This is a genomic window from Microbacterium sp. NPDC058389, from assembly GCF_042722305.1.
In the GTDB taxonomy this organism is placed as follows: Bacteria; Actinomycetota; Actinomycetes; order Actinomycetales; family Microbacteriaceae; genus Microbacterium.
Map to the genome: position 1 here is coordinate 1 of NZ_JBHXJQ010000011.1, position 115343 is coordinate 115343.

The window sequence follows — 115343 nt, forward strand, 5'->3', positions numbered from 1 at the left end:
CGCACGATGCGCCCCGAGGGACGGGACGCGCCCCAAGCCCTTGCTGGTGCCGAGGACGCAGGGGATGCCGCGGCCCGGGGCCGCGGCATCCCCAAACGAGGTCCGGCGTCAGTAGCCGCGGCGACGCGTGGCGTCCTGCACCTCGCCGATGAGCTCCTCGATGATGTCCTCCAGGAACAGCACCGCCGTCGTGCGCCCGGCGTCGTCGCGCACCTGAGCCAGGTGGCGTCCGGCGCGGCGCATCACCGCGAGCGCGTCCTCGAGGTCGGTCGATTCGAGCACCGGCACCATGTGGTGGATGCGCTTGGTCGGGATCTGACGCGCGACGTCGGTCGCGGCATCCGGCCCCTCCGCGGCACGCAGGATGTCCTTCAGGTGCACGTAGCCCACCGGCTCGCCGCCCTCGTCGACGATCACGTACCGTGAGAACCCGTGCTTCGACACGGCGCGCTCGATTTCGTCGGGCGTCGTGGTCTCGGGGAGCGTGACGAGGTCCGACAGGGGCACGCCGACGTCGGCGGCCTTCTTGTCGGTGAACTCGACGGCGGCGGCGACCGTGCCCGCGGTGTCCTGGAGGACGCCCTCGATGCGCGACTGGTTCACGATCGTCGCGACCTCCTCCAGCGTGAAGGTCGAGGCGGCCTCGTCCTTCGGCTCGACGCGGAACAGTCGGACGGCGTGGTTGGCGATCCAGTTGAGCGTGACGATCACGGGGTGGAACACCTTCGAGATCCACACCAGCGGCGTCGCGAGCATCAGCACGGCGCGATCGGGCACCGAGAACGCGAGGTTCTTGGGCACCATCTCGCCGAACACGACGTGCAGGTACGACACCAGCACGAGAGTCACGGCGAAGGCGACGCCGTCGACGAGCGCCTCCGACCAGCCGGTGAGCCCCAGGGGCGCGGCCAGCAGGTGGTGGATCGCCGGCTCCGACACGTTCAGGATCAGCAGCGAGCAGATCGTGATGCCGAGCTGGCTCGTCGCGAGCATGAGCGTCGCGTGCTCCATGGCGTACAGCGCGGTCTTGGCCGACCGCGAGCCCTTCTCGGCGAGCGGCTCGATCTGCGACCGCCGCGCGGAGATGACGGCGAACTCGGCGCCGACGAAGAAGGCGTTCGCGACCAGCAGCACGACCAGCCACGCTATTCCGGCCCAGTCGTTCATCGGCGCTCACCTCCCTCGGCGGCGTCGGCGTCGTGGGGCATCGGCCTCGGCGTGAAGCGGACACGGTCCACGCGGCGCCCGTCCATACGCTGCACGTCGAGCGTGCCGTCCTCGATCTCGACGTCGTCGCCGACGACGGGGATGCGCTCGAGCACGCTCATGATGAAGCCGCCCACGGTGTCGTACACGTCGCCTTCGGGGATCCGGATGCCGGCACGGTCGCGCACCTCGTCCGGCCGCAGCTCCCCGGGGAACAGGACGGTGTCCTCGACCCGCACGATGCCCGCACGGCGGCGGTCGTGCTCGTCGAGCACCTCGCCGACGATCTCCTCCACGAGGTCTTCGAGCGTCACGACACCGGCCGTGCCGCCGTACTCGTCGACGACGATGGCCATCTGGTATCCGCGGGCCCGCAGTTCGGCCACGAGGGCGTCGAGGTGCACCGCCTCGGGGAAGCGCAGCGGCTCGGTCGCCAGCGCGGCGGCCGGCACATCGGCGCGACGCTCGCGCGGCACGCTCACGGCGGCCTTCAGATGCACGATGCCGGTGATGTCGTCCATCGACTCGTCGTACACCGGGAAACGGCTGTGCCCGGTGCGGCGGGCGAGCTGGATGACGTCCTCGGCGGAGTCGTCGGCGGCGAGCGCGTGGATGCTGGGCCGCGGCGTCATGACGTCGGCCGCGGTCAGCCGCGCGAAGGTGAGGCTGCGGTCCAGGAGCGACGCGGTGTCCTCCTCGAGCACGCCCGCGCTGGCGGAGCGGCGCACGAGGCTCGACAGCTCTTCGGCGGTGCGGGCGCCCGACAGCTCCTCCTTGGGCTCGACGCCCATGGCCCGCAGCACGCCGTTCGCGCTGCCGTTGAGCACCACGATCGCCGGGCGGAACACGGTCGTGAACGCCACCTGGAACGGCATCACGAGCTTGGCGGTCTGCCGCGGCACGGCCAGCGCGAAGTTCTTCGGCACGAGCTCGCCGAGGATCATCGAGAACACCGTCGCGATCGCGACGCCGATGATCGCGGCCAGCGGGCGGGCGACGCTCGCCGGCACGCCCCACGCGTCGAAGACGGGCGCGAGGAGGTTCGAGATCGCCGGCTCCATCGTGTAACCGGTGAGCAGGGTCGTCAGCGTGATGCCCAGCTGCGCGCTCGACAGATGGGTGGAGGTGATCCGCAGCGCGCCGATCGTCAGCGACAGACGGGACTCTCCGGCGGCCTGACGGGCCTCGAGGTCGGCACGGTCGAGGTTCACGAGCGCGAACTCGCTCGCGACGAACAGACCGGTGCCGATGGTGAGCAGGAGCCCCACGCCCAGCATGACGTAGTCCATCACGCATCACCCCCGTTCATGCGGGAGTCGGGTCGGTGGGGCGAGGGTCTACAACTAGGGGGGTCGTCCATCGTGCCGACCAGTCTACGGCAGGCGGTGCCGCAGAGCCCGGACCGGAACGGACGTCCTGCGCCGGCATCCCCCGCACTGCCGTCGGCGGTGACACGATGTCGGCATGGCACTGGACAGGATCGGCGTCGTGATCCCCCCGGTCGGGTCGTGGCGCGAGCAGGAGCGCTGGTACCGCTGGGCCGACGGGGTCGGCTACGACGTCGTGTACACCTACGATCATCTGACGCACGCGACCGCGCCGGGGATGTGGCTGAGCGAGGCGTTCACGACGCTCACCGCGGCGGCCGGCGCGACCGAGCGCATCCGGCTCGGGACGCTCGTGGCGTCGGCGGTACTCCGGACTCCGGTGACGCTCGCCCGCATCGCGATGACCGTGCAGGACATCACCGGCGGACGCCTCGTGCTCGGGCTCGGGGCGGGCGCTCCGACGTGCGCCCTGGCCGATCACGGACGACGCCCGACGCCGCGCGAGATGTCGGCGCGGTTCGCCGACGTCGTGCGCGGCTACACCGCCGTCCTCGACGGTGCGACCGACTGGGAGGGCGCGACGCTCTCGTTCCACGGCCTGGAGACCACGCCCGCCCCGGCCGGCACGCCGCGCCCCGAGCTGCTGCTGGCCGCGCACGGCCCGCGCGCCCTCGCGCTGGCCGCCTCGCACGCCGACACCTGGAACACGTATGGCGGCCCGGGCTCCACGGCTCTCGCGCCCGACGAGTACTGGGACCTGCTCGGCCGCCAGGCGGACGGCTTCGCACAGGCGTGCGCGACGGCCGGCCGGGCACCCGCCGACGTGCGCCGGTCGCTGCTCCTGGGCTTCGGCCAGGTGCGCCCCACCACGAGCGCCGGCGACTACCTCGCCGCGGCCGAGCGCACCGCCGCGCTCGGCTTCGACGAGCTCGTCGTCTACGGACCCGACTCCCCCGCCGGCATGGATTCCGATCCCGCCGTGCACGAGCGCGCGCTGGCTCGCCTGCGCTGACGCGTCGCGCGGACGCGGGGACGAGTGGATGCCGGCGGCCCGGCATCCACGTCCCTCACCAGCTGACGGGGAGCGCCTTGCCCTCGTCGTAGCCCGCGGCGGACTGCAGGCCGACACGCGCTCGGTCGTGGAACTCGGCGACTGTCGAGGCGCCCGCGTAGGTGAACGACGACCGCACGCCCGACGTGATCATGTCGAGCAGGTCCTCGAGACCGGGACGCAGCGGGTCGAGGTAGATCTTCGACGACGAGATGCCCTCGGCGAACAGCTCCTTGCGCGCGAGCTCGTACGGGTCCAGACGGCCGAAGCGCTCGTGCACGGCCTTCGTCGAGGCCATGCCCCACGACTCCTTGTACGCGCGGCCCGACCCGTCCACCTGCAGCTCGCCGGGCGCCTCGATGGTGCCGGCGAACCACGAGCCGATCATCACCGACGCGGCACCCGCGGCGAGCGCGAGCGCGACGTCGCGCGGGTAGCGCACGCCGCCGTCGGCCCACACGTGCGCGCCCATGACCCTGGCGGCCTCGGCGGTCTCGAGCACGGCGGAGAACTGCGGGCGCCCGACGGCGGTCATCATGCGCGTCGTGCACATGGCGCCGGGTCCGACGCCGACCTTGAGGATCGTCGCGCCCGCGGTCACGAGGTCGTGCACGCCCTCCGCGCTGACGATGTTGCCGGCCGCGATCGGGATGCCGAGATCGAGGTCCGCGACAGCGCGCAGGGCACGCAGCATCCCTTCCTGGTGGCCGTGGGCGGTATCGACGACGAGGACGTCGACACCGGCGGCAGCGAGGGCCTGCGCCTTGGCGGCGACGTCGCCGTTGATCCCGATCGCGGCGGCCACGATGAGTCGGCCCGACGCGTCGACGGCCGGGCGGTAGAGCGTCGAGCGCAGCGCGCTGCGGCGCGAGAGGGTGCCCACGAGATGCCCGTGGTGCAGTACGCACACCGTCTCGGCGTCGGCGGCGACGATCACGTCGAACGCGTGACGGGCGCTCTCGATGTCGTCCGCGTCGACGGACGCCGCGCGCCCGCGCGCCAGATCGCCCAGGCGCGCGTCGGGCAGGGCCGTTCCCAGGCGGGTGGCGGGCACCACGCCGAGGATGTCCTCGGCATCCACCTGGCCGGACGAGGCGTCCGCGACGACGATCCCGTGCCCCTCGGTGGGAAGCAGCAGCCGGGCCGCGTCGGCGACCGTCGCGTCGGGCGGCAGCACGAGCGGCGTGTCCCACTGCACGGGCTGCGCCTTCACCCACCGGATCGCCGCGTCGAGCTCCTGCAGCGGCATGTCCTGCGGCAGGACGCCGAGTCCACCGCGACGGGCGAGCGTCGCGGCCAGGCGGGCGCCGGTGACCGAGTTCATGTTGGCCGACACGAGCGGCAGAGTGGCCGTCGTGCCGTCGCCCGGCGCGAGGTCGACGTCGAGTCGGCTCGTGATCGCCGAGCGTCGGGGGACGAGGAAGACATCCGAGTACGTCAGGTCGACATCGGGGGTTTCGCCGTAGAACTCCATGACTGCCAAGGGTAGTGACAGTTGCTGTGCGGCGAATCATGCGGGTTCTTTCAGCTTGACGCGACCGGGAGGCCGGAACCCCGCCCTCGGACTGGGCTAGGCTTAACCGATGCGTGTCCAGGCGTCAGCACCCTGCACGCAAACCCAAACTTCACTGATGGAAGCAGGCGATTCAGGGTGTCGAGCCAGGTGACGGGCGTCGGGGTTTCGAACGAAGGAGAGTTCGGAGCCAACGAATGGCTCGTCGAGGAGCTGTACGAGCAGTTCAAGATCGACCGGAACTCCGTCGACAAGGCGTGGTGGCCCGTCCTAGAGGCCTACCACCCGGCCGACGGCGCGGCGGCTCCCGCCGCCGAGACCGCGGCCCCGCCTGCGGCGCCGGTGTCGGAGGCCGCACACCCGGCGACGACACAGCCCGCGGCATCCGAGCCACGCCCGGTGACCGCCCCGATCCCGGTGATCGGCGCCCAGCCGGTGGCCCGCACGACCGCCCGGCCGGCCGCGCCGCAGCCGATCCCGGCACAGGTGCCCAAGGCGCAGCCGTCCTCGGCCGAGGCCCCCGCCCCCGAAGCGGACGTCGTCACGACGCTCCGCGGCATGCCGAAGACCCTCGCCGCGAACATGGACGAGTCGCTCACCGTCCCCACCGCGACGAGCGTGCGCACCGTCCCGGCGAAGCTGATGATCGACAACCGCATCGTCATCAACAACCACATGGCGCGCACGCGCGGCGGCAAGGTCAGCTTCACGCACCTCATCGGGTGGGCGCTGATCCAGGCGCTCAAGGAGTTCCCGAGCCAGAACGTGTTCTACGCCGAGATCGACGGCAAGCCCTCGGTCGTGGCGCCCGCGCACGTCAACCTCGGCATCGCGATCGACCTCCCCAAGCCCGACGGCACCCGCGCGCTGCTCGTGCCGAGCATCAAGCGCGCCGAGCAGCTGACGTTCAACGAGTACCTCACGACCTACGAGGACCTCGTCACCCGCGCCCGCGGCAACAAGCTGACGGCCGCCGACTTCCAGGGCACGACGCTCTCGCTCACCAACCCCGGCGGCATCGGCACCGTGCACTCGGTCCCCCGCCTCATGAAGGGCCAGGGCTGCATCGTCGGCGCCGGCGCCCTCGAGTACCCCGCCGAGTTCCAGGGCGCGAGCGACAAGACGCTCAACGAGCTCGCGATCGGCAAGACGATCACGCTCACGAGCACCTACGACCACCGCGTCATCCAGGGCGCCGGCTCGGGCGAGTTCCTCAAGAAGGTGCACGAGCTGCTCATCGGGCAGCGCGGCTTCTACGAGGACATCTTCCGCGCCCTGCGCATCCCGTACGCGCCCATCCACTGGGCCGCCGACATCAACGTCGACCTCGCCGAGCGCGTCGACAAGCAGGCGCGCGTGCAGGAGCTCATCAACTCGTTCCGCGTGCGCGGCCACCTCATGGCCGACATCGACCCGCTCGAGTACGTGCAGCGCACCCACCCCGACCTCGAGATCGAGAGCCACGGCCTCACCTTCTGGGATCTGGACCGCGAATTCGTCACGGGCGGCTTCGGCGGCAAGCGCCAGATGAAGCTGCGCGACATCCTCGGCGTGCTGCGCGACTCGTACTGCCGCACCATCGGCATCGAGTACATGCACATCCAGGACCCGGGCCAGCGCGCGTGGTTCCAGGAGAACGTCGAGGTCAAGTACCAGAAGCCCGGCCACGACGAGCAGCTGCGCATCCTCGACAAGCTGAACCAGGCCGAGGCGTTCGAGACCTTCCTGCAGACGAAGTACGTCGGCCAGAAGCGCTTCAGCCTGGAGGGCGGCGAATCGCTCATCCCGCTGCTCGACGAGATCCTGCAGGGTGCGGCCGAGGCGGGCCTCGACGGCGCCGCGATCGGCATGGCCCACCGCGGCCGGCTGAACGTGCTGACGAACATCGCCGGCAAGACGTACAGCCAGATCTTCCGCGAGTTCGAGGGATCGGTCGCGATCGGCTCGAAGAGCGGATCGGGCGACGTCAAGTACCACCTCGGCACCGAGGGCACGTTCGTCGCCGACAACCAGTCCGAGCTGCCGGTGTACCTCGCCGCCAACCCGTCGCACCTCGAGACGGTCGACGGCGTGCTCGAGGGCATCGTCCGCGCCAAGCAGGACCGCAAGCCCATCGGCACGTTCACGTGGCTGCCGATCCTCGTCCACGGCGACGCGGCCTTCGCGGGCCAGGGCGTCGTCGTCGAGACGCTGCAGATGTCGCAGCTGCGCGGCTACCGCACGGGCGGCACCGTGCACGTCGTGGTCAACAACCAGGTCGGCTTCACCACGACGCCCACCGATGCGCGCACCTCGGTCTACGCCACCGATGTCGCCAAGACGATCCAGGCTCCCGTCTTCCACGTGAACGGCGACGACCCCGAGGCCGTCACCCGCGTCGCGCAGCTGGCGTTCGCGTACCGCGAGCGGTTCCACCGCGATGTCGTGGTCGACATCGTCTGCTACCGCCGCCGTGGTCACAACGAGGGCGACGACCCGTCGATGACGCAGCCGCTGATGACGAACCTCATCGAGGCGAAGCGCTCGGTCCGCCGCCTGTACACCGAGGCGCTCGTCGGTCGCGGCGACATCACCGAGGAGGAGTACGAGAAGGCCAAGCAGGACTTCCAGAACCGCCTCGAGATCGCGTTCGCCGAGACCCACGCCGCCGAGACCGGATCGTCGCCCGTCGTCGTCCCGGATGCCGCCGCCCAGCCGGCCGCCGGCGAGCCCGAGACCACGGGCGTCTCGCGTGAGGCGATCAACCTCATCGGCGACACCTTCGTGAACAAGCCCGAGGGCTTCACGGTCCACGCCAAGCTGCAGCAGCTGCTCGAGAAGCGCCTCGACATGAGCCGCAACGGCTCGATCGACTGGGGCTTCGGCGAGCTGCTGGCGTTCGGCTCGCTCCTCCTGGAGAAGACGAACGTGCGCCTGGCCGGCCAGGACTCGCGCCGCGGCACGTTCGTGCAGCGCCACGCGGTGCTGCACGACCGCGCCAACGGCCAGGAGTGGATCCCGCTCACGAACCTCAGTGAGGATCAGGGGCGCTTCTACGTGTACGACTCGCTGCTGAGCGAGTACGCCGCGATGGCGTTCGAGTACGGCTACTCGGTGGAGCGCGCCGACTCGCTCGTGCTGTGGGAGGCCCAGTTCGGCGACTTCGCCAACGGCGCCCAGTCGGTGATCGACGAGTTCATCTCGTCGGCGGACCAGAAGTGGGGCCAGCAGTCGAGCGTGGCCCTGCTGCTCCCGCACGGCTACGAGGGCCAGGGGCCCGACCACTCGTCCGCGCGCATCGAGCGCTACCTGCAGCTGTGCGCGCAGGACAACATGACGGTCGCACGCCCCTCGACCCCCGCGTCGTACTTCCACCTGCTGCGTCGTCAGGCGTACGCCCGGCCGCGCCGCCCGCTGGTGGTCTTCACCCCGAAGGCGATGCTGCGTCTGCGCGGCGCGACCAGCCCGGTCGAGGACTTCCTCACCGGCAAGTTCGAGCCGGTGCTGGATGACAACCGCGGCGTCGACAAGTCGGCCGTCAAGCGCGTGCTGCTGCACGCCGGCAAGATCCACTGGGACCTGCGCGCCGAGCTCGACAAGAACCCGAACCCGGCGGTCGCGCTGGTGCGGCTCGAGCAGTACTACCCCGCACCGGTCGAGGAGCTCAACGCCGTCATCGACTCGTACCCGAACGCCGAACTGGTGTGGGTGCAGGACGAGCCCGAGAACCAGGGCGCCTGGCCCTTCATCGCGCTCGAGGTCGTGAAGCACCTGAACGGCCGCACGATCAGCAACATCTCGCGTGCCTCCGCGGCGTCCACCGCGACGGGTTCGCCGAAGGTGCACGCGGCCGAGCAGTCCGCCATCCTCCAGGCGGCGCTCGCGGTCTCCTGACCCGGCACGCCGATCCGGCCCCGGATCCTCAGCGACGCTGAGGGTCCGGGGCCGGATCTCGTGATGCCCGGACCGCCGTCGTCTTCACCCCGACGTGCGGCCCGGAGTCTCGGCGACAGTCGGCGCGGCCTGCGCGTCGCCCGTGCGTGCCGGTGCGGCCTCGGCTGCCGGCGCGGCGACTTCTGCGGCCCCGTGGTCCGCCGGGCGAGGCCGGCGCCGGATCCGCCGCCACACCGTGACCGCGACTGCCGCGAGCGCCAGCAGGGCCGCGGGCAGCAGGTTCGCGCCGGCCAGGAACAGCAGTCCCACCGACAGCACGGCGGCGACGACGGCCATGAACCAGCCGGCGGTGAACCGCGGCAGGATGAGCGTCGCCGCGATCATCCCCGCAGCGTAGATCGACACCATGTTGCTGGTGTGGATGAGGATGAACGTCTGCAGGTCGCCGCCGGTCAGCAGCGCGATCGTGGAGTACGCGAGGGCGATCACGAGCGTCACCAGCAGCGCGCGGCGCGGCACTCCCCCCGCCTCGGCCCCGGGCGCGAGCACCCGCGGCAGATCGCCGTTGGCGGCGAGCGAGGCGCCGAGCTTGCCGAACGCCGCGAGGTACGAGTTCATGACTCCGAGCACGACGATCGCGGCCACCGCACCCACGGCGGTGGGCCCGAAGCCGGGTGCCACGGCCTCGGCGAGCGAGAGCAGCGGCACCGCGCCCGCGCCGGCGTCCTCGCCGAGGACCCCGACCGTCACGATCTGCAGCAGCAGGTAGGCGAGACCCGTCACGACGAGCGCGATGCCGGTGGCGAGCGGGATGATGCGTCGCGGATCGCGGAACTCCCCCGAGATGTGCGTGCCGACCTCCCAGCCCGCGAACGCCCAGACGAACAGGCTCACGGCGGTGCCGACGCCCGCCCAGCCGTGCGGGAGGAACGGCTCGAACCGGGATGCCTCGACCGCGGGGAACGCGGCGGCCACGACGAACACCACGATGCCCACGAGCAGCCCCGTGAGCACGAACTGGACCCAGCCCGCCACCCGGACGCCGAGCATGTTGACGACGAACGGCGGCACGAGGATCGCGAAGACCAGCAGAGTCACGGCGGCCCGGTCGATGTGGAGGATCGCGCTGAGGTACTCGCTGCCGAGGATGGCCAGCACCGGGAACCCGGCGGCCACGCCGAAGTAGAACCAGTACCCCGTCGCCCGGGCGGCGGTGGGGCCGAGCGCGCGGCGGACGTAGCTGGCCACGCCGCCCGGATCGGGGTAGCGCGCGGCGAGCGCGGCGAAGGTCCCCGCGAGCGGTACGGCCAGCACGATCACGGCGAGCACCGAGACGATCGACGCCGGTCCGGCGACCTCGGCGGCCAGCCCCGGCAGCACGAGCAGGCCGGTGCCGAGCACCGACGCGATGTACAGGGCGGTGCCCTGCACGATGCCGAGGCTGCCGTGCGGATGCGTCGAGGTCACCGTCCCAGTGTGACTGTGGCCTCCGACGCCCGCATCACCTCTACCGGCCGTTCCGGGGCGCTTTCCTGCCATACCGGGCTCCCCATCTGAGGATCAGAGCCGGGCTGCGGAGGTCACGACGGCGTGGCGGTCCGCAGATCGGCAACGGCCCTCAGCCGAGGACGGGACCTCACGCGTCGAGCGGCGTCACCCCGGCGCGGGAGAACGCCGCGGCGGCGGCATCCATCGACGCATCGCGGTCCGCGGGCACGAGACCCAGCCGCGTACGGCGGTCGAGCAGGTCGTCGACACCGAGGGCACCCTCGACGCGGACGCCCCATTCGAGCTCCTGCGCGGTCACCCCGCGCGCGGCCCAGGGCCCGTCGGGGAGCGCGGCGACGTACGCGGCCTCGGCGCCGTAGCGGCGCACGAGGCGCGGGGAGGCATCGATCTCGCCCAGCCTCGGCCGCGGCCATGCGCCGACTAGCGGCAGTCTGCGCGTCGGCGACGGGTGCGACGGGAAGGACGGGTCGCGGCGGATGACGGCATCCACGGCGTCCTCGGCCATGCGCCGGTAGGTCGTGAGCTTGCCGCCGACGACGCTCAGCACACCGGCCCGGGATTCGAGGATGGCGTGGCGGCGCGACAGGTCGCTGGTGTCGTCGTCGGCCTCTCCCGCCAGCAGCGGGCGCAGCCCCGCGTAGGTCGAGAGCACGTCGGTGCGCGTGAGCGGGGACTCCAGCACGGTGTTGACCACGGCCAGGAGCTCGTCGACCTCGGCGTCGCTCGCGTGCGCGACATCGGGCACCGGCCCGTCGACGGGCACGTCGGTGATGCCGATGTACGTGCGGCCGTGGACGGCGGGCAGCGTGAACACGAACCGGCTGGACGAGCCCGGGATCGGCACGGTGAGCGAGACGTCAGAGCCGCCGAGACGCTCGGTCGGCACCACCAGGTGCGTGCCGCGGCTGGGCCGCAGCCTCACGTCGGCGTCGAGCTCGCCGGCCCACACGCCGGTCGCGTTCACGACGGCGCGCGCCTGCACGCCGAGCGTCTGGCCCGAGACGAGGTCGTGGAGCCGCGCACCGTGGCCCGTCACCGACACCGCCTCGACACGGGTGAGGATGGATGCCCCGTACCCGGCCGCCGTGCGTGCCACCGCGACGACCAGCCGGGCGTCGTCGATGAGCTGTCCGTCCCAGCCGCGTACGCCGCCGCGGAGGCCGTCGCCGCGGACGGCGGGAGCGAGCCTGCGGGTGGCGGCGGGACCGATCGCCCCTGGTGCGGGGAGCACCGAGCCGGGGGTGCGCACGGCGCGCCGCAGCCCGTCGCCGAGCTCGTACCCGAGCCCGATGTAGGCGCCCTGGGCGACCGCTCCGGGGTCGTACAGCGGCACGATCTGCGCGAGCGCCCGCGTGAGGTGGGGCGCCGTGCGGGTGAGGAGGAGGTGCCGCTCGGCCGCGCTCTCGTGCGCGATCCCCACCTGCCCCGAGGCCAGGTACCGCAGCCCGCCGTGCACGAGCTTGGAGCTGAACCGGCTCGTGCCGTGCGCGAGGTCGTGACGTTCGACGAGCACCGTCCGCAGGCCGCGGGCGGCGGCATCCAGCGCGATCCCGACACCGGTGATCCCACCGCCGACGACGAGCACGTCGACCTGGGCGCCGTCGCCCAGGGCGTCCAGTTCCCGCGCGCGGCGCGCGGCCGACAGCGCCGACGACCGCGGCGTCCGTCCGATGATGCGCGTGCTCATGCCCGTCCTCCGCCCGCGGCGGCCGCCGGCGACAGGTAGCCCAGGAGCGCGGCCGACAGCTCCGCCCGCCAGGCGTCGGCCGGAAGCCACTCGGCGACGATCGGCGCGGACTGCACGGCGGACTGCGCGATGAGCAACACCATGGCGGCCTGCTGCACCGGGTCGCCCTCGCGCACGTACCCCGCACGCTGCCCGGCGGCCAGGCGTCGCGCCGTCTCGGCGTGGATGGCGCGCTGGCTGGTGCCCAGCCGGTCGAGGATGTACCGGGCGAACAGCTCGGGGTCGGTGTCGCGCAGGCGGTCGACCAGGGGCAGCGCGCGCACGCGGTCCGCGGTCTCGACGAGGAGCCCCACGAGTTCGTGGAGGTCGGCGCTGTCGCTCCCCGCGACGGGCAGTGCGGCCACGAGCTCGCGGGTCACCAGGGCGGCGAAGACGGCCTCGGCGTCGGGCCAGTAGCGGTACAGCGTCTGACGGGCGATCCCGCAGCGGCGGGCGATGTCGGATGCCGTCGTGCGGCGGATCCCGTGATCCAGCACCTCGGCGAGGGCCGCGTCGAGGATCGCGGTTTCGGTGTCGGAGACTCCATCGGCCATGTGACAACCATACAGAATGTGTCATACTGTCGCCATGGCTGCGACGGTGCCCACGACTCCCGCCGGCGACTCTGCGCCCTCCGCGCGACCGCTCGATATCCCGGCTCCGCGCCCCCGCGGCGACTGGGACGCGTGGGGCTCGACCCCCGCGCACCTCCCCGCCGCGGCAAAGGCGATCGTCGCGACCCTGCTGCCGGGCAAGGCGCATCCGGTGCCGCGCCGCGAGCGACCGACGCTGACGCCGTCGATGCTGGCCGACGACGACCTCGACGCGCTGGCCGCGATCGTCGGCGCCGAGCACGCGACGCGCGACGACCGCGTCCGCGCGCTCCACCTCGGCGGCAAGAGCACCCCCGACCTGCTGCGCCGTCGTCAGGACGACCCGCAGACGGCCCCGGACGCGGTGGTGTCGCCGGCCGACCACGCTGCCACCGCGGCGGTGCTGCACGCGTGCGACGAGCGCGGCCTCGCCGTCGTCCCCTTCGGCGGCGGCACGTCGGTCGTCGGCGGCGTCGACCCCGTGCGGGGCGCGCAGCGGTCGGTCATCGCGCTCGACCTGTCGCGCACGGCCGCGCTGCTGGCCCTCGACGAGGTGTCGCTGCTCGCGACCTTCGGTGCCGGCACGACCGGCCCGCAGGCCGAGGAGCTCCTCGGCGCCCGAGGGTTTACCCTCGGGCACTTCCCGCAGAGCTTCGAGTACGCCTCCCTGGGCGGCTACGCCGCGACGCGGTCCAGCGGTCAGGCCTCGCGCGGCTACGGCCGCTTCGACGACCTCGTCCACGCGCTGCGCGTCGCGACACCGCGAGGCGACCTCGACCTCGGCCGGGCGCCGGCGAGCGCAGCCGGTCCCGACCTGCGCGAACTCTTCCTCGGGTCCGAGGGGGCGTTCGGCGTGCTCACCGAGATCACGGTGCGCATCCGGCCGATCCCCGCCGCGACCGGGTACCGCGCCTGGACCTTCCCCGACTTCGCCGCGGGGGCGGCGGCGTTCCGCGAGGCGACGCAGCGCGGCATCCGGCCCACCGTCCTGAGGCTGAGCGACGAGACCGAGACGAAGGTCAACGCCGCCATGGGCGGGCACCTCACGCGGTTGCGCGGATGCCTGGCCGTCGCCACCTTCGAGGGCGCGACAGCCGCCGAGGCCGAAGCGGTCCGCGACACGCTCGACGCCGTGTTCGCCGCCCACGGGGCGAAGTCCCGCGGCGAGGACCCGGCCCGCTCGTGGGAGCGCGGCCGCTTCGCATCGCCCGCGCTGCGCGACACCCTCATGGACGTCGGGGTCCTCGCCGAGACGCTGGAGACCGCGACGACGTGGGCGGACCTGCCCGCGCTGAAGGCGGCCGTCACCGACGCGCTGAGCGCCGCGCTCACGGCCGTCGGGACCAAGCCGATCGTGCTGTGCCACATCTCGCACGTGTACCCCGCGGGGGCATCGCTCTACTTCACCGTCGTCGCGGCGCTGACCGACGATCCGCAGCAGCAGTGGGCGAGGGCGAAGGATGCCGCCTCCCGCGCCATCGGCGACGCCCACGGCACCATCACGCACCATCATGCGGTCGGCCGCGACCACAGGCCCTACCTCGAAGCCGAGATCGGCCCGCTCGGCGTCGCGGTGCTGCGCGCCGTGAAGGCGACGCTCGACCCGAACGGGATCATGAACCCGGGAGCGCTCGTCGCGCCGGTGGCTGTGCCCGCCGAGACGTCCGAGGCCGGCGCGTGAGGGTCGCGCTGCTGGTCAACCCCGCGGCGCGCGCCGGGGCCCACACGGGGGCCGCGACGCACGCCGCCGAGCGGCTGCGCGCCCACGGCGTGCAGACCTCGATCCTGAGCGGCGGGAGCGCCGACGAGTCGTCCGCCCTGCTGCGTGCCGCCATCGACGTCGGCGTCGACGCGGTGGCCGTGGCCGGCGGCGACGGCACCGTCAACCTCGCACTGCAGGAGGTCGCCGGGACCGGCATCCCGCTGGGCATCGTCCCGGCCGGCACCGGCAACGACTTCGCGGCGACGCTCGGACTGCGCGAGCTCGACGTCGCCGCGGCCGCCGACGCGATCGCCGCAGGGGTCACCCGTGACATCGACCTGGCGCGCGTCACGCGCGAGGACGGCTCGACCCGCTACTTCGGCTCGGTGCTCGCGAGCGGCTTCGACTCGAAGGTCAACGACCGCGCCAACGCCATGCGGTGGCCCCGCGGCGGCTCGCGCTACAACATCGCGATCCTCGTGGAGTTCCTGACCCTCGCCGGCATCCCGTACGACATCGAGTACGAGCGCGCGGACGGCACCCGCGAGCAGGTGCACGGCGACCTCGTGATGGCGACCGTGGGCAACGGGCGCACCTACGGCGGCGGCATCCCGATCGCCCCCGACGCCGACCCCGGCGACGGCCTGCTCGACCTCGTGCTCGTGCGTCCGGCGGGGCGGCTGCGCCTGCTCGGGCTGCTGCCGAAGGTCTACCGCGGCACGCACGCGAGCGTGCCCGAGGTGTCGATCACGCGCGTGCGGTCGGTGCGTCTCGCCTCCCCCGGCGTCACGGCCTATGCCGACGGCGACCCGATCGGCGCGCTGCCGCTGACGGTGGACGTGGTGCCCGGCGCGCTCACGATCTTCACGCCCGCCTGAGGTCGCATCTGGGCAGGTCGCGGCCGCGAACATGGGGAACCGCTCCCGATGTCGTGACGGCGCGCGATCCCGACGATGGAGTCAACCCGGACAGCCCGGGTGCCTCACAGATCGGAAGTCCCATGAACACCTTCATCATCGAACGCAACGTCCCCGGCGCCTCGCAGATGAGCCACGACGACCTCGTCGAGATCGCACGCACCTCCAACCGGGCGGTCGAGTCGCTCGGGCTCCCCTACGAGTGGGTGACCACGTACGTCGCCGGCGACAAGCTCTACTGCATCCACCGCACCGACGAGCCCGAGACGGTCCGCGAGCACGCACGCCGCGGCGGGTTCCCTGCGGACCTCGTCTCGGAGGTCGTCGCCGAGTTCGGCCCGCAGACCGCGGACGACGGGATGCCGTCCGCCGAGGCCGCGGCATGACCGCCGTCTACGTCACACCGGCAGCGATGGCCGAGCAGGGCGCCGCCCTGCGCACCCTCGCGGCCGGCGTGAGACGAGGGATGCTGCGACTCGTGGCCACCGTCCGTGCCGGCGTGGAGGCATCCCGCCGGCGCCCGGCGGTCGACCCTGCCGAGATGACCCGGGTGCGGGCGGTGGCGCACGCTCTCGAGGCGATGCGCACCGGCGCTTACGCCGACGTCGCACTCGGCGGCCCGACCCCGCGCTGACCCGCGACGGTGGACGCGCGGCGGCTCGAACAGCCCCCTGACGCCACGGCCGGAGACCGCCCGCCCGGCGGCGCCGGAGCCTACGATGGCGCCATGGGGCTGTTCGAGCGCGCGCCGCAGCTGGACGCGCTGGCAGGGGCGATCGCGCGCGGCACGGCGACGGACGGGTCGGCGTCGGGGTCCGTCGTGACCGTGGCCGGCGATGCCGGCGCCGGCAAGACGAGCCTCGTGACCGCCGCACTCGCCGGCGTCCCCGAGAGCGTGCGCGTGCTGCGCGCCGCCTGCGATCCGCTGTCGACGCCCCGTCCGCTCGGACCCGTACGCGACGTGCAGGCGGCCCTGGGCGATCCGGCCGACGCCGACACGCTGCTGGGCACCGAGGCCCGCTTCGCGGCGCAGGTGTCGGCGGCGCCGACGGTGCTCGTCATCGACGACGCGCAGTGGATCGACGCCGCCTCCGTCGAAGTGCTGCGGTTCCTGGTGCGCCGCATCGAGGCGTCGCCCGTCGTGCTCGTGATCGCGCACCGCGACGTGCCGCTCGGCCACGCGCTGCTGGCGCTGATCGGCGACATCGCACGCATGGACTCCGCGACGCGCGTGGCCGCGCCCCCGCTCTCGGTCGATGCCGTGCGCGAGCTGCTCGGCGACCGGGGCGCCGATGCCGCACACGTGCGCGCCCTCACCGGCGGCAACCCGTTCTTCGTGGCCGAGATCGCCCGCAGCCCGGGCGAGGAGCTGCCGCCGACCGTGCGCGACGCGGTGATCGCGAGCACGACGGGCCTCACGGGTGCCGAGCTGGGGGCGCTGCAGCTCATCGCGACCGCCCCCGACGCCTTCGACGATCGGCTGCTGCCCTTCGCGGGGCTCGACGACGACGGCATCGATGTGCCGACGCTGCGCCGGCTCGAGGCCACCGGGCTGCTCGTCCGGACGTCGCACGGCATCGGATTCCGCCACGAGCTGGCCCGCCTCGCCGTCGTCGCGAGCACCGAGCCCGGCGTCGAGGCGCTGCTGCACCGCCGTGTGCTGGACGCGTGGGAGCGGGTGGGCGGCGCCGACGACGCTGTGCTCACCCACCACGCCGCGGCCGCCGGCGACCGCGCGCGCACCCTGCGGTACGCCGTCCGGGCCGCCGAGGACGCCACCCGCACCGGATCCCACACCGAGGCGGTCGCCTTCCTCGCCCTCGCGCTCGACGGGCTCGACGGCGACACGGCAGAGCGCGCGCGCCTGCTGGAGCTGCTCAGCACCGAGCAGTACATGGTCAGCCTGCTGCCCGCATCCCTCTCGTCCATCGACGCGGCGCTGCGGATCCGCGAGCGGCTGGGCGACCACGACGGGATCAGCGCCGCCCACGACAGGCGCGCCGTCGTCGAGTACTACTCCGCCCGCCGTCATGCCGCTGAGCACGAGGCGGATGCCGCGGCCGCGGCCGGTGCGGGGCCTGCGGCCCTCGCCTCGGCCCAGGCGACGCGCGCCTACCTCGCCTTCCGCCGGCTGGATCTCGACGCGGCCCGTGAGATCGCGTCCGCACTGCGCGCGACGGAGACGACACAGGCCGCCGACCTCCGGCTGTCGATCACCGAAGCCGCCGCGCGGCTCGTCGAAGGCGACACGTCCGCGCGTGAGCTGCTGCGTCAGCACGCGACGACGGCGCTGGCGGACTCGCTCGACGAGATCGGGACGACGGCGTACTCGAACCTGTCGGCGCTCGACGTCGAGCATCGGCGTCTCGTCAATGCCGAGACGCTGCTGGCCGAGTCGATCCCGCTCACCGTCGACCGCGACATCGCGGTGTGCCGCCAGTGGCAGACCGGCATGCGGTCACGACTGCACCTGTTCCGCGGGCGCTGGGCGGCCTCGGCCGAGGACGCGGCGGCCGTGCTCGACGGCAGCGGACCCCCGCTGGCGGAGATCTGGCCGCACATCGTGGCGGCGCTGCTGGCCGTCAGACGCGGTGACGACCCCGCGACGGCGGACGCGCATGTGTCGGCAGCGGCCGCGCTGGCCGCCGACCTCGACGAGTCGCTCACGACGCTCGCGGTGCTGAGCGCGGTCGCCGAGCGGGCCTGGGTCTCGGGCACCGCGGATCCGGGCCTCGCCGACGCGGGCGCCGCGCTCGAGGCCGCCTCGGCGCTGACCGGCACCCATTGGGCGACAGGCGACCTGCGGGTCTGGCTCGGGCGCCTCGGCCTGAGCGCGGCCGCGGCCGGCGGCATCCCGGAGTCCCTGCCCGAGCCGCATCGGCTCGAGCTCTCCGGTCGCCACGACGAGGCCGCGCGGGCCTGGCAGAGCCTCGGCGCACCGTTCGACGCCGCGATGGCGGCGGTTCATGCGACGGATGCCGCCACGGCCGCCGCGGGGCTCGCGAGCCTCGACGCGCTCGACGTGCCGGCCACGGCTGCCCGGGCCCGACGCATGCTCACGGAACGAGGCATCCGCTCGCTCCCCGCCCGACCGCGCACGGCGACGCTCGCCAACCCGTCGGGCCTGACCAACCGTCAGCTCGACGTGGCACGTCTGGTCGCGCGCGGCCTCACGAACGCCGAGCTCGCACACGAGCTCTACATCTCGCCAAAGACGGCCGACCACCACGTGTCGGCGGTGCTGAGCAAGCTGGGACTCAGCAGCCGGCGCGACATCGTGCGCGCAGCCGCGAGTCTGGGCATCGACTGACGCCGACCGTCGACCGGGTCGGATCAGCTCGTGACGGTCTGCGCCGCGCGCAGCTTCGCGAGCACCTGGTCGCGCAGCTCTTCGGGCGCGCTCTCCTTGCACGCCCGGGCCAGCACCTCGGTCAGCGTGCGGGCGACGAGCGCCTCGTCCTGGCACCCCTCGCAATGCTCCAGGTGCTCGGCGATATCGGTCTGCGAGGTCTTGCAGACCTCGTGGCGCAGGTACTCCTCCAGGTCGCGCCGCGCCTTCTCACAGCCGCAGTCGGTCATTTCGTGCTCCTCGTCGAGGCGGCGGTCTGGATGCCGCGCTCCTTTGCGTAGTCGGCCAGCAGTTCACGGAGCATTCGCCTGCCACGGTGCAGACGGCTCATGACCGTGCCGATGGGGGTCTTCATGATGTCGGCGATCTCCTGGTAGGCGAAGCCCTCGACGTCGGCGAGGTACACCGCCAGCCGGAAGTCCTCGGGGATCGACTGCAGCGCATCCTTCACGACCGACGCGGGCATGTGGTCGATCGCCTCGGCCTCCGCCGAGCGCGTGCTCGTCGCGGTGGTCGACTCGGCACCGCCGAGCTGCCAGTCCTCGAGGTCGTCGATCGTGCCCTGATACGGCTCGCGCTGCTTCTTGCGGTACGTGTTGATGTACGTGTTCGTCAGGATGCGGTAGAGCCACGCCTTGAGGTTCGTGCCCTGCGTGAAGGTCTTCCACGACGCGAACGCCTTGACGAAGGTCTCCTGCACGAGGTCGGCCGCATCGGCCGGATTGCGCGTCATCCGCATGGCCGCGGCATAGAGCTGGTCCATGAAGGGCAGCGCCTGCTCTTCGAACTGCGCCCGTGCGTCCTGCGCGGGCGCCGCGGCTTCTGCGGCCTGGTCGATCGAATCGCTCATCACGCGCCAGTCTACGGCGGCCGCCTCCAAGCCTGCCGGGGCGGGATGCCGCGACCCGAGGCTCAGCGACGACGCATCGGTCTCGACGCGATCAAGTGTGGCGAACATCCGGCTCCGCTCGTGGGTGTCTCCCGGGGCTGTCGCACCGGTTCAGTAGGGTAGAACCCGATGACAGCCGACGGGTATTCCCCCACTTCCGCGCCGACCGCGCGCGGCCACTGGCACGCGCCTGTCGCGGCGGGCGCGCTGCGTGCCACCGTGACCGTGCCGGGCTCCAAATCGCTCACGAACCGCGAGCTCATCCTCGCCGCGCTGGCCGATGCTCCGAGCCGGCTGATCGCCCCGCTGCACTCCGACGATTCCGCGCGCATGATCGACGCGCTGCGGTCGCTCGGCGTCGGCATCGAGCTCGTGCCGGGCGCGGGCCTCTACGGCGACGACATCGAGGTCACGCCGGTGTGGCCGCTCGGCGGCGAGACCGTCGTCGACTGCGGTCAGGCGGGCACCGTCATGCGGTTCGTCGCGGCGCTCGGCGGGTTCGCGCGCGGCGACGTCACCCTCACGGCGCACGAGAGCGCGCTGCACCGCCCGATGGGCGCCATGATCACTGCCCTGCGCGACGTCGGCGTCGACATCGACGACGGCGCCCGCTGGGCGCTCCCCTTCATCGTGCGCGGCCACGGCCACGTGCGCGGCGGCGAGGTCACGATCGACGCGAGCGCGTCGAGCCAGTTCGTCTCGGGCCTGCTGCTCGCAGCCCCCCGGTTCGACGTCGGCCTCCACCTCGTGCACGCCGGCGAGCGGCTGCCCAGCATCCCGCACATCGACATGACCGTCGAGTCCCTCGCACACCGCGGTGTGCACGTCGAGCGTCCGGCCGTCGGCGAGTGGATCGTGCCCGCGAGCACCATCCGCGGCAAGGACGTGGCCATCGAGCCCGATCTGTCGAACGCGGCGCCGTTCCTCGGCGCGGCCATGGTCGCGGGCGGATCCGTGTCGGTGACCGGCTGGCCCGCCCACTCCACGCAGCCCGGCGCCATGCTCACCGACATCCTGTCGCTCATGGGCGCGCGCGTGGTGCGCAGGGGCGGCGCGCTCACGGTCACGGCGGGCGCCGGCATCCAGGGCGTGGATCTCGACCTGTCGGCCGCGGGCGAGCTCGCCCCGACGATCTTCGCGCTCACGGCGTTCGCGGAGTCCCCGTCGACGCTGCACGGCATCGGCCACATCCGCGGGCACGAGACCGACCGCATCGCGGCGCTCGTCGCGGAGCTGCGCGCCCTCGGCGGCGAGGCCCACGAGCTGCCCGACGGCATCCGCATCGTCCCCCGGCCGCTGCACGGCGGCGTGTGGCACGCGTACCACGACCACCGCATGGCGACCACGGGCGCCCTGATCGGACTGGCCGTGCCGGGCGTCGAGGTCGACGACATCGGCACCACCGCCAAGACGATGCCCGAGTTCCCGCAGATCTGGCAGCGCATGCTCGAGGGCGACGGCGACGACCGCGCCGAGGGCGGCCTCGCGGAGGAGTCGGTGCGCGCCTCGTGACGCGGCCTTCGACAGCATGAAGCGATCCGGGACGACGGCATGAGCTGGCTGGACGACTTCGACGACGACGAACCCGAGTTCGACGAGGCCGACGTCCGGGTGCGGCCGAACCCCAAGGCGAATCGACCGCGCACGAAGCGGCGCCCGGCGCACAGCGACGCCGAGATCGCCCGCGTACTCGGCGTCGACCGCGGCCGGTACACCGTTCTGGTCGACGAGGATCTCCCCGAGGAGCACACCGTGCTGGCGACCCGCGCCCGCGAGCTGCGCAAGACGCCGATCGTCACGGGTGACCGCGCACGCGTCGTGGGCGACACCTCCGGCGACGAAGGCACCCTCGCGCGCATCGTGGGCATCGAGGAGCGCACGTCGCTGCTGCGTCGCAGCGCCGACGACACCGACCAGGTCGAGCGGGTCATCGTCGCCAACGCCGACCAGATGCTCGTCGTGGTCGCCGCCGCCGATCCCGAGCCGCGGCCGAGGCTCGTCGACCGGTACTTGGTCGCCGCCCTGGACGCCGGCATCCGTCCCCTCCTCGTCGTCACGAAGACCGACCTCGCCGACCCCTCCGAGTTCCTGGCGCACTTCGACGGGCTCGACCTCGAGGTGTTCACGAGCGGACGCGAAGAGATGCCGCTGGAGCGCATCGGCGCGGCGCTCATCGGGCACTCGACCGTGTTCGTCGGGCACTCCGGCGTCGGCAAGTCGACGCTCGTGAACGCGCTCGTGCCCGACGCGAAGCGCGCCACCGGGCACGTCAACGAGGTGACCGGGCGCGGACGCCACACGTCCAGTTCGACGGTCTCGCTGCGCTATCGCGGCGAGGGCGGCAACGGCTGGGTGATCGACACCCCGGGCGTCCGGTCGTTCGGACTGGGGCACGTCGACCCCGCGAACATCCTGCGCGCGTTCACCGATCTGGCCGAGATCGCCGAGGAGTGCCCGCGCGGGTGCACGCATCTGCCCGACGCCCCCGACTGCGCGATCGTCGAGGCGGTCGAGGAGGGCAGGCTCGGTCCCGGCGGCGCGGCGCGGCTGGACTCGCTGCAGCGCCTGCTCGAGACGTTCGCGAAGAAGGCCCAGGAGCCCGGCGCGTAGGTCGCGCGAGCCTGCCGCCTAGAGTGGACGGGTGACCACGCAGCGCCTCGAACCCGGTTCCCTCGCTCCCGCCTTCACGCTCCCCGACCAGGACGAGCGCCCGGTGACGCTGAAGGACCTGCGTGGCGGCCCGGTCATCCTGTTCTTCTATCCGGCCGCGATGACGCCCGGCTGCACGAAGGAGGCGTGCGACTTCCGCGACAGCCTCGCGCCGCTGCAGGCCGCCGGCTACACGGTGCTCGGCATCTCGCCCGACGAGCCCGAGAAGCTGCGCCGCTTCCGCGAGCGCGACGGCCTGACCTACGACCTGCTGAGCGACCCCGGCCACAAGGTGCTGGAGAAGTACGCCGCGTGGGGCGAGAAGATGAACTACGGCAAGACGTTCCTCGGCGTCATCCGCTCGACCATCGTGATCGACGCGAAGGGCCGTGTCATCCACGCCCTGTACAACGTGCGCGCGACCGGCCACGTCGCCCGCGTGCGGACGCTGCTGGGCGTCTGAGCCCTCGTCCCGGCGATCCTGTCGGGACTAGCGGGATGCCGCGCCCCGCGGCCGCTCGTCGGGTCCGCCCTCGCCGTCACGGCGTGCGGTGCGACCCGCATCGCGCACGGCGAGGATGAGCAGCACCAGCACCACGACGGCCGGCACGGCGAGCGCGAGCGCGATGCCGGGCGCGGCGAAGGCGCCGGTGACGGCCCCGAGCGCGACGGCGAGGATCAGCAGCTGCGTGACGATGCCGCCGGAGCGGCCCCACGACAGACCGCGCCACACGGCGACGGCGAAGGCGATGACCGCGGCCGCGCCGACGAGGCTCAGCACGATGAGCGCGAGGGCGCTCGCGAGGGAGTCCGTGTCGCCCCGCAGGATCTCCACGATCTGCCAGACCACCAGTGCGGCGATGCCCACTCCTTCGAGGCCGACCAGCACCGCGGCGACCCTTCCGGACACGTTTGTCCGCATTCTCCGTCGACTCCCTCTTCCTTCGGCGAGCGTTTTGTGCGAACCCTCCACACCACAGGGGGAACACTCAGCAAGTCCCACACAAACGCGCCGATCAACCCTTGATTCAGGTAAACCGCTATGGGACGATTGGTGAAGCCGTGTGCTCCCACAGCGACGTGGGGCGAGTTTCCTCGCACATCCCACAGGGTATCGGACCCGAACCGGCACTCTTTCCCCACCCCTCTGTAACAAGGAGCACCCCCATGGACTGGCGCGACAAGGCCGCCTGCCTGACCGTCGACCCCGAACTGTTCTTCCCCGTGGGGAACACCGGACCGGCCGTCGATCAGATCGAGAAGGCCAAGTCGGTGTGCGCACGCTGCACCGTCACCGAGATCTGCCTGCAGTACGCCCTCGAGACCGGTCAGGACTCGGGCGTGTGGGGCGGCCTGTCCGAGGACGAGCGCCGCGCACTCAAGCGCCGCGCCGCCCGCGCGCGCCGCGCCTCCTGACACCTTCACGACGACACCCGGGCGCCTCGGCGCCCGGGTGTCGTCGCGTGTGCGGCCTCCCCCGTGCGGGTGACCGTGGAGAGGGGATGCCGCGGCCCGCGGCATCCCCTCCCCGTCAGCTCTTGCTGCGCTCGATGTAGCGGAGCGGGATGTCGATCGTCACCTCGGTGCCGCTGCCCATGATGGTGTGCCAGTCGATGGTGCCGCCGAGCTCGCCCTGGATGAGGGTGCGCACGATCTGCGTGCCGAGGCCGCGTCCGACCTGACCCTCGGGCAGACCCGACCCGGTGTCGCGGACGCGCACCTCGAGGCGGTCGTCGGTGCGGTCGGCGATGATCTCGACGTCGCCTTCCTGACCGGCGAGGCCGTGCTCGACGGCGTTCGTGACGAGCTCGGTGAGCGCGAGCGCCAGCGGCGTCGCGTACTCGCTGGGCAGCGTGCCGAATCGTCCGGTCGAGTGCGTCTTCGCCCGCGTGTTGGGGGCTGCCGCCACCTCGGCGACGAGCTTCAGCACGCGCGCGAACACCTCGTCGAAGTCCACGTTCTGCGCGAGTCCCTCCGACAGCGTGTCGTGCACGACCGCGATCGCCGAGACGCGGCGCATCGCCTGCGTCAGCGCGTCGCGGGCCTCGTCGGAGTGCGAACGGCGTGCCTGGATGCGAAGCAGCGAGGCCACCGTCTGCAGGTTGTTCTTGACGCGGTGATGGATCTCACGGATCGTCGCGTCCTTGGTGATGAGCTCCTGCTCCTGGTGGCGGATCTCGGTGACGTCGCGGCACAGCAGGATCGCGCCGATGCGTGTGCCGTGGTCGCGCAGCGGGATCGTGCGCAGCGACACCGTGACGCCGCGCGCCTCGAGGTCGGCACGCCACGGCGCACGCCCCGTCACGACGACGGGAAGGGACTCGTCGAACTGGCGCTTGGCGGGGAGGATCTGCGTCACGACCTCGACGAGCGACTCCCCCTCGAGCTCGTCGTCGAAGCCGAGCCGGTTGAACGCCGACAGCGCGTTGGGGCTCGCGAATGTCGTCACGCCGTCCACGTCGAGGCGGACCAGGCCGTCGGACGCGCGCGGTGCACCGCGGCGCGGCGAGGTGGGGGCCGTGAGGTCGGGGAAGTCGCCCGACGCGATCATTCCGAACAGGTCGTCCGCGCACTCGTTGAACGTGATCTGCTGGCGCGACGGCGTGCGTGCCTCGCCGAGGTTCGTATGGCGGGTCAAGACGCCGATCGTCTGCACGACGCCGCTGTGCTTGCGCGCGACGGGAACGGCGCGCACACGCGTGGGCGTCTCCTCGAACCAGTCGGGCGACGCCGAGTCGACGATCGCGCCGGTCTGGAAGGCCTCCCGCACCTGCGTGCGCCACTGCGGGCGCACGCGGTCGCCGACGATGTCGCGGTAGAAGAGGGTCGCCGCGCCGCTCGGGCGCGTGTGGGCGACGGCGACGAAGGAGTCGTCCGAGGTGGGCACCCAGAGCACGATGTCGGCCGAGGCCAGATCGGCGAGGAGCTGACCGTCACCCGCGAGACGGTGGAGCCACTCCACATCCTCCTCGCTGGAGCGGCCCTGGGCGTAGACGAGATCGCTGAGGGTCGACACGCACCTAAGCCTAGGGCTCGTGCCTCACGCGGCCGGTGCGCCGGCGCCCGACGGCTCCCGCGCGTCGCCGTGCGCGCCGCGTTGCGCGCCGCGTCGGAGGATGCCGCCGACCGGCCTGCGTGCCTTCACGGCCGTGCCCGCATCCGGTGCCGGGACGACGGCGTCGCCGGCGAACCGCCGCACGGCCAGGGTGAGCGGCGACTTCGGCGCGACCTCGGCGATGGTCTGCGACGACAGCAGTGCGGCGTCCGCGGAACGGGGGTCCTGCGGCAGGAACCACACGTCCTCGACGCCGCCGAAGCGGTCGAGCGTGCGACGCACCTGCCCCCGTGCGTCGATCCCGAGCGCGCCGGGTCGCAGTCGGTTCGCGACCACCGCGACACGCGTGGCGCCGATCGTCGCACGCAGCTCGGCGTACGCCCGGAGGAAGCGCGCCACTCCGAGCGGATCGGCCGCGGCCACGGCGACGACGAGGTCGGCAGCCCGGAGCGCGGCGATCGTGGCGGCGTTGCGACGCGGCCCGTCCAGGTCGCTCACGATCTCCTCGTCCCGCTCCAGCGACGACGCGACGTCGACCACCGTGTAGTCGGCCCAGTCGCGGCACGCGGCGAGCGCCGTCGTGACACGCCGGTCGCTCAGCTCGGGCCAGCGCGACGGCCGGTTGATCCCGGTGAGCACGTCGACGCCGGTGCGCCCGAGCGGGATGGCGATGCGCGTGAGCTCGCGCGCGTCGAGTCCGCCGAGCTCGGCCTGCCGGCAGGCCGCGGCGAACCCCGGCCCCTCGTCGGCGAGACCGAGCATGAGCGCGATCGACGGCGCATGCGTGTCGGCGTCGACGAGGGCGACATGGCGGCCGCCGCGGGCCAGCTCCATGGCGAGCTCGGTCGCGACGGTCGTACGGCCGGGCGCGCCGGCGGGACCCCACACGGCGATGATGCGCGGGCGCGCCGGCGTGGCGTCGGAGTGGCGGGGGGCGGCAGGAGCCGCCGACGGACCCGCCACCAGCGCGTCGGCGATGCGCCACGGCTCGGTGGCGGCGTCGAGCGGGGCTTCGAGACCGCACGCGGCGGCCAGGCGCTCCCCCGCCGCGTCCGCGACGAGAGGCACGATCCGCGTCCCCGCACGGTCGCACAGCGCGACCACCGTGGGTGACAGCGACGCCCTGCCCACCTCGAGCACGAGCACGTCAGCCTCGGCGAGGGCGCGCAGCAGCGCGTCCCCCTCGGCACCCGGCATCGCCTCGGTCGCCGCCGCGGCGGGAGCGGATGCCGCGAACCGGCCGATCACGTCGACGCCCTCGCGCTGCAGCCCGGCGACGAGCGCGTCCGCCTCGTCGACGGCGACGACCGCCTTCACGATCCAGCCCCCGTCGTCGGGACGATCGACAGCGCAGACTCGTCCGCCATCGCCGCGAGCGTCGCCGACACGTCGTCGCGAGGGATGACGAGCTCGAGTGCGGCGGCACCTCCCCCGATCATCGAGTCGTCGCGGGTGACCGAGACCACGGTGGCGTCGGCCACGAGGATGCGCGGATCGTCGTACGCGCCGCGTTCGAGCAGGGGCGCCGCCCAGACCTCGACGACCGTGCCCGCTTCGACCGAGGCCGGCACGTCGACCGCGCTGCGCACGACGACGCTCGTGGTGCGCGCATCCGCGGCATCGCCGACCGAAGCGGCCGGCACCAGCTCGCCCGCCTCGATCGTGCGCGTCGCCACGGCCGCGGCGTCCAGATCGCCCTCTCCGAGGTAGATGCCGGCGACGGCGCCGAGCGCGACGTCGACGACCTTGACGTCGCCGGCGGCGATCGGCTCGCCGGGAACGATCGTGTGCGCGGCCGCGTACACGGGGACCGTCTGCCTCGCCGCGGCGACGACGAGCCACACGCCCACGACGGAAGCGACCACGAGGAGGACGCCGAGGAAGAACCGCGCGTCGCCCCAGAAGGCGCGGCGCGGCGTGCGGACGGAATCGCTGGCGGCGGTCATGGGACCATCGTCGCTGACTCGCGCGAAACGCGTCGTGCGTTATCCACAGGGGGCGGCGCTCCCGGCCGGTGCCTCAGCGGCCGGGCCATAATGGGGGCATGTCAGATGACCCGACGTCCGACGTGCGCCTTCTTGCCCCCGCCCAGGTGGGCGAGGTGCTCGGCGTGTCGGTGGACGAGGTGATGGCCCTCGTCCACGAGGGCCGCCTCCGCGGTATGCGGGTCGGGTCGCCCGCCCGCTGGCGCGTCGACGCCGCGAGCATCACCGGCTATCTCGACGACCAGGCCGAGGAGGCCCGTCGCATGGCCCTGTGGCGGCAGTCGCAGACGGCGAGCTTCCCCGAGCTGTGGGGCAGCGGGGTCGTCCGCAACGGGGACTGACCGCACGCTCCGAGTCCGGTGTCGAACGGCTCAGGCCAGGGCCGGCGCTTCGTCGGCGCGCACCCACGCGACGGCCGCGAACGGCACCATCCGATGCCCCGTCACCGCATCCGCCCGACGCGGCGCGCCCGGGTCGTGGAGGGCGAGGTCGAGGTGATCGGCGCCGGCACGGTCGATCGTGCCCGTGAGGAGCCGGCCGTTCACCAGGTGCACCACGACCCCGGCGCGTCGGCGCACGAGGTCGCGCAGAACGAAGCCGAACGTGAGGCGCTCGGCCAGCGGCGACCGTGGTGGGGAGACCCTCGCCGTGCGCAGCAGGTCGGCGTGCGGCATCCCGACCGCGAGGATCGCGGCGAACGGCGCGACGACCGCGCCGGGCGGTCCCTCCACGGGTGCGAGCGCGACCCAGTCGGCCCCGACGCCCGTGACGGTCGCGCGCAGCGTCGTCCCGTCGACGAGATCGAAGGATGCCGTCGTCAGCGCCGCGCCGTCGCGCCCGGCGAGCAGGCCCAGGCGCTCGGACAGCTGCACGCGGGACAGCCGCAGGCGCTCGGCCTCGGTGTCGAGCGCGGCGCGTTCGGCCTCCCATTCGGAGGCGAGCTGATCCTCGAGGTCGTCGAAGAAGCGGTCCCAGCGCACGCAGCGAGCGTAGGGCAAATCGGCTCTGACCGGCCTCGAGTTATCCACATACCCGGGGATCGGGATTTTCCTGGGAGTTCCCCGTGTGTTGTACTAGCCCCAAGACATCCCCCCTGTCGAGATAGGCACCCATGGCAACGACGCCCGCGGGAACCGCCCGCGCACTTCCACACCCTCAGTCGTCACGCAGCGCACAGCTCTCGGAGTTCTTCGCGCCGCAGCGCACGCCGTCGATCGAGCTGCCCTCGCCCGAGCCCTTCCTGCGCAATCTCGCGCTCGGCGTGCTCGAGGTCTTCGCGGGCGTGCGCGAGGTCGAGCAGCTCGCGCGCTGGCTCACCGAAGACGCGTACCGCAAGCTCGTCGTCCGCACCAACCTCGCCACACGGGCCCGCAACGCCCGCGGCATGGTCGCCCGCCGGCCCGTGCACACCGTCATGTCGGTGCACGAGTCGTCGCCGGCGGACGGCATCGTCGAAGCGGTCGTCGTGGTGCGTGGCCCCGCCCGCACGCGCGCCCTGGCTGTGCGCCTCGAGGGGCGCGACGGCCGCTGGCGCGCCACCTCGCTCGCGCTGCTCTGACCCCGAGCCGCGACGGGCGGGCCGGTCCCGACGATGTGACCGGCCCGGCCGTCAGCGTTCCTCGTCGTTCCGGGATGCCGCGGGCCGCGGCATCCCTCCCCTACTGCTTGTACGACGAAAGGAAGTTGCCCAGGCGCTCGATCGCCTCGGTGAGCACGCGCGCCTCGGGAAGCGTGACGATGCGCAGGTGGTCGGGGGTGGGCCAGTTGAACCCGGTGCCCTGCACGAGGAGGACGTGCTCGGCGACGAGGAAGTCGTACACCAGCTTGCCGTCGTCGTGGATCTCGTACACCTCGGGGTCGAGACGCGGGAACGCGTACAGCGCGCCCTGCGGCTTCAGGCAGCTGACGCCCGGGATGCGCTCGAGGGCCTCCCACGCGGCATCCCGCTGCTCGAGGAGGCGCCCTTCGGGGGCGATGAGCGCGTCGATCGACTGCACGCCCGAGAGCGCCGCCTGCACGGCGTGCTGGGCCGGGACGTTGGGACACAGGCGCGTCGACGCGAGCAGCTGGATGCCCTCGAGGAAACCGGCGGCATGCGACTTCGGGCCCGTGATCACGAGCCAGCCCGAGCGGTAGCCGGCGACGCGGTACGTCTTCGACAGGCCGTTGAACGTCAGGCACAGCAGGTCGGGAGCGAGTGTCGCGAGCGAGATGTGCTTCGCCTCGTCGTACAGGATGCGGTCGTAGATCTCGTCCGAGAGCAGCAGCAGCGAGTTCTCGCGCGCGATCTCGACGATCCCCTCCAGCACCTCGCGGGTGTAGACCGCGCCCGTGGGGTTGTTGGGGTTGATGACGACGATCGCCTTCGTGCGCGGCGTGACCTTGGCGCGGATGTCGTCGAGGCTCGGCTGCCAGCCGTCGTCGGGATCGCACCGGTAATTCACCGGGGTGCCTCCCGCGAGGCTCGTCATGGCGGTCCAGAGCGGGTAGTCCGGTGCCGGGATCAGCACTTCGTCGCCCTCGTCCAGGAGCGCCTGCATCGTCATGGTGATGAGTTCGGACACGCCGTTGCCGAGGTACACGTCGTCGGGGTCGAACTGCGGGAAGCCGGGCACCTGCTCGTAGCGCGAGACGACCGCACGGCGCGCCGACATGATGCCCTTGCTGTCGCTGTAGCCGTGCGCGTGCGGGACGGCCTCGATCATGTCGCGCACGATCTGGAACGGCGCCTCGAATCCGAACACCGCCGGGTTGCCGGTGTTGAGCTTCAGGATCGTGTGCCCGTCGTTCTCCAGCCGGTCGGCCTCGGCGAGGGCCGCCCCACGGATCTCATAGAGAACGTTCTGGAGCTTGCTCGACTGGTCGAGGGGGCGGAGGCGATTCATCGCATCAGGATATCCGCGGCCGCTCGGGGCCAATGAACCAGACGTGGCCCGCGACCGGTCGGTCGCGGGCCACGTCGGGATGAAGCGTTACTTCTTGCGCTGCTCCGCGGCGCGGCGCTGTGCGCGGTTGAGCGGCGCCTGCTCGGGAGCAGCCGCGTCGGTCTTCTGCCCGAACGCACCGCGCGGCGCCTCGGCGGCCGGCTGTGCCTGCGGCTGCGCGGGCGTCGCGGCAGCCGCGGCGGCCGCCTGGCGCAGTCGCGTCGCCGCCTGCTGCACCTGGCCGCGCTCGTTGCGCACCTCGACCTCGCCGGCGTCGTTGGACGCCGTGTACTGCAGACGCTGCGCCTCGACGGGCTGTGCCGACAGGCCCTTGGCCTCGACCTGGGTGACCTGGTCGGCGTCGCCCTCGCCCTGACGGCGCACCTCGACCTCGAGGTTGTAGAGGTAGCCGACCGACTCCTCCTTGATCTGCCCCATCATGGCCTGGAACATCTGGTAGCCCTCGCGCTGGTACTCGATCAGCGGGTCGCGCTGGGCCATGGCGCGCAGGCCGATGCCGTCCTTGAGGTAGTCCATCTCGTACAGGTGGTCGCGCCAGCGGCGGTCGAGCACCTGCAGCACGACGCGGCGCTCGAGCTCGCGCGTCGCGGCCTCGCCGAGCGTGGTCTGGCGCTTCTCGTAGGCGATGCGTGCGTCCGAGAGGATCTCGCGCTTGAGGCCGTCGGCGGTGATGCCGCCCTTGCGACCGGATGCCTCGGCCACGACCTCGTCGATGGTCACGCCCACCGGGTACAGGGTCTTCAGCTCGGTCCACAGCGAGTCGAAGTCCCAGCTCTCGTTGTGGCCGGATCCGGTGTGGTCGTCGATGACGGCGCCGATCGCGTCCTCGATGAAGTGCTGCACGCGGTCGGCGATGTCGTCGCCCTGCAGGATGTGGCGGCGGTCGGAGTAGATCGCCTCGCGCTGGCGGTTGAGGACGTCGTCGTACTTCAGGACGTTCTTGCGGATCTCGGCGTTGCGCGCCTCGACCTGGCTCTGCGCGGACTTGATCGCGCGCGTGACCATGCCGGACTCGATCGCGACGTCGTCCGGGAAGTTGGTGCGCGCGATGATCGCCTCGGCTGCGCCCGACTGGAACAGCCGCATGAGGTCGTCGGTGAGCGACAGGTAGAAGCGGCTCTCGCCGGGGTCGCCCTGACGGCCCGAGCGACCGCGCAGCTGGTTGTCGATGCGCCGCGACTCGTGGCGCTCGGTGCCGAGCACGTACAGTCCGCCGGCCTCGACGACCTGGGTGGCCTCGCCCGCGACGCGGTTGCGCATGTCCTGGTAGACGGCGTCCCACTCGGCCTCGTACTCGTCGGGCGTCTCGACGGGGTCGAGGCCCTTGGCCTTCATCTCCTGCACGGCGAGGAACTCGGCGTTGCCGCCGAGCATGATGTCGGTTCCACGACCGGCCATGTTCGTGGCGACGGTGACGGCGCCCAGGCGCCCCGCACGGGCGACGATCTCGGCCTCGCGCGCGTGGTTCTTGGCGTTGAGGACCTCGTGCTTGATGCCCTTCTTGGCCAGCAGGCGCGACAGGTACTCGCTCTTCTCGACGCTCACGGTGCCGACGAGGACGGGCTGGCCGCCCTCGTGGCGCTGGGCGATGTCCTCGACGACCTGCGCGAACTTCGCCGTCTCGTTCTTGTAGACGAGGTCGGCCTGGTCCTTGCGGATCATCGGCTTGTTCGTCGGGATCGGCACGACGCCCAGCTGGTAGGTCGACATGAACTCGGCCGCCTCGGTCTCGGCGGTACCGGTCATGCCCGCGAGCTTGTCGTACAGGCGGAAGTAGTTCTGCAGCGTGACGGTGGCGAGGGTCTGGTTCTCGGCCTTGACCGGCACGGCCTCCTTGGCCTCGATGGCCTGGTGGATGCCCTCGTTGTAGCGCCGGCCGACCAGGATGCGGCCGGTGTGCTCGTCGACGATCATCACCTCGTCGTTCATGACGACGTAGTCGGTGTCGCGCTTGAACAGCGCGAGCGCCTTGATCGAGTTGTTGAGGAACGAGATGAGGGGCGTGTTGGCCGACTCGTAGAGGTTGTCGATGCCGAGGTAGTCCTCGACCTTCTCGATGCCGGGCTCGAGCACGCCGATGGTGCGCTTCTTCTCGTCGACCTCGTAGTCGACGCCCGATTCGAGGGTCTTGGCGATCTTGGCGAACTCGACGAACCAGCGGTTCGCCTCGCCCGACGACGGGCCCGAGATGATGAGCGGCGTGCGGGCCTCGTCGATGAGGATCGAGTCGACCTCGTCGACGATGGCGTAGAAGTGACCCCGCTGGACGAGGTCCTCCTTGCGCCATGCCATGTTGTCGCGCAGGTAGTCGAAGCCGAACTCGTTGTTCGTGCCGTACGTGATGTCGGCGTTGTACTGCTCGCGGCGCACGTCGGGCGTCTGGCCGGCCACGATCGTGCCGGTCGTCATGCCGAGCGCACGGTAGATGCGGCCCATCAGCTCGGACTGGTACGACGCCAGGAAGTCGTTGACCGTGATGACGTGCACGCCCTCGCCGGCGATGGCGTTGAGGTACACGGGGAACGAGCCCGTGAGCGTCTTGCCCTCACCGGTCTTCATCTCGGCGATGTTGCCGAGGTGCAGTGCCGCGCCGCCCATGATCTGCACGTCGTAGGCGCGCTGGCCGAGGGTCCGCTTGGCCGCCTCGCGCACCGCGGCGAACGCCTCGGGCATGAGGTGGTCGAGCGTCTCGCCGGCCTGGTAGCGGGCGCGCAGCTCGGCGGTCTCGCCGCGGAGCTCCTCGTCGGTGAGGTGCTCGTAGTCCTCTTCGAGGGCGCCGACGGCCTTGACGACCTGCTGGAGCCGGCGGAGGACGCGACCCTCACCGGCGCGAAGCAGTTTCTCGAGGGGGTTGGCCACGGAGTGTCTCCATCTTCAGGGAAGTCGGGTGCGGCGCGCTGGCGCCGCTGCCACCCGGACCCCCAGGGTCCAGGCATACCTGCCTATGTTATCCACCCGTGACCTTGGTGTGCGCTGGGTGCGGGTGCACGGGCCGGACGGGGTGAGACGATGCTGTTCCCGTGGATTCCCCCCGGATCCACCGACACGATGGAGTGTTCATGCGCGGGCTTCGCCGTCCGATCGTCGCCATGGTGGCGGCATCCCTTCTCGTCGTCCTGCAGGCCGTCGCGGATCCGACGGGGCTGCTCGCACTCGTCGGCTGGCCCGGCGGCGGGCTGCAGGCCGCGCTCGTGTGGCCGCTGGCGCCCTACGCGGTGTTCGTCCCGGTGCTGCTCGCGGTGGTGTGGTGGTCCGCGGTGCGCGCAGGCGAGCGGTTCTGGACGATGTTCGCGGGCGTCGTGCTGGCGGTCCTGCTCGCCCAGGCGGCGGCGGCCTTCGTGATGGTGTGGGATGCCGCCACCGCCGCGTGGGCGGCGGGCTATGTGACCGCCAAGGCGCTGCCGGCGGCGGCGATCGTCGCCGCCGCGACCCGATGGCTCGGCGGGGGCTCGACGCGGCCCGTCTTCGACCGCGGCGCCGTGTGGCCCGCGGCGATCGCCTTCGGCGCTCTGGCCCCGATCGCCGCCGGCTCGTGGTGGACGGGGGCGGGGTACGCCCCGCTCGTGCCCGTTCCCCGGCCCGAGCGCGGCTTCGTGAGCGTGGCGGTCGCGGTGGCGCTGATGATCGGTGCGGCGGCGCTGTGCCTGCGGTTCATGCGCCGCCGGGTGCCCGGGCTGCTCGGCGTCTGGCTCGGTGTGCTGGCCGGCGGCGCGATGTTCGGGATCGTGCAGGCGCTCGTCGCGTTCGTCGTCGACGACGGTCTCGCGGGAGACATGTGGCCGCTCATGGTCGCGTACGTGCATGTCGCCGACGGCCTGTCGTTCGCCGCGTGCCTCGGGTGGATCCCCGCGCTCCTCGCCGTCGTCCTCGACCGCGTGCGCCGGGCACGGCCGCAGGCCGAGGGGACGATGGATGCCGCCCCCGCACGCCGCCGCCGCGTCGGAGCGATCGCCGTGGCCGCCGTCGCGGTGGCCGCGCTGGTGTTCGTGCCCGTCGCCGTCACCGGCGGCGGAGTCGCCGAGGGCCGTGCGGCGGCGGAGGCGGAGGCATCCACTCCCGAAGGGTTCCTGCGCGCGGACGGCGACCGCATCACCGACGGCGAGGGTCACGACGTGCTGCTGCGCGGCGTGAACGTCAACCAGCTCGTCGACTTCTACCAGCCGCGCGCGGACGTGCCGGCGACGCGGCCGCTGACCGAGGACGACTTCGCCGGCATGGCCGCGTACGGGTTCGACGTCGTGCGCCTGGGCATCTCGTGGTCCACGCTCGAACCCACGCGTGGAGAGCTCGACGCCGGCTACCTCGAGCAGATCGACCAGGCGGTCGAGTGGGCCAAGGACCACGGCATCCGCACCGTCATCGATCTGCACCAGGACGGCTGGTCGAACGCCTCCACCGCCGAAGGGACGGTGTGCCGCCCCGGCACCGACCCGATGTGGGGGTACGACGGCGCCCCGGAGTGGGCCACGATCACCGACGGCGCGCCCCGGTGCGCCTTCACGGGGCGCGACATCTCCCCCGCCGGCGACCGCGCGTTCCAGCACTTCTGGTTCGACACCGACGGCATCCAGACCGCGCTCGTGCGCACGTGGGGCGAGCTCGCCGGCCGGTACGCCGACGAGCCGGCGGTCGCCGGCTTCGACCTCATGAACGAGCCCGGCTTCGGCGAGACCGCGCCGGTGACCACATCGCTGCTGCTCGGCCGCTACTACGACCGCGCGATCCAGGCGATCCGCGCGGCCGGCGCCCCGCAGATCGTGTTTATCGAGCCGAGCATCCTGTGGTCGGGGCTGGGCTTCGACAGCGGACCCGCGCTCGCCTTCACGGACGACGCGAACATCGTCTTCTCGCCGCACCTGTACGCCGAGTCGATCACGATGGACCACTCGCTCGGCCTGCCGACCATCGTCGGCATCGCACGGCAGCTCGACCTCGCGGATCGCGTGGCTGACGCGTACGGCGTGCCGCTGTGGTCGGGCGAGTACGGCTACTGGGGTGACGAAGAGTCGATCGCGGACCGCATCGGCCGCTATGCCGACGCGGAGGACGCGCACCTGCTGGGCAGCGCGTACTGGGTGTGGAAGCAGTCGTGCGGCGATCCCCAGAACGGAATCGGCGAGGTGGGGCTCGGGCTGGTCCCCGAGGACTGCGCGACCGGCGAGGACGGCCCGCGCAACGTGCCGCTGCTCGACACGCTGAGCCGTGCGTACCCGCAGGCCTCTCCCGGCCGGCTGACGGGACTCGAGGCCGACGGCGCCACGATCGCGATGACGGGGACGGTCGACGGCGAGACGTGCGGGCTCGACGTCTGGGTCCCGGGCGATGCCGAACCGGATCCCGTCACCGACGGACTGACGCGCATCGAGATCGACGAGGTCGACGGCGGCTGGCGCGTGACCGCGTGCGCCGAGGGCGACTACTCGCTCACGAACGGCTGAGTCCCGCCGGAGTTCGTGAGCCACCGGGCGGCGGCATCCCTCGCTGTATTCCGGGTATGTATATACTCGGTCACTACATACTGGGTATACCCCGACGGAGAGGTACGACATGGTGGTCTGGCGTCGATGGATCTTCCCGATCCTGATGGTGATCGTGGTGGGGGCAGTGGCCATCGCCCTCGTGAAGATCGCGTTCTTCCCCGATCAGGCGCCCGCCGCCGCGGTGGAGCCGAACGCGCAGATCGCCGATCCCGTCGTCGCCGTCGAACGCGGCGAGGTCGTCAACGCGCTGAGCCTCACCGGCACGATCGCGCGGGACGCCGCCTATCCGGTCCGCTCGGGTGTCGACGGTCTCGTCACCTCGGTCGACGTCGGCGAGGGCCAGTCCGTCGCGGCCGGGCAGAAGCTGTTCACGATCAAGCAGGCCGACCCCGTCAAGAACATCGACGTCGTCGCACCGGAGGCCGGCGACGTCACCGAGCTCTCGGTCGTCAACGGCCAGCCGGCGAGCATCGGCGGCGAACTCGTGAAGCTCACGCCGGCGCGCTACCACGTGCAGGCCACTGTCGAGCCGGTGCAGCTGTACCGCCTGCTCAACGCGCCGACCGAGGCCGCCGTCACGATCCAGGGCGGGCCCGCGCCGTTCACGTGCACGGGCCTGAAGGTCGCCGTCGCGGAGGACGGCACGACGACGGTCACGTGCGCCGTGCCGGCCGACCAGACCGTGTTCGCCGGCCTGCAGGCACAGCTCGACATCGACCTGGGCACCGTGTCGGACGTGCTCGTGGTGCCGACCACCGCCGTCAAGGGCGGCTCGGGCACCGGCGTCGTGTGGGTGGATGCGGGCACCGGCGAGCTCGAGGAGCGCGACGTGACGCTCGGCGTCAGCGACGGGACGACGGTCGAGGTCACCGCGGGCGTCGAGGAGGGCGAGCAGGTGCGCCAGTACGTGCCGGGCCTCGCCGCCGGCAACGAGCCGCAGTGCTACGACGACGGCATGGGCGGCCAGTACTGCGAGCCGGCCGGGTGGAACTGGTGAGCCTCGTCCGCCTCGAAGGGGTCGCGAAGCACGTCATCCTGCCGGACGACTCGCGGCTCGACATCCTGCGCGACATCGAGCTCGCCATCGCTGCGGGCGACCACGTCGCGATCGTCGGGCGCAGCGGCTCGGGCAAGTCGACGCTGCTGAACCTCATGGGCATGCTCGACCGCCCGTCCGAGGGCGCCGTGTGGTTCCGCGGCGAGCCCGTGCGCAAGATGCGCAAGGGCAAGCTCGACAAGCTGCGAGGCCGCAACGTCGGGTTCGTGTTCCAGCAGTTCAACCTGCTGGCCGGCCGCACCGCGCTGGAGAACGTCGCGATGCCGCTGGGCTACGCGTCCGGCCGCGCGTTCTGGAACCGCCGTCGCACCGCCACGGCCATGCTCGAGCGCGTCGGCCTCGGCCATCGCATCGAATCCACGCCCGAGCAGCTGTCGGGCGGCGAGCAGCAGCGCGTCGCCATCGCGCGGGCGCTCGTGCGACGACCCGCCCTGATCCTCGCCGACGAGCCCACCGGCGCCCTCGACGTCGAGACCGGCGGCAGCGTCATGGCGCTCCTCGACGAGATCGCGTCCGAGGCCGACGCCGCACTCGTCACGATCACGCACGACCTCCATGTCGCCGCCCGCGCGCGGCGTCACTATCGCCTGGAGGCAGGGGTCCTCACGCCGTTCGACCTGTCCGCCCCCGCCGCAGGCGCCGCGGCGGCGGCGGCCTACGACCGCATCGACCTCGCCCCCGAGCTCGCCGAGAGCGTCTCCGCGGGACCCGTGGATGCCGCCATCTCCGCCGAACCGCCGGCCGAGGAACCCGCCACCGGCGCCGACCCCGGCGACACCCCGGTCGGCGAGATGCCGCGGGATGCGGCATCCCTCTCCCCGACCGAGGACGAGACCGTCGAGGTGGCCTCGTGACCGGGCTGATCGGCGCGCTCGGCGAGGCGTGGTCCGAGCTGCGCCACCACAAGCTGCGCGTGCTGCTGAGCCTCATCGGCATCGCGGTGTCGGTGGGCGCGCTCACCGCCGTGGTCGCGCTGAGCGAGTACCAGCAGCAGCAGATGGCCGAGCAATCCGACCAGAGCGGCGGCCGCCCGGCGACCGTGTCGATCTCGGCCATGACCACCGACGGCACCCCGATGGACTGGCAGGCCTTCGACGCGCACGTGAACGCCGTGGCGGAGCGCTACACGTTCTCGTACCTCACCCGCATCGTCAACCCCGTGACCGCGCAGGTGCAGACCCCCGAGCAGGTGCAGACGCTCAACATGCGGCTCGTCGACCCGGCGTACCCGGTCATCCACCGCACCCCGCTGCTGGAGGGCCGCTGGTTCGAAGAGGCCGACGCCGAGCTGCTCGCCCCGCCCGTCGTGATCACCGAGGCGCTGTGGGACGTCTACGGGCGTCCCGACCTCGCCAGGGGGTTCGCGATCACCCTCATCGGTGACGTCGCGGGCTCGTACCCCGTGATCGGTGTGACGCCGCGCGTGTACGACGGCGACAACGAGAAGCTCGCCACCATGCTGTACGACTCGTACGCGGCCCGTGTGGACGCGCTGCCCGCCGACACCTCGGTGTCGTGGGAGGTATGGGTGCCCGAGGACGGGGTCGCCGACATCGGTCCGGTCCTCGCCATGGACCTGCGGGCGGGCGTCGACAAGAGCGTCGACGTGACGGTGTCGCGCACCGACTGGGCGTCCCGCCCGGACGCACAGAGCTCGGCCGCCATGTTCGAGCTCATCACCGGCGCCATCGCCGGCCTCGTGCTGCTGCTCGGAGGCCTCGGCCTCGTCAACATCCAGCTCGTGGCGATGCGCCAGCGCATCCGCGAGATCGGGGTGCGGCGCAGCTTCGGCGCGACCGGCGGCCGCATCTTCACGTCGGTGCTGCTGGAGAGCGTCGTCGCGACCGCGGTGGCGGGCGTCATCGGCATCGCGCTGGCCGTCGCGATCCTCAAGGCGCCGTTCGTGCTCGACATGTTCCAGGGGATGCAGGACATCCCGCCGTTCCCCATGCGCGCCGCAGTCACCGGACTGATCGCCGCGGTCGCGATCGGCGCGGCCGCCGGCTTCATCCCCGCACTCATGGCTGTGAGGTCCAACGTCATCGACGCACTTCGTTTCTGAACACCGTCTGCGCTTCAGCCCGAGCGCAGCAGTCCTCCGTCCCGAAGGAGTTCCCATGTCCGTCCGCCAGAGCCTGCTGGCCATCCTCGATCAAGGCCCCTGCTACGGGTATCAGCTGCGCGCCGAGTTCGACCGGCGCACCGGATCCACGTGGCCGCTCAACGTCGGCCAGATCTACAACACGCTCGACCGTCTGGAACGGGACGGCCTCGTCGAGAAGGGAGACCTCGACGACCAGGGTCACGTGTACTGGCAGATCACCGACGCCGGCGCCGCCGCAGTGCGCTCATGGCTCGACTCGCCCGTCGAGCGCGGCCACGGCACCCGCGACGAGCTCGCGATCAAGCTGGCCGTCGCCGCGACCCTGCCCGGGGTCGAGGTGGCCGACATCATCCAGACGCAGCGGCGCTCCTCGCTCGCCCAGCTGCAGGCGCTCAATCGCGCGAAGTACGCGGGCGAGAACCCTGACGGCCCCGAGGAGCTGGCGTGGTCGCTCGTCGTGGACTCGATGATCTTCGCCGCCGAGGCGGAGGTGCGCTGGCTCGACCACTCCGAGCAGCGCCTCGCGATGCATCCGGACCACGCCATGGCGCTCGCGCTGTCGACCGACAAGCCCAAACGCGGGCGCCCTGCCCTTCGACAGGCTCAGGGGCCGGCAGCTGAGCCTGTCGAAGCGCCGGAGTCCGTGCGATGACCGAGACCGTGCTGCGCCTCATCGGGGTGACGCAGCAGTACGGTGTCGGCGCGACCGCCGTCTCGGCGCTGTCGGGCGTCGACCTCGAGGTGCACCGTGGCGAGCTCGTCGCGGTGATGGGGCCCTCGGGGTCGGGCAAGTCCACGCTGCTCGCGATCGCCGGCGGCCTCGCGATCCCCACGACCGGCGAGGTCGTGGTCGAAGGCGCCTACCTCAGCGAGCAGTCCCCCCGCGAACTGGCACGGCTGCGGCGGCGTTCGCTCGGCTTCGTGTTCCAGGACTTCAACCTCATCCCCACGCTGACCGCCCTGGAGAACGTCACTCTGCCCCTCGAGCTCGACGGGTTCCGCGCACGTGCCGCCCGACGCGCCGGTCTCGACGCCCTCGCCTCGGTGGGCCTCGAAGACAAGGCGCCGTCGTACCCCGACGACCTCTCCGGCGGTCAGCAGCAGCGGGTGGCGATCGCGCGCGCCGTCGTCGGCGGGCGCCGGCTGATCCTCGCCGACGAGCCCACCGGCGCCCTCGATTCGGTCACCGGCGAGCTCGTGCTGAAGATGCTGAGGGCGAGAGTGGATGCCGGGGCCGCCGGCATCCTCGTCACCCACGAGGCCCGCCACGCCGCTTTCGCCGACCGCATCGTGTTCCTCCGCGACGGCCGCATGGTCGACCAGACGCGCCGCGACGGCGCCGAGACCCTGCTCGCCGGAACGCGATGACCGGAGTGCTCGATGCGCCCGTCGCCGACCTGGTGGCGGAACCGCGGGATGCCGCGACCCGCGGTCGTTCGTCGGCGTGGGCGCGCTGGCGCGTGGCGGTGCGTCTCGCCCGACGGCAGGTGTGGCGGGCGAAAGGAGCGAGCGCACTCGTGATGGCGCTCGTGGCGCTGCCGGTCGCGGGCCTCAGCGGCGCCGCGATCGTGTGGCAGAGCAACGAGCCCACGCCGGAGCAGCGCGCCGCCCTCGAGCTCGGGGGCAACGCCGCGTGGATCGAGGCGCTCGACAACGCCGACCCGACCCGCTGGCAGTCCGTCGATCAGCCGTGGGACAACGACGTCGTGCGGGCGGACGGCGGCCGCGCGATCGCGCAGGGCGGCCCCGTGCCCGACGACCCGGCCGGGCTCCTTCCGCCGGGCACCGAGCTGTTCACCGTCGTGGAGGGCTCCCTCGGTGTCGAGACGGCCACCGGCGAGGGATGGCTCTCCGCCGTGTCGGGCGACGTGTGGCGCACCGAGTTCGACGGCAGGTACCGCGTGCTCGACGGCGCGACGCCGTCCGGCCGCGACGAGGCGATGGCGAGCCCCGGAGCGCTGGAGCGTCTCGGTGTGCACATCGGCGACCGCGTGCAGCTGATCGGCGCGGACCGCGCGCTCACGATCACCGGCACGCTGCGGTCGGCGCGCGACGAGGCATCCGTGCCGGTCCTCTACGTCGCCGAGGCCGACGTCGCCCTCGTGGGCGACGGGTACACCCGGTGGTACACGCCGCAGTGGCAACCGGACCTCGACGGCCTCGCCGACCTCAACCACGCCGGATTCGTCGCGTTCGCGCACGACCTCGTGGTGGATCCGCCGCCGGGTGCCCGGCTGTCGCCGTACGGCACCGGGCGCATGGACATCGGGACGGTGCTGCTCGTGGGCACGCTCATCGCCGTCTTCAGCGGATACGTCGTCGTGCTGCTGGCCGGAGCCGCCTTCTCGGTGGGCGCGCGCCGTCAGCAGCGGGCCCTCGCCATGGCCGCGAGCGTAGGAGCCGCGCGCGGCGACGTGTTCCGGATCGTGCTGCTGCAGGGCACGGTGCTCGGAGCCCTCGGCGCGCTCGTCGGGACGCTCGCCGGCGCGGCGGCGGGCGGTGTGTTCCTCGCCGCCACCGACCGCGGCGCTCAGGACGGCTTCTGGGGCAACTTCGGATTCCGCGTGCCGTGGGCGCTGCTCGCGGCGATCGCGGTCTTCGCGGTCCTGGTCGGCACGCTGTCGGCCATCGTGCCCGCGCATCGTGCGACGGCCGGAGACGTCCTCGGCGCGCTGCGGGGCGCGCGCCGACCGGCGGTCCTGCGCCCGCGGCGGCCGATCGCGGGGCTGGTGGTCCTGGCGACAGGACTCGCGGCCACGGTGGCCGGTGCCCTCGTGATGGCGGAACAGCTCGCCGCAGAGCCGACCAACGCCGACCGCCCGCTGTTCTACGCGGCGGTGTGGGCCGTGGTGCTCGGCCCGTTCGTCTTCCAGGTGGGGCTGCTGATCCCGTCGCACTGGGTGCTCGTCCAGCTCTCGCGCCCGCTGTCGCGGCTCGGGCTCGCACCACGGATCGCGAGCCGGGATGCCGCCGCCACCCCGTCGCGGGTGGTGCCCGCGTTCGCCGTGATCGGCGCGTGCGTCTTCGCGGCGTCCGTCGCCGTGTCGGCCACCGCGCTGACCTCCGCCGGCAACGCCCGGCAGCACTACTACTCCGCGCCGCTCGGCGCCGTCGCGCTCGGCATGTGGCAGGACGGCGACGAGGCTTCGGACGCGCTCCTCGCGGCGGCAGAGGACGTCATCGCCGCTACCGCGCCGTCCGCCACCGCCCTCGCATCGACGCAGCTGACGTCGACCGTCGACGGCGCCACCGATCCCGGGGTCCGGATCTTCGCCGCCGCCCGCCAGCGCTACACCGGCTGCGTCGGCTCGGCCTGCCTGCAGCCCTACGACGCGGCATCCGGCGTGGTCTACGTGGTCGAGCCCGACGACGTGGCCACGCTGCTCGGCACGGACCCCGGCGCTGCGGCCCTGCGCACGCTGGCCTCGGGCGGCGCGATCCTCACGCAGAAGGACTACGCCGCCGCGGACGCGCAGGTCGTGATCACCGAATGGGACGCCCGAGGCTACGACGAGCTGATGTCGAGCAGCGACCGCGACGCCGCGGTACGGCCCGCGGCGTCGCACGAGCTCGATGCCGCGCTCGTCGACGTCGGACGTCAGCAGCCGTTCGAGATCCTCATCGCCCCCGCGACGGCGGCCGGTCTCGGCATGCAGGTCGTGCCGTCGCAGCTCATCGCAACCTACGACGCCCCGCTCGACGTCGCGACGATCGAGCGCATCAGCGCGCAGACACGCGACCTGCGCGTCGGGCCGAGCGCCGGCGTCTGGGCGACCGTCGAGCTCGGACCCGCCCCGGCGGACCCGTGGCTGTGGCTCATCGTGGGGATCGCGGTCGCCCTCGTCGCGGGCGCGAGCGCCGTCGCCCTCGGCCTCGCACGACTCGAGCGACGCCCGGACGACGCCACCCTCGCCGCGATCGGCGGCGGTCCGATGATGCGACGCAGCATCAACGCGTGGCAGGCGGCCGTCATCTCGGCGATCGGCACGGTGCTCGGCACCGCGGCGGGGTACGTGTCGATGTGGGGCTTCGCGACAGCCAACGCCGGGTTCTTCGACGTCGCCGACATGCCCTGGCCCTGGCTGGCGCTGCTGGCGCTGGGCCTGCCCGCTGCGATCGTGCTCGCCGCGTGGCTGGTGCCGCCCCGGCATCCCGACCTCACCCGCCGCACGGTCATCACGTGACCGCCGCGGGACGGAGCCGGTGGCCCGAGATCGCCCGGCACACGGCATCCTGTCGCCTCACAGGCGGACCCCGCTACGCTTAACTGTGCACACGAACGCCGACCAGATCGAAGACGAGGCTCAGACCGAGCCCGCAGCGATGACCTTCTCCGACCTCGGGCTCAGCGCGCCCGTCCTCAAGGCGCTGAAGGACATCGGCTACGAGACGCCTTCGGCGATCCAGGCGGCGACCATCCCCACGCTGCTCGCCGGGCGCGACGTCGTCGGCATGGCGCAGACCGGAACCGGCAAGACCGCCGCGTTCGCGCTGCCTATCATCGATCGGCTCGACCTGTCGCAGAAGACCCCGCAGGCGCTCGTGCTGGCCCCGACGCGTGAGCTCGCGCTGCAGGTCTGCGAGGCGTTCGAGAAGTACGCGGCCCACCTGAAGGACGTGCACATCCTTCCCGTCTACGGCGGGCAGGGCTACGGCGTGCAGCTGTCGGCGCTGCGTCGCGGCGTGCACATCGTCGTCGGCACCCCCGGTCGCATCATCGACCACCTCGAGAAGGGCACGCTCGACCTCTCGGAGCTGCAGTACCTCGTGCTCGACGAGGCCGACGAGATGCTCAAGATGGGCTTCGCCGAGGACGTCGAGACGATCCTCGCCGACACCCCCGACACCAAGCAGGTCGCCCTGTTCTCGGCGACCATGCCGGCGACGATCCGCCGCATGTCGAAGCAGTACCTCAACGATCCCGAAGAGATCACGGTCAAGGCGAAGACGCAGACCTCGTCCAACATCTCGCAGCGCTACCTCATCAGCGCCTGGCAGCAGAAGATGGACGCCCTCACGCGCATCCTCGAGGTCGAGAACTTCGACGGCATGATCGTCTTCGGCCGCACCCGCAGCGTCACCGAGGAGATCGCCGAGAAGCTGCGCGCCCGCGGCTACTCCGCTGCCGCCATCAACGGCGACATCGCCCAGCCGCAGCGCGAGAAGACGGTCAACCAGCTGAAGTCGGGCAAGCTCGACATCCTCGTCGCGACCGACGTCGCCGCGCGCGGGCTCGACGTCGAGCGCGTCTCGCACGTCGTCAACTACGACATCCCGACCGACGCGGAGTCGTACGTGCACCGCATCGGCCGCACCGGCCGTGCCGGCCGCACCGGCGACGCCATCAGCTTCGTGACGCCCCGCGAGCGCGGGCTCGTGAAGATGATCGAGCGCGCCACCCGCCAGGAGCTGACCGAGATGTCGCTGCCGAGCGTCGACGAGGTCAACGTGACCCGTCTGTCGCGCTTCGACGACGGCATCACGGCTGCTCTCGACGAGACGGCGCGCATCGACGCCTTCCGCGACATCGTCGCCCACTACGTGCGCAACCACGATGTGCCCGAGGCAGACGTGGCGGCAGCCCTCGCCGTGGTCGCGCAGGGCGACACCCCGCTGCTGCTCGAGCCGGACCCGGAGCCTGCTCCGCGCCGCGAGCGGACCGACCGGCCCGACCGGGGCGACCGTCCGGACCGCGCCGGCTACGGCGACCGCGGGGACCGCCCCGAGCGCCGCACGCCGCGCGAGGGCTTCGCGACGTACCGCATCAACGTCGGCAAGCGTCAGCGCGTCGAGCCCCGCCAGATCGTCGGCGCGCTGGCGAACGAGGGCGGCCTGCGCCGCGACGACTTCGGCGCGATCAAGATCATGCCCGACTTCTCGCTCGTCGAGCTGCCGTCCGACCTGCCGCACGGCACGCTCGACCGACTCGCCGACACCCGCATCTCGGGCCAGCTCATCGAGCTGCGGCCCGACAGCGGACGCCCGCAGCGTCGCACGGATGCCACGTCCCGTGGCCGCCGCGACGACCGCGGCTCGGGCGGCTACGGCGACCGCGGCGGCTACGGCGACCGCGGCAGCCGCGGCTCGTACCGCGACTCGGGCGACCGCAAGCCGCGTCACAAGCGCGACGCCGACTGACGCGTTCGCCCCTCACCCGTTGGGGTTTGGGGCGCATGGACTCCCTTGGGGCGCACGACGTGCGCCCCAAGGGAGTTTCGCGCCCCAAACCGGGTTGCCGGCGTGGGCCGGAGCTCGTCGCGTGCGGGATGCGGCGCCGGCGACCCCGGGTGGCGGCATCCCTCCCCCGCACGGCGCGGATCCGGACGCTCTGGGCGAACAATCCACCGCAACGGGGGTCCGCCTCAGCCCGCTCACAGCCGCGCCCATAGGATCGATACATGGCCGGATTCTGGGGCAGACGCAAGCGCGAGCAGGAAGAGCTGACCGCACAGGACGCGGATCTCGCGCGCCGTGCGCAGCAGGCGCTGGTGGCCGCCGACGAGCGGATCCGCCTGACCACCGACGAGCTCGCGTTCGCCGACGCCGAGCTCGGCCCCGGCGCCACGAAGGACCTCCGCGAGGCGCTGGACTCGGTGCGCACGCACCTGCAGGAGGCGTTCCAGCTGCACCAGCTGAACCACGACGACATCCCTGACACGCCCGAAGAGCTGCGCACCCGCAACGCGCGCATCGTCCAGCTGTGCGAGTGGGCGGAGGACCTCCTCGACGACCGCACCGAGGCGCTCGCGGCCCCGATCGAGCGTGCACGCCGCGCTCCCGAGATCATCGCGAAGATCCGGGCGGATGCCGCACGCCTGCGTCTCGCGCTGCCCGACGCCCGGGCGACCGTCGACCGCCTGTCGGCCCGCTACGCGACGGGCGCGCTGGCCCAGATCTCCGCGAACCCGGCCGAGGCGGAGCAGCTCCTGGGCTTCGCCGAGCACAGCGCCGGCGTCGCCGAACGCCGCCGCGAGGCCGGCCAGCGCGAGCAGGCGAGCATGGCGCTGGAAGCCTCCATCGAGTCGGTGCGCCGCGCCGAGAAGCTGATCGACGCCGTCGAGACCTTCGAGGTCGAGGCGCTGCGCGCCGAGTCGACCCTCGCGGCGATCGTCGAGGACTCGCGCGACGACCTCGTCCTCGCGCTCAAGGAGCCCGCGTCGCCCGCCGTGGGCGCGGCGATCGACGAGCTCCAGGCGGCGCTGGCGGCACTCCCCGCCGGCGGCGTCAACACCGACCCGTTCGAACAGCTGACGCGCCTGCGCGAGGCCAACACGGGGCTCGACGCGGCGATCGCGGCCGCCCGCGAACGCGCGGCACGGCCGATCCCCCCGCTGGAGCACGTGCGCCACGCGATCGACGACGCAGACCGGCAGCTCGCCGTCACGCGCGACGTCATCGCGGGGCACCGCGGCTGGATCGGCGCCGATGCCCGCACGCGCCTCGCCGAGGCCGAGCGCGTCCGCGCGGACCTCGACCGCTACCTCGGCACGTCGGCCTCCGCCGTCACCTCCATCGACGACGACCACCGCGAGGAGGCGTTCGCGATGTCTCGGCGCGCGGCGTTCCTCGCGAGCGAGGCGCTGCAGCTCGCCCAGCGCGACATCGACAACGCGCGGCCGCAGCCCGACCAGTGGGGCGGGCCCGGCTACGGCCAGCGCGGCGGCTACGGCGGCCGCGGCAACGGCGGCTCCGACGTCATGGGCGGCATCCTCGGCGGTCTCGTCATCGGCAGCCTGCTCGACGGCTTCTTCGACTGACGGCCGGCGCGGGCCGCCGGCATCCATGCACCCTCATGATGCCTCGGCCCTGCGCGGCGCGCTGGACCGAGGCATCCTCGTTGCGGCGGGTCAGCCGAAGAGGATCGTCGTGCACAGGAGCAGGATCGACACGCCGAGGAGCACCGCGCGCAGCGGGATGATCGACTCCCAGCGCGGCTTTCGTCAGCACCTTGTTGATGGGCGCCGAGATGCGGGCGAAGAGCGTGAGCCACACCAGGAGCAGCAGCAGCGAGACGAGCGACATGACACCCGTCGCCACGGTGCCCCAGAAGAGCGAGAGGCCGGCAGTCGCCGCGGTCAGCACGGTACCGGAGATGCCGACGATCGGCAGGCGGCGGTCGCCGTAGTAGTGGCCGCGGCCGAGCACCTGTACGAGGCTGCGGTCGTCGATCTCGGCGTAGACGGGGCGCTGCACGACGGCCGCCACGACGTCCGTGCCGTAGATGACCGCGAGGGCGAGGATCGCGAGGGTGGCGGTGATGCCGATGATGAGGTCCATGTCTGTCTCCAGGTGTTATCACTGCTAACAGTTAGCGGTGCTAACATAGCCACATGGCACGCACCGCGCAAGAGGCAGAGCGATTCCGCGACCGCGAGGCGCGCATCGTCGAGACGGCCCGCGACATCGCGGAGCAGGACGGCTGGCCGGCGGTCACGGTGCGCCGGCTCTCGGACGCCGTCGGGGTGAGCCAGCCGATCCTGTACCGGCACTTCCCCGCAGGGCGCGACGAGATCGTGGCGCGCGTCGTGATCCAGGGCTACGCCGACCTCGCCGACGTCATGCGCTCCCCGGCGGTCGACGACGATCCCGCCGAGGCGCTCCCCCGCCTGATCTCGGGATACCTGCGCTTCGCGCAGGCGCACCCCGCGGTGTACGAGGCGATGTCGACCGCCCGCACCAGCGTCGCGTTCGCGTCGACCGACACCCCCGCGACCCTGCGCGAGGGATTCGCCCTGCTCGAACGGGCGGTCGGCGGTGCGGACGAGCGCGACCGGGCCCTGCGGGCCGAGCTCCTGTGGAGCCTCCTCCACGGCGCCAGCCAGTTCGCCGCGGCCGACCGCCTCGACCCCGCACTCGACGATGTGCGCGAGAGCGCGATCGCGGGGCTGTTCCTGCGACGCTGACGGGCCGCCGGCATCCACCTCTCGCGAAAGAATGCCGCCGCCGGTGTCAGCGCGGATTCACTGCTCGCGGATGACGAGGTCGACGGCCGGGCGGCGGGTGACGGCTGCCACGACGACGCTGAAGGCCAGGGCGATGACGATCATCACGACGAAGCTCGCGACCCACCCGTCCGTCGCGTCGTGCAGCAGGCCGATGAGGAGCGACCCGATGCCGGCGACGGCGAAGCCGGCACCCTGAGCGACCGCCGACACGACGCCCGCCGATGCCGGATCAGCCGACAGGCTCACGATGAGACTGATGCCGAGGGCGAACGCGGCGCTCTGGAACACGCCGAGCAGGCCGACGACGTACACGTACTGCGCGGATTCGGCGACGAGGAGCCAGGCGTAGCCGACGGCGACGAAGACGCCGATCGCCGGACCGAACCAGGCGAGCACCCGCGGGCGCCGGGCAAGGATCGGGGTGACGAGCGTCGGCACGAGTCCGATGAGGCTGAACCAGGCGAGCAGCGCCCCCGCCGTCGCGGTCGACGCGCCCCGGTCGATGACGAGTCTCGGCAGCCACGCGGTCACCGCGAAGTACAGCAACGCCTGCAGCGCGAACACCGCGGTGACGAGCGCGATCGTCCGCCCGTCACCGCGACCGATCCTCAGACGCGGTCGCGCCGCGGCCCCGGAGAGCCGGGTGGAACCCCGCGCGGCGGCGGCGGCCATCGCGAGCGCCGCCGCGGCGGCCAGGGCGGCCCACGCTCCGAGCGCGAGGCGCGCGTCGTCGCCGAACCACGCGTAGAGCGGAGCCGTGATTCCCGCGCCCGCCGCAGCCCCCGCCCCGAACGACATCGTGCTGACGCCGACCCAGAGTCCGCTCGCGGCGAGCGACTTGAGGTACTGCGGCACCAGCGTGCTCGCGGCCATGATGGCCGCACCGGCCACGACCGTGCCGACCAGGAGCGGCGCCGCACCGATCACGCGCAGCGACAGCGCGGCGGCGAGCGCGATCATCGTCGCGGTCAGCGCCCACGCGACGCCCAGGCGGCGTGCCAGCCACGGCCCGAGCGGTGCGCTCGCGCCGAGCGCGATCACGGGCAATGTCACGAGCACCGAGGCGGCGAGCGGGTCGAGCGAGAACTGCGCCGACACCTCGTCGAGGAGGGCCGCGACGGAGGTGATCGCGGGACGCAGGTTCACACCGACGAGGACGACCGCCGTGAGACCGAGAGCGCGCGCGGCGCGCGAGGACGCGGCATCCCCTGCTCCCGACGGAACCGCTCGTACCGGAGCGACCGGAGCGTCGCCCACGACGAGCACCCGCACGCTCAGAGCCCGAGCACCTGCAGGCCGTCGGCGACCACGCGGCCGTCGTGCAGCACGGTGCGGTCATCGCTGCGGTCCATGACGGCGCTCGTCGGCGTCTCGCCCTCGACGAGGACGAGATCGGCGCGGTCGCCGGGCTGGACGCCCGGGCGGTCGCCGACGCCGGCGACGCGGGGCGAGGAGTGGCTCATGATCGACGCGCCGCCCATCGTGGCGACGGCCAGCGCGAGCTCGATGTGGTCGTCGCGGCGGAAGCCGTTGACGAACGCGAGCTGCCACGTGCGGTCGAGCATGTCGCAGTTGCCATAGGGGCTCCAGTAGTCGCGCTGGCCGTCTTCGCCGAGGCCCACGCGCACGCCGGCGGCGGAGAGGTCGAGCAGTCGCAGGTGGTTGCTCGTCGACGGCGCGATGGTCGCCATCGCGATGTCGAGCTCGGCGAACTCGTCGATGAGGCGTCGGCTCACGGCCTCCGACACGGCGCCGAGGTCGTACGCGTGCGACATCGTGACCTTGCCCTGCATGCCGAGGGCGCGCGTGCGCTCGAGCACGAGCTCGGTGCTGAAGACGCCGAGCGCGCCGGGCTCGTGGAGGTGGATGTCGATCTCGACCTGATACTTCTCGGCCAGGGCGAACACGATGTCGAGATGCCTCACGGGGTCGCGGTCGAGCTGGCTGGGGTCGATGCCGCCCATGACGTCGGCGCCCTGCTTGAGCGACTCCTCGAGATACTCGACCGTCCCCTCTTCGCGGAGGATGCCGGCCTGCGGGAACGTCATGACCTGCACGTCGGCGTGGTCGCGGAACTTCTCCTTGGCAGCCATCACCGAGTCGAACTTCTCGAGCTTGCAGTCGACGTCGACCTGCGCGTAGGTGCGCACGCGGGTCGTGCCCTTCGCGATCATCTGCTCCAGCGTGCCGGCGACGATGTCGGCGTGCGGCACGTCGGTGCCACGCCAGTTGTTCCGGTCGTTGAGCATCATGCCCCACACGCCCGGGGCACCGGTGTGCGGACGGAACGGCAGCCCGATGCGCGACGAGTCGAGGTGCACGTGCACGTCGCTGAACGACGGCAGGGCGAGACGCCCCCGCCCGTCGACGTCGGCGCCCCCTGCCACGGCAGCCGGGTCGTGCGGCCGGATCTCGGCGATGCGGTCGCCCTCGATCACGATGTCAGAGGCGTCGCCGCCCCACGGTCGCACGTTCCGAATCAGCACGTCTGGTTCCTTTCGACGGGGGCGGATGCCGCACTCCGGTGTGGCGCGACCTCTTGATGGTATACCAAACCGATCAGACGATCGATAGAGTGGCATGGATCACGCTCGACCGTCCCTGCTGGGATACCACCGGAGTCACACGCATGCGCACCCTCCTCACCGCCGATCACGTCCTCGCCTTCGACGGCACGAGTCACACCGAGCTGCGCGACGGCGCCGTGCTCGTCGAGGACGACCGCATCGCATGGGTCGGGGCGGCGGCATCCCTCCCCACAGCGACCGTCGCAGAGATCGACGAGCGCATCGACCTGGGGGCCGCCCTGCTCATGCCGGGCCTCATCGACCTGGACGCCCTCACGGACGTCGACCACCTGCTGCTGGACTCGTGGAGCGACGCCGCGCACGCGACGCGGCTGACGTGGTCGGACGACTACTTCGACCGGCGTCGGCACGTGTTCACCGAGGCCGAGCGTCGCCGTGTGCGCGAGGTCGCCCTCGTGCAGCTGGCGCTCCACGGCATCACGAGCTACATGCCGATCGCGTCCGAGGTGCACTCGGAGTGGGCGGAGTCGGCCGACGACTTCTTCGCGATGGCGGAGTTCTCGCGCACCCTCGGCCTGCGGGCATTCCTCGGCCCGTCCTACCGTTCGGGCGTCGGCGTCGTCACCGCCGACGGCCGCCGCGACGTCCGCTTAAACGAGCAGGCCGGGCGTGACGGCCTCGACGACGCGATCCGGTTCGTCGACGGCATCCGGGCACTCGGCGACCCGCTCCTCACAGGTGTGTTCCTCCCCTGCCGCATCGAGACCCTCACCCCCGAGCTGATGGAGGCGACCGCACGCGCTGCGGGCGAGCGCGGAGCGCTCGTCCGCATCCACGCACTGCAGGGCGCATTCGAGCGCAGCTACATCCAGGCGACGTACGGCCGCACCCCGCTGGAGCACCTCGCCGCCCACGGGCTGCTCCACGACCGCGTGATCGTGCCGCACGGCACGGTGATCGACATCGATCCGCGCGTGCACGGAGAGGACCGCGGCGACCTCGCACGGATCGCCGCCGCCGGGGTCGCCATCGTGCACTGCCCGCTCACGAACGCGCGCTACGGCTCGGAGCTCGTCACGCTCTCGCGGTACCGCGAGGCCGGCGTCTCGTTCGCGCTCGGCACCGACTCCTTCCCGCCCGACCTGATCCGCGGCATCGACACCGGGGTCTCCGCCGCCAAGGTGCAGCATGGCGACACCGCCGCGGGCGACGTCGCCGCGTACGTGGATGCCGCCACCCTCGGCGGCGCGGCGGCCCTGCACCGCCCCGACCTCGGCCGCATCGCGGCGGGCGCGACCGCAGACCTCACGGCGTTCCGTCTCGACGACGTGCGCATGGGGGCGATCGACGATCCGCTGCGCACGCTCGTGCTCGCGGGCACGGCGCGCGACGCGTGCCTGACGATGGTGGCGGGCCGCGTCGTCATGCGCGACGGCCGGATCCCGGGCGTCGACCTGGCCGAGGTGCGGCGCGACATGCAGGCGCTCTTCGAGACGATGCGCGACGCATACGGCGAGCGCGACCGCTACCGTGGCACCGCGGGTGACCTGTTCCCGCCGGTGTATCCCGTCGCCGACGCCGCCGCCTTCGAGGAGCACGCATGACCGCCCACGCCGATGCCGCGCCGGCCGATCCCGACGAGGGCGCCGAGGCGCTGGCCGACAGCGTCTATGGCGCGCTGCTGCGCGACATCGTGTCGGACGAGCTGCGACCGGGGACGTGGCTCAAGGAACGGGATCTCTCGGAGCGCTACGGCGTCTCGCGGGTCCCCGTGCGGCAGGCGCTGCACCGGCTGGAGTCCGAGGGGTTCGTCCAGGCGTCGCCGCGGCGCGGCGCGGTGGTCTCGCCGGTGACGACCGCCGACATCGAGGAGCTCTTCGACGCACGACTGTGCATCGAGCCGTTCGCCGCGCGCCAGGCGGCGCTGCGTGCGGCCGGCGGTGCGCCCGTCGACCGGCTGACCGACGTGCTGGCGGCGTCCGAGGCGAGCTTCGCCGAGGGCGATGACCGCGACGGCATCGCCCTCAACCTGCGCTTCCACGCCGAGGTGCTGGAGCTCTCGGGCAACTCGCTCCTCGCCCGGAGCCTGCAGCCCATGCTCGGGCGCATGGAGTGGATCTTCCGCCGCACCAGTCAGACCGGCGAACCCGATCAGCTGCGCGAGCATCGCGCGCTCCACGACGCCATCGCCTCCGGGAACGGCGAACTCGCCGCGGCGATCGCCTACGCGCACATCGAACGAGGCCGGCGCCCCGCCCTCGAGGCGCTCGCGCCGCTGCTCCTGCCCTGAGGGCGGCTGCTCCCCCGACACACGCGTCGGGCGAGGCCCGAAGGCCGCCCCCGACGGAACGTGGATCAGGAGGCGAGCTCTTCGGGCTGCGCCTGCGTGGTCAGCGAGATGACACCGTAGTCCCAGCCCTTGCGCCGGTAGACGACGCTCGGGTGGTCGGTGCGCACGTCGATGAACAGGAAGAAGTCGTGCCCCACCAGCTCCATGCGATCGACGGCCTCTTCGACCGCCATCCACTCGGGCTGGAACTCCTTCGTGCGGATGACGACGGGCGAGTACCCCTCTTCCTCCTCGTTGCCGGTGATGATCGGGATCTCGCCGGTCGCGACGGCACGGAGCACGTCGACGGATGCCGGCTGCAGATCGATCCCTTCGATCGCGCCACTGCCCTTCTCGAACTTGGCGCCGCGCGGGTGGTTGCGTGCGTCGACGCGCTTGTCCTTCGCGCGCCGCAGCTGTTCGCACAGCTTGTCGACCGCGAGGTCCAATGCGGTGAACTTGTCGCCGTCGGTGGCCTCGGCCCTGACGACCGGTCCCTTGCCGTCGACGGTGAGTTCGACGGTCTCATCCTCCACGCGCCCGTTGTGGTACGCGCGGTGGGTGACCTTGACCTCCACGCGTTGCGCACGCGGAGCGAGGGTCTCGATGCGGGTGGCCTTCTCTTCGACGACCGAGCGGAAGCGATCCGAAATACCCACTCCCACGCCGACGATGCTGGTTTCCATCCCCTGACCTCCTTGTTCCGGTCCACCCGGTCAAGGGCGGACCTTCAGTCGCCTTGTGCCCCCCACCGTAGTCGGGCGTTCGGGGTCTGTCACCTGTGAGTTTCGAACGTGTCCGGTCGGTGTTCACCGGGTCGTGCGAAGTTCCGCGGCGTGGCGGCGACGGTCACGGCGCCGATCACCTCGGCCCCCGCGGAGCGCAGCGCACGGGCCGCCTCGGCCAGCGTCGCACCCGTCGTGACGACGTCGTCCACCAGCAGCACGCGCACGCCGGGGGGCCCGCCGGGACGCACGGCCAGGCTCCCGTCGACGTTGCTGCGCCGGGCCTCGCGGCCGAGGCCCCGCTGGTCGCCGGTGCGGCGCGCGTGCCGCAGCAGCCGCGTCACAGGCCGCCCCGCACGGCGCAGCAGCAGGTCGGGCACACGGAAGCCGCGGCGCCGGTATGCGGCGCGCGACGTGGGAAGCGGCACCAGCGCGACGTCGGCGTCGACCCCGGTGCGTGCCACCGCCGCCCGCACCGCCGGCGCCAGGGAGCGTGCGAGCCCCGTCCGGCCGTCCTCCTTGATCGCCCGCAGCACACGGGCGGCCACACCCTCGAAGACCAGCCCGCTCCACACCGTGAGGCCGCCGCCGTCCGCGGGGATCACCTGCCGCCGCGGCGCCGGGGTGAGAGCCAGAACGCACCGCTCGCACAGCCCGACGTCCGGTTCGTCGCAGCCCGCGCACGAGACCGGCAGCAGGAGCGCCAGCGCATCCGCGCACGCGGCCCGGACGGCGAGGACGAGGGCATTCGGCATGCGCCCAGCCTGCGGCGAGGCGCGGCGGCATCCACTCGTCCGGTTCCGATCTGTGCAGGGATGCCGCCCACCGGTGCCTGGGGAGGAGTGGCTACTGCGGCGCGCCCTGCTGCGTCGCGAGCACGAGCACCCCGGTCGCCGTGGGCTGCCAGGCCGTGCCGCGCTTCACGAACAGCGTGCCGTCCTCGGCACGCAGCCGCAGGCTCGAGACGCCCGTGCCGCCCGCGATGCTCTGCATGCCGCTCGTCGCGGACGACGTGACCGTCGGGCCGCCGACCGGCTGTTCGACGACGATCGACGTGTCGTCGCCGGTCGCGAGCACGCCGATGCTGGCGTCGTCGATCCATGTGACGCCGCCCGCCGGACCGCCGACGATCGCCAGCGGGACCGCCTGGCCGAGCTTCACCGGCACGACGCCGTCGGCGTCACGCACGACGCCCGCCACCCACAGCACCGTGCGCCCGCCGGAGGTGACCGTGGCCGCGATGCGGGTGCCGTCGCGCGACAGCGCGATCGCGCTGATCGCTGTCGCGTCGGGCCACGCGTCGGCGATGTCGACGGCGTCCGCCGACTGCGGCGCGTACGCGCGCAGTGCAGCCGGCTGGTCCTCGGGCACGCTCCAGACGTACCCGAAGCCGTCGACCGTGGGGTCGACGAGCCCGGCGCGCGTGTCGAGGATCTCGGCGTCGGTCGACGTCGACGTCAGCCGCGCCACCTGGCCCCCGGGCAGCTTCGCGGCCGCGAAGTCGCGTTCGGGCCCGACCTGCACCGCTGTCGGCGCGGCGGCGGCGACCGCGGGAGAGAGCCCCGGGATCTGGTCGATCTCGTCGCCGGAGAGGAACCCGAAGCCGTCCTCGGTGAGCACGAGCGGCGCGGCCGGGACGCGCGTCGACCGCACCGCGACCGGCGAGGCCTCCACCGGCGTGGACCCGACCCGCATGACGACGTCCGAGACTCCGGCCGCGCGCAGGCTCTCGTTCAGCTGCGTCACCATGCGGTCGAGGGCCGTCGGACTCGCGCTGAGGAGCGAGTCGTCCTCGAAGTCCACGACCGCGGCACCGGTCTCGTCGACCGGCACCGAGGCGACCGCGGTCGCCCCGTCGGGGAACGCGGTCTTCACCGACTCGGCGAGCCATTCGTTGGGCGCCTGGTTGACGAGGCTGTCGGTGATCCAGGTCGCCGCCTTGACCACCGGGAACCAGCGGACGTCGGGCACGAGGTACTGCCACGTCGGGTCGAAGTACATCAGCGGGTACTTGTGGAAGACCTGGGGGAACTGGCCTTCGTCGAGCCAGATCCCGTCGGGGGCCTCGGTGATGCGCCATTCGCCGTCCGCCTGCTTCGCCAGGCGGAAGGACTGGGAGTTCGACGACAGCTCTGCGCGCCGGTACGAGCCGATGTCGTCGACGTCGGCCACCATCTCGTACGAGAACGTCACGGCGCCCTCGTCGGCGTCGGACTCGCTGTAGGCGCGCTCCGCACGCTCGTCGATCCTCACCGTCGCCCGGGGATCCCACACCTCCTGCAGGTCGGGTGCGAGGAACTCCTTCGCGACCGCCCACGTGCCGTTCACGCCCGGACCCGACCCGGCGTCGATGAAGCCTTCGACGATCTGCTCGGGTGTGGCGCCCGGCTGCGGCCGGTTCGGGATGAACGTCACATTCTGCGAGCCGCCGGTGTCCTCGCCGGTCGCGAGGCCGTAGCGGATCGACCCGCTCTCGGGGAAGCCCGCGCATCCGGTGACGAGCACCGCGCACAGCGCGAGGACAAGAGCCAAGATGCCGCGGCTCCGCGTCATGACGCACCTCCTCGGCCACCGGCATCCGGATCTCCCATGCCAGGACGGTCCAGCTCGATCGGCTCGGTCATGCCCAGCTCCTCCAGCCCGCCGCCGGAGTCGTCGCCCGGGTCGACGGCGATGGGCGGCTGGCCGGTCAGCGTGGCCGTGGCCTGTCGAGGCAGCGTGAGCACGAAGTTCGTCCCCCGTCCGACCTCCGACCACACCGCGAGCTCGCCGCCGTGCAGCTTCGCGTCGCCGAGGGCGATCGACAGGCCGAGGCCTGTGCCGCCGATCGTGCGCTTGCGCGACGGGTCGGCCCGCCAGAACCGGTCGAACACATGCTCGACGTCCTCGGGCTTCATGCCCATGCCGTAGTCGCGCACCCCGATCGCGACCGCCTGCTGGTTGCTGTCGACGGTCACCACGATGGGCCGCGCCTCGCCGTGCTCGATGGCGTTGCCGAGCAGGTTGCGTACGATGCGGCGCACGCGACGGGGGTCCATGTCGACCGGAGAGTAGCCGCCGGGAGCGACCAGGCGCACGTCCGAGCCGTGCTGCTCGGCGAGCTGCTGCATCGAGCCGATGACGTCCTCGGCGAGGTGCGCGAGGCTCGTGGGCTCGAGCTCGAGCTGCACCGAGCCGGCGTCGTAGCGGCTGATCTCGAGCAGGTCGGTCAGCAGCACCTCGAACCGCTGCACCTGCGCGTTGAGCAGCTCGGCGGCACGCGCCGTCGCGGGGTCGAAGTCCTCGCGCTGGTCGTTGATCATGTCGGCGGCGAGGCGGATCGTGGTCAGCGGCGTGCGCAGCTCGTGCGACACGTCCGACACGAAGCGCTGCTGCACGAGCGACAGATCGGCGAGCTCCTTGATCTGCGACTCCATGCTGTCGGCCATCGCGTTGAACGACCGGCCGAGCGTCGCGAGCTCGTCCTCGCCGTGCACCTCCAGCCGCACGTCGAGCTGCCCGGCCGCCAATCGTGCACTCGTATCGGCGGCCTCGCTGATCGGCGTGGTGACCGAGCGGAGCACGAACCACGCGATGCCGCTGATCAGCAGCACCAGCCCGATGCCCACGATCCAGAGCGTGCCCTGCACGAAGCCGAGCGTCTGCGGCGCGTTGGCGAGGTCGTAGGCGAGATACAGCTCGTACGACGCGACGCCCTCGATGTTCAGCTGCTGCCCGACCATGATGCCCGGGGTGGTCCCGCCGTCGTCCTCGGGCAGCGCGATCGGCTGCCAGATCTGCCGCTGCGGGTTGTTGCGCACCTGCTCGCGCATCGCCGGGGTGAGGAGCGGATCGATCACTCCCTCGGCCGTCGAGAAGTCCTGCGGTGCGTTGGCCACCGGCGGGCCGATGCGGTAGGCCGCGATCATCTGGGCCGAGGACTGGTCGCGCAGCGCGGTGAAGGCGAGCGTCATGACGCTCTGCATCTGCACCGCCTCGGACTGCACCGCGGCGTCGAGGGTGCGCTGCGCGGCGGTGCGCGCCTGCTCGGCATCGGCGAGCACCTGGTCCTGCCGCGACGTGTAGAGGTCGTTCTGGATCTGCAGGGCCATCCACACGCAGGCCACGACGACGGCGAGCACCGTGAGGCCGATCGTCACGAGGAGCGTCCGGAAGCGCAGCGAGCGCCGCCACAGGGCGGCGATGTTGCCCGGCCACGCACGCCACAGCCGCCAGCCGGTGAGGGGCGTGCGTGTCGCCGCGACCCCCGTGATCGGGGCTGTCATGGTCCGCTCAGACGACGGCGCCGGCGCGGTACCCCACGCCGCGCACCGTCGTCACGATCTTGGGATTGTCGGGGTCCTTCTCGACCTTGGCGCGCAGGCGCTGCACGTGCACGTTCACCAGACGCGTGTCGGCCTTGTAGTGGTAGCCCCACACCTGCTCGAGCAGCATCTCGCGTGAGAACACCTGCTGCGGCTTGGATGCCAGGGCCACCAGCAGCTCGAACTCCAGGGGCGTCAGCGCGATGGGCGCGTCACCGCGGCGCACCTCGTGCGCGGCGACGTCGACCGTGAGGTCGCCGATGCGCAGGGTATCGCCCGCCGGCTGCGACGCGGGGCGCAGGCGCGTGCGGATGCGCGCGACGAGCTCCTTCGGGTTGAAGGGCTTCACGATGTAGTCGTCGGCGCCGGATTCGAGTCCCTTGACCACGTCGGCGGTGTCGGTGCGCGCGGTGAGCATGATGATCGGGATGCCGGACTCGGCGCGGATGCGCGTGCAGATCTCGATGCCGTCCATGCCCGGGAGCATGAGGTCGAGCAGGATCAGGTCGGGCCGCTCCGAGCGCCAGGCGTCGACGGCCTGAGCGCCGTCCGCGCAGAAGACCGTCTCGAATCCCTCGGTGCGCAGCACGATGCCGATCATCTCGGCCAGGGCGGTGTCGTCGTCGACCACCAGGATGCGTGAAGTCATCGCGCGCGTTCGTTCCTTCTCTCCAGGCACGGGCAGAGCCATCGCCTTCCCCATGCGCTCCCCACAGAGTAGTCGACGCACCCTGGAGACCGGCCGAACCGCGCGCGAGCGGCCGGGATGCGGCATCCGCCGATGTGGAACGATGGGATCCGAGCGACCCGCACCGCCGCGCACGACGCCGCGGCGGCCGACGGAAGGGGACTGCGTGACCGCGTATCCGGCCTGGACGCCGGCATCCCGTCCGGGGATCATCCCGCTGCACCCGCTGACATTCGGCACGATCCTCGGCCGCTCGTTCTCGGCGCTGCGGCAGAACCCGCGCGTGCTGCTGGGATTCGCCCTCGTCGTGCAGACGGTCGCGTACCTGGTCGTCATCGCCGCGGTGCTCGCGGTGATGTGGGCCTCGTTCTCGCGCCTGGACACGCTCACCGAGGGAACCGAGGAGTACGACACGGTGCTGGCGGGCTCGATCGGGCTCGTCGCGGTGACCGGATTCGTCCTGGGGCTCGCGGCCGGAGCCCTGAGCGTCATCGTGCAGGGCATCGTCGTGCTCGAGGTGACGCACGCGGCCGTCGCCGAGAAGCTCACGCTCGGCGCGCTGTGGCGCCAGCTCAAGCCTGCCGCCTGGCGTCTCATCGGGTACTCGCTGCTCGTGGTCCTCGTCGTGACGGCGATCGTGGCCCTCGTGGTGCTCGGCGTCGTGGGCGTGGCGGTGGTCGCACCGCCCGCTGCGATCGCACTGTCGATCCTCATCGTGGTCGCCGCCATCCCGCTGACGTGGTGGCTCATGATCAAGCTGCTGCTCGCGCCCTCGGCGATCATCGTGGAGCACGCGACGATCCTGCAGGCGCTGTCGCGCTCGTGGACCCTCACGCGCGGCCGGTTCTGGCCGGCGCTCGGTGTCATCCTCGTGATCAGCGTGATCTTCGGCGCGGTCGCACAGGTGGTCAGCCTGCCGTTCAGCTTCCTGTCGGCGGGCCTCACGACGATCATCGCGCCGACGGGCGCGGCCGAGCCCACCGCCGTCATCGGCGTGCTGGTGACCGTGCTCCTCGCGCAGATGGTGACGCTGCTGCTGCAGTCCGTCGCCGTCGTGGTGCAGTCGACGGCCACCGCCCTCATCTACATCGACTGCCGCATGCGCCGGGAGGGCCTGGACCTCGACCTCCTCGCGTACGTGGAGCGACGGGATGCCGGAGCCACCGCGCTCGCGGACCCGTACCGCGAGCACGTCGGCCGTGCGATCGCGCCGCGCGGCTGGCCCGGCGCTCCCGCCGGATACGCCGCATATCCCCCGGCACCGGGATACCCGGCGTACGGCGCCTACCCGGGTGAGCCGGTGTACTCCGCACCCGGCGCGTACCCGGCTCAGCCCGGCGCATACCCGCTGCAGCCCGGCGTGCCGGGCGCCTCTCCTGCGGCCGCGCCCGGTGCGTATCCGGTGGTGCCCCAGCCCCCGGCCGTGGCACCCCACTCCGAGGTCGCGCAGCCCGCGACCCCCGCGGCCGGTCCGGACGCGCCCGCCGAGGGCGAGGCATCCGCTCCCCCGTCCGCGACGAACTGGGCCGCACCGGGGGCGCCGCAGGACGCCGACCGCGAGTCGCCGTGGTCCTGAACCCCGTCCTGCGTGCCGTCGTGGCGGCGGCGGACGACGTGCCGCCGCTCACGCCTGACGGCGACGAGGCGCGCCGCTGGGCCGAGGACGAGCTGTCGAAGCCGGCGTACGACATCGCGGAGCCGACGCCGTTCGACCGGATCGCGCGCGCGGTCGGCGACTTCATCGCATCGCTGTTCGATCCGCAGGTGTCGGGAGGCTGGGGGTCGGTCCTCGCCATCGTCGCGACCGTGGCCGTCGTGGTCGTCATCGTGACGGCGTTCGTGGTGTGGGGCGTGCCGCGGGTGTCGCGTCGCGCCGCCGCGCGGCCGCCGATGCTGTTCGGGGAGGCGGAGCACCGCTCAGCCGCCGCGTTGCGCGCGGCCGCGGCCGAGCGTGCGCAGGCGTCGGACTGGGAGGCGGCCATCGTGCTGCGCTTCCGCGCGCTGGCCAGAGGATGCTTCGAGCGCGGCGTCGTGGACCCGCCGCCGGGCGCCACCGTCCACGGGTTCGCACGGGCCGCCGCGCGCGTGTTCCCCGCACTCGGAGCCCGTCTCGAAGAGGCCGCCGCCGCGTTCGACGACGTGCGCTATCTGCGCCGCCCCGGCACTGCCGAGCTCTACCGCCTCGTCACCGGGGTCGACGACGATCTGGCGGTCGCGCATCCCCTCGCGGAGGTGCCCGCATGACCGCCGTCTCCCCCGTGCCCGCGACGACCGCTCCCGCACCGACGCCCCGGCGTCGCCGCGTGGCCGCCTGGTTCGCGATCGGCGTCGCCCTGCTGGTCGTCGGCGGCATCGGCGGCGCGATCACGGCTGCCAACCAGTGGGCCGCCCGCGACGCCCTCGACCCCGACTCGGCAGGGCCGGCGGGCACGCGTGCGCTGGCCGAGGTGCTGCGCGCCCACGGTGTCGACGTCGAGGTGACCCGCAGCCGTGCCGACGCCCTCGCGGCGCTCGAGCGCGGATCGGCGACGCTCGTGCTGCCGGACTCCCCCGCGCTGTCGGACGACGCCGTGGCGCAGCTGGCGGACGCCGCCGACGACGTCGTGCTGATCGAGCCGCGCTCCCGCACGCTGGACCTGCTGCTGCCGGGTTCGTCCGCGGCGGGCTTCGCCCCCGGGGATGCCGTCGCCCCCGCGTGCGACCTGCCCGAGGCGGCGCGATCGGGCGCCGTCGCCCCCGGCGCCCTGTACGCCCCCGGTTCCGGCACGACCGCCTGCTACCCCGTGGACGACGGCTTCGGACTCCTCGTCCAGGACGACGGCGACCGCCGCGTCTCCGCCGTCGACGGCGGCGTGCTGTTCACGAACGAGCACCTCGCCGACGACGGGAACGCGGCCCTCGCAGCGAACCTGATGGGACGGCATCCCCTCGTCGTCTGGTACGTGCCGAGCGCCGCCGATACGGACCTCACCGACACCGACCCGTCTCTCGGCGAGCTCACCCCGCCCTGGGTGAGCCCCGTCATCGTGCTGCTGCTGGTCGCCGGCGTGGCCGCCGGGATCTGGCGCGGCCGCCGGTTCGGCCCGCTCGTGGCCGAGCGGCTGCCGGTGACCGTGCGGGCATCCGAGACCACCGAGGGCCGTGCCCGGCTCTATGCCCGCGCGCACGACCCGCTGCACGCGGCCGACCGGCTGCGCATCGGCACGCTGCGGCGGCTCGCGGCGCTCCTCGGCCTCGGCGCCCACGCCGCCGCCGGGGACGTCGCCGACGCCGCTGCGGGGCGCATCGGCTGGGACCGCGCGGCGGTGCGCGGCATCCTGCTCGACGACATCCCCCGCAGCGACGCCGAACTCGTCGCCCTGAGCACCCGCCTGCGAGACCTGGAGGAGGCCGTGCACGCGGCCGTCCGCCCCGAGAGGAGCACCCGATGACGGACACCCCCGACACCCCGACGCCCGACGGCGCGACCGCCGACGCCCCGGCGTCCGGCGAGCCCGCCGCGCTGCCCTATGCGGAGGCGCTCACGACCGGCGGCGCGCCCGCGGCACCGGACGATGCAGCGCTGCGCGAGGCGATGAACCGGGTGCGGATCGAGGTCGGCAAGGCGGTGGTCGGCCAGGACGGCACCGTCACGGGCCTGCTCATCGCGCTGCTCGCACGCGGCCACGTGCTGCTGGAGGGCGTGCCGGGCGTCGCCAAGACGCTCCTCGTGCGCGCGTTCTCGACAGCGCTCGGGCTCGACACCAAGCGCATCCAGTTCACGCCCGACCTCATGCCGGGCGACGTCTCGGGATCGCTCGTCTACGACGCGCGCACCGGCGAGTTCGAGTTCCGCGAGGGCCCGGTCTTCACGAACGTCGTGCTCGCCGACGAGATCAACCGCACGCCGCCGAAGACGCAGGCGGCGCTCCTGGAGGCCATGGAGGAGCGCCAGGTGTCGACGGACGGCGTCACGCGGCCGCTGCCCGACCCGTTCCTCGTCGCCGCCACGCAGAACCCGATCGAGCACGAGGGCACCTACACGCTGCCCGAGGCGCAGCTCGACCGGTTCCTGCTGAAGCTCATCGTCGAGGTGCCCGCACGCGAGGCCGAGCTGGCCGTGCTGCGCCGTCACGCGGGCGGCTTCGACCCCCGCGACCTGGCGGCGGCCGGGCTCCGGCGCGCCGCCACGGCCGACGAGATCCGTGCCGCGCAGCGCGCCGCCGCATCCGTCACCGTCTCGGACGACGTGCTCGGCTACGTCGTCGACCTCGCCCAGGCCACCCGTCACAGCCCCTCGGTGCAGCTCGGAGTCAGCCCCCGCGCGGCCACCGCGCTGCTGGCGGCGGCGAAGGCGTGGGCGTGGCTCGGCGGCTACCCGGCCATCACGCCCGACCACGTGCAGACGATGCTCGTGCCGACGTGGCGCCACCGCATCCGGCTGCGGCCCGACGCCGAGCTCGAGGGCGTGTCGGTCGACGCCGTGCTCGGCTCGGTGCTGCAGCAGACCCGCGTCCCCATCTGATCGCATGTACCTCACCGGTCGCCTCCCGCTCCTCGTCGCCCTCGGCGCGGTGCCCGTCGTGCTGCTCTCGCTCGCCGGCGTCGACGCGTGGCTCGCCGCCGCCGGCTGGGTGGTGCTGTGCGCCGCTGCCGCCCTCGGCGACGCGGCCGCCGCGGCCGATCCGCGTCTCGTGACGGTGAAGCGCCGGATGCCGCACCGCGTGCTGCTCGGCCAGCCCGTGCTGTCTGAGCTCGTACTGCGCAACGGCGGGTCCCGCACGATCCGCGGTCGCGTGCGCGACGCCTGGCAGCCGACCGCGGGCGCCCCCGCCGCGCGTCAGGTGATCGACCTCCCGGCCGGTGAGGCGCGGGCGCTCGGCATCCCGCTCCTCCCCCGCCGCCGGGGCGAGCTGCGGTCCGCGTTCGTGGTGGTGCGCTCGGACGGGCCACTGCGCCTGGCCGGCCGTCAGACGCGCATCGACGCACCCGGCGCGCTCCGCGTCCTTCCGCCCTTCACGGCGCGCCATCACCTGCCCTCGCGCCTGGCGCGGCTGCGCGAGCTCGACGGGAGCACGAGCGTGCAGGTGCGCGGCCAGGGCACCGAGTTCGACAGCCTGCGCGAGTACGTGCGCGGCGACGACGTGCGCTCGATCGACTGGCGGGCGACCGCACGCTCGACCACCACGATGCTGCGGACCTGGCGTCCCGAGCGCGACCGCCATGTCGTGATCGTGATCGACACGGGCCGCACGGCTGCCGCACGCGTCGGCGACGGAGTGCGGATGGATGCCGCGATGGAGGCGGCTCTGCTGCTCGCGGCGCTGGCCGGCCGGGCCGGCGACCACGTGCACCTGCTCATGTTCGATCGCGTGATCCGCGCCCGGGTGACGCGCGTGGACGGGCCGGGGCTGCTCCCCGCCCTCGTGGACGCGATGGCGTCCGTCGAACCGCAGCTCATCGACACCGATTGGGACGCCGCGTTCGCGCAGGTGCGCGCCCTCACGTCACGGCCGTCGCTGGTCGTGCTGCTCACGGCACAGGATGCCGCCGAGGCGGCCCGCGGGTTCCTCGGATCGCTCCCGGCGCTGGCGCGATCCGCCCACGTGCTCGTGGGCACCGTCACCGACGACGCCGAGCCCCTGCCCGACCGCCCCGACGCCGCGGACGTCTACCGCGCCGCCGCGGTCGAGCACGCCAGTCAGGACGCCGCGGTGGTCTCCGCCGCGATCGGCCGTGCCGGCGGCGAGGCCATCGCCGACACCCCCGACGGCCTGCCCCCGCGCATCGCGGACCGGTACCTGGCCCTCAAGGCCGCCGGGCGGCTGTGAGGGCGAGGTAGCGGTCCGCGCCCTCTCGGCGCGTGGGCCCCAGCGGCCGCGGCATCCCCTCGTCCGATCCGTCCGGGAACGACGAAGCCGGCCCGCACGCGAGGTGCGGACCGGCTTCGGGTGGCGGCTTACTTGTCGGTGGCCGGCAGCTTGTCGTGCGTGTTCAGCACCCGGAAGATGACCGCGGCGACCGCGCCGCCGATGATCGGGGCGATGAAGTACAGCCAGTAGGCGCTCCAGTCGAAGTGGCCCGTGATCGACAGGCCGAGCGCGACGGCCGGGTTGAAGCCGCCGCCGGAGATCCCGCCGAGGCCCACGGCGCCCACGAACACGGTGGAGCCGATCGCGAGACCGTAGAACGAGTTGTTGGGGTGGTCCTTCGAGGTGGCGACGTTGAGGACGACGTACACGAGCACCAGCGTCCACAGCGCCTCGACGAGGAAGGCGGGGCCGACCTCGATCTTCTGCGGCTCGTCCGAGGCGGGCCACAGCGCGAAGCTCACCGCGGCGGCCAGCGCCGCGCCGACCAGCTGCGCCACGATGTAGGCGATGAGGTCGACGACGCCGATCGCGCCGCGCAGCCATACACCCACCGAGACGGCGGGGTTCAGGTGGGCGCCCGAGATGTGTCCCGTGGCGAAGACCATGATCATCAGCGCGAAGCCGATGGCGAGGGGGGCGAGGTCGCTCCCGCTCGTGACCGCGCCGATGATGGCGAAGACGAAGATGAATGTGCCGACCAGCTCGGCGACTGCACTGCGAAGCGTGCCCGTCATGAGGCTCTCCTCCTTTGAGAACGAGACACGACGGTCGCGCGCCCCGAGGTAACCCGACAGTAGCGGACCATCAGCACATTCCCAGGTAACGCACGCCGTTCCGACCGCAGCCCGACAGCCGCTGGTTACCGGCGCCGCAGGCGATCCACTACCGTCGTTCCGGGGTCCCCCGAACCTCCCCACCCGGAATGGAGCGCCGTATGAGCGATTCGCAGACCACGCCGTCCACCGCAACGGCGCTCGTCGCCGAGGCGCTCGGCACCTTCCTGCTGGTGATCGGGGTGATCGGCACGGCATTGTTCGCCGCCGGGTTCGGCGAGGGCACGGACGCCGCGAACAAGGGCGTCGGCTTCCTCGGGGTCGCCCTCGCGGTGGGGCTCGCGGTCATCGCGGGCGTCTACGCCTTCGGTCCGATCTCGGGCGGGCACTTCAACCCCGCCGTCACGCTCGGCCTCGCGGCCGCAGGACGGTTCCCCTGGTCCAAGACGATCGGCTACATCGTCGCCCAGGTCATCGGCGGCGCCGTGGCCACGACTGTCATCGTGCTGATCGGCCTGTACGGACCCGACTCGTGGCTCGCGGCGGCGCAGGACGCCGGTTTCGCCAGCAACGGCTGGGACGACCTCTCCCCCGCCGGGTTCGGCATCGGCGGCGCGATCGTCTCCGAGGTCGTCTTCACGGCGCTGTTCGTGCTGGTGATCCTCGGCGTCACCCACCCCACGCGCGGCAACCCCGCGCTGGCGGGCATCGCGATCGGCCTGGCGCTGACGCTCATCCACCTCGTGACCATCCCCATCGACAACACGTCCGTCAACCCCGCGCGCTCGATCGCGACCGCGATCTACGGCGGGCCCGAGGCGCTGGCGCAGCTGTGGGTGTTCATCGTGTTCCCCATCGTGGGCGCACTGCTGGCCGGCATCGCCTACCGTGCCCTCTTCGAGCCCCGGGTCGGAGCGGCGCAGGCAGTCCCCGAGGGTAACTGAAGCTCCCGCGCCGGACGTCGAACGGCCCGCCCCTCATCGGGGCGGGCCGTTCGTCGTTCACGAGGGGTGCCGCGACTCAGGCCAGGTCGAACCGGTCGAGCTCGGTCACCTTGCCCCACGCGGCGGCGAAGTCGCGCACGAACTTCTCGGTGGCGTCGTCGGAGGCGTACACCTCGGCGAGCGCGCGCAGCTCGGAGTTCGAGCCGAACAGCAGGTCGGCGCGCGTGCCGATGCCGACCGTCGCGCCCGAGCCGTCCTTCGTGCCGCGGAACGCGTGCGAGCCCGGGTCGACGGGCTTCCAGGTGGTGCCGAGGTCGAGGAGGTTCACGAAAACGTCGTTCGACAGCACGCCCACCCGCTCGGTGAAGACACCGTGGCGGGAGCCGTCCCAGTTCGCGCCGAGGGCGCGCAGGCCGCCGACGAGGACCGTCATCTCGGGCGCCGACAGCGTCAGCAGGTTCGCCTTGTCGACGATCAGGTACTCGGCCGGGAGCTCCGCGAGCGGACCGTAGTAGTTGCGGAAGCCGTCGGCCACCGGCTCCAGGTAGGCGAACGAGGCGGCATCGGTCTGCTCGGCCGAAGCGTCGGTGCGGCCCGCGTGGAACGGCACCTCGACGTCGATGCCGGCATCCCTGGCGGCCTGCTCGACCGCCGCGTTGCCTGCGAGCACGATGAGGTCGGCCAGCGACACCTGCTTGCCGTCGGTGCGACCGTCGTTGAACGACGCCTGCACGCCCTCGAGCTCACCCAGCACCTTGGCCAGCTGCGGCGGGTTGTTGACCGCCCAGTCCTTCTGCGGCGCGAGCCGGATGCGCGCGCCGTTGACGCCGCCGCGCTTGTCGCTGCCGCGGAACGACGAGGCTGCGGCCCACGTGGTGGCCACGAGCTCCGACACCGTGAGGCCGGTGCCGAGGATCTGCGCCTTGAGCGCCGCCGCGTCGGCCGCGTCGATCAGCTCGTGGTCGACCGCGGGCACGCGGTCCTGCCAGATGAGCGGCTCGGCCGGCACCTCGCTGCCGAGGTAGCGGTCGATGGGGCCCATGTCGCGGTGCGTGAGCTTGAACCAGGCGCGCGCGAACGCGTCGGCGAACGCGTCGGGGTCCTCGGCGAACCTCTTCGAGATCGGCCCGTAGACCGGGTCGAAGCGCAGCGCCAGATCGGTCGTGAGCATGCGCGGCTCGCGACGCCCGTCCGAGTGCGCGAGGGGGACCATCTCGGCGCCGCCGCCGTTCTTCGGACGCCACTGGTGCGCCCCCGCGGGACTCTGGAACAGCTCCCACTCGTACGCGAACAGGATGTGGAAGAACTCGTCGTCCCAGCGGGTCGGGTGGTACGTCCACGTCACCTCGAGGCCCGACGTGATGGTGTCGTCGCCCTTGCCCGAGGCGTGCGAGCTCGACCAGCCGAGTCCCTGCTGCTCCAGTCCCGCGGCCTCGGGGTCGTCTCCGACGTGTGCGTCGGATGCCGCGCCGTGCGTCTTGCCGAACGTGTGACCGCCCGCGATGAGGGCCACGGTCTCCTCGTCGTTCATCGCCATGCGCGAGAACGTCTCGCGGATGTCGTGGGCGGCCAGCAGCGGGTCGGGGTCGCCGTTCGGCCCCTCGGGGTTGACGTAGATGAGGCCCATCTGCACCGCCGCGAGCGGCTTCTGGAGCTCGCGGTCGCCGGAGTAGCGCTCGTCGGCGAGCCACGTCGTCTCAGGGCCCCAGTACACGTCGTCGTCCGGCTCCCACACGTCGGCACGGCCGCCCGCGAAGCCGAAGGTCTTGAACCCCATCGACTCGAGCGCCACGTTGCCGGCGAGGATCATGAGGTCCGCCCACGACAGCGACTGGCCGTACTTCTTCTTGACCGGCCACAGCAGTCGGCGCGCCTTGTCGAGGTTGACGTTGTCGGGCCAGCTGTTCAGCGGAGCGAACCGCTGCTGCCCCGCTCCGCCGCCGCCGCGCCCGTCGGTGACGCGGTAGGTGCCGGCCGAGTGCCACGCCATGCGCACGACGAGCGGGCCGTAGTGGCCGAAGTCGGCGGGCCACCAGTCCTGCGACGTGGTGAGGGTCTCCGCGATGTCGTGCTTGACCGCGGCCAGGTCGAGCGCCTCGAACGCGGTCTTGTAGTCGAAGCCTTCGCCGAGCGGGTTCGCGACGGCGGGGTTCTTCGCCAGCACCTTCAGGTTCAGCCGGTTCGGCCACCACACGCGGTTGGCGGAGCCCGCCGTCGGGTGCGGCTGCGCGCCGTGAACGACCGGGCAGCCGGCAGCCTCGGGGGTGTCGGTGACGGTGACGGCGTGGTCGGGCTCGGTCGCGCGGATGGCGCCTCCGGCTCCGGTGGCCAGTTCGACGTGATCGGTCATGGTGTTCCTTCCTGATCGGCGGTTTCTGGGGGGTGGACGAGGGGTCGGGATGCCGCACCGCACGCGCGGCGGGCAGCACCGATCACCGCCCGGAGCAGGGCTCCGGTCGGGGTGGGCGGGCGAGGCTAGGCGGGCTGGGCCTCGGCGACCGCGGCGCATGCGGGGCACAGGCCCCAGAACGTGACCTCGGCGGTCTGCACGGCGTAGCCGTGGGTGTCGGACGGGGTCAGGCAGGGCGCCTCCCCCACGACGCAGTCCACGTCCTGGACGGCTCCGCAGCGGGAGCACACGAGGTGGTGATGGTTGTCGCCGACGCGCAGCTCGAAGAGCCCGGGACGCCCGGCGGGCTCGATGCGGCGCACCAGCCCGGCGTCGACGAAGTCGCCCAGCACGTTGTACATGGACTGCATGCTCGTGCCGGGGATGGTGAGGGCCACGACCGCGAGCAGCTCGTCAGCGCTCGCGTGCGGCCGCCCGACGAGCGCGTCGAGCACGGCGCGGCGGGAGTCCGTGACGCGCAGCCCCGCCTCGCGCAGCCGCGCGGCGGTGTCGACGGGCGTGTCGACGTGGTGGTGCGTGTCCATGCCCCGAGCCTAGCGTTCTTTTGATGAACTCAAAACAACACGCCGCGGCATCCCGAATCCGGGCGGTCAGCCCGCGACGAGAGTGGGCGTGCCCGCCTCGAACTCGGTGAGATCGCCGGTCTCGCCGGCGCGCGCCGCGCGGCGGCCGACCACCAGCATGTACACGAGGAAGAGCGCCAGGGCGGCAGCGCCGATGCCGATCTTCACCGGCCACGGCCACGGCTGTCGCGTCACGAACCCCTCGATGAGCCCCGAGACGCCGAGCGCGATGACCAGGCCGATCGCGATCGTGGCGAGGGAGCGCCCGGCCGCGGCGAGCGCGGCACCGCGCGAGCGCGGACCGGGAGCGACCCACGCCCAGAAGATGTGGAGGCCCGCCGCGCCCGCCACGAAGATGCTGGTGAGCTCGAGCAGCCCGTGCGGGAGGATGAACAGCACGAACACGTCCGCACGGTCGAACGCGGCGAGGACGGCGGCAGCCGTGCCGACGCCGACGGCGTTCTGCACGAGCACCATGAGCGGCCAGATCCCGGTGATGCCGAACAGCACGCACTGCGCCGCGATCCACGCGTTGTTGGTCCAGACCGTGCCGGCGAACACGGCCGCGGGGTTCTCGCTGTAGTAGTCCGTGAACCGGTTCTCGGCATAGTCCTGCAGCTGTGCGCGACTGCCGAGGCTCGCCACCAGCGCAGGGTCGCCCGACACCCACAGCGCGACCGTCGTGACGACGATGACGAAGCCGACCGCGATCGCGAGGGTCGTCCATCGGACCCGGTACAGCGCCGCCGGCAGCTGCAGCGCGAAGAACCGCGGGATCTGCCGCATCACGTTGTCGGGGGTGCCGGTCAGTCGCAGCCGGGCGCGCGCCAGCATCGTCGAGATGTGGTCGCTCTGCGCGCTCCGACCGGCCGATGTCTTCGCATCGGCGAGATCGGCGGATGCCGCACGGTAGCGGGTGACCAGCTCATCGACCTCGGAGCCTGACAGCCGGCGGGTCCTGCTGAGCGCATCCAGGCGCGCCCACTCCTCGCGGCGGGCGGCCGTGAGGGCGTCGAGGTCCATGCGCTTTACTGTAGCCATGCCCGCCGAGCGTCCCGCCATCGTCGACATCCACCAGGACGAGGTGCTGACGGGCGAGGCGGTCGCTCTGGACGTGCAGCCGGTCGGCTTCTTCCTGCGCGCGCTCGGCGTGATCATCGACATGCTGCTCGGCTTCGGCGCCCTGCTGCTGTTCGCGCTGGGTGCCGGCTGGCTGGTGACGAACGGGGCGCTCGACGGCGCCGTCGTCCCGATCCTCACGATCGTCATGCTCGTGCTCGTCATGGTCGTCATCCCGACCGTCGTCGAGACCGCGAGCCACGGCCGCAGCCTCGGTCGCCTGGCCGTCGGTGCCCGCATCGTGCGCAGCGACGGCGGTGCCGCCGGATTCCGGCAGGCGTTCATCCGCGCGCTCACGGGGGTCTTCGAGCTGTGGTTCACCCTGGGCGCGATCGCGGCACTCGTCGGCGCGTTCACGCCGCGCTCGCAGCGCCTGGGCGATCTGCTGGCAGGCACCTACTCCGAGCGCACCCGCACGCCGCGGCTGCCCGACACGGGTCTGGGCATCCCGCCCGCGCTCGCGGAGTGGGCGGGGGTCGCCGATGTCGCACGGCTGCCCGAGCCGCTCTCCCGCCGTCTGGCGCAGTTCGCCCGCGCGGCGACGAGCATGGAGCCGACGGCACGCGCCCGGACGGCGGCATCCCTCGCCCGCGAGACGGCCGAGTACGTGTCGCCGGTGCCGGCCGTCGACCCCGAGACGTTCCTCATCGGCGTCGTCGCGCTGCGCCGCGGACGCGAGCTGCGCGCGCTGCAGCTCGAGACCGCACGCGCGGACGCACTGACGGCGCCGGTGTCGGCGCCGCCGCGCGGCTTCCCGGAGCGCTGACGCGCCGCCGGGTCAGTACCGGTAGTGGTCGAGCTTGTACGGCCCCTCGACCGGGACGCCGATGTAGGCGGCCTGATCGTCCGACAGCGTCGTCAGCTGCACGCCGAGCGCATCGAGGTGCAGGCGGGCGACCTTCTCGTCGAGGTGCTTGGGGAGCACGTATACCGCGGTCGGGTACTCGTCGCGCTTCGTGTACAGCTCGATCTGCGCGAGCACCTGGTTGGTGAACGAGGCGCTCATCACGAACGACGGGTGCCCCGTCGCGTTGCCGAGGTTCAGCAGCCGGCCTTCGCTGAGGACGAGCACGCTGCGACCCGTCGGCAGGCGCCATTCGTGCACCTGCGGCTTGATCTCGATCTTCTCGACGCCCTCGAGCGACTCCAGACCCGCCATGTCGATCTCGTTGTCGAAGTGGCCGACGTTGCCGACGATCGCGAGGTGCTTGAGCTTGAGCAGGTCGTCGACCGTCACGACGTCCTTGTTGCCGGTGCCCGTGATCACGATGTCGACGAGTCCCGCGACGTCGTCCAGACGCGCGACCTGGTAGCCGTCCATCGCGGCCTGCAGCGCGCAGATCGGGTCGACCTCGCTGACGATCACGCGGGCACCCTGGCCGCGCAGGGCTTCTGCCGCGCCCTTGCCGACGTCGCCGTAGCCGCACACGAACGCGACCTTGCCGCCCATCAGGACGTCGGTCGCGCGGTTGATGCCGTCGGGCAGCGAGTGACGGATGCCGTACTTGTTGTCGAACTTGGACTTGGTGACCGAGTCGTTGACGTTGATCGCCGGGAACAGCAGCTCGCCGGCCGCCGCGAGCTCGTACAGGCGGTGCACGCCGGTCGTGGTCTCCTCGGTCACGCCGAGGAGGTCGGCGGCCATGCGGGTGAAGCGCTGAGGGTCGCGCGCCAGGCTCGCGCGCAGCGTGTCGAGCACGATGCGGTACTCCGCGGAGTCGTCCGCCGTGGCGTCCGGGACGGCACCCGCCTTCTCGAACTCGACGCCCTTGTGGACGAGCAGGGTCGCGTCACCGCCGTCGTCGAGGATCATGTTCGGGCCGTCGAAGCCCTCCGCCGTCCAGTCGAAGATGCGGTCTGCGAGGCGCCAGTACTCCTCCAGCGTCTCGCCCTTCCACGCGAACACCGGCACGCCGGCCGGCGCATCGACCGTGCCGGTCGGGCCGACGACAACGGCTGCGGCGGCCTCGTCCTGCGTCGAGAAGATGTTGCAGCTGGCCCAGCGGACCTGCGCGCCGAGCGCGACGAGCGTCTCGATGAGCACCGCGGTCTGCACCGTCATGTGCAGCGATCCGGCGATGCGCGCGCCCTTCAGCGGCTGCGACGCGCCGAACTCCTCGCGCAGCGCCATGAGCCCGGGCATCTCGTTCTCGGCGAGGCGCAGCTGATGGCGTCCGGCTTCGGCGAGCGAGAGGTCGGCGACCTCGTACTCGAACCCCTCGACGGGCTCGGAGACCGAGGCGGATGCGGGCGCGGCGACGGCGGTGTGGGTCGACATCCGCCCATTGTCCCATGCCCGCGTTCACGGCGGAGCCCCGTGTCCCGGCGTCGCGGTGGCAGGGCGTCGGGGTGTCAGGTGCGCAGCGTCTCGTGGCGCACGACCACCCAGCCGCGGGGCACCGACAGCCGCTCGGTGTGCTGCGCGCACAGGTCGTGTGCGTGCGGGTCGCCCGCCGCTCCGAGCGGCCCGATGGCCGCCATCTGGTCGGCGTAGTCGTACGTGAGGGTCGACACCGCCTCACGGGCGCAGCCGACCTTGGAGCAGACTCTCTGGCGCATCACGGTGACGCTACCGCGAACCGGCGACAGGGGCCGCGCGCCGCGCCGCCCGCTTCCGCCCGCGACACGGCCGTCCGGCCACCTCCCGGCCTAGGATGGACGCATGGCGTGGCGTCGGACCCGGACCAGCGAACGCGCGGCGGTGCGCCGCCCCGCGCGGCACGGCCGCCACGGCCGCGAAGGCCGCAGCTCGGTCGTCCGGCCGCCCCTCCCCCCGCTCGACACCCGCGTCGACCGCTTCGACCTGTCCGTCGGCACGGCCGCGGAGTTCCTGCGCTCGGCATGGTCCGAGCTGCGCGACGTGCGGTTCGAGGTGGCCGACATGCCGGCCGCGACCGACGACGACGGCATCCCGCGCTGGACGGTGCTGCGCGACGAGCGCCGCATCATCCTCTACCGGCTGCCGATCGAGCGCCTGAGCCACCTGCACCGCGACGACGAGCTGCACCACCGCATGCTCGTCGAGGGATCCGTGTTCCGCGCCGCGGCCGAGTACCTCGATCGCGACCCGTGGGACCTCGGTCCCGAGCGCTTCCGCTACTTCTGACGCGTCCGCCGTCACGCCGCTACGGGTAGACGACGATCTCGTGCGCCGCGACGTCCGCGGGCCACACCGGGATGCCGGCGAGCGCGCCGTCGCCGGTGAGCGACAGCCCTGCGCGCACCGGGTCGGCGGGGTCGATCACATAGACCTTGCGCGGTGAGAGCCTCACCGTCGTCGATCCGCCCGCAGGCACGGTGAGGTCGACCTGGAACCCGCCGCCCTGGGCCGCGACGTTCACGTCCGCCGGTTCGGTGCCGGGATTCACGACGGTGAGCGTCGGGACGGGTCCGCCGGGTGTGACGAACAGCGTGGATGCCGCCACCTCCGGCGACGGCGTGTACCAGGCGAAGTCGTCGCCCTCGTCGAACCCCGTGGTCTGCCACACGGCGGCGACGACGGGCGTCTGCGCCTCGACCGTCACGGTGTACGAGCCCGCGGCCAGGCCGTCGAGCTCCAGCTCCAGCGGCTGACCCGCTTCGAGCGTGACGTCCTGCGCGGCACGGGCGGGCTCGGTGCGGCCGGCGGCGGTCACGGTCACGCGGGCCGTGGTCGCGACCGACGGCGACAGCATCCGGAGCATCGTGGCACCCTCGGAGCCGTCCTGGGCGGGCGCGCGCGTGACGGCGACCCCCGCGATGACCTGCATTGCCGCGGGCGCGGCGATGGGGGCCACCTGATCGACGCCGCCAGGAGTGAGGGTCCGGGTGATGCTCGCCTGCAGCGACGCGTGGACGGGCGCCCCGACCGCAGAGACGCGCACGACGGGGTTCTCCTCGCCGAGGGCGATGCCCGCGAGCGGCACCACGCGCTGCGTGCCGGGCGCCACCACGAGGTCGGCGCCGCCGGGCGGGGTCTGCGCACCCGCGACCCCGTACACCGTGAGCTGCACGGTCGCGGCGACCGTGCCGGGGTTCGACAGCAGCACGAGGTCCGCCGCGCCGGTCGCGCCGGATCCGCCGACGAGCCAGGACTCCAGCAGCGGGGGGCGGCAGGCCGACGCCGCGAAGCCTGCGAGGTCGTCCGCGCGCGCGGTCGCAGCCCCCGCAGCCGCGACGTCGACGGCCGCGCCGTCCTCGGGCGGCGCGGTGAAGCTCAGCGGCCCCTCGCCGACGGCGTCGTTGCGCAAGGTCTGCTGCTGCGCGTCGGCGGCCCCCTCCTGCACGCCCGTGAGCACCGTCTGCCGCGCGGCGAGCGCGAGCGACGAGGCATCCTCGGAGTTGCGCCCGATCGACAGCAGCCCGCCGTCGCACGTGATGACGGACGCGGCGGGCGCCGGCGTCGCCGCGATCCGCACCGGCTCGCGGACGAGGGTCGGCCACGGCACGGAGACGGCGGTGACGACCGCGACGACGGCGCCGACCGACACGGCGGTGCCGATCAGCAGGCGGGCGCTGGTGGTCGCCCAGCGGAACACACGGCGGTCGCTCATCGGCCCTCCTGCCAGTGGGGTCCCACGATGCGCGGCGTGCGTCGGGCCGCCCGTCGGGTCGCGGCGGTGGGCACGGCGAGCAGCAGCGCGATGCCGAACACGGCGATCTGCGCGAATCCGATCCATCGCCCCGTCACGATCTCCGACGCTGACTCGTCCGACCTCGGGGCGACCTCGTCGACCACGCGCCACAGCTCGCCCTTGGCCGTGTCGCCCACGACGACGAGCGTGTCTCGCTGGCTCAGCGCCGTGGTGGCCGACAGCCGCACCGTGCGAGCCGCGTCGGACTCCGGCGCGGCGGCGGGCGCGAGCAGGATGAAGCCGATGCCCTCGCGGGCGAGTTCGGCCACGATGTCGTCGGCGGACGGCGTGACGAGATCGGCGGCCAGCGCGGCGACCTGCTCGTCCTGCGGCGTCGGGTGCGTGCGGGTGGACTGCAGTGTCGTCTGGCCACCGAGGGTCTCGCTTCCGCCCCACACGATCTGCGCGGCCACGCCGGCGTCGGGCTGAGGCGTGAGCACGATCGTGCCGACATCGGGGCTCTCGCGCCCTTCGGCGGCCACGAATGCGGGCAGGGTGCTCGCGGGCCCGTTCGCGATGGTCGCGGCGCCCCGGGTGAAAGCGGTGAGCGACGGCATCGCGAGCGTCACCGCACCGGCGAGGACGAGCGCCGCAGCCACGCCCCGCACGAACGCGACACGGGGCGCCAGCCCGGCGTCGAGAGACACCAGCGCGCCGCCGAGCGCACCGAGCCACGCGAGACTCAGGCCGGTGCCCGGCCAGAGCGGCACCGACACCGACTGCGTGAAGGCCACCGAGAAGCCGACGGCCGCGAACGCGGTGCCGAGGCCGAGCGCCGTCACGGCGAGCAGCACGGTGCCGACGGCCCAGCGCTGGGTCAGCGGGGCGAGCAGGGCGAGGAGCGCGAGCGGCACGCTCAGCAGCGGCACCCACCAGGTCGGCCCGTCCGGCAGCAGAGTCGTCCAGCCCGCCAGGTCGGAGGTCGGGATGCCGGCGGCCAGCAGCGCGCGTCCCGCGGCGTCGGCCGCGACCTGCGGTCCCGCCCACGGCACGCCGGGATCGGCGAGGAGTCCCCACACCCGCGCGTTCGCGAGCGCGTTCCACACGAGCGGCACGGCGAGCACGAGCGACGGCACGACCAGCCAGATCAGGCGAGTCACTCCTCGGCCCGACCGTACGACGATCGCGAGCACGATCATGCCCACCCACACCACGGCCAGCGCCGGCGCGAGCGATGGCGCCGTGGCGAGCACTCCGGCGAGGAGGATCGAGGCGGCGCCGGCGCCCGCCCACGAGCGGTGCGCGACCGACCCGGCGAAGAACAGCCAGGGCAGCAGCAGATGCAGGATGACGCCGGTCGGGCGGCCCTGAGTGAGCGCCACGAGGAGCGTCGGCGACAGCGCCCACACGGCACCGCCCAGCATGCGCAGCCCCGAGCGCTCGGTCACGCGTGTCGCGGCGAACCATCCGCCGAGCGCCGCGAGGGGCAGCGCGACGACCCACAGCAGCACAAGGGCGCGCGAGGGCGCCCACGGCGAGAGCGAACCGATCACCGCGACGACGGCCGCGAACGGGTCGGCCGGTCCGACTGTGTCGAGCCCGAGGATGCGCTGCCCGTAGGTCGCGTCGTTCCACAGCTGACCGACGGTGGTGGCCAGCGGCTGCAGGGCGCCGCCGCCGAGCACCGGCCAGGCCAGCAGCGCGGGGAAGGCCGCGATCGAGGCCGCCAGCGCAGCCAGCACGAGCCACGCTCCGCCGCCCGAGAAGAAGCGCAGGTCGCGGCGTCGCACACCGCCGAGCGCGACCTCGGGGTCGTCGTCCAGACGCTCACGCAGTTCGGCACGGGTCGTGCGCAGGGGCGCGATCTGCGCCCACGATCCCGTGCCGTCGTGGTCGCCCTTCGTCCTCGCCAGGCGTCGACGGGCCCGCCACACCGGGGCGATCGCGACGAGCACGACGGCGGCCGCCGCCCACTCCGACGGGATGCGCCCTGGCTGCTTGCGGACGAGGTCGACGACGGTGCGCCACAGCGCGAGAGGAAGCAGCGACAGCCAGTGCACGGGCACCGCGAACGCGGGCGCGTAGACGAGCCGGCGATGCAGATGGGCGACGCGTTCGGCGTATTCGGCGCGGCGGCGGCGCTGTGCCGTCAGCGGGATGGGGATGCCGGCGACGCCGTCTCCGGCGACGGCGACGCGTGCTCCCGGGACGAGCGAGACACGAGCGCCGGCGAGCCGGGCCCGCACCCCGAGGTCCAGTCCTTCGTCGGCACCCGCGAGGCCGGCGTCGAGTCCGCCGAGCGAGTCCCAGGCGTCGGTGCGGATCAGGATGCCGCGCACGTCGGCCCCGAGCACGTCCTCGTGCGCGTCGTGCTGCCCCTGGTCGAGCTCGCCGTCGGCGAGGCCGATGCTCCGTCCGAACCGCGTCATGCTGACGCCGAGCGAGACGATGTCGGCGCGGTCGTCCCAGCGCACGAGCTTCGGCGCCACGAAGGCGACGGACGGCGACAGCTCGAGGGCGCCGATCAGCTGCGCGAGCGCGTCGGGTTCGGGGGCGGTGTCCTGAGCCAGGAGCCACCGGGCGTCGGCGCCGTCGTCGGCACCGTCGAACCCGAGTGCGGCGGCCGTGGCATAGCTCGTGGAAGCGGGTGCCGTCACCACGGATGTCGCGGAGGAGGCGGCGACGATCTCCTGGAGGTGGTCGTCGCCGCCGCACACGACGATCGTCAGCGCGTCGACGGGACGCGCCTGGTCGTCGAGCGCGGCGAGCGTGCGCCGCAGGTGGAACGCGGCCGGGGTGCGACCGTCGGGACGCACGACGAGGAGGGCGTGAACTCGAGCGGGCATGTCCTGGTCAGCCTAGGCGCGCACGTCCGTCACCCCTGTTGAACGCGCCGGGGGCGACGAACGCGCCGGGTCGGCCGGAGGAGTCCGGCCGACCGGCGCTGTTCAGCTCGCGCGGCGCTTGAGCTTGCGCCGCTCGCGTTCGCTGAGGCCACCCCAGATGCCGAATCGCTCGTCGTTCTGCAGCGCGTATTCGAGGCATTCGCCCCGGACATCGCACGACCCGCAGATGCGCTTCGCATCTCGCGTGGAGCCGCCCTTCTCGGGGAAGAACGCCTCCGGGTCGGTCTGCGAACACAATGCATCGGTCTGCCAGGCGAGCGGTTTGTCTTCTTCCGCATCGATATTGCGGCGAACCCCCGGTACCCCCAGTTGAACCGGATCGACGAACCAGTCGTCGGGAACGCCGGAACGGAATTGCGAAGCCGTCATGTCGTTCTCACCCCCGTGATCCTGCTCCACGCTGGTGCGTGTACGGATAATTACACCCGTGTAGTTCACCGAGGTCAAGTCGCAGATACTAAATCCTCAACCGGCTCTTGAACCTTCACGACGCGCCGACGGCGTGTCGCACTGTGATAACAGTCCGGGGGTTCGAGCCGCCGACGGTCGTCAGCGGCCCGGCTGGGCGATGAAGACCTCTCCGCTGCCGGCCACCAGCACGCTTCCCTCGTCGGGCGTGACGAGGACGGCACCGCCCGGCACGAGTCCGGCCTCGACCCGGGATGCCGCGCCCGCGACGACAGGCGCACCGGAGGTCGCCAGCGCGATCGCCGGACCGTCGAGCGGCACGGTCGCCCCGGCGGCAGCGGGCGTCACGGCGTACAGAGCGAAGTCCGCGATCGGCACGTCATAGGCGCGGACGCCGTCGCCGAGGTCGCGCGGACGGATCACCGGCGGCAGGCCGGGCTCGGGGTCGAGCACGCTCACGAGCTCGGTCGCGTCCACGTGCTTGGGCGTGAGCCCGCCGCGCAGCACGTTGTCGCTCGCCGCCATCAGCTCGACGCCGAGCCCTTCCAGGTACGCGTGCAGCACGCCGGCCGGCACGAACAGCCCCTCGCCGCGTCGCAGCGTCACGAGGTTCATGAGCAGCGCGACGACGATGCCCGGATCGCCCGGGAACACCGCCTCCAGCGTGCGGACGAGCTCGAGCTCGGCGGCGAACTCGTCGGACTCTCCCGACACGGCCGCGGCGATGACGTCGCGCGCGACGTCATCGCCGTCCGACAGCAGCCAGCCGATCACCGCCGAGAGAGAGGCAGCATCGCCCGCCAGGCGATCCGCCAGCGGCGCGGCGCCATCGCCCAGTCCGGCGATGAGCCGGCGCGACGCGTCGAGGTCGCGCAGCCCGGCGAGCGCGCGGAACTCGTCGCTCAGCGCCACGATGAGCTCCGGCTTGTGGTTGTCGTCGCGGTAGGTGCGGTCTGCGGCGTCGCGCGCCAGGCCCGCGGCCTCCTCACGGGCGAACCCCGCTTCGGCCTGTGCCTTGGACGGGTGCGCCTGGATCGACAGCGCGGATGCCGCGGCCAGCAGCTTCAGCAGGTAGGGCAGAGGGGCCGGGATGCCGGCATCCCGGCCCTCCGCGGCGATCCACGCGTCCAGCGTGCGGCCGTCCGGCGTGACCGCAGGGTCTCCCGGGTGATCCCCGAACCACACCTCCGCCTCGGCGCGGCCGGACGGCGCGCGGCCCTCCAGCTCGGCGATGAGCGTGGTGGATCCCCACGCGTAGTCGCGGGGGTCGTTCGCCAGGGGGATCAGCATCGGGCCAGCCTACCGACGGGTCCTCGCGCACCTCTGCCGGATGGCGCGCCGGGGCCCGCGCAGACGCCAGGTCGCGCGCAGGGTCGTCGCGGTACCCTGAGTGCGATGGCCGTCTACTCGAAGCACCCGGCGTCGGCTCCGCCGAGCCCGCCGATCCGTGAGAAGACGGGCCACCTCATGCTGCGCGCGTGGTGCATCTTCGTCCTGTTCATGGCCTTCTCGGGCACCGCATGGATCAACGCGTTCGGCGAACTCGCGACCGCCGTCGTCACGATCGGCGGCGGCGTGCTCACCGTCATCCTGTGGATCACGCTGCGACCGCCCGTGCAGTACCGTCGCCTCCCCTGGTTCGCGCTCGGCTACGTCGCGTGGGCGACCCTGTCGCTGCTGTGGTCCGCGTGGCCGCAGACGACGGCGATCACGCTGCTGCTGCTGTACATCACGACCACCCAGGCCCTCTTCATCGGCAGCGTGCTCACGTGGCGCGAGCTCGTGCGGGCGATCGCGTCCGCCCTCAAGTGGGTGATGGCGCTGTCGCTGCTGTTCGAGCTGTGGGTGTCGGTCGTCGTCGGGCAGCCGATCCTCCCCGGCTTCGTCGTGGGCAAGGCCGACGACCCCATCGAGTACTGGTCCCGCGACAACCTCTTCGACGGCGGACGCCTGCAGGGAATCATGGGCAACGCCAACCTGCTCGGCCCGGTCGCGCTGCTCGCCATCATCGTGTTCGCGATCCGGCTCGCCTCCGGCGCACCCCGGCGGGTGCTGCTGTGGGGCTGGATCGTGCTGTCTGCCTACCTGTTCGTGCGCTCCTCGTCCGCCACCGCGTACGTCGCCGCGGCGGCCGTCGTCGTCGTGCTGATCACGGTGCTGCTCATGCGCCGAGCCGAGAAGCCGGGAGGGCGCACCAAGTACTACGTCGCGTACGCGCTCGTCGGCGTGGGCGGGGCCGTCGCGCTGTGGCTGCTGCGCGACGCCATCTTCACCGCGCTCGGCCGCAGTGCCGACCTCACCGGTCGGGAGGGCATCTGGGAGCAGGTGCTCGCGCGCGCCTCCGAGCGCCCGTGGGTGGGATGGGGGTTCGCCACCCCCTGGATGACGGCCGACCCCGCCTTCGACGTCCACATCACCGACCACGGTGTGCTCGTGATGCAGGCCCACAACATGTGGATCGACGTCTCGATGCAGCTCGGGATCATCGGCGTCGTGCTGCTCGCGCTGGTCTACCTGGCATTCGTGTGGCGGTCGTGGTTCTTCGCCGTCGATCGGCCGCGCTGGGACCAGCGCGCCGACCGCCCCTACTCGCCCTTGACGCTGCTGCCCACCCTCGTCGGCGCGATCCTCCTCGTGCAGGGCCTCGCCGAGTCGGGCCCGCTGCTGCTGTGGGGCTGGATGCTGGTCGCCCTGTTCGGCGCCAAGATCAAGCAGTCGCCGCACGTGGGGGTCGGGCCCGCCGAACAGAGCGCCGCGATCGAGCGCGGCGAAGCCGTCGGCGCCGACACCCCGGACCCGGCCGCCGTCGGTGAGGCTCCGCTCCCGCCGCGGCAGGCGGGACGCGGCGCGTGACCGACACGCCGCACGCCGGGGCCGGCTGGTTCAGCACCCTGCTGGGATCGGCATCCTTCGCCCGTGCGTACACGCTCACCGTCTTCAGCGCGGTCTTCTCGGCGTTCGCCATCGAACGGATCGCGGGCCACGTCACCTACGTCACGATCATCGCGTCGCTGTGCCTCCTCGGGATCGCCGTCATGGTCGTGCGGCGCCGCGAGATCTCGCTCCTGCGCCTCGTGCCGACCAGCGTGATCGTGTTCATCGGCTGGGCGTTCGCGAGCGTCTTCTGGAGCAGCGACTTCGGCAAGTCGTTCTGGAGCTGGGTGTCGCTCCTGGGTGTCGCGTTCCTCGCCGTCGTGATCGGGCACGTGCGCGACACGCTGCAGACGGTGCGTGCCCTGGGCGATGTGCTGCGCGTGCTGCTGGCGGCGTCGCTGGTCGTCGAGGTGCTGTCCGGCATCCTGCTCGACATCCCGTTCACGTTCCTCGGGGTGCAGGGCGACATCGCCGAGTTCGGGCCCATCCAGGGCATCTTCGGCACGCGGAACCTGCTCGGCTTCGTGGCGGTCATCGCCCTCATCACATTCCTCATCGAATACCGCACCCAGTCCGTGCGCCCCGGAGTCTCGGTCGCCTCGGTGGTGCTCGCCGGCGGGCTCGCGGTGCTCAGCGACTCCCCCACGGTGGTCGTCCTCGCCCTCGGCGTCGGGCTCGCCGTCGGGGCCCTCGTCCTCGTTCGGCACGCGGCACCCGAACGGCGTGCGGCGCTGCAGCTCTCGCTCGGCGCGCTCGTGGTCATCGGGGTGTTCGTCGGCTATGCGGCGCGGCATCCCATCATCGCCCTCCTCGGTGCGGGCTCGGACTTCTCGATGCGCGTCGACCTGTGGAACCAGATGGTCGACCTCGTACGCTTCCGCCCCGTGCAGGGCTGGGGATGGTTCGGTCCGTGGGATCTGCACGAATTCCCCTTCAACGCGGTCAACGCTCTGCTCGGCGAGCAGCACGCGACGGGGCTCAACGCCTTCTTCGACGTCACACTGCAGCTGGGCTGGGTCGGCCTGGTGCTCTTCATCGCACTGGGCGCGCTCGCGCTCGCGCGGTCGTGGCTCGTGGCCGGCGAGCGCCGTTCCGTCGTGTACGCCTGGACGCCGCTCGTCCTCGTCGCGCTGCTCATCGACTCGATGTTCGAGAGCTTCACGCTCACCGGCCTGGGCTGGCTCATGCTCGTGCTGTGCACCGTCCGCGCCGGACAGTCGCGGTCGTGGCGGGAACGCCTCGACAGCGGAGTGGATGCCGGCGGCCCCGCCTCCGCCGAAGATCAAGGGCTCCCCCACGCCCAGGGGGACTCCCGCACCCAGGGATAGCCGATCCCCGCAGGGTAGGCTTCTGGTCGGCCCGACGTCTCGGCGCCTGCCCCTTCTTCCGGAGATCAGCCCGTGAGCCTTGTTCCGTCCGCCGCGCAGTTCGACCCCCAGTCCGCGACGATCGCCATCGTCACCTACAACCGGTCGAACCTGCTGACGCGCCTGCTCACGAGCATCGGCGAGATGGACCCGAAGCCGGGCCGCATCGTCATCATCGACAACGCCTCGACGGACGACACCGGCGACGTCGTCGAGTCGTTCCGCGACGCCCTCTCGCCGGCCGAGATCGTCTACCGCCGCATGGAGACCAACACCGGCGGCTCGGGCGGCTTCAGCGAGGGCATGCGGGTCGCGTACGAGCTCGGCTCCGAATGGATCTGGCTGATGGACGACGACGTCGAGGTCCTCCCCGACGGGCTCGCCAAGATGGGCAAGTGGGCGCCCCGCTTCAAGAGCATCCAGGGACGCCGGTACGACTACGACGGCAGCGCGTTCTACTGGCAGTACCGCGTGGCCGAGCCGCTCGGCATCCCGATCCCCTTCGCGCCGGCCGAGTTCGACGCGTCCGGCTACAAGCCCATGAACTCGGGATGCTTCGAGGGCATGTTCATCCACCGCGACATCGTGCAGCAGATCGGCCTCCCCGACCCGCGGTTCTTCATCTACTGGGACGACCAGATGTACGGCTGGCTCGCCTCGCGCAAGACGCAGTCGGTCATCGTCGACGAGTTCGTCCTGCGCCGCACCCGCGAGATCAAGCAGTGGGACATGGGCATCCGCCACATGAACGCGTCCAGCAACGCGTACCGCTACTACATCATGCGCAACCGGGCATACATCAAGAAGTACTACCGCGCGCTCGGCGTGTACCGCCCGGTGCCGTTCGGCCTGGGAACGACGCTGACGTTCGGCAAGGAGCTCATCCGGCTGCTCTTCGTGGAGCGCACCGTGCGGGGCACCTCGAACCTCTTCCGCGGACTCCGCGACGGGCGCAAGATCGCGAAGGACGTCTCGTGGCAGCCGATGCCGCCCCTGGAGGCTGCGGCCGCAGCCGCCTGAGTGTGGTGGCGCTGCGCCGGCGCTGTGATCAGTCCCCGACGGGATAGTCGGCGTTGTAGCGGTCCAGCACCTCGCCGATCGGCGCGTCCATCGCGAGGCGGTGCTTGTCGAGGTACAGCCCGCGCGTGCAGAACCGACGCAGGTCGCGCTCGTTGTGCGACACGAAGAACAGCGTGCGCCCTTCCGCCAGCAGCTCGTCGATGCGTGCGTAGCACTTCTCGCGGAACGCCTTGTCGCCCACCGCCAGCACCTCGTCCACGAGCAGGACCGGCTCTTCGAGCTGCGACACGACCGAGAACGCCAGGCGCACCTTCATGCCGTTGCTGAGGTGCTTGTACGGCGTATCGAGGAAGTCGCCGAGTTCGGCGAAGTCGATGATCCCGTCGAACCGGCGCGCGATCTCCGCCTTGCCCATACCGTGGAGTCCCGCGATCAGCCGGACGTTCTCACGCACCGTGAGGTCGCCGACGAAGCCGCCCGTGATCTCGATGAGGGGGGCGACGCCCCCGTTGACCGTGACGCGCCCCTCGTCTGCCAGCAGCACTCCGGCGACGAGCTTCAGGAGCGTCGACTTTCCCTGGCCGTTGCGCCCGACGACGCCGATGGAGTCCCCCGGCCTCACATCGAAGCTGACGTCGCGCAGCGCCCAGAATTCGCCCGGCTTCGACCGGCGCGAGGAGTCGGCGAAGAGATCCTTGATGCTGCGCCGTCCGCGCCGGTTGCGGCGGAATCGCACGCCGAGGCCCTCGACCTCGATCGCCAGGTCGGCCGTCGTCATCACAGCTCCTTCAGAACGGGCCGCTCGAGCCGCCGGAATACGAACGCGCCGAGCGCGAGGATCAGCAGCGACATGACCGCGCCGACACCGATCACCCACGGATCCCACTCCCCCGGGAAGAACCCGACGCGGTAGAGGGCGAAGATGCCCGCGAGCGGGTTGAACGCCGCGAGCGTCTCGAACACGCCGGGGAGGTCCTCGACGCCGTAGATCACGGGAGAGGCGTAGAACAGGGCGCGCAGGATGAGCCGGGTGGTGCGCTCCAGGTCGCCCCACAGCACGCACAGCGGCGCGACCAGCAGCCCGAGTCCGACAAGCAGCACGGTCTGCAGGACGATGGCGACGGGGATCCACAGGAGACCCCAGTTCAGCTGTGCAGGCTCGGTCGTGAACTGCGAGATGACGACGAACAGGGCGAGCACCGGCAACGAGCACAGGAACTCGACGCCCTTGCTCAGCACGATGCGATTCACCCAGATCGATCTCGGGATCGCGGTGGAGCGGACCAGGCGCGCATCCTTGCTGAAGGCCCGGGTGAAGTCCGACACCGATGTGTTGAACCAGACCCACGGCAGCAGCGCCGTGATGAGGAAGACGATGTATGGCTCGTAGCCGACCGTTCGATGGAAGATCATCGTGAACACGAACCAGTAGATCGCGGTCATGACGAGCGGGTCGAGCACCGACCAGAGGTAGCCGAGCGCACTCGTCGCGTACCGGACCCTGAGGTCACGGGCCGACAGCAGCCACAGCGAATGCAGGTAGCGCCGGGGCGATCCGGGGGCGCCGACGGCGGCAAGGGTCACGGCATGAGTCTAGTTCGGTGACTTCGTCGCTCTGCGCCGGGGACTTCACGCGGCAGCCAATAGCATTGGCGGACGCGCCTCGGCCACGAAGATCCCGGGGCGTCCTGGAAGTCGCCATGCCACGTCCCTCTGCTGATACGGCTCACGCCGGCACCACCGGTGGCGGTCGAACCCGAGCCGACGGCATCATCCGTGCCCTCGCCGGGGCCGTCGTGCCCGTGCTGGTGCTGGCCGTCTGGGCCGCGACGATGGTGGCGGCCGGCGTCCCGGCGCTCGACCTCGCGCGGTACGCCGGCTACCTCGCCTTCGGCGTCGTCGCGCCGGGATTCGTGCTGCACCGTGCCCTGCGCGGGCCGCAGCGCAGCTGGCTCGCGGAGGTCGTCTACGGCAGCGCGACAGCCGTCCTCGCGGGGATAGCCGTCTGGGCCGCGGCGAGCGTGCTCGGGCTGCGCGAATGGCTCTGGGCCTGGCCAGTGGCAGCGGGGGCGCTGATCGTCGTCCCCGCGGTCAGGCGGCGCGTCTTCGCCCGCCCCTCCGGCACGCTCGGCCCTCTCGCCTCCGTGGGGATCGCAGCCGCCGCGGTGGCGACGGTGCTCACTCAGCGCGTGTTCTTCGCATCCGCGCCCTATCCCCCCAGCGATCGGCCGTACTACGCCGATCTGCTGTGGCACATGAGCCTCGCCTCGGAGGCCATGCGGTCCTTCCCGCTGCAGACGCCGCAGGTCGCGACGAGCGGTCCCATCCGCTATCACTGGTTCACCCACGCCGACATCGCCCTGACGTCGATGATGTCGGGGGTCGACGTGCCGGCGCTCGTCCTCCGGCTGTGGCCGGTCGCACTGACGCTGCTCGTGATCGGCATCGTCGCCGTCCTCGCCGTCGATCTGTCCGGTCGCCGGACCGCCGGCGCGCTCGCCGCCTTGATCACGGCCGCCCCGGTGATCCTGACCCCGTGGATGTCGCAGCTCGCGTACCAGGACCTCTTCCGCGCGATCTCGCCGACGCAGATCTACTCATACGTCCCCCTCCTGATGGCGTTGTCGGCAGTGGCGTCGCTCGTCCGCGCCGCTCCCGCGCGCGCGGCGGGACCGATCGTCCTCCTCGTCGTGTCCGTGATGGTGGGGGCGGGCGCCAAACCCACCGTGCTCCCGCTGCTGGCCGCAGCCGGAGTGGTCGGCCTCGTGGCCGCCGTCGTGCTGCGGCAGCGGTGGCTGCCCTTCGGTCTCCTCCTGGCGGTGATCGTGCCCGCCTATGTCGTCTCGGCGTCGTGGACGTCCGGCAGTCAGACCGGCAGTCGTCCGTCCTTGTTCGCGCTCGCCACCCTCGCCGGATTCGTGCGCGAACGGCTGCCCGCGGACGCCCTGAGCAGCGATGGCCTGATCATCCCCGGGATGTTCGACGGCGCGCGGCTGACGGCCGCGGTGATCCTGACAGCCTGCATCATCGTCCTGCGCCCATTGCTGGGTCTCGCGCCGCTGTTCCAGCGCGAGCTGCGGGCCGACAGTGTGGCCTGGAGCCTGTCGGGCGTGTGCGGGGCCGGGGTCGCGGGCGGACTTCTGATCGGGCATCCCGGCTACAGCCAGCTGTACTTCGTGCAGGCGGCGGCACCTGTCGGCGCGGTCATGGGGGCCTGGTGGATCACGGCGGCCGTCGGCACCGACACCCGGCGGCGCACTGTGGCCGTCGCCGCGGCGCTCGTGGGAGCCGCGACCGCGGTCGCCGTCGTCGCGCTGTGGCCGGCGGAGTGGACGACGAGCGGCGCGACCGTCGATTCGCTCGCCGTCACCGCGCTGGCCTTGGTCGCCGCAGGCCTCGTGCTCACCGTCGCAGCCATCGCGAGGCGGACACGGCCGGTCGCGAAGCTCGCCGGCGTCGCTGTGCTGGGGGCGCTCGTGGGGACGATCGTCGTCTCAGCAGGATTCGGCTGGACCACCGCCGGAGCGAACGCGGCGGCGGATGCGCGCGTGCGGGACGAATATGAAGCGGCCTCGTGGATCGCGCACAACACGGCCCCGGATGCGCTGCTTGCCGTGAACGACCACTGCGTCGGGGCCGAGTCCGCCGACTGCGACGCCCGCGTCTTCTGGGTGTCAGGCCTCGGTGGCCGCCGGGTGCTGATCGAGGGCTGGGCGTACGACGGACTGTCGGCGAACGCCTACCCGGTCGGCGCCGTGCACCCGCCTTATGACGCCGAGCTCCTCACGTTCAACCAGTCCCTGTTCGAGGCACCCACCGCCGAGTCGATGCGGCAGGCGGCCGAACGCGGCCTCGACTACCTCGTCGCCACGTCCGGGGAGACCGAGGTCTCGCCGGGCCTCCGGGAGTTCGCTGACCCCGTCTTCCAGAACGACTCGGTGACGATCTACCGGCTCCGCTGACCGATCGCGCGAGTCGGACCAGCCCGCGTGCGGGCTCGGCGACGGAACCAGGCATCGTCGCGGGGTTTGTAGCATGGACTGACTCTCTCCCGCCGTCCGGCGAACGCGGTGTCCTTCACTCGCCCGACCGGCCCTCCCCGACCCGGACTCTCTTTTGGCCTCTGCTCCCGTGACGGCGAAGCCGTCGACCTCCACCCGATCGGCCGCTCCCGTCGTGCGCGCCGAGATCCAGGCGCTGCGGGCGGTCGCGGTACTCGGCGTGCTGCTGTTCCACCTGTGGCCCCAGCGGCTGCCCGGCGGATACGTCGGCGTCGACGTCTTCTTCGTCGTGTCGGGCTTCCTCATCACCGCCCACCTGATCCGTGAGCGCACAGCCTCCGGCCACATCTCGCTCTCGCGTTTCTGGGCTCGACGCGTGCGACGCCTGCTGCCGGGATCTCTCCTCGTCCTCGCCGCGACAGCGTTGGGTGTGTGGGCCTTCGTGCCGGAGTCGCGGTGGGCCCAGTTCGGCGGCGAGATCGTCGCATCGGTCCTGTATGTCGAGAACTGGGCGCTGGCCGCGCAGTCGGTCGACTACATGGCGCTGTCGAACGTGAAGTCGCCGGTCCAGCACTTCTGGAGCCTCGGCGTCGAAGAGCAGTTCTATCTGCTCTGGCCGCTCCTGATCATCCTCGCCTTCGTGCTTGCGACCCGCTGGCGACGCGTAGCGCGGACCGCGGTCCCGCTTGTGCTCGGCCTCGTCGTCGTGGCGAGCCTGACACTGTCGATCGTGCAGACCGCGGCCGACCCTTCGGTGGCGTACTTCTCGACGTTCACGCGCGGCTGGGAGTTCGGTCTCGGAGCCCTGCTGGCTCTCCTCATCGGCAAGGTCGCCGAGCCGATCCCGGAGCGGCTCGCACCGGTGGTCTCGTGGCTGGGCTTCGCCTTCATCGCCGTCTCGATGATCCTGTACACCGGCACGACGCCCTTCCCGTCGTTCACGGCGCTGCTTCCCGTCGTGGGTGCGCTGGCGGTGATCGCGGCGGGCACGCCCGCGCGGCGCGGCAGTCCCGCGCCGTTGTTCCGGCTTCGCCCTGTGCAGTTCGTCGGCGACGTGTCGTACGGCGCATACCTCTGGCACTGGCCACTCATCGTGCTGTTCCCCTATGCGTTCGGTTTCCAGATCGGCACGGTCGTCGCGATCGCATTGCTCGCGGTGTCACTCGTCCTCGGTTGGGCCTCCAAGCGTTTCGTGGAAGATCCGATCCGTACGGCGAAGCTCGTCGCCCGATCGCGGACGGCATGGACGTTCGCCGGTGCGGCCGCGGTGATGGCCCTGGTGATCGCGATCGCTGCGCCACTCGCGACACACGTGATCACGCCGCCGGCCCCGCCCACGGCCGACGGCGTCCCTGATTGCTACGCCGCCGCAGCGATGCTCGACGAGGACTGCGACCCCGTCGAGCAGGTTCCCCTCGTGGCGTCGCTCGCGTCGTTCTCGATCGATCTGCCGCCTCAGGAGTTCCGGGACTGTGAGCGTGCCACCACCGCCGGAGAGGCTCGGCGCTGCGACTTCGGGCCCATCCCCGCGACCGGCCCGCACGTCGCACTGATCGGGGACTCGCACGGCACGCGCATCGCAGAGCCTCTGCGCGACGCAGTGAGTGCGGAGGGAGGCACCCTCACGACGTACCTCGTCTCGGGCTGCGCGATGATGTCGCGCGAGCTGACGGGAAGCGCGTGGGGATTCGAGCAGGCGTATGCCGAACAGTGCCGCGATGTCACGACCAGCGTGCACGACGCCGTCGCCGCCGACCCCGACATCGACACCGTCGTGCTCACGAACCGCACGCGGCTCTACATGTCGGACGCCGCCGCCTTCCATCCTCTGACGACGGCGGAGATCGAGAGCTCCATCCAGGCGCTCCAGGCGGCGGGCAAGCGCGTGATCGTGCTGCGCGATCCGCCCGAGATGAGTGCCATCCCGCCGCAGGGTGGCCAGAGCGCCGCCGACTGCCTTGCTGCCGCACCGAACCCGTCTGCGTGCAGCCTCCCGCTGGGGGCTGCGGACTTCGCCGACCCGATGGTGGCGGCCGCGCGAGCGACGGGAGTCGACGTCATCGATCTCGATGACGCCTTCTGCGACAGCACGCGCTGCATGTCACGCATCGGCGGGGTCGTGGTCTACACCGACGACAACCACCTGACACGATCGTTCGCACTCAGCCTCGAAGGCCGCCTCGCCGAGGCGCTCCACGCCGACGGGGAGTGATCTCGGCCCGCCGGCGAGCGGCGGCTCAGGCCAGCTGGTTGCTCCACATCGACAGCGCGGATCCGATCGCCATGTGCATGTCGAGGTACTGATACGTGCCCAGGCGACCGCCGAACAGCACGTCCTGCTCGCCCTTCGCGAGCTCCCGGTACGACAGCAGACCAGCGCGATCATCGGCAGTGTTCACCGGGTAGTACGGCTCGTCGTCGCGAGACGCGAACCGCGAGAACTCCCGCATGATGACCGTCCTGTCGGTCGGGTACCGGTCAGCCCGCTCCGGGTGGAAGTGCTTGAACTCGTGGATGCGCGTGTACGGGACGCCCGCGTCCGCGTAGTTCATGACCGGCGTGCCCTGGAAGTCGCCCACCTCGAGCACCTCCTGCTCGAAGTCGAGCGTGCGCCACGACAACGCACCCTCCGCGTAGTCGAAATAGCGGTCGACGGGGCCGGTGTAGACGATGGGGACCTGGCCGACCGTCGCCTGCTTGTTCAGTGGCTGCGACGGGTCGAAGAAGTCGGTGTCGAGCTTGACCTCGATGTTGTCGTGATCGGCCATCCGCTCCAGCCACGCCGTGTACCCGTCGGTCGGCAGCCCTTCCCACGTGTCGTTGAAGTAGCGGTTGTCGTAGTTGTACCGCACCGGGAGCCTGCTGATCACCTCGGCCGGCAGGTCCTTCGGATCGGTCTGCCACTGCTTGCCCGTGTAGTCGCGGATGAACGCCTCGTAGAGCGGCCGCCCGATCAGCGAGATGCCCTTCTCTTCCAGGTTGGCGGCATCCTTCGCGTCATACTCCCCCGCGAGCTCATGAACCAGCGCACGGGCCTCGTCCGGCGAATAGGCAGCCTGGAAGAACTGGTTGATCGTGCCGAGGTTGATCGGCAGCGGATACACGACGCCCTTGTGGTTGGTGTACACGCGGTGCACGTAGTTCGTGAACGACGTGAAGCGGTTGACGTACTCCCAGACGCCCGGATTCGAGGTGTGGAACAGGTGCGCCCCGTACTGGTGGACCTCGATGCCCGTCGTCGGCTCAGCGGCGCTGTATGCATTGCCGCCGATGTGCGATCGGCGGTCGATCACCGTGACCTTGCGACCGGATGCCGCGGCCCGTTCCGCGATGGTGAGCCCGAAGAAGCCGGAACCGACGATGAGGAGATCCATGCGCTGCCTTAATGAGGTCGTTCGTCTCGAAGCGGCTGAGGCGCCGATCGGCGCAGCCAGACGGGAAATTCTAGCTGGCCAACCTGCCACCGCTCGTCGCGGACACTCAGACGGCCTGCGGTAGCCTGGGTTGGTCGCGCGGACTGTGTGCTCTGCCGTGCGTATCCCGGACGACAGGTGAGATACGAGTGAATGACACGCCCGACCCCGACGCGGAGGGGACCGAGATTCCTGAACCCGCGAAAGAGGCCGTGGGGGGTATGAGCGGTCCGGACGGCCCTCTGCTCCGTTTCGTGAAGGACCGCCGCGTCGCCTTCCTCATCGTCGGCGTGATCAACACGATCGTGGGCTTCGGATGGTTCGCGCTGTTCGAGTACACCGTCGGTCGCTGGCTCGGTCAGTACGGCTACATGGTCACCCTGGTGCTCGCCCACATCGCTGCGGTGCTGTGCGCCTTCGTGCTCTACCGGCGCTTCGTCTTCCGCGTCCGCGGCCACGTGTGGCTCGACCTCGCACGCTTCGAGTCGGTGTACCTCGTATCGCTGGGCATAAACGCGGTGCTGCTGCCCGTCCTCGTCGAGCTCTTCGACCTGCAGCCGATCGTCGCCCAGGCGCTCATCGTCTTCGTGACGACGCTCGTGAGCTACTTCGGCCACAGCCGCTTCTCGTTCCGCCGGAAGAAAGAGGTCGTATGACACGCGCGCAGCTCAGCGTCGTCATCCCCGCCTACAACAACGGTCGCACGATCGGCGAGACCATCGAGTCGATCCTGTCCCAGACCGGCGTCGATCTGGAACTCATCGTCGCGGACCACACGTCGTCGGACGACACGCGCGCCGTCGTCGAGGCCTTCCTCGACGATCCGCGTGTGACACTGCTCGACACGCCCGCGGGCGGAGGAGCTCCGCGCAACTGGAACCGCGTGACGGACGCGGCGCAGGCGCCGCTGCTCAAGCTCGTGTGCGGCGACGACGTGCTCCGTCCCGGCGTGCTCGCGCGTCAGGTGGAGATCCTCTCCGATCCGGCCGTGGCCATGACCGCCTGCCGACGCGACATCATCGACGCCGACGGCAAGGTCCTCATGAAGGCATGGGGGTTGCGCGGCATCGGCCAGCGGATCGCCGGGACGACGGCCGTCCGGAAGGCGGTCCGCGCGGGATCGAACCTGTTCGGCGAGCCCGCCTCCGTCATGATGCGAACCGAAGCCCTGCGCGACACAGGAGGCTGGTTCGGCGAGTTCCCGTACCTGATCGATCAGGCCAGCTACAGCCGCGTGCTCATGACCGGCGACTTCGCGCCCGACACCGAAGTCGGTGCGACTTTCCGTATGAGCACCAGTCAGTGGAGCGTCGCGCTCACGAAGGACCAGTCCGCACAGGCGCGGTCGTTCCACCATTGGCTCCACGACAACCACCCGGACGTGGTCACCGCCGCGGACGTACGTCAGGGCGATCTTCGAGCGACACTGATGGCCCGGGCGCGGCGCCTCAGCTACACCATCCTCAAGCGGAGAATGCGATGAGCGACGTCCCGACCGAGAGCTTCACCCATCGAATGTCGGTGGTCATCCCCGTCTACCAGGGCGAGCGGACCCTGCCGTCGGTGCTGGCCGAGATCGCCCCTCTCACCGAGGGGTTCGAGACCCCGGACGGCTATCGCGCGATCGTGCATGAGGTCGTACTGGCGTACGACCACGGCCCCGACCGTTCTGCCGAGCTGATCCGCAGGCTCGCCGACGAGTACTCGTACGTGAAGGCCGTCTGGCTCAGCCGCAACTTCGGCCAGCATGCCGCGACGCTCGCAGGGATCGCCTCCTCGGGCGGCGACTGGGTCGTCACGCTCGACGAGGACGGACAGCACGACCCCGCCGCGATCGGCTCGATGCTCGACACGGCGATGCGGGAGCGCGCCGACGTCGTCTACGCGGAGCCGACGAACAAGCCTCCGCACGGATACTTCCGCAACACCGCCTCGAAGGCCTCGAAGAGATTGCTGGAGACGCTCTTCGGCGGCGGAAAGGCATCGCACTTCAACAGCTACCGGCTCATCCTCGGTGAAGTCGGCCGCAGTGTGGCGGCATACTCCGGCACGGGCGTCTACTTGGACGTCGCGCTGTCGTGGGTGGCGGCGCACATCGTGACTTCGCCTGTCGAACTGCGTGAAGAAGGCGACCGCCGATCGGGCTATTCGTACCGCCGGCTGATGGCCCACTTCTGGCGGATGATCCTCACCTCGGGCACCCGAGGGCTGCGAATCGTGACGGCGACCGGCCTGCTGGTCGCGGCCGGCGGTGTGGTCTTCGCGATCTACCTGATCATCATGCGATTCACATCGGGCGACATCCCCGAGGGCTGGACATCGCAGATGGTGCTCACCGCGCTGTGCAGCGGCGCGATCCTCGTCGCACTCGGCGTGATCGCCGAGTACCTCGGTGTCGCAGTCAACATGGCGCTCGGCAAGCCGGCGTACCTCATCGTGCGCGATCCGTCCACGGGTCCTCTCGGCCAGCGGCTTCCGGAAAACCGTGACTAGATGGGTCATCGGCCGTGGCCTTCTCGGGTCGGCCGTGGCCCGCGCCCGTGAGGACATCGCCTTCCGCGCGGACGTCGACTGGAGCTCGCCCGAGAGAGCTGTGCACGACCTCCGCGCGGCGCTCGAGACTTTCGCGCGGGAGGCCGAGGGGTCGGCGTGCGAGATCTACTGGTGCGCCGGCCGCGGTGTCACGTCCACGCCACGCGAGAAGCTCGACGAGGAGGTGGCGGTCTTCCGCGCTTTTCTCGCCGATGTCGAGGCGGTGCTCGGCTCACGGGCCGACGACACCCGTCTCTTCCTCGCGTCCAGCGTCGGAGGAGCGTACGCGGGCAGTGATGCACCGCCGTTCACGGAAGCGACGCCGCCGCGTCCGCTCTCGGCGTACGGCGACGCAAAGCTCGAGATGGAGAGCGCCCTCGCCGCGCTGTCCCGACGCAGCGGCATCCGCTCGTTCATCGCGCGGATCACCAACCTCTACGGTCCCGGCCAGGATCTCGCCAAGGGGCAAGGGCTCATCTCCGTGCTCGTCGAGAGCTCCGTCACCGGCAGGCCGGTCGCGATCTACGTCCCGCTGGACACACTGCGCGACTACATCTACGTCGACGATTGTGCACGCGTGATCGACGCGGGGATGCTCCGGCTCTCGGCGCAGCCCGCCGGCACCTCCGTCGTGAAGATCGTCGGCTCCATGAACGCCCTCTCGATCGGCGCGATCATCGCCGAGCTCTCGCGGATCCGCCGCAAGCGAGTGCCGATCGTCATCGGACAGGGGAGTTCGGCTGGGCAGGCCTCAGACCTGCGCGTCCGCTCAGAAGTGTGGACGGACCTCGACGGACTCGTCTCGACCACGGTTCCCGCAGGACTCGGGACGCTGTACCGCGTCCACCTCGCAGCTCACATGGTCTCGGGCTGACGGTCGCCGCCTGCTCGCTGCCCGCGCCTGCGCACCACCCCGAACACGATCGTCCAGGCCACGGCGAGCAGACCCGCCAGGATCACCGACGTCAGCTCGATCCCCCAGCCCGGCGGCCGGAACGTGACCGTGACGACCTTGCCCACATCTTCGGCGGTCACGTCGACGGTCAACAGGAAGTCGCGTGCAGGGTCACCGAGCTCGGCACCGTCCACGGTGTAGCCCGGCCACGCGAGCCGACTGAAGATCACCTGACCGCCGGAGGCTGCCACCTCGTCGACGGTGAACCGGACGCTGGTGTCGTCGCGATCAAGGACCGTCACCGAAGTCCCCTCGCTCGCGCGTGCCACTCCCCCTGCCCGATCCACGGGCTCGTCCCGGTGCAGCACCCAGACGTACTCGGAGTCGGTCACCGTCCACCCCTCAGGAGCCTTCGGACGGTCTTCCAGCCCGTCGCCCTTGATGACGACGACCGTGTTCAGCGCCATGTCGTCGGCGAGCGGATGCTCGCGATCCTCGAACAGGGCATCGAGCGCCTCCGGGCAGGTCTTGCCGCGGATGTCGACGCAGAGTTCGGCGGCGTACGTCGTGAACGGCAGCACCGTGTACACGCTCGCCGCGTCCTTCTTCGTCAGGTACCAGAGGTTGGCCAGCAGGCTCTCGTCGTAGGCGTCCGGATGCTGCTGCAACGAGTACACGTCGCCGACGGTGAAGATGCCGTCGTCCATGTCGGATCCCACATCGTGCATGGCCGTGACCGACGAGGGCACGTTGAAGTTGCCGAGCGGACTGGACGGGTAGCGATAGATCTGCGGAACGAGCACCAACAGCGAGGCGACCAGCGTCCACGCGGCCGCGCGCATCCCCACGTCGCGTCCGCCTCGCGCACCCGCATAGCCCACGACGACGATCGCTGCGGACTGCACGAGGACACCGATGCACACCCACAGCCAGGACGACGGCTGGGCGGCCCATGAGAGCCACCCAGCCGCGATGGTCGCGCCGACGGCGATCAGCACGCGTCGCCTGCTCGGTCGGCTGTTCCAGCCGTTCGTCGCGACGACGGCGAACACCACCGCGACGCACAGCACGACGTAGGGCATCATGCGGGCCGGGTAACGCAGCGGTCCGAGCACACTCGGCCCGATGACGAACGCCGTCGTGATGACGAGCACGGCGAGCGGGATCGCGAGCTCGCGCAGCGAGCGCCGCCATCCTGTCGCGATCAGGATGAACACCGGCAGCAGCCACGTGACGTACTGCAGCGGCACGGGCACGAGGTCGCCCCAATAGCCCCGGACGGAACTGGTGCCGGTCGCGATCGGCGACGTGAGCAGGTCCCCCACATCCATGTTCAGGAACTGATCGTTCAGAATGGCCGATCCGGAGCGGACCGTCACCGGCGAGGTGAGCAGACCCGGCAGGTAGACGAAGACCGTCGCGAACCCGGCGAACGCGCCGAGCACGAGCACGCGCACGATCTCGGCGCGCGAGCGGCGGATGATCTTCTCGACGAGCACGACGATGAGGAGCACGGCAAGCTCGATCGCCCCGAAGACGTAGCCGAAGGCGATGAGCACATACGAGAGCGCGAAGAACGGCACCGGGCTCCGGCCCCGATCGACATGACGCTTGAGGGCCCACCACGTGAGCGCGAACAGGGCGACGTTCTGCAGGCCGGTCACCCAGGACGGGGCATCCATGAAGATCGTCTGTCCGCCTGCGGTCGCCGTGAACCCTGCCACCGCGGCCCACCACGGCGCTGCACCGTACTCGCGGGCGAGCAGGTAGGCGCCCGTGCACAGGAGCACCAGGAACAAGAGCTTCACGACGGTGACCGTCGCCGTGGCGCCGTCGAACACGTGGGTGAAGACGGCGATCACCCACACGACGGGGTTCCAGATGCCCCACTGGCCTTCGGCAAGGTAGTTGCCGCCCTGCCAGGCCCCCGGAGCGAGGATCGTGAGATCGCCGGCCAGGATACGCGTCCCCAAGCCGTACCACTGCCCGAACGCACCCAGCTGCGTGTCGTCCCAGAAGAAGAAGCGGGGCTCCCGGACGATGCGCGCGAGCGCCATCAGCAGCACTGCGGCGACGCTCAGCAGGTACCAGAGAAGCCCGCCTCGCAGGTGCAGTCCCAGGATGCGGCGGCTGGGGGATGCCGACTCCTCTGCCGGCGCGACCGAAGCGACTTCCTGGGTGACCACGGAGTCGAGGTTACCCAATCCCCCGTCCTCCCCCGCATTCCGGCGCGTCCTAGGCCCGCGTGCTAATCTCGCCGGGCCCGCCGACGCACCTGCGACGTCGTCTCCGGACGAACGAGGGCCGGACGACGACTGACGAACGAGAGATGACGTGACTGCTCGCACACGCCCCGCCGGACGCTATCGCGATGTCATCTGGTTCCCGGCGACGCTCGTCACCGTGACGATCGCGGCCGTGCTGCCGCTCCTGTGGAACGCGAAGCACTACTTCGTCGACGATTCGGTCAACGGCGCGTTCGGACAGTGGTTCCATCTCGGCTCCGAGATCCTGTCCGGACGCATCCCGGTGCTGGAACCCAGCGTGTGGTCGAGTGGCAACCTGTTCGCCGAGGGTCAGTGGGGATTCTTCAATCCTCTGATCATCCTCGTCAGCGTCGCCTCGGCCATCGCGCACGACGCGGCCGTCTTCACGACCATCGTCAAGCTGATCGCCATCCTGGTCGGCGCCGCGGGCACCTATGCGCTCGCCCGGGAGCTCGGGGCGGGGCCGCCCTTCGCGATGGTCGCCGCAACGGCGACGCCGTTCACGGGGTTCACAACGTTCTTCGATGCACCGTCATGGGTGACCGGGCTCTTCGCCTGGGCTCTGCTCCCGGCCTTCTGGACGGCGCTGCTGCGGTTCACGCGCGGGCGGGGCGGACCCCTGCTGCCCTTCGTCACCGGCTACCTCCTCGTGTCGATCGGCTACGTGCACGGCACCATCGCCCTGGCCCTCGTCATCGCCGCGACGCTGGTCACCCGGGTGGTCCGGCGAGACCTGCGTGCCGCGCGTCGTCTGCTGTTCCTGGGGATCGCGCTGGCCGCGGTGGCGCTGGCCGTCCACGTCACGAGCCTGCTGACCGCCTCCGTCACCAAGCGCGCCGGTGGTTCCCTGTACATGGACGGATTCATGACCCTGGACCTGTCGGGCATGGCGATGTCTCCGGTCTCGACCGCACTGCCGCAGGCCGCCGCGTGGTGGTGGGTAGGGCTGACCGCACCGGTCCCGATGGCGTTCCTCACGATCCTGGTGCCGCTGATGGCCTTCGTCCGCTGGCGGCGCCTGTTCCGCGTCTCGCCGCGCACTGTCGACATCGTCGTGCTCACCGGCGTGTTCCTCACCTTCATCATGCTGCCCACGGTGATCGGCCCGCTGCGCTACCCGACCCGCATGCTTCCGTATCTCGGGCTGTGCGTGATCGTGCTGCTCGCCGTCGGGCTGGACCGTGCACGCAGGGTGACCCGCGCCCGTACCGCGATCGCGATCGCGATCGTCGCGGCCGCGGCGTTCCTCGCGTGGGCGCAGACGCCGCAGCTCGGCAAGCGCTTCGTGGCCTCCGCCCTCATCACCGCGGCAGGGATCGGCGTCATCCTGCTGATGCCGCGCGTGCGCCGCCGGGCGCTCGGCGCAGGTGCGGTCGCACTGACCGTGCTCGCGGTCCTGGCCTTCGGCATGCAGCAGTACCTGTACCCCCGATCGGTGTGGGCCGATCAGCATGTGCCGACCCAGGTCGCACGGCTGCAGACGCAGCTCGCCGATGCCGTCGGCGACACGATCGTCGTCGGCGACCCCGTCCCCCTCGCCGATCAACCGGGGATCTGGGACGAGACGCTCTTCGCGAACTCCTGGTACGTCAATCCTTCACCGGTCGTGAACCGGTATCAGTTGCTCGGATTCAACGGTTTCAACGAGACGGTCTGCCTGGGATACTCCGGCGAGACCTGCCCGGAGCTCGCGGAGCGTCTGTTCGAGGTCCGCTCCGAGACGGGGCTCACCCTCGCCGACGAGCTGGCCGTGAGCTCGGTGCAGATCATCAAGTCCGACGACACGGAGCAGTACCTGGATGCCCCGCCCGACGGCTGGCATGTCGCCGACGACGGCACCTACACCCAGCTGTGGGTCCGCGACGATCCCGTGGCGCCCGCCGGCGGCGTGATCCTCGCCGAGCCCGACACGGCGGTGTCGGACGTCGAGACGACTCCCGAGTCGATCCGCCTGCACGTCCGCAACGACTCCGACGAGGCCGCTCGGATCGTCTTCAGCCGACTGGCGTGGCCCGGCTACACCGTCCAGGGCGCGACACAGGCGGCGTCGGCAGACGGATTCCTTCTGACGGTCACCGTCCCGGCGGGATATGACGGCGAGGTCACGGCGGCATTCCGGCCGCCGGGTCTGACTCTGTCCCTGCTGCTCATCGCCGCGTCCGCCACCGGGATCGTGGCCTGGACGATTGCGCTGGCCGTGATCCGTCGCCGTCGCGAGCGGGCCGAGCGCCCGGCGCACGCCGAGGAGGCCCTCCTCGGTTCTCGTTGACGCGGCCGCTCCCCGCCGCCGCAGACGGCGCCGGAGCGATCCGACCCGGGGTCCGGCCGCTCACCGTGCGACAGCGGGCGCGATCTCGGAGGCGAAAGCGGATGCGGAGATCGACAGGATGCGCGGCGACGGGGTCCCCGCGAGGCGGACGAGCTCGTCCCAAGAGCCGATCTTGCGGTATGAACCCGCGGCAGCCGCGTACACGACGGGCGACGACGCGGACTTGACGAAGACCGTCGCGACAGGCTGCTTCGCGTCGAGCCGCACGGTGGCGCATGATGCTCGCGAGAGCGGGACCGCGGTGAATCCCTGTGCTGCCGCCGGCGTTGCGGCCACGAGGACCCCTCCGGCCGCGAAGTACGTGGCCGAGGCGCACGTCACCCAGAGCGACAGGGCGGGGCCGGCGGTGAACTTCGCAGCCGTCGCGGCATCGATGCTGCTGTAGCGGGTGGACAGGCCGAGCTCCTGAGCGACAGCCATCGACGGGATGCGGTTGAAGGTCATCCCGTTCACCAGCATCAGGTCGGCGGACGAGGCCGTCTTGACGACCAGCCCATCGGCGATCGGGGCGCCGGTCGGGAACGCGGCGAGAGTCGTTCCCTGGACGGTCAGGATCGGGGGCGCGGTCCCGTTGTTGTAGAGGACGAGAGCATCCCACGCCAGCGCCGGTCGGGCCTTGCCGGCCTCGACGACGCTCACCGCTGCGGAACCGGACTTCTTGATCGCCAGCGTCGAGCCCACCTTCGTCGAAGACACCGCGAACTGCGCACACGTCGCGGACGAGGCATCCATGACAGCGAGGCCCTGTCGATCGGGCGCCGTGAGCGTGTACAGGGTTCCCTGGGCCGGGAAGTACGTGGTTCCGTCGCATCGCAAGGTCCGCGCGACCGTGCCCGACGCCTTGTACCGGGTGAGGTCCTTGGCCGCCACCACGGCGAGGTCGGCCGACGTGCGGCCGTACTCGACCACATCGTTCCAGGAGCCGACGGCGAGCAGTCTGTCGAAGTCGGCGGTGAGGTACACCGTCGGGCTGGATGCCGACTTCACGAGCTGAGCGGGCGCGAACTGCAACGGCGACTTCGTGAGCGCCGCATATCGCGTACCACTGAGCGCGGCCGCGTACGGTGTCGCACCCCTGGGAACGCCCGCGGCCGCCTTCACCGCCTGCTCGTTGTACAGCGGAGTCGCGCTGGTCGCGCTGTCGAACCGCCCCCAGAGGGAGCTGCCCCGTACCCGGAAGTACGAAGTGACCTCGGGTCCGGCTGCGACCCGGGAGAACGTCGAGCCGGTGACGTTGACGGGCGCCGAACACGAGCCGCCCCACGTCGTGACCTGCGTGCACGATGCGAGTCGATGTGTCGTACCGCCCTGGACGAGCGCGATGGTGCCGGTCGACGAGTTGCGGATGATCGCTCCCGTGGTGCCCCCGTCGGTGAACCCGGCGACGAAGGCGCTCCCCACGATGTAGGTCGGACCGAACGCGGCGTTGAGCTCGGCGTAGTCCGTCGCGTCGGCGATGTGCCACCGCGTGTTCCCGGACACCAGGTACACCGCGGGGTCGCTCTCCGTCCGGACGATGGTGACGGCCGCTGCCCTCGTGCTGCCGAACCAATCGGTGAAGTAGTTGTAGAAGTTGCGGTTGCCGTAGCTGGAGCAGCCGTCACCCGTGCCGTACCCGGCGCGCAGCGCCGCAGCGTTCGGCTGATACGGCGTGTAGTAGTACAGGTTCGCCGTGGCCTGATTGCGGATCAGGACCGCCCCGCTGCCGCAGGAGACGCTGGGATTGAAGCGGACGTTCCACGTGCGGCCGGGCGCGTACCACGTGAAGTACTGAGAGGTGCCCGGCGGGTTCGCGTAGCGCTTCATCTGCCACGCCGCGTAGTACACCTGATTGAAGAACCCGTAGTAGCGCGCGTCGCACGCGGCGGTATCTGGGCATCCCTGGCCCATCGCGCTCGTGTAGCGCCAATCGCTGGGCCACGTGTGGGTGACCAGCCCCTGCTCCTTCTGGAGCATGACAAGCAGCACGCGCGGGTTGATCCCGCAGGCTTGCGCCACGTTGTAGACGATGGATGCCGCACTCTCCCACGAGCGTCCGACGTAGGCTCTCCCGCACATCGCGTCGGCCGACCGGCTGGTGGTCGCCTGCCCGTAGGACTTCAGGCAGGTGTAGCCCGACTGGCACTGGGGCACCTTGCTGTTGAGGAACGCCTGGATCTCCGCGGCGCTCATCGTGTCCTTCGCGAAGAAGACGGCATCCTCGATGATGTTGCCGGCGTCGAAGCCGCTCAGCGTCATTGGACGGGGTGCGATCGTCGGCGTTGATGGGTCCGCCGCCGACGCACTCTCCACTGCCTGGACGGTCGTGAACCCGATGGTGATGGCCAGCACCAACGCAACGCGCGCCAACCACCGCTTTTGCCCCCGCATGAGGCATATGTTACGCAAGTGACTGGAGCGACGGAAGGGAGCGCCAGTCCCTCCTGGCCAAGTCGACGACGAGCGCCTGACAGAATAGAGGCGTGAAAGGCATCATCCTCGCTGGCGGATCCGGCACCCGACTCCACCCGATCACCCTGGGTGTGTCGAAGCAGCTGATCCCGGTCTACGACAAGCCGATGGTCTACTACCCGCTCGCGACGCTGATGCTTGCGGGGATCCAGGACATCCTGGTCATCACCACTCCGCACGACGCCGCACACTTCGAGCGACTGCTGGGCGACGGGTCGCAGTTCGGCATCTCGATCAGCTTCGCGCAGCAGCCGTCCCCCGATGGACTCGCGCAGGCCTTCACGATCGGTGCGGACTTCATCGGCGACGACTCCGTCGCCCTGGTCCTGGGCGACAACCTTCTCTACGGCCCGGGCCTCGGCACCCAGCTCAAGCGGTACAACGACGTGAAGGGCGGCGCGATCTTCGCCTACTGGGTGGCAGATCCCCAGGCGTACGGCGTCGTCGAGTTCGACGCGCAGGGCGTCGCCGTGTCACTGGAAGAGAAGCCTGTCTCGCCGCGCAGCAACTACGCCGTGCCCGGCCTCTACTTCTACGACAACGACGTCGTCGACATCGCGCGGAACCTGAAGCCGAGCGCGCGCGGCGAGTACGAGATCACGGACGTCAACCGCGAGTATCTGGAGCGTGGTGCGCTCCAGGTCGAGGTGCTGCCGCGCGGCACCGCGTGGCTCGACACCGGAACGTTCGACCAGATGACCGACGCGGCCGACTACGTCCGCACGATGGAGAGACGGACGGGCATGAAGATCGGCGTCCCCGAAGAGGTGGCGTGGCGACAGGGGTTCCTGACCGATGCCGAACTCGAAGAGCGGGCGAACCTGCTCACGAAGTCCGGCTACGGCACCTACTTGCTCGACACCCTCAAGAGAGGTCGATGATGGCTCGCCTGCTCGTCACCGGAGGAGCCGGCTTCATCGGCTCGAACTTCGTCCACCACGTCGTCGCGAACACCGACCACCACGTCACGGTCCTCGACAAGCTGACCTACGCGGGCAACCTCGCGTCGCTCGAGGGGCTTCCCGAAGATCGCGTCAGGTTCGTCCAGGGCGATATCTGTGACGCCGCGATCGTCGACGAGCTGTTCGACCAGGCGGACTCGGTCGTCCATTACGCCGCCGAGTCGCACAACGACAACTCGCTGAACGACCCTCGGCCGTTCCTGGACACCAACATCATCGGCACGTACGTGCTCCTCGAGGCCGCACGCCGCCACGAGACGCGGTACCACCACATCTCGACGGACGAGGTGTACGGCGACCTCGAACTCGACGATCCCGAGCGCTTCACCGAGCAGACGCCCTACAACCCGTCGAGCCCGTACTCCTCGACCAAGGCGGGGAGCGACCTGCTCGTGCGCGCGTGGGTGCGTTCGTTCGGTGTTCAGGCCACGATCTCGAACTGCTCGAACAACTACGGCCCGTACCAGCACGTCGAGAAGTTCATCCCGCGTCAGATCACCAACGTGATCCGCGGTATCCGCCCCAAGCTCTACGGGCGTGGCGAGAACGTCCGCGACTGGATCCACGCGGAGGACCACTCTTCGGCCGTGCTCGCGATCCTCGAGGGGGGTCGGATCGGAGAGACGTACCTGATCGGCGCCGACGGCGAGAAGAACAACAAGGACGTCGTCGCGATGATCCTGCGGCTCATGGGGCTTCCCGAGGATGCGTTCGACCACGTCACGGACCGGGCGGGGCACGACCTGCGGTACGCGATCGATTCGAGCAAGCTGCGCGAAGAGCTCGGCTGGGAGCCGCGTTTCGGAGACTTCGAGGCCGGACTCGCGGACACGATCCGGTGGTACCGCGATCACGAGTCCTGGTGGGCCGACGCGAAGGGCGCGACCGAGGCGTTCTACGCCTCGAAGGGACAGTGATGACGCGGTTCGGGGCGGAGCTGCGCGCCGTCGAGACGAGCATCCCCGGCTTGCTCCTGTGGGATCTCCCCGTGCACGGCGACAATCGCGGGTGGTTCAAGGAGAACTGGCAGCGCGAGAAGATGGTGTCCGCCGGGCTGCCCGACTTCGCGCCGGTGCAGAACAACATCTCGTTCAACGACGCGGTCGGGACGACGCGGGGTATCCACGCCGAGCCGTGGGACAAGTGGGTCTCGGTCGCTTCGGGGCGCATCTTCGGCGCCTGGGTGGACCTGCGGGAGGGCGAGAGCTTCGGCACCGTCTTCACCGCTGAGATCGATCCCTCACGGGCGGTGTTCATTCCGCGCGGGGTAGGCAACGCCTATCAGACGCTCGAACCCGACACCTCCTATGTCTACCTGGTGAACGATCACTGGTCGCCGACCGCGTCCTACACGTTCCTGAACCTGGCCGATGAGACGGCGGCGGTGCCCTGGCCCATCGATCTCTCGCGCGCCGAGATCTCGGACAAGGACCGCGGCCACCCGCGTCTGGCGGAGGTCGTCCCGATGCCGGCGCGCAAGACGCTCGTGCTCGGGGCCGGCGGGCAGCTCGGGTCGGCTCTGCGACGACGGTTCGGCGCAGATCCTTCGTTCGAGTTCACGACGCGCGCCGAGCTCGACATCACGTCGGACGACCTGCCCCTTCAGCGTCACTGGCGGGACTACGACGTCATCATCAACGCCGCCGCGTACACGGCCGTCGACGCCGCCGAGTCCCCGGAGGGCCGCGCTGCCGCCTGGGAGACGAACTCCACGTCGGTGGCCCGTCTGAGCGCGCTGTGCGCCTCGCAGGGCATCACCCTCGTGCAGATCTCGAGCGACTACGTGTTCGACGGACAGAAGCCGTCGCCTTATGTCGAGGACGACGCGGTGGCTCCTCTCGGGGTCTACGGGCAGACCAAGGCAGCCGGCGACGCCGCCGCCGGCATCGCTCCCCGCCACTATGTGGTGCGCACCTCGTGGGTCGTCGGCGACGGCAAGAACTTCGTGCGGACGATGATCGGCCTCGCCGAGCGCGGCATCGATCCTGCTGTCGTCGCCGACCAGTACGGCCGGCTCACTTTCGCGGACGACATCGTCCGCGGGATCGAACATCTGATCGCGGTGCAGGCGCCCTTCGGCGTCTACAACCTGACCTCGTCGGGTGACGTCGGCTCGTGGGCCGACATCGCGCGCTCCGTCTTCCGCCTGGTCGGCCACGACCCGGAGCGCGTCGGCTCGACGACGGCCGCCGCCTACGCGGCTTCTGCCGCCGCGCCCACTGCCCCGCGACCGCGGAACAGCATGCTCGACCTCGCGAAGATCGAGGCGACCGGATTCGCGCTGCCCGACTGGCAGACCGGACTCGAGCGGTACGTCGCGTCCCTCTAGACCGTCGATCGCGTCCCTGCCGTCCGCGTGGACTGCAGGGACGCGATCGCATCACCGCACCGGCTGCGGATACTCGATCTTCGGGTTGAAACCCACTCCTGCCAGCCACTTGCCCAGCAGGGCGCCGCGGAGTCGCCACGAGACGCGCCCGCGGTGCAGACTCACGAACAGGCGCGCGCCGAACTCGAAGTAGTACAGCAGCCCGCGATGGTGCAGCTGGTACGACGCCTCGTTGCGCACGCCGTAGGAGAACTTCCAGAGGCTCTTCGCATCGACCATCGCGAAGTTGACGCCACGGTTGTCCCCCATGTCGTGGATCACGACGGAGTCCATGACCTGAACGCCCGGGCACACCCGCGTGAGTCGCAGCGTGTACTCCCGATCGTCGAACCAGATGAAGTAATCGCGGTACGGAAGCCCATACCGGGCGATGGCCCACCGGGGAATGAGCACCGACACGAACGAGCAGGCGGTGACCATCACGTTCTTCTGGCCCTTGACCATGAGCCGCGCCCAGTCCCACGTCGGAACCGGGTTGTTCATCTCGCAGATGCTGCCGTCCGTGAACTCGACGACGGAACACGCGAAGGGCACATCGCCGCCGAGCTCGTCGACCGCTTCGTCGAACCCTCGGACGAGGTTCGCCAGCGCGGCGGGCTGGGGGTAGCAGTCGTCGTCCATGATCCAGACATGGTCGACGCCTGAGGCGTAGCCGCGCAGCATCCCCTCGGCGAACCCGCCGGCTCCCCCCGAGTTCCGGGTCATCGACACGACTTCGAGCGGCACCGTCGTCTGCAGGGCGGCGAGGTAGTCGGCCGTCCCGTCCGTCGACGCGTTGTCGATCACGAGCAGCCGCTCGACCGCGTGGGTCTGCGCCTCGATCGAGGCGATGACCGTCTTCAACTTCTCGAGGCGGTTGAACGTGACAACCACCGCGGCGACCGTCACCACGATCGCACCTCCTTCGCGAACCATTCGCTCGCCGATTCCTGTGCAAGCAGCTTCTTCTCGGCCTTTCGTTCGTCTCGCCACAGCTGTTGGCGCGCCGCTTCGTCGTCCGCGAGCGTCGCGACGACGCGGGCGAGGCCGCTGACCGCCTGATGGACGTTGCGGGAGACGAGCGCGCGCGGGGGCACGATGTCGGACTGTGCGCCGACGTCCGTCGAGACGACCGGCACACCGTGCGCGATCGCCTCGAGGGTGGTCAGCGTGAGACCCTCGTTGTGGGAAGGCACGACGAGCACGTGCGCCTCCTCGAGCGTCTGCGAGACGGGCACCGACGAATCCCGCCGGACGACGTCGGCGAGATCGGACGCGCGCAGCAGGTCGTCGACCCACGACGCCATCTCACCGTCGCCGTGCATGATGAATCGGATGTCGCGCCCGGAGCGGCGCAGCCGCCGCGCCATCGCGACGAACACCTCCGGTGCCTTCTGGCGCGCCATGCGGCCGACGAACGCGACGGTGAAGGGCTGATCGGGCGTTCGGGCGCGGAACGACGCGTCCTTCAACTCGACGGTCAGACCGCCGAGCGGCGCCATCACGACCTTCGCCTCGGGGATTCCTTGGATCTCGGTCATCCAGCGGCCGAGCGTGGGAGAGATGACGTGGTGGGTGGTGATCACCTCGTCGACCATCGCGCTGCTGAGGGGGTATCCGCCTCCGCGGTACTCGACGATATGGGTGGAGTCGATGATCGGGATGCCGGGGCGCGACCTTGCGATCCAGTGAAGACGGTCGTAGAGCCATTGGTTGTGGTGGACGACGACCCCGCGCACGTCGAAGGAACGGAGGATTCCGCGCAGCAGCTCCTCGACACCCGGGGTCTGGGAGTCGACCGTCGCCTCCGAGAACGGAATGACCAGCGCGCCGTCGAGCTCGGGACGCGCGATCCACGGCTGATGCGAATCCCGGTTCGTGAGCACGATGGGAAGGAAGCCGGCCTCGCGCACCAGACGGACCGTCTCGAACGCCCAGCGCTCGGCGCCGCCCAGCTCGAACCAGTGCAGACCCAGGAGGACTGCCCGAGGCGCGCCGTCGATCGGTGAGGGGGCGGGAAGAATCTGTGCGTCTTCGTGGCTGCCCCCTTTCCGGAACTCGTCTTCATAGTGACGACGGGGAGCCGGCGTGCGCAGCGCGCGGCGATGGCGGAGCAGCTCGATGTCGCGCAGCTCGTCGTACATCAGCGGCGTCCGCGCGCGGATCGCGCGCAGCGTCTGCCGGATGAGCCCAGGAGAGATGTCGCGGGGCGGGTCGAAATCGAGGACCGAATCACGGGAGACGTGGATGTGACGGATCGGGCTCGCCGCGAGCTGGAGGGACGGTGCCTCGCTCGGCCCCGGAATGCGATCCTCTGCGGCGACCGCGCTGACCGACGTCACCGTGAACTCACGAGAGCCGAACGCACGAGACAGACCGTCGAAGGTCGAATCGTCGCTGGTGCGCGGCAGCGACCCCCAGTCGCCCGTGTACCCATGGACCGTGAGTTCTCGCCCCGGAGCCATGAGCGCGTGGAAGTTCAACGCCCCGACGAGGAGGCGGCGCTCGCGGATGGAGAGGTCTTCGGGGAGCTGGGTCGACTCCGAGAGACGGAAGAGGGAGGGCTGGCCGAGGACGTTCTCAAGGGTCACTGTATTGGCGCGCTCTCTCGTCTGCGTTACTCGTCGGGAACCCGCCGAGCCTACCAGCGCTTGCCTCACAGCAACCCGGGAGCAACCCTCGCATTAGGATGTATGGGCCCCATCGGGCTCCATCCGCAATCGCCTCGAGGAGGGCAATGTCCCGCGCGTCGTCTGAGCTCGCGAGCCTGGAAGATCCCGGGCGCAGCATCGGCCTCTTCGATGTCTTCCGCCGCCGTTACCTGCTTTCGCTGATCGTCCGCAAAGAAGTCCAGATCCGGTACCGCGGCTCGGTCCTCGGCTGGATGTGGTCGTACGTCAAGCCGCTGGTGCAGTTCGTGGTGTTCTATGTCGCCATCGGCCTGTTCCTCGGGATGAACAGCAAGGTCGACTTCTTCCCGATCTATCTGCTGGCGGGCATCACCGTCGTGACGTTCTTCAACGAGGCGTTCTCGAATGGCACGCGATCGCTGATCGACAACGCTGCGCTCATCAAGAAGATCTATCTGCCCCGCGAGATGTTCCCGGTATCGAGCATGCTCATCGCGGCTGTCAACACGCTTCCGCAGATCATCGTCGTGGTCGTCATCGCTCTGTTCTTCGGCTGGGCGCCTTCCGCGCTGCAGATCGGCGCCGTTCTCCTTGCTCTCGTGATCGTCGCCGTGCTGTCCACGGGTCTGGGTCTGCTGTTCGGCGCCATCAACGTGACGTTCCGTGACGCGCAGAGCTTCGTGGAGATCATCGTGATGTGCGCGGTGTGGGCATCGCCGGTGATGTATCAGTGGGAGATGGTCGCCGACAAGGTGCCCGAATGGCTCTTCGTGGCGTACCGCCTGAACCCGATCACGGCGGCTGTCGAGCTGTTCCACTACGGAATCTGGTTCCCCTTGGGCCCGCGGGACGCGCAGCCCCTCCCCGATCTCGCGATGTACTCCGCACTCGCGCTCGTCATCTCACTCGTTCTTCTCATCGTCGGTCAGTCCGTGTTCCGCCGTCTGGAGGGTCGCTTTGCCCAGGACCTCTGATCCCGTGATCGCCCCGAGCGTGCTCGTCGAGGACATCCACAAGGACTTCAAGCTCCGCCACACGCACTCGATCAAGGAGACGGTGCTCGCCGCTGTGCGGCGGAAGCCGCTCACGACCGACTTCCACGCGCTGGACGGCGTGTCGTTCTCCATCGCGCCCGGCGAGGCGGTGGCGCTCCTCGGATTCAACGGCTCGGGCAAGTCCACGACCCTGAAGATGATCTCGGGCGTCCTTCGCCCGGACTCCGGTCGAGTCCGGACCCGAGGACGTGTCGCCGGGCTGATCGAGGTCGGGGCGGGCTTCCACCCGGACCTCTCCGGCCGCGAGAACATCTTCCTCAACGCCGCCATCCTGGGGATGAGCAAGAAGGAGACCGAGGACCGCTTCGCCGACATCGTCGCCTTCAGCGAGATCGAGCAGTTCATCGACACCGAGGTCAAGCACTACTCGTCCGGGATGTTCCTCCGGCTGGCCTTCTCCGTCGCCATCCACACCGAGGTCGACGTCCTGCTGATCGATGAGATCCTCTCCGTCGGAGACGAGCCCTTCCAGCGCAAGTGCCTGGCCCGGATCCGGGAGCTGCACGCGGACGGCAAGACGCTCGTGGTCGTGAGCCACGACCTCAACATGGTCTCCGGGCTCTGCGACCGGGCGATCGTGCTCCGTGGCGGGAAGGTCGCGTTCGACGGCGACAGCAAAGAGGCGGTCGCCTTCCTGCGCGCCTGAGCCTCACAGCTCGGCGTGCAGGGCCCAGACCTTGTCCGCGGCCTCGCGCCACGAGAACGCGCGCCCGCGGTCGCCGGAGAGGACGCCGAGCCGGTCCGCGGCGGCGGTCGACCCGAGAGCGGCGGCCAGCGCCGCGCCGAGACCTTCCGCGAGCTCTCCGTGGTCGGATGCCGCCACCAGGGCTCCCCCGTCGAACACGACCTCGTCGTGCACGGCGGACGACGCGGCGATCACCGGCACGCCGAGCGTGAGCGCGTCGACGACCCGCCAAGGGAAGGCGGCGCGGCGCGAGGGCGCGATGAGCGCGACGGCACCGCCGAGGACGGCTCCCCGGTCGGTGGCGCCGAGGGCGCCGCGCACATGGAGCCGACGCTCCGGGATGCCGGCGGCCGAGGCGAGGTCGGCGACGGCGGGCTCGTGCCCCTCTTCGACGTCGATCACGACGACGGGCAGGTCGACGGCGGACGCCGCGACCGCGGCGAATCCGGCATCCAGCCCTTCCGAGGCCGGCGGGCCGGCGGCGATGAGGAGGAACCCCTCGGGCAGGCCGAGCTCGCGACGTCGTCCGATCTCGTCCACCGGCACGGCGAAGCCGAGCGGCGCAGCGCCGGCGACCACGCGGATGCGGTCGCCGATGCCCGGTGCGATCTCCAGCAGCCGCACGGCCAGCGAGTGGGTCGGCACCACGACGGCGTCCGCGTGCTTGACGGCGCGTCGGAGCATCGCCTTGTGCCAGGCGGCGACGCCGCGCGGGAGTTCGGCGGACGACTCCCAGGGGCGCAGGTCCCACACGCTCACGACGGTCTGGTCGTGATCGTGCACACGGTCGTGACGCACGAGCGGGGCGAACAGCGACGGCGAGTGGATCATGCCCCCGCCGATGCCGGTGCCGACGCCGAGCTGCAGCGCCGCTGCGAGCTCGCGGCGCGCCAAGGCGGTGCGCCGCACGCCGGCCAGGCCCACCGACGCGAGCCCGGCGTCATCGCCACCGGCGGGCGCGATCGCCTCGACCTCGCAGCCGGCCGGAGCGCCCAGGACGAGAGCGCGGGCCAGCTCGCGAGAGGCCTCGGCGAGCGGGGGTTCGGTGGGGGCGACGAGCTGATCGAGCACGACGCGAAGCGTGGCGACCACGATCACTCTCCCGACGAGGTAGGAGTCGGCGGGTGCAGCTTCGACTGGATGAGCTCGGCGATGTAGGCGTAGTCCGGCGCGAATTCGTCGATGCCGCCGGCCGGCGTCAGCTCGATCGTCTGGACGGGCTGCTCCTTGGCCTTGAGTGCGAGGTCGGCGAGCGTCGGGATGAGCGACTGCGGCAGATCTGTCTCGACGAGGTCCGTCCCCGCGGCGACGACCTCGTTGAAGCGTGTCAGCACGACGTCCGGCTTGAACTGGGCGAGGATCGCCTCCTGCAGCTCGCGCTGGCGGCGCATGCGGTCGAAGTCGCTCGTCGTGTAGCGGGACCGCGCGTACCACTGCGCGGTGTCGCCGTCCATGTGCTGCTGGCCGGGTTCGATCCAGCCGATCGCCCAACTGTCGACGTCGTGCGGATCCACGCCCTCGGGCGGTCCGCCCTTGGGCAGGCGCTCGGTGACGTTGATGTCGACGCCGCCGAGGGCGTCCACGAGCGATGCGAAGCCGTGCATGTCGATGAACACGTAGTACGGGATCTTGACGCCGAGGATGCCCTCGGCCGCGTCCTTGGTCGCCTCGACACCGGGCGACGACGCCTCGGCGGCCGCGTTCGGGTACAGCTCCGCACCGTCCTGGCACACCTCCACCTCGGTGCGCAGCTGGTTGATCCCGCTCCCCCAGCCGCACGTCGCGTCGGCGTGGCCCTCGTGCCCGTTCGGATAGCGGTCCTTCATCGGCCCGTCGGCGAACGGGAAGTTCGGCATGTCGCGAGGGATGCCGGTGATCGTCGTCGCACCCGTCTCGGCGTTGATCGACACCACCGAGATGCTGTCGAACCTCATCGAGTCGCGACCCTCGCCGCTGTCTGCACCGAGCAGCAGGATGTTGTAATAGCCGTCGTCCGGGGGCACGACCGGTCCCGTGGCGCGGAAGATCCCGATGCCGCTGCGCACGGAGCCGACCGCGCTCTGCGCCCACGCGGCGGTGCCGCTGCTGACGACGAGGAGGGCGATCGCCACGAGGGCGATCCCGAGCCGCGCCCAGCGTCCGGTCCTGACGAGGCGCACGAGGCGCAGCGTGTCGATCGTCAGGACGATCCAGAGCACGGCGTAGGCGATGATCGCCCCCTGCGCGATCAGCAGGGGCACGGGGCGCAGCAGCCCCAGCCAGTCCGGCAGCCATGCGCCGGTGATGATGCTGAGACCTGCGGTCGGCGCGAGCAGGGCGAACAGCAGCGCGACGACGAGCGCCGTCCACATCACGAGCGTCGCGCCCAGCCCGAACTTGCCGAGCCGGCGGTTGCCGGCGACGGCCTGCGCCGACCCGGGGATGAGGAAGTTGAGCGCGACCAGCCACCAGCCGCGTCGCGTCATGAACGCCCGGGATGAGGCATCCGGATGCCGCAGCGGGCGCTCCTCGACGACCGGCGCCGCAGCGGGCCGGGTCGTCTGACGCGCGGGGGTGGCGATGCTCACAAGGACTCCTTGAGCCGCCGGTTCTTCAGCTCGACCTGGGCCTCGAGATCGCGCGCGTAGGCCTCTACCCGATCGGCGATCGCCGGGTCGGCCGCACCTAGGATGCGGGCGGCGAGCAGCCCGGCGTTCTTGGCGCCGTTGATCGAGACCGTGGCGACGGGGATGCCGGCAGGCATCTGCACGATGCTCAGCAGCGAGTCCATGCCGTCGAGCGTCGCGAGCTGCACCGGCACGCCGATGACCGGCAGCGCGGTGACCGAGGCCAGCATGCCGGGGAGGTGCGCCGCCCCGCCGGCGCCGGCGATGATGGCGCGCAGGCCGCGCCCGCGCGCCTCACGCCCGTAGCGCATGAGCTTGTCGGGGGTGCGGTGGGCCGACACGACCTCGACCTCGTGCGGGATCCCGAAGTCCGTGAGCGCCTGCGACGCGTCGCTCATCACCCGCCAGTCCGAGTCGGAGCCCATGACGACACCGACCAGCGGTGTCTCGGAGGAGTGCAGGGGGGATTCGAGCGCGCCGGTCACCCGTCAAGGGTAGGGGCGGACGCTGGAAATCCGCGCAACGGCGCGGCCCTTCGACAGGCTGAGGGACCTGGGCCCCGGGCGGCGTCAGTCCAGGAACACGGATGCCGCTGCACGTGCCTGGTACGCGACGTCGTCGAGGTCGTCCCCGACGACGTTGACGTGCCCGACCTTGCGTCCGGGCCGCGGCGCCTTGCCGTAGGTGTGGACCTTCGCCTGCGGGTGCTCGGCCATGGCGGCGGCGAAGCGGTCGTCGAGTCCGCCCTCGGCGGGGCCGCCCAGGATGTTGACCATCACCGACCAGTCGGCGACGGGATCGGTGTCGCCCAGGGGCAGGTCGAGCACGGCACGCAGGTGCTGCTCGAACTGGCCGGTGACGGCGCCGTCCTGGCTCCAGTGGCCGCTGTTGTGCGGCCGCATCGCGAGCTCGTTGACGAGCAGGCGCTCGTCGGTGGTCTGGAAGAGCTCGACCGCCAGCATCCCGGTCACGCCCAGGCCCTCGGCGATCGCGGTGCCGATCTGCGCGGCGACCTGGGGAAGCCGCTCGCCCGCGTGCGGTGCCGGGGCGATCACCTCGGCACACACGCCGTCGCGCTGCACGGTCTCGACGACCGGGTACGCACGCATCGCGCCCGACGGGCGACGCGCCACCTGCTGCGCCAGCTCCCGCGTGAAGTCGACGAGCTCCTCCACGAGGAGCGCACCCCCGTGGGCGTCCTCGGCGAGCGTCGCGAACCAGTCCTCGGCCTCGGTGCCCGCCGACACGACCCGCACGCCCTTGCCGTCGTAGCCGCCGCGGGGGGTCTTCACGACAGCACGGCCGCCGTGGTCGTCGATGAAGGCCTGCAGCTCGTCGGCATCGGTGACGGCCGCCCAGTCCGGCTGCGGCATCCCGAGCTCCTGCAGGCGCGCGCGCATGAGCAGCTTGTCCTGCGCGAAGCGCAGCGCGCCGGGGCCGGGGTGCACCGCGACGCCCGCCTCGACGAGGGTCGCCAGCACGTCCTGCGGCACGTGCTCGTGATCGAACGTGACCACGTCGACGTCGCGTGCGAACTCGAGCACCGTCGCGGCGTCGCGATAGTCGCCCACCGCTGTCGCGGCGAGGGATGCCGACATCCCCGCGTCCTCGGCGAGCACGCGGAGTTCCACTCCGAGCTCGACCGCCGGCGCGATCATCATGCGGGCCAGCTGCCCGCCCCCGACGACTCCGACTCGCAGCGTCATGCGACTCCCTCTCGACTGCCTTGTTCCATCATCCCGCACCCGCGGGACGCCGAACGACCTACGCGGGCGGGGTCGCGGGCGGCGTGGGCGGAACGGGCGGCGGCGGACCGGGCGGCAGCGGCTGCGCGTCGCGGTGCGCGAGGATCTGGTTGACCTCGACTTGATCGACGAGCGCCTCGTGGACGAGCTCGACCGAGGGGATGTTCGCGAGGCGCAGCGGCTCGTCGATGCCGTTGTTGAGCGTGATCGTGCCGGCACCCCACATGCGCTGCAGCAGTCCGCGCTTCACCTTCAGCGTGTAGCCGCGCACGTGTGCGAGTTCGCGCCGCCTGACCGAGAAGACACCGCGGCGCTCCAGCACACGGCGGGTCGTGATCGTGTACACGTGACCCCACCAGGCCAGGAACGGCAGCAGCACGAGCAGCAGCACGACCGCTCCGGCGACGGCGAGCAGCATCCAGTCGTGGAATCCGGCCGGGAGGTTGCCGTAGAAGTAGCCGCACGCCCCCGCTACGGCGATCAGCACGAGGGCCGACCAGAACAGGCGGCGTGCATGCCCGCGGAACTTCGCGACGAGCAGCTCGGGCGTGGGCGCTCCGGGCGCCGGCGTGAGCGGCCTGCCTCCGAGTCCCAACGGCTGCGTCATGGCTCCATTGTGGCGGGTGCAGCCGACAGGCCGCTGCGAACCCGCCGTGTCGCGTCAGGTGGCGCGACGCACGTGGACGACGTCGCCCGCCGACACGGCGCTCTCGAACTCGCCGTCCTGCACGACGACGAGGCGTCCGTCGGGGTCGATGCGCTGCGCACGGCCGCGCAGCGTCTCGCCGCCCGGCAGCGACACCGCGACGTCGGCGCCGAGGGTGCCGCACAGCGCCTCCACCTCGGCCAGCACGCCCGCCTCGGCCGCGTCGCCGTGCGCGGACGCGAGGGCGGTCAGCTGCTCCTCGAGCGCTCCGAGGTAGTCCGCGAGCAGGCGGTCCTCGTCGCACACCTGTCCCAGCGCCGCGAACGAGGTGGCGGTGTCCACGGGAAGATCGGCCGCCGGCATCCGCGTGTTCACTCCTGAGCCGATCACCACGGTGTCGGGCCGGGACGGGACGATCTCGGCGAGGATGCCGCACACCTTGCGGCCGTCGACGAGCACGTCGTTCGGCCACTTCAGCGTCGTCGAGTGCGCCGTGCGCGACAGCTGCGCGGCGACCGCGCGCGTCATCGCGGCGCCCGCGACGAGCGGGATCCAGCCCCGCGCGGCGGGAGGGATCGCGGCGGCGTCGACGACGACCGACACGGCCAGCGCGGACCCCGGAGGCGTCACCCACGTGCGGTCGAGGCGGCCGCGGCCCGCGCGCTGGTCGGTGGTGAGCAGCAGCGACAGGTGCGGCCACTCGTCCGGCGCGTCGGCGACGTGGCGGACGACGTCGGCATTGGTGGAGTCGGCGGTCGGGACGACCTGTACGCGCGGGCTCACCGCGGCGGCGAGGGGGTATCCCTCAGGCGGGAACGACATGGTGCTCACGCTACTCGCGCTGCCGGGCGTGCGGTGCCTCCCTACGGCCGGCGCCGGGACCGAGAGCCACAGTGGATGCCGCAACCCCTTGTGCGAACCCTCCAACGGATCACGCGAGCCCGCAGATAGGGTGGAATCCGTGACCGAGCAGCCCGACCTCTCGACGACCGCCGGCAAGATCGCCGACCTCCGCGCGCGCTACCAGGAGGCCGTCCTCGACCCCGAGGACGCCGCCAAGCAGAAGCAGCACGCGAAGGGGAAGGGCACCGCCCGCGAGCGCATCGAGCAGCTGCTCGACACCGGCAGCTTCGTCGAGCTCGACGAATACGTGCGTCACCGCACCACCGCCTTCGGCATGGACCGCTCACGTCCGTACGGCGACTCCGTCGTCACCGGCGTCGGCACCATCCACGGCCGCACCGTCGCGGTGTACTCGCAGGACTTCTCGACCTTCGGCGGATCGCTCGGCGAGGCCGCGGGCGACAAGATCATCAAGGTCATGGAGTTCGCCCTGCGCAGCGGCATCCCGATCATCGGCATCCTCGACTCGGGCGGCGCGCGCATCCAGGAGGGCGTGATCGCCCTCGGCAAGTACGGTGAGATCTTCCGCCTGAACACCGCGGCCTCAGGCGTCATCCCGCAGATCTCGATCATCATGGGACCGGCGGCGGGCGGCGCGGTGTACTCCCCCGCCCTC

At 71.5% G+C, this 115343-nt stretch carries 95 protein-coding genes (1 of these 95 running past the window's edge); 49 read left to right on the forward strand and 46 right to left on the reverse strand.

Annotation, left to right across the window (positions count from 1 at the left end; genetic code table 11):
- Positions 1-108 precede the first annotated feature (108 nt).
- Positions 109-1167 carry a hemolysin family protein gene (locus tag ACFWJ8_RS14485; protein WP_378812682.1) on the reverse strand — a complete coding sequence of 353 codons (1059 nt, stop codon included), beginning with the start codon at positions 1165-1167 and terminating at the stop codon, positions 109-111.
- Positions 1164-2495: a hemolysin family protein gene (locus ACFWJ8_RS14490; RefSeq protein WP_378812963.1), complete on the reverse strand. Its 1332-nt coding sequence runs from the start codon at positions 2493-2495 to the stop codon at positions 1164-1166. The genes ACFWJ8_RS14485 and ACFWJ8_RS14490 overlap by 4 nt, the downstream gene beginning before the upstream one ends.
- A gap of 175 nt (positions 2496-2670) precedes the next feature.
- Between ACFWJ8_RS14490 and ACFWJ8_RS14495 the strand changes: the two genes are divergently transcribed.
- On the forward strand, positions 2671-3546 hold the full coding sequence (locus tag ACFWJ8_RS14495; RefSeq protein WP_378812684.1) for an LLM class flavin-dependent oxidoreductase: 876 nt from the start codon (positions 2671-2673) through the stop codon (positions 3544-3546).
- Between the two features lie 55 nt (positions 3547-3601).
- Here ACFWJ8_RS14495 and ACFWJ8_RS14500 read toward each other — a convergent pair whose 3' ends face one another.
- Positions 3602-5059 carry a GuaB1 family IMP dehydrogenase-related protein gene (locus ACFWJ8_RS14500; RefSeq protein ID WP_378812687.1) on the reverse strand — a complete coding sequence of 486 codons (1458 nt, stop codon included), beginning with the start codon at positions 5057-5059 and terminating at the stop codon, positions 3602-3604.
- A 177-nt stretch (positions 5060-5236) separates the two neighbouring features.
- Between ACFWJ8_RS14500 and ACFWJ8_RS14505 the strand changes: the two genes are divergently transcribed.
- Positions 5237-8971: a multifunctional oxoglutarate decarboxylase/oxoglutarate dehydrogenase thiamine pyrophosphate-binding subunit/dihydrolipoyllysine-residue succinyltransferase subunit gene (locus ACFWJ8_RS14505; protein ID WP_378812689.1), complete on the forward strand. Its 3735-nt coding sequence runs from the start codon at positions 5237-5239 to the stop codon at positions 8969-8971.
- Positions 8972-9055: 84 nt separating this feature from the next.
- Here the strand turns inward: ACFWJ8_RS14505 and ACFWJ8_RS14510 are convergent, their stop codons facing one another.
- From ACFWJ8_RS14510 to ACFWJ8_RS14520, 3 genes are all read right to left on the reverse strand, one after another.
- The gene (locus ACFWJ8_RS14510; protein WP_378812692.1) at positions 9056-10438 is read right to left on the reverse strand and encodes an APC family permease; all 1383 of its coding nucleotides are present in this window, start codon (positions 10436-10438) and stop codon (positions 9056-9058) included.
- Positions 10439-10607: 169 nt separating this feature from the next.
- Positions 10608-12167 carry a glycerol-3-phosphate dehydrogenase/oxidase gene (locus ACFWJ8_RS14515; protein WP_378812695.1) on the reverse strand — a complete coding sequence of 520 codons (1560 nt, stop codon included), beginning with the start codon at positions 12165-12167 and terminating at the stop codon, positions 10608-10610.
- Entirely contained in the window at positions 12164-12760 is a 597-nt protein-coding gene (locus tag ACFWJ8_RS14520; protein ID WP_378812698.1) for a TetR/AcrR family transcriptional regulator, read from the reverse strand. Before ACFWJ8_RS14520 ends, ACFWJ8_RS14515 begins: the two co-directional genes overlap by 4 nt.
- 34 nt (positions 12761-12794) lie before the next feature.
- On the opposite strand from ACFWJ8_RS14520, the gene ACFWJ8_RS14525 reads away from it, so the two are divergent.
- From ACFWJ8_RS14525 to ACFWJ8_RS14545, 5 genes are all read left to right on the forward strand, one after another.
- A complete protein-coding gene (locus ACFWJ8_RS14525) occupies positions 12795-14480 on the forward strand; it encodes an FAD-binding oxidoreductase (RefSeq protein WP_378812701.1) in 1686 nt (561 codons plus the stop codon).
- Positions 14477-15379, forward strand: a complete 903-nt coding sequence (locus ACFWJ8_RS14530; protein WP_378812704.1) for a diacylglycerol kinase — start codon at positions 14477-14479, stop codon at positions 15377-15379. The genes ACFWJ8_RS14525 and ACFWJ8_RS14530 overlap by 4 nt, the downstream gene beginning before the upstream one ends.
- Positions 15380-15501: 122 nt before the next feature.
- On the forward strand, positions 15502-15804 hold the full coding sequence (locus ACFWJ8_RS14535) for a DUF4242 domain-containing protein (protein WP_378812706.1): 303 nt from the start codon (positions 15502-15504) through the stop codon (positions 15802-15804).
- A complete protein-coding gene (locus tag ACFWJ8_RS14540) occupies positions 15801-16052 on the forward strand; it encodes a hypothetical protein (RefSeq protein ID WP_378812709.1) in 252 nt (83 codons plus the stop codon). The genes ACFWJ8_RS14535 and ACFWJ8_RS14540 overlap by 4 nt, the downstream gene beginning before the upstream one ends.
- 93 nt (positions 16053-16145) lie before the next feature.
- On the forward strand, positions 16146-18728 hold the full coding sequence (locus ACFWJ8_RS14545; protein WP_378812711.1) for an AAA family ATPase: 2583 nt from the start codon (positions 16146-16148) through the stop codon (positions 18726-18728).
- A 23-nt stretch (positions 18729-18751) separates the two neighbouring features.
- Here the strand turns inward: ACFWJ8_RS14545 and ACFWJ8_RS14550 are convergent, their stop codons facing one another.
- Complete coding sequence (locus tag ACFWJ8_RS14550) at positions 18752-18997, reverse strand: alpha-ketoglutarate decarboxylase (RefSeq protein WP_378812714.1); 246 nt, start codon at positions 18995-18997, stop codon at positions 18752-18754.
- On the reverse strand, positions 18994-19617 hold the full coding sequence (locus ACFWJ8_RS14555) for a sigma-70 family RNA polymerase sigma factor (protein WP_378812716.1): 624 nt from the start codon (positions 19615-19617) through the stop codon (positions 18994-18996). Before ACFWJ8_RS14555 ends, ACFWJ8_RS14550 begins: the two co-directional genes overlap by 4 nt.
- 168 nt (positions 19618-19785) lie before the next feature.
- Between ACFWJ8_RS14555 and aroA the strand changes: the two genes are divergently transcribed.
- Genes aroA through bcp form a run of 3 tightly spaced genes read left to right on the forward strand, consistent with a single transcriptional unit; the run spans position 19786 to position 22768 of the window.
- On the forward strand, positions 19786-21168 hold the full coding sequence (gene aroA, locus ACFWJ8_RS14560) for a 3-phosphoshikimate 1-carboxyvinyltransferase (RefSeq protein WP_378812719.1): 1383 nt from the start codon (positions 19786-19788) through the stop codon (positions 21166-21168).
- Positions 21169-21207: 39 nt separating this feature from the next.
- Positions 21208-22266: a ribosome small subunit-dependent GTPase A gene (gene rsgA, locus ACFWJ8_RS14565; protein ID WP_378812721.1), complete on the forward strand. Its 1059-nt coding sequence runs from the start codon at positions 21208-21210 to the stop codon at positions 22264-22266.
- Between the two features lie 31 nt (positions 22267-22297).
- The gene (bcp, locus tag ACFWJ8_RS14570) at positions 22298-22768 is read left to right on the forward strand and encodes a thioredoxin-dependent thiol peroxidase (protein WP_378812723.1); all 471 of its coding nucleotides are present in this window, start codon (positions 22298-22300) and stop codon (positions 22766-22768) included.
- Between the two features lie 27 nt (positions 22769-22795).
- Here the strand turns inward: bcp and ACFWJ8_RS14575 are convergent, their stop codons facing one another.
- The gene (locus ACFWJ8_RS14575; RefSeq protein ID WP_378812726.1) at positions 22796-23215 is read right to left on the reverse strand and encodes a histidine kinase; all 420 of its coding nucleotides are present in this window, start codon (positions 23213-23215) and stop codon (positions 22796-22798) included.
- 257 nt (positions 23216-23472) lie between these two features.
- On the opposite strand from ACFWJ8_RS14575, the gene ACFWJ8_RS14580 reads away from it, so the two are divergent.
- Entirely contained in the window at positions 23473-23721 is a 249-nt protein-coding gene (locus ACFWJ8_RS14580; protein WP_018171995.1) for a WhiB family transcriptional regulator, read from the forward strand.
- Between the two features lie 115 nt (positions 23722-23836).
- On the opposite strand, the gene ACFWJ8_RS14585 is transcribed toward ACFWJ8_RS14580, so the two are convergent.
- From ACFWJ8_RS14585 to ACFWJ8_RS14595, 3 genes are read right to left on the reverse strand one after another with little or no spacing between them, the layout of a single operon-like run.
- Entirely contained in the window at positions 23837-25321 is a 1485-nt protein-coding gene (locus ACFWJ8_RS14585) for a sensor histidine kinase (RefSeq protein WP_378812729.1), read from the reverse strand.
- A gap of 24 nt (positions 25322-25345) precedes the next feature.
- Positions 25346-26677 carry a CpaE family protein gene (locus ACFWJ8_RS14590; protein WP_378812732.1) on the reverse strand — a complete coding sequence of 444 codons (1332 nt, stop codon included), beginning with the start codon at positions 26675-26677 and terminating at the stop codon, positions 25346-25348.
- Positions 26674-27306 carry a hypothetical protein gene (locus ACFWJ8_RS14595; RefSeq protein WP_378812734.1) on the reverse strand — a complete coding sequence of 211 codons (633 nt, stop codon included), beginning with the start codon at positions 27304-27306 and terminating at the stop codon, positions 26674-26676. Before ACFWJ8_RS14595 ends, ACFWJ8_RS14590 begins: the two co-directional genes overlap by 4 nt.
- A 98-nt stretch (positions 27307-27404) precedes the next feature.
- On the opposite strand from ACFWJ8_RS14595, the gene ACFWJ8_RS14600 reads away from it, so the two are divergent.
- Positions 27405-27686: a helix-turn-helix domain-containing protein gene (locus ACFWJ8_RS14600; protein WP_378812736.1), complete on the forward strand. Its 282-nt coding sequence runs from the start codon at positions 27405-27407 to the stop codon at positions 27684-27686.
- A gap of 30 nt (positions 27687-27716) precedes the next feature.
- Here the strand turns inward: ACFWJ8_RS14600 and ACFWJ8_RS14605 are convergent, their stop codons facing one another.
- A complete protein-coding gene (locus tag ACFWJ8_RS14605) occupies positions 27717-28325 on the reverse strand; it encodes a hypothetical protein (RefSeq protein WP_378812739.1) in 609 nt (202 codons plus the stop codon).
- A 131-nt stretch (positions 28326-28456) separates the two neighbouring features.
- On the opposite strand from ACFWJ8_RS14605, the gene ACFWJ8_RS14610 reads away from it, so the two are divergent.
- On the forward strand, positions 28457-28903 hold the full coding sequence (locus ACFWJ8_RS14610; protein WP_378812742.1) for an Rv3235 family protein: 447 nt from the start codon (positions 28457-28459) through the stop codon (positions 28901-28903).
- A 100-nt stretch (positions 28904-29003) separates the two neighbouring features.
- Here ACFWJ8_RS14610 and ACFWJ8_RS14615 read toward each other — a convergent pair whose 3' ends face one another.
- Complete coding sequence (locus ACFWJ8_RS14615; RefSeq protein ID WP_378812745.1) at positions 29004-30230, reverse strand: pyridoxal phosphate-dependent aminotransferase; 1227 nt, start codon at positions 30228-30230, stop codon at positions 29004-29006.
- An 87-nt stretch (positions 30231-30317) separates the two neighbouring features.
- Positions 30318-33149 (reverse strand): preprotein translocase subunit SecA, encoded by a 2832-nt coding sequence (gene secA, locus ACFWJ8_RS14620; protein ID WP_378812748.1) that lies wholly within the window; start codon positions 33147-33149, stop codon positions 30318-30320.
- A gap of 200 nt (positions 33150-33349) precedes the next feature.
- Between secA and ACFWJ8_RS14625 the strand changes: the two genes are divergently transcribed.
- From ACFWJ8_RS14625 to ACFWJ8_RS14665, 9 genes are all read left to right on the forward strand, one after another.
- Positions 33350-35728, forward strand: a complete 2379-nt coding sequence (locus ACFWJ8_RS14625; protein WP_378812751.1) for a cellulase family glycosylhydrolase — start codon at positions 33350-33352, stop codon at positions 35726-35728.
- 109 nt (positions 35729-35837) lie between these two features.
- Entirely contained in the window at positions 35838-36767 is a 930-nt protein-coding gene (locus tag ACFWJ8_RS14630) for an efflux RND transporter periplasmic adaptor subunit (RefSeq protein ID WP_378812754.1), read from the forward strand.
- Entirely contained in the window at positions 36764-37681 is a 918-nt protein-coding gene (locus tag ACFWJ8_RS14635; RefSeq protein ID WP_378812757.1) for an ABC transporter ATP-binding protein, read from the forward strand. Before ACFWJ8_RS14630 ends, ACFWJ8_RS14635 begins: the two co-directional genes overlap by 4 nt.
- Positions 37678-38889: an ABC transporter permease gene (locus ACFWJ8_RS14640; protein ID WP_378812759.1), complete on the forward strand. Its 1212-nt coding sequence runs from the start codon at positions 37678-37680 to the stop codon at positions 38887-38889. Before ACFWJ8_RS14635 ends, ACFWJ8_RS14640 begins: the two co-directional genes overlap by 4 nt.
- Before the next feature lie 55 nt (positions 38890-38944).
- On the forward strand, positions 38945-39583 hold the full coding sequence (locus ACFWJ8_RS14645; RefSeq protein ID WP_378812761.1) for a PadR family transcriptional regulator: 639 nt from the start codon (positions 38945-38947) through the stop codon (positions 39581-39583).
- Complete coding sequence (locus ACFWJ8_RS14650) at positions 39580-40299, forward strand: ABC transporter ATP-binding protein (RefSeq protein ID WP_378812763.1); 720 nt, start codon at positions 39580-39582, stop codon at positions 40297-40299. Before ACFWJ8_RS14645 ends, ACFWJ8_RS14650 begins: the two co-directional genes overlap by 4 nt.
- Entirely contained in the window at positions 40296-43115 is a 2820-nt protein-coding gene (locus tag ACFWJ8_RS14655; protein ID WP_378812765.1) for an FtsX-like permease family protein, read from the forward strand. The genes ACFWJ8_RS14650 and ACFWJ8_RS14655 overlap by 4 nt, the downstream gene beginning before the upstream one ends.
- A gap of 139 nt (positions 43116-43254) precedes the next feature.
- Positions 43255-45069, forward strand: a complete 1815-nt coding sequence (locus ACFWJ8_RS14660; RefSeq protein ID WP_378812965.1) for a DEAD/DEAH box helicase — start codon at positions 43255-43257, stop codon at positions 45067-45069.
- Positions 45070-45329: 260 nt separating this feature from the next.
- Positions 45330-46688: a hypothetical protein gene (locus ACFWJ8_RS14665; protein WP_378812768.1), complete on the forward strand. Its 1359-nt coding sequence runs from the start codon at positions 45330-45332 to the stop codon at positions 46686-46688.
- Here ACFWJ8_RS14665 and ACFWJ8_RS14670 read toward each other — a convergent pair.
- Positions 46654-47208, reverse strand: coding sequence for a hypothetical protein (locus ACFWJ8_RS14670; RefSeq protein WP_378812771.1), 555 nt, complete (start codon positions 47206-47208; stop codon positions 46654-46656). The two genes, ACFWJ8_RS14665 and ACFWJ8_RS14670, sit on opposite strands and share 35 nt — an antisense overlap.
- A gap of 53 nt (positions 47209-47261) precedes the next feature.
- Between ACFWJ8_RS14670 and ACFWJ8_RS14675 the strand changes: the two genes are divergently transcribed.
- A complete protein-coding gene (locus tag ACFWJ8_RS14675) occupies positions 47262-47834 on the forward strand; it encodes a TetR/AcrR family transcriptional regulator (protein ID WP_378812773.1) in 573 nt (190 codons plus the stop codon).
- Positions 47835-47891: 57 nt separating this feature from the next.
- Here the strand turns inward: ACFWJ8_RS14675 and ACFWJ8_RS14680 are convergent, their stop codons facing one another.
- Both ACFWJ8_RS14680 and ACFWJ8_RS14685 read right to left on the reverse strand, forming a co-directional pair.
- Complete coding sequence (locus ACFWJ8_RS14680) at positions 47892-49148, reverse strand: MFS transporter (RefSeq protein WP_378812775.1); 1257 nt, start codon at positions 49146-49148, stop codon at positions 47892-47894.
- A 2-nt stretch (positions 49149-49150) separates the two neighbouring features.
- A complete protein-coding gene (locus ACFWJ8_RS14685) occupies positions 49151-50362 on the reverse strand; it encodes an amidohydrolase family protein (RefSeq protein ID WP_378812777.1) in 1212 nt (403 codons plus the stop codon).
- A 143-nt stretch (positions 50363-50505) separates the two neighbouring features.
- Between ACFWJ8_RS14685 and ACFWJ8_RS14690 the strand changes: the two genes are divergently transcribed.
- Both ACFWJ8_RS14690 and ACFWJ8_RS14695 read left to right on the forward strand, forming a co-directional pair.
- Positions 50506-52008, forward strand: coding sequence for a chlorohydrolase family protein (locus ACFWJ8_RS14690; RefSeq protein WP_378812780.1), 1503 nt, complete (start codon positions 50506-50508; stop codon positions 52006-52008).
- Positions 52005-52694, forward strand: coding sequence for a GntR family transcriptional regulator (locus ACFWJ8_RS14695; protein ID WP_378812783.1), 690 nt, complete (start codon positions 52005-52007; stop codon positions 52692-52694). Before ACFWJ8_RS14690 ends, ACFWJ8_RS14695 begins: the two co-directional genes overlap by 4 nt.
- A gap of 65 nt (positions 52695-52759) precedes the next feature.
- Here the strand turns inward: ACFWJ8_RS14695 and hpf are convergent, their stop codons facing one another.
- The 5 genes from hpf to mtrA all read right to left on the reverse strand — a co-directional run bounded on the left by hpf (position 52760) and on the right by mtrA (position 58411).
- Positions 52760-53419, reverse strand: coding sequence for a ribosome hibernation-promoting factor, HPF/YfiA family (hpf, locus tag ACFWJ8_RS14700; RefSeq protein ID WP_378812786.1), 660 nt, complete (start codon positions 53417-53419; stop codon positions 52760-52762).
- 89 nt (positions 53420-53508) lie between these two features.
- Positions 53509-54213, reverse strand: coding sequence for a ComF family protein (locus ACFWJ8_RS14705; protein ID WP_378812789.1), 705 nt, complete (start codon positions 54211-54213; stop codon positions 53509-53511).
- Between the two features lie 91 nt (positions 54214-54304).
- On the reverse strand, positions 54305-56011 hold the full coding sequence (locus ACFWJ8_RS14710; protein ID WP_378812792.1) for a GerMN domain-containing protein: 1707 nt from the start codon (positions 56009-56011) through the stop codon (positions 54305-54307).
- On the reverse strand, positions 56008-57723 hold the full coding sequence (gene mtrB, locus ACFWJ8_RS14715) for an MtrAB system histidine kinase MtrB (protein WP_378812794.1): 1716 nt from the start codon (positions 57721-57723) through the stop codon (positions 56008-56010). The genes ACFWJ8_RS14710 and mtrB overlap by 4 nt, the downstream gene beginning before the upstream one ends.
- Before the next feature lie 7 nt (positions 57724-57730).
- Entirely contained in the window at positions 57731-58411 is a 681-nt protein-coding gene (mtrA, locus tag ACFWJ8_RS14720) for an MtrAB system response regulator MtrA (RefSeq protein ID WP_378812797.1), read from the reverse strand.
- A gap of 205 nt (positions 58412-58616) precedes the next feature.
- Here mtrA and ACFWJ8_RS14725 point away from each other — a divergent pair, with 205 nt between their 5' ends.
- Genes ACFWJ8_RS14725 through ACFWJ8_RS14745 form a run of 5 tightly spaced genes read left to right on the forward strand, consistent with a single transcriptional unit; the run spans position 58617 to position 64260 of the window.
- Complete coding sequence (locus tag ACFWJ8_RS14725; RefSeq protein WP_378812799.1) at positions 58617-60026, forward strand: glycerophosphoryl diester phosphodiesterase membrane domain-containing protein; 1410 nt, start codon at positions 58617-58619, stop codon at positions 60024-60026.
- Positions 60017-60694 (forward strand): DUF4129 domain-containing protein, encoded by a 678-nt coding sequence (locus ACFWJ8_RS14730; protein ID WP_378812801.1) that lies wholly within the window; start codon positions 60017-60019, stop codon positions 60692-60694. The genes ACFWJ8_RS14725 and ACFWJ8_RS14730 overlap by 10 nt, the downstream gene beginning before the upstream one ends.
- Complete coding sequence (locus ACFWJ8_RS14735) at positions 60691-61881, forward strand: DUF4350 domain-containing protein (RefSeq protein WP_378812803.1); 1191 nt, start codon at positions 60691-60693, stop codon at positions 61879-61881. The genes ACFWJ8_RS14730 and ACFWJ8_RS14735 overlap by 4 nt, the downstream gene beginning before the upstream one ends.
- Positions 61878-62954 (forward strand): AAA family ATPase, encoded by a 1077-nt coding sequence (locus ACFWJ8_RS14740; protein WP_378812806.1) that lies wholly within the window; start codon positions 61878-61880, stop codon positions 62952-62954. Before ACFWJ8_RS14735 ends, ACFWJ8_RS14740 begins: the two co-directional genes overlap by 4 nt.
- 4 nt (positions 62955-62958) lie before the next feature.
- Complete coding sequence (locus tag ACFWJ8_RS14745; RefSeq protein WP_378812808.1) at positions 62959-64260, forward strand: DUF58 domain-containing protein; 1302 nt, start codon at positions 62959-62961, stop codon at positions 64258-64260.
- A 128-nt stretch (positions 64261-64388) separates the two neighbouring features.
- Here the strand turns inward: ACFWJ8_RS14745 and ACFWJ8_RS14750 are convergent, their stop codons facing one another.
- Complete coding sequence (locus ACFWJ8_RS14750) at positions 64389-65036, reverse strand: MIP/aquaporin family protein (protein WP_378812811.1); 648 nt, start codon at positions 65034-65036, stop codon at positions 64389-64391.
- Positions 65037-65236: 200 nt separating this feature from the next.
- On the opposite strand from ACFWJ8_RS14750, the gene ACFWJ8_RS14755 reads away from it, so the two are divergent.
- Positions 65237-66019 carry an aquaporin gene (locus tag ACFWJ8_RS14755; RefSeq protein ID WP_378812813.1) on the forward strand — a complete coding sequence of 261 codons (783 nt, stop codon included), beginning with the start codon at positions 65237-65239 and terminating at the stop codon, positions 66017-66019.
- Positions 66020-66095: 76 nt separating this feature from the next.
- Here ACFWJ8_RS14755 and katG read toward each other — a convergent pair whose 3' ends face one another.
- The 3 genes from katG to ACFWJ8_RS14770 form a co-directional block, all read right to left on the reverse strand.
- Positions 66096-68369: a catalase/peroxidase HPI gene (gene katG / locus ACFWJ8_RS14760; RefSeq protein ID WP_378812815.1), complete on the reverse strand. Its 2274-nt coding sequence runs from the start codon at positions 68367-68369 to the stop codon at positions 66096-66098.
- Positions 68370-68494: 125 nt separating this feature from the next.
- Positions 68495-68953 carry a Fur family transcriptional regulator gene (locus tag ACFWJ8_RS14765; RefSeq protein WP_378812817.1) on the reverse strand — a complete coding sequence of 153 codons (459 nt, stop codon included), beginning with the start codon at positions 68951-68953 and terminating at the stop codon, positions 68495-68497.
- Between the two features lie 66 nt (positions 68954-69019).
- The gene (locus tag ACFWJ8_RS14770; protein WP_378812820.1) at positions 69020-70015 is read right to left on the reverse strand and encodes a stage II sporulation protein M; all 996 of its coding nucleotides are present in this window, start codon (positions 70013-70015) and stop codon (positions 69020-69022) included.
- Positions 70016-70031: 16 nt separating this feature from the next.
- On the opposite strand from ACFWJ8_RS14770, the gene ACFWJ8_RS14775 reads away from it, so the two are divergent.
- A complete protein-coding gene (locus ACFWJ8_RS14775; protein ID WP_378812823.1) occupies positions 70032-70877 on the forward strand; it encodes an RDD family protein in 846 nt (281 codons plus the stop codon).
- 12 nt (positions 70878-70889) lie between these two features.
- On the opposite strand, the gene ahcY is transcribed toward ACFWJ8_RS14775, so the two are convergent.
- Together ahcY and ACFWJ8_RS14785 are read right to left on the reverse strand one after the other, a co-directional pair.
- Complete coding sequence (gene ahcY, locus ACFWJ8_RS14780; protein ID WP_378812825.1) at positions 70890-72389, reverse strand: adenosylhomocysteinase; 1500 nt, start codon at positions 72387-72389, stop codon at positions 70890-70892.
- A gap of 74 nt (positions 72390-72463) precedes the next feature.
- On the reverse strand, positions 72464-72670 hold the full coding sequence (locus ACFWJ8_RS14785) for a DUF3499 family protein (protein WP_026305609.1): 207 nt from the start codon (positions 72668-72670) through the stop codon (positions 72464-72466).
- Positions 72671-72773: 103 nt separating this feature from the next.
- Here ACFWJ8_RS14785 and ACFWJ8_RS14790 point away from each other — a divergent pair, with 103 nt between their 5' ends.
- Entirely contained in the window at positions 72774-73217 is a 444-nt protein-coding gene (locus ACFWJ8_RS14790) for a hypothetical protein (RefSeq protein ID WP_220302416.1), read from the forward strand.
- Between the two features lie 19 nt (positions 73218-73236).
- Here ACFWJ8_RS14790 and ACFWJ8_RS14795 read toward each other — a convergent pair whose 3' ends face one another.
- The 4 genes from ACFWJ8_RS14795 to manA form a co-directional block, all read right to left on the reverse strand.
- Positions 73237-74643 carry a DUF5719 family protein gene (locus ACFWJ8_RS14795; RefSeq protein ID WP_378812828.1) on the reverse strand — a complete coding sequence of 469 codons (1407 nt, stop codon included), beginning with the start codon at positions 74641-74643 and terminating at the stop codon, positions 73237-73239.
- On the reverse strand, positions 74640-77510 hold the full coding sequence (locus tag ACFWJ8_RS14800) for a glycosyltransferase (protein WP_378812831.1): 2871 nt from the start codon (positions 77508-77510) through the stop codon (positions 74640-74642). Before ACFWJ8_RS14800 ends, ACFWJ8_RS14795 begins: the two co-directional genes overlap by 4 nt.
- 102 nt (positions 77511-77612) lie before the next feature.
- On the reverse strand, positions 77613-77939 hold the full coding sequence (locus ACFWJ8_RS14805) for a WhiB family transcriptional regulator (protein ID WP_378812968.1): 327 nt from the start codon (positions 77937-77939) through the stop codon (positions 77613-77615).
- Positions 77940-78119: 180 nt separating this feature from the next.
- The gene (gene manA / locus ACFWJ8_RS14810) at positions 78120-79268 is read right to left on the reverse strand and encodes a mannose-6-phosphate isomerase, class I (RefSeq protein ID WP_378812833.1); all 1149 of its coding nucleotides are present in this window, start codon (positions 79266-79268) and stop codon (positions 78120-78122) included.
- A gap of 105 nt (positions 79269-79373) precedes the next feature.
- Between manA and ACFWJ8_RS14815 the strand changes: the two genes are divergently transcribed.
- From ACFWJ8_RS14815 to ACFWJ8_RS14825, 3 genes are all read left to right on the forward strand, one after another.
- On the forward strand, positions 79374-80831 hold the full coding sequence (locus tag ACFWJ8_RS14815; RefSeq protein WP_378812836.1) for an O-antigen ligase family protein: 1458 nt from the start codon (positions 79374-79376) through the stop codon (positions 80829-80831).
- Positions 80828-82180 (forward strand): O-antigen ligase family protein, encoded by a 1353-nt coding sequence (locus ACFWJ8_RS14820; protein ID WP_378812839.1) that lies wholly within the window; start codon positions 80828-80830, stop codon positions 82178-82180. Before ACFWJ8_RS14815 ends, ACFWJ8_RS14820 begins: the two co-directional genes overlap by 4 nt.
- A gap of 72 nt (positions 82181-82252) precedes the next feature.
- On the forward strand, positions 82253-83239 hold the full coding sequence (locus ACFWJ8_RS14825; RefSeq protein WP_378812841.1) for a glycosyltransferase family 2 protein: 987 nt from the start codon (positions 82253-82255) through the stop codon (positions 83237-83239).
- A 28-nt stretch (positions 83240-83267) separates the two neighbouring features.
- Here the strand turns inward: ACFWJ8_RS14825 and ACFWJ8_RS14830 are convergent, their stop codons facing one another.
- Both ACFWJ8_RS14830 and ACFWJ8_RS14835 read right to left on the reverse strand, forming a co-directional pair.
- Complete coding sequence (locus ACFWJ8_RS14830) at positions 83268-84017, reverse strand: ABC transporter ATP-binding protein (protein ID WP_378812843.1); 750 nt, start codon at positions 84015-84017, stop codon at positions 83268-83270.
- Complete coding sequence (locus ACFWJ8_RS14835) at positions 84017-84823, reverse strand: ABC transporter permease (protein WP_378812846.1); 807 nt, start codon at positions 84821-84823, stop codon at positions 84017-84019. Before ACFWJ8_RS14835 ends, ACFWJ8_RS14830 begins: the two co-directional genes overlap by 1 nt.
- Positions 84824-84939: 116 nt before the next feature.
- On the opposite strand from ACFWJ8_RS14835, the gene ACFWJ8_RS14840 reads away from it, so the two are divergent.
- Together ACFWJ8_RS14840 and ACFWJ8_RS14845 are read left to right on the forward strand one after the other, a co-directional pair.
- On the forward strand, positions 84940-87201 hold the full coding sequence (locus ACFWJ8_RS14840; protein ID WP_378812849.1) for a hypothetical protein: 2262 nt from the start codon (positions 84940-84942) through the stop codon (positions 87199-87201).
- A gap of 169 nt (positions 87202-87370) precedes the next feature.
- Positions 87371-89452, forward strand: coding sequence for an acyltransferase family protein (locus tag ACFWJ8_RS14845; protein ID WP_378812852.1), 2082 nt, complete (start codon positions 87371-87373; stop codon positions 89450-89452).
- 25 nt (positions 89453-89477) lie between these two features.
- On the opposite strand, the gene glf is transcribed toward ACFWJ8_RS14845, so the two are convergent.
- Positions 89478-90614, reverse strand: coding sequence for a UDP-galactopyranose mutase (gene glf / locus ACFWJ8_RS14850; protein WP_378812855.1), 1137 nt, complete (start codon positions 90612-90614; stop codon positions 89478-89480).
- Positions 90615-90907: 293 nt separating this feature from the next.
- Between glf and ACFWJ8_RS14855 the strand changes: the two genes are divergently transcribed.
- The 4 genes from ACFWJ8_RS14855 to ACFWJ8_RS14870 are packed head-to-tail and all read left to right on the forward strand — an operon-like array spanning position 90908 to position 94059.
- On the forward strand, positions 90908-91309 hold the full coding sequence (locus tag ACFWJ8_RS14855; protein ID WP_378812858.1) for a GtrA family protein: 402 nt from the start codon (positions 90908-90910) through the stop codon (positions 91307-91309).
- Entirely contained in the window at positions 91306-92136 is an 831-nt protein-coding gene (locus ACFWJ8_RS14860) for a glycosyltransferase family 2 protein (RefSeq protein WP_378812861.1), read from the forward strand. The genes ACFWJ8_RS14855 and ACFWJ8_RS14860 overlap by 4 nt, the downstream gene beginning before the upstream one ends.
- Positions 92133-93146 carry a glycosyltransferase gene (locus ACFWJ8_RS14865; protein ID WP_378812864.1) on the forward strand — a complete coding sequence of 338 codons (1014 nt, stop codon included), beginning with the start codon at positions 92133-92135 and terminating at the stop codon, positions 93144-93146. Before ACFWJ8_RS14860 ends, ACFWJ8_RS14865 begins: the two co-directional genes overlap by 4 nt.
- 34 nt (positions 93147-93180) lie before the next feature.
- The gene (locus tag ACFWJ8_RS14870) at positions 93181-94059 is read left to right on the forward strand and encodes an NAD-dependent epimerase/dehydratase family protein (RefSeq protein ID WP_378812867.1); all 879 of its coding nucleotides are present in this window, start codon (positions 93181-93183) and stop codon (positions 94057-94059) included.
- Here the strand turns inward: ACFWJ8_RS14870 and ACFWJ8_RS14875 are convergent.
- Positions 94041-96266, reverse strand: coding sequence for a hypothetical protein (locus tag ACFWJ8_RS14875; RefSeq protein WP_378812870.1), 2226 nt, complete (start codon positions 96264-96266; stop codon positions 94041-94043). The two genes, ACFWJ8_RS14870 and ACFWJ8_RS14875, sit on opposite strands and share 19 nt — an antisense overlap.
- A 148-nt stretch (positions 96267-96414) precedes the next feature.
- On the opposite strand from ACFWJ8_RS14875, the gene ACFWJ8_RS14880 reads away from it, so the two are divergent.
- Complete coding sequence (locus tag ACFWJ8_RS14880; RefSeq protein WP_378812873.1) at positions 96415-98616, forward strand: hypothetical protein; 2202 nt, start codon at positions 96415-96417, stop codon at positions 98614-98616.
- Positions 98617-98676: 60 nt separating this feature from the next.
- Here ACFWJ8_RS14880 and ACFWJ8_RS14885 read toward each other — a convergent pair whose 3' ends face one another.
- A complete protein-coding gene (locus ACFWJ8_RS14885; RefSeq protein ID WP_378812876.1) occupies positions 98677-100914 on the reverse strand; it encodes a hypothetical protein in 2238 nt (745 codons plus the stop codon).
- A 224-nt stretch (positions 100915-101138) separates the two neighbouring features.
- Between ACFWJ8_RS14885 and rfbA the strand changes: the two genes are divergently transcribed.
- From rfbA to ACFWJ8_RS14900, 3 genes are read left to right on the forward strand one after another with little or no spacing between them, the layout of a single operon-like run.
- The gene (rfbA, locus tag ACFWJ8_RS14890; protein WP_378812879.1) at positions 101139-102008 is read left to right on the forward strand and encodes a glucose-1-phosphate thymidylyltransferase RfbA; all 870 of its coding nucleotides are present in this window, start codon (positions 101139-101141) and stop codon (positions 102006-102008) included.
- Positions 102008-103006: a dTDP-glucose 4,6-dehydratase gene (rfbB, locus tag ACFWJ8_RS14895; RefSeq protein WP_378812881.1), complete on the forward strand. Its 999-nt coding sequence runs from the start codon at positions 102008-102010 to the stop codon at positions 103004-103006. The genes rfbA and rfbB overlap by 1 nt, the downstream gene beginning before the upstream one ends.
- Positions 103006-104418, forward strand: a complete 1413-nt coding sequence (locus ACFWJ8_RS14900) for a sugar nucleotide-binding protein (RefSeq protein ID WP_378812883.1) — start codon at positions 103006-103008, stop codon at positions 104416-104418. The genes rfbB and ACFWJ8_RS14900 overlap by 1 nt, the downstream gene beginning before the upstream one ends.
- A gap of 51 nt (positions 104419-104469) precedes the next feature.
- Here ACFWJ8_RS14900 and ACFWJ8_RS14905 read toward each other — a convergent pair whose 3' ends face one another.
- Together ACFWJ8_RS14905 and ACFWJ8_RS14910 are read right to left on the reverse strand one after the other, a co-directional pair.
- The gene (locus tag ACFWJ8_RS14905; RefSeq protein WP_378812886.1) at positions 104470-105369 is read right to left on the reverse strand and encodes a glycosyltransferase family 2 protein; all 900 of its coding nucleotides are present in this window, start codon (positions 105367-105369) and stop codon (positions 104470-104472) included.
- Positions 105363-107048: a glycosyltransferase gene (locus ACFWJ8_RS14910; protein ID WP_378812889.1), complete on the reverse strand. Its 1686-nt coding sequence runs from the start codon at positions 107046-107048 to the stop codon at positions 105363-105365. Before ACFWJ8_RS14910 ends, ACFWJ8_RS14905 begins: the two co-directional genes overlap by 7 nt.
- A 146-nt stretch (positions 107049-107194) precedes the next feature.
- Here ACFWJ8_RS14910 and ACFWJ8_RS14915 point away from each other — a divergent pair, with 146 nt between their 5' ends.
- Positions 107195-108061 (forward strand): ABC transporter permease, encoded by an 867-nt coding sequence (locus ACFWJ8_RS14915; protein WP_378812891.1) that lies wholly within the window; start codon positions 107195-107197, stop codon positions 108059-108061.
- Positions 108045-108788 (forward strand): ABC transporter ATP-binding protein, encoded by a 744-nt coding sequence (locus ACFWJ8_RS14920; protein WP_378812894.1) that lies wholly within the window; start codon positions 108045-108047, stop codon positions 108786-108788. Before ACFWJ8_RS14915 ends, ACFWJ8_RS14920 begins: the two co-directional genes overlap by 17 nt.
- A 3-nt stretch (positions 108789-108791) precedes the next feature.
- Here the strand turns inward: ACFWJ8_RS14920 and ACFWJ8_RS14925 are convergent, their stop codons facing one another.
- The 6 genes from ACFWJ8_RS14925 to ACFWJ8_RS14950 all read right to left on the reverse strand — a co-directional run bounded on the left by ACFWJ8_RS14925 (position 108792) and on the right by ACFWJ8_RS14950 (position 114646).
- Positions 108792-109919 carry a glycosyltransferase gene (locus ACFWJ8_RS14925; RefSeq protein ID WP_378812896.1) on the reverse strand — a complete coding sequence of 376 codons (1128 nt, stop codon included), beginning with the start codon at positions 109917-109919 and terminating at the stop codon, positions 108792-108794.
- 2 nt (positions 109920-109921) lie between these two features.
- A complete protein-coding gene (locus tag ACFWJ8_RS14930) occupies positions 109922-111394 on the reverse strand; it encodes an LCP family protein (protein WP_378812898.1) in 1473 nt (490 codons plus the stop codon).
- Complete coding sequence (gene purE, locus ACFWJ8_RS14935) at positions 111391-111858, reverse strand: 5-(carboxyamino)imidazole ribonucleotide mutase (RefSeq protein ID WP_378812971.1); 468 nt, start codon at positions 111856-111858, stop codon at positions 111391-111393. Before purE ends, ACFWJ8_RS14930 begins: the two co-directional genes overlap by 4 nt.
- 144 nt (positions 111859-112002) lie before the next feature.
- Positions 112003-113139: a 5-(carboxyamino)imidazole ribonucleotide synthase gene (locus ACFWJ8_RS14940; protein ID WP_378812900.1), complete on the reverse strand. Its 1137-nt coding sequence runs from the start codon at positions 113137-113139 to the stop codon at positions 112003-112005.
- A gap of 58 nt (positions 113140-113197) precedes the next feature.
- Complete coding sequence (locus ACFWJ8_RS14945) at positions 113198-113785, reverse strand: PH domain-containing protein (protein WP_378812902.1); 588 nt, start codon at positions 113783-113785, stop codon at positions 113198-113200.
- 54 nt (positions 113786-113839) lie between these two features.
- On the reverse strand, positions 113840-114646 hold the full coding sequence (locus tag ACFWJ8_RS14950; protein WP_378812904.1) for a biotin--[acetyl-CoA-carboxylase] ligase: 807 nt from the start codon (positions 114644-114646) through the stop codon (positions 113840-113842).
- Positions 114647-114785: 139 nt separating this feature from the next.
- Between ACFWJ8_RS14950 and ACFWJ8_RS14955 the strand changes: the two genes are divergently transcribed.
- Positions 114786-115343, forward strand: partial view of an acyl-CoA carboxylase subunit beta gene (locus ACFWJ8_RS14955; RefSeq protein ID WP_378812907.1) — the start only. Its footprint extends 1032 nt past the window's final position; 558 of the gene's 1590 nt are visible here — the first part of the coding sequence; the start codon lies at positions 114786-114788; its stop codon lies beyond the right edge, outside the window.

Bases quoted from the DNA above. Each gene is read 5' to 3' on its own strand.
- ACFWJ8_RS14885 (WP_378812876.1), bottom strand. From the start codon at position 100,914: ATGACGCTGAGCGGCTTCGACGCCGGCAACATCATCGAGGATGCCGTC.
- ACFWJ8_RS14790 (WP_220302416.1), top strand. From the start codon at position 72,774: ATGGCGTGGCGTCGGACCCGGACCAGCGAACGCGCGGCGGTGCGCCGC.
- ACFWJ8_RS14675 (WP_378812773.1), top strand. From the start codon at position 47,262: ATGGCACGCACCGCGCAAGAGGCAGAGCGATTCCGCGACCGCGAGGCG.
- ACFWJ8_RS14660 (WP_378812965.1), top strand. From the start codon at position 43,255: ATGACCTTCTCCGACCTCGGGCTCAGCGCGCCCGTCCTCAAGGCGCTG.
- rfbB (WP_378812881.1), top strand. From the start codon at position 102,008: ATGGCTCGCCTGCTCGTCACCGGAGGAGCCGGCTTCATCGGCTCGAAC.
- katG (WP_378812815.1), bottom strand. From the start codon at position 68,369: ATGACCGATCACGTCGAACTGGCCACCGGAGCCGGAGGCGCCATCCGC.
- ACFWJ8_RS14595 (WP_378812734.1), bottom strand. From the start codon at position 27,306: ATGACCGCCGCCAGCGATTCCGTCCGCACGCCGCGCCGCGCCTTCTGG.
- ACFWJ8_RS14800 (WP_378812831.1), bottom strand. From the start codon at position 77,510: ATGCCCGCTCGAGTTCACGCCCTCCTCGTCGTGCGTCCCGACGGTCGC.
- ACFWJ8_RS14705 (WP_378812789.1), bottom strand. From the start codon at position 54,213: ATGCCGAATGCCCTCGTCCTCGCCGTCCGGGCCGCGTGCGCGGATGCG.
- ACFWJ8_RS14580 (WP_018171995.1), top strand. From the start codon at position 23,473: ATGGACTGGCGCGACAAGGCCGCCTGCCTGACCGTCGACCCCGAACTG.
- ACFWJ8_RS14655 (WP_378812765.1), top strand. From the start codon at position 40,296: ATGACCGGAGTGCTCGATGCGCCCGTCGCCGACCTGGTGGCGGAACCG.
- ACFWJ8_RS14940 (WP_378812900.1), bottom strand. From the start codon at position 113,139: ATGACGCTGCGAGTCGGAGTCGTCGGGGGCGGGCAGCTGGCCCGCATG.
- glf (WP_378812855.1), bottom strand. From the start codon at position 90,614: ATGGATCTCCTCATCGTCGGTTCCGGCTTCTTCGGGCTCACCATCGCG.
- ACFWJ8_RS14645 (WP_378812761.1), top strand. From the start codon at position 38,945: ATGTCCGTCCGCCAGAGCCTGCTGGCCATCCTCGATCAAGGCCCCTGC.
- ACFWJ8_RS14860 (WP_378812861.1), top strand. From the start codon at position 91,306: ATGACACGCGCGCAGCTCAGCGTCGTCATCCCCGCCTACAACAACGGT.
- mtrA (WP_378812797.1), bottom strand. From the start codon at position 58,411: ATGACTTCACGCATCCTGGTGGTCGACGACGACACCGCCCTGGCCGAG.
- ACFWJ8_RS14555 (WP_378812716.1), bottom strand. From the start codon at position 19,617: ATGAGCGATTCGATCGACCAGGCCGCAGAAGCCGCGGCGCCCGCGCAG.
- aroA (WP_378812719.1), top strand. From the start codon at position 19,786: ATGACAGCCGACGGGTATTCCCCCACTTCCGCGCCGACCGCGCGCGGC.
- ACFWJ8_RS14740 (WP_378812806.1), top strand. From the start codon at position 61,878: ATGACGGACACCCCCGACACCCCGACGCCCGACGGCGCGACCGCCGAC.
- ACFWJ8_RS14865 (WP_378812864.1), top strand. From the start codon at position 92,133: ATGAGCGACGTCCCGACCGAGAGCTTCACCCATCGAATGTCGGTGGTC.
- ACFWJ8_RS14540 (WP_378812709.1), top strand. From the start codon at position 15,801: ATGACCGCCGTCTACGTCACACCGGCAGCGATGGCCGAGCAGGGCGCC.
- rsgA (WP_378812721.1), top strand. From the start codon at position 21,208: ATGAGCTGGCTGGACGACTTCGACGACGACGAACCCGAGTTCGACGAG.
- ACFWJ8_RS14775 (WP_378812823.1), top strand. From the start codon at position 70,032: ATGCCCGCCGAGCGTCCCGCCATCGTCGACATCCACCAGGACGAGGTG.
- ACFWJ8_RS14495 (WP_378812684.1), top strand. From the start codon at position 2,671: ATGGCACTGGACAGGATCGGCGTCGTGATCCCCCCGGTCGGGTCGTGG.
- ACFWJ8_RS14750 (WP_378812811.1), bottom strand. From the start codon at position 65,036: ATGACGGGCACGCTTCGCAGTGCAGTCGCCGAGCTGGTCGGCACATTC.
- ACFWJ8_RS14520 (WP_378812698.1), bottom strand. From the start codon at position 12,760: ATGGCCGATGGAGTCTCCGACACCGAAACCGCGATCCTCGACGCGGCC.
- ACFWJ8_RS14745 (WP_378812808.1), top strand. From the start codon at position 62,959: ATGTACCTCACCGGTCGCCTCCCGCTCCTCGTCGCCCTCGGCGCGGTG.
- ACFWJ8_RS14815 (WP_378812836.1), top strand. From the start codon at position 79,374: ATGGCCGTCTACTCGAAGCACCCGGCGTCGGCTCCGCCGAGCCCGCCG.
- manA (WP_378812833.1), bottom strand. From the start codon at position 79,268: ATGCTGATCCCCCTGGCGAACGACCCCCGCGACTACGCGTGGGGATCC.
- ACFWJ8_RS14515 (WP_378812695.1), bottom strand. From the start codon at position 12,167: ATGAGCACGCGCATCATCGGACGGACGCCGCGGTCGTCGGCGCTGTCG.
- ACFWJ8_RS14805 (WP_378812968.1), bottom strand. From the start codon at position 77,939: ATGACGGCTTCGCAATTCCGTTCCGGCGTTCCCGACGACTGGTTCGTC.
- ahcY (WP_378812825.1), bottom strand. From the start codon at position 72,389: ATGTCGACCCACACCGCCGTCGCCGCGCCCGCATCCGCCTCGGTCTCC.
- ACFWJ8_RS14915 (WP_378812891.1), top strand. From the start codon at position 107,195: ATGTCCCGCGCGTCGTCTGAGCTCGCGAGCCTGGAAGATCCCGGGCGC.
- ACFWJ8_RS14690 (WP_378812780.1), top strand. From the start codon at position 50,506: ATGCGCACCCTCCTCACCGCCGATCACGTCCTCGCCTTCGACGGCACG.
- ACFWJ8_RS14650 (WP_378812763.1), top strand. From the start codon at position 39,580: ATGACCGAGACCGTGCTGCGCCTCATCGGGGTGACGCAGCAGTACGGT.
- ACFWJ8_RS14785 (WP_026305609.1), bottom strand. From the start codon at position 72,670: ATGCGCCAGAGAGTCTGCTCCAAGGTCGGCTGCGCCCGTGAGGCGGTG.
- ACFWJ8_RS14610 (WP_378812742.1), top strand. From the start codon at position 28,457: ATGGCAACGACGCCCGCGGGAACCGCCCGCGCACTTCCACACCCTCAG.
- ACFWJ8_RS14665 (WP_378812768.1), top strand. From the start codon at position 45,330: ATGGCCGGATTCTGGGGCAGACGCAAGCGCGAGCAGGAAGAGCTGACC.
- ACFWJ8_RS14950 (WP_378812904.1), bottom strand. From the start codon at position 114,646: ATGTCGTTCCCGCCTGAGGGATACCCCCTCGCCGCCGCGGTGAGCCCG.
- ACFWJ8_RS14695 (WP_378812783.1), top strand. From the start codon at position 52,005: ATGACCGCCCACGCCGATGCCGCGCCGGCCGATCCCGACGAGGGCGCC.
- mtrB (WP_378812794.1), bottom strand. From the start codon at position 57,723: ATGACAGCCCCGATCACGGGGGTCGCGGCGACACGCACGCCCCTCACC.
- ACFWJ8_RS14485 (WP_378812682.1), bottom strand. From the start codon at position 1,167: ATGAACGACTGGGCCGGAATAGCGTGGCTGGTCGTGCTGCTGGTCGCG.
- ACFWJ8_RS14600 (WP_378812736.1), top strand. From the start codon at position 27,405: ATGTCAGATGACCCGACGTCCGACGTGCGCCTTCTTGCCCCCGCCCAG.
- ACFWJ8_RS14765 (WP_378812817.1), bottom strand. From the start codon at position 68,953: ATGGACACGCACCACCACGTCGACACGCCCGTCGACACCGCCGCGCGG.
- hpf (WP_378812786.1), bottom strand. From the start codon at position 53,419: ATGGAAACCAGCATCGTCGGCGTGGGAGTGGGTATTTCGGATCGCTTC.
- ACFWJ8_RS14535 (WP_378812706.1), top strand. From the start codon at position 15,502: ATGAACACCTTCATCATCGAACGCAACGTCCCCGGCGCCTCGCAGATG.
- ACFWJ8_RS14945 (WP_378812902.1), bottom strand. From the start codon at position 113,785: ATGACGCAGCCGTTGGGACTCGGAGGCAGGCCGCTCACGCCGGCGCCC.
- ACFWJ8_RS14625 (WP_378812751.1), top strand. From the start codon at position 33,350: ATGCGCGGGCTTCGCCGTCCGATCGTCGCCATGGTGGCGGCATCCCTT.
- ACFWJ8_RS14840 (WP_378812849.1), top strand. From the start codon at position 84,940: ATGCCACGTCCCTCTGCTGATACGGCTCACGCCGGCACCACCGGTGGC.
- ACFWJ8_RS14900 (WP_378812883.1), top strand. From the start codon at position 103,006: ATGACGCGGTTCGGGGCGGAGCTGCGCGCCGTCGAGACGAGCATCCCC.
- ACFWJ8_RS14525 (WP_378812701.1), top strand. From the start codon at position 12,795: ATGGCTGCGACGGTGCCCACGACTCCCGCCGGCGACTCTGCGCCCTCC.
- ACFWJ8_RS14630 (WP_378812754.1), top strand. From the start codon at position 35,838: ATGGTGGTCTGGCGTCGATGGATCTTCCCGATCCTGATGGTGATCGTG.
- ACFWJ8_RS14755 (WP_378812813.1), top strand. From the start codon at position 65,237: ATGAGCGATTCGCAGACCACGCCGTCCACCGCAACGGCGCTCGTCGCC.
- ACFWJ8_RS14735 (WP_378812803.1), top strand. From the start codon at position 60,691: ATGACCGCCGTCTCCCCCGTGCCCGCGACGACCGCTCCCGCACCGACG.
- ACFWJ8_RS14830 (WP_378812843.1), bottom strand. From the start codon at position 84,017: ATGACGACGGCCGACCTGGCGATCGAGGTCGAGGGCCTCGGCGTGCGA.
- ACFWJ8_RS14550 (WP_378812714.1), bottom strand. From the start codon at position 18,997: ATGACCGACTGCGGCTGTGAGAAGGCGCGGCGCGACCTGGAGGAGTAC.
- ACFWJ8_RS14710 (WP_378812792.1), bottom strand. From the start codon at position 56,011: ATGACGCGGAGCCGCGGCATCTTGGCTCTTGTCCTCGCGCTGTGCGCG.
- ACFWJ8_RS14545 (WP_378812711.1), top strand. From the start codon at position 16,146: ATGGGGCTGTTCGAGCGCGCGCCGCAGCTGGACGCGCTGGCAGGGGCG.
- ACFWJ8_RS14490 (WP_378812963.1), bottom strand. From the start codon at position 2,495: ATGGACTACGTCATGCTGGGCGTGGGGCTCCTGCTCACCATCGGCACC.
- ACFWJ8_RS14615 (WP_378812745.1), bottom strand. From the start codon at position 30,230: ATGAATCGCCTCCGCCCCCTCGACCAGTCGAGCAAGCTCCAGAACGTT.
- ACFWJ8_RS14770 (WP_378812820.1), bottom strand. From the start codon at position 70,015: ATGGACCTCGACGCCCTCACGGCCGCCCGCCGCGAGGAGTGGGCGCGC.
- ACFWJ8_RS14500 (WP_378812687.1), bottom strand. From the start codon at position 5,059: ATGGAGTTCTACGGCGAAACCCCCGATGTCGACCTGACGTACTCGGAT.
- purE (WP_378812971.1), bottom strand. From the start codon at position 111,858: ATGGGCTCCGACTCGGACTGGCGGGTGATGAGCGACGCGTCGCAGGCG.
- ACFWJ8_RS14670 (WP_378812771.1), bottom strand. From the start codon at position 47,208: ATGGACCTCATCATCGGCATCACCGCCACCCTCGCGATCCTCGCCCTC.
- ACFWJ8_RS14795 (WP_378812828.1), bottom strand. From the start codon at position 74,643: ATGAGCGACCGCCGTGTGTTCCGCTGGGCGACCACCAGCGCCCGCCTG.